This is a genomic window from Streptomyces liliifuscus, from assembly GCF_016598615.1.
GTDB classification, from domain to species: Bacteria; Actinomycetota; Actinomycetes; order Streptomycetales; family Streptomycetaceae; genus Streptomyces; species Streptomyces liliifuscus.
On record NZ_CP066831.1, the window covers coordinates 1 to 114,411 of the forward strand.

103 protein-coding genes and 4 pseudogenes (1 of these 107 only partly in view) are annotated in these 114,411 nt (G+C 68.9%); 37 read left to right on the forward strand and 70 right to left on the reverse strand.

Translation table 11 applies throughout. The features are described from left to right. Nucleotides 1-987 precede the first annotated feature (987 nt). Nucleotides 988-1,374, forward strand: coding sequence for a hypothetical protein (locus tag JEQ17_RS00005; RefSeq protein ID WP_200393211.1), 387 nt, complete (start codon nt 988-990; stop codon nt 1,372-1,374). A gap of 415 nt (nt 1,375-1,789) precedes the next feature. Beyond that, nucleotides 1,790-2,041 (forward strand): hypothetical protein, encoded by a 252-nt coding sequence (locus JEQ17_RS00010; RefSeq protein WP_200393212.1) that lies wholly within the window; start codon nt 1,790-1,792, stop codon nt 2,039-2,041. A 1,610-nt stretch (nt 2,042-3,651) separates the two neighbouring features. Here JEQ17_RS00010 and JEQ17_RS00015 read toward each other — a convergent pair. Further along, on the reverse strand, nt 3,652-3,837 hold the full coding sequence (locus JEQ17_RS00015) for a hypothetical protein (RefSeq protein WP_200393213.1): 186 nt from the start codon (nt 3,835-3,837) through the stop codon (nt 3,652-3,654). Nucleotides 3,838-4,422: 585 nt separating this feature from the next. On the opposite strand from JEQ17_RS00015, the gene JEQ17_RS00020 reads away from it, so the two are divergent. After that, the gene (locus JEQ17_RS00020) at nt 4,423-5,028 is read left to right on the forward strand and encodes a hypothetical protein (RefSeq protein ID WP_200393214.1); all 606 of its coding nucleotides are present in this window, start codon (nt 4,423-4,425) and stop codon (nt 5,026-5,028) included. Between the two features lie 269 nt (nt 5,029-5,297). On the opposite strand, the gene JEQ17_RS00025 is transcribed toward JEQ17_RS00020, so the two are convergent. Further along, nucleotides 5,298-5,861 (reverse strand): GntR family transcriptional regulator, encoded by a 564-nt coding sequence (locus JEQ17_RS00025; protein ID WP_200393215.1) that lies wholly within the window; start codon nt 5,859-5,861, stop codon nt 5,298-5,300. A 159-nt stretch (nt 5,862-6,020) separates the two neighbouring features. Between JEQ17_RS00025 and JEQ17_RS00030 the strand changes: the two genes are divergently transcribed. The 3 genes from JEQ17_RS00030 (at nt 6,021) to JEQ17_RS00040 (ending at nt 7,573) form a co-directional block, all read left to right on the forward strand. Further along, nucleotides 6,021-6,542 (forward strand): hypothetical protein, encoded by a 522-nt coding sequence (locus JEQ17_RS00030; protein ID WP_200393216.1) that lies wholly within the window; start codon nt 6,021-6,023, stop codon nt 6,540-6,542. A gap of 88 nt (nt 6,543-6,630) precedes the next feature. Beyond that, entirely contained in the window at nt 6,631-7,128 is a 498-nt protein-coding gene (locus JEQ17_RS00035) for a hypothetical protein (protein WP_234047951.1), read from the forward strand. A gap of 151 nt (nt 7,129-7,279) precedes the next feature. Beyond that, nucleotides 7,280-7,573, forward strand: a complete 294-nt coding sequence (locus JEQ17_RS00040; RefSeq protein WP_200393217.1) for a hypothetical protein — start codon at nt 7,280-7,282, stop codon at nt 7,571-7,573. A 151-nt stretch (nt 7,574-7,724) separates the two neighbouring features. Here JEQ17_RS00040 and JEQ17_RS00045 read toward each other — a convergent pair whose 3' ends face one another. Then, entirely contained in the window at nt 7,725-7,988 is a 264-nt protein-coding gene (locus JEQ17_RS00045; RefSeq protein WP_200393218.1) for a hypothetical protein, read from the reverse strand. After that, complete coding sequence (locus JEQ17_RS00050; RefSeq protein ID WP_200401210.1) at nt 7,985-8,290, reverse strand: DUF6247 family protein; 306 nt, start codon at nt 8,288-8,290, stop codon at nt 7,985-7,987. Before JEQ17_RS00050 ends, JEQ17_RS00045 begins: the two co-directional genes overlap by 4 nt. 222 nt (nt 8,291-8,512) lie before the next feature. Between JEQ17_RS00050 and JEQ17_RS00055 the strand changes: the two genes are divergently transcribed. Next, nucleotides 8,513-9,253 carry a hypothetical protein gene (locus JEQ17_RS00055; protein ID WP_200393219.1) on the forward strand — a complete coding sequence of 247 codons (741 nt, stop codon included), beginning with the start codon at nt 8,513-8,515 and terminating at the stop codon, nt 9,251-9,253. A 257-nt stretch (nt 9,254-9,510) separates the two neighbouring features. Here JEQ17_RS00055 and JEQ17_RS00060 read toward each other — a convergent pair whose 3' ends face one another. After that, on the reverse strand, nt 9,511-11,835 hold the full coding sequence (locus JEQ17_RS00060) for an NACHT domain-containing protein (RefSeq protein WP_200393220.1): 2,325 nt from the start codon (nt 11,833-11,835) through the stop codon (nt 9,511-9,513). Between the two features lie 278 nt (nt 11,836-12,113). Here JEQ17_RS00060 and JEQ17_RS00065 point away from each other — a divergent pair, with 278 nt between their 5' ends. Further along, the gene (locus JEQ17_RS00065) at nt 12,114-12,656 is read left to right on the forward strand and encodes a hypothetical protein (protein WP_200393221.1); all 543 of its coding nucleotides are present in this window, start codon (nt 12,114-12,116) and stop codon (nt 12,654-12,656) included. 123 nt (nt 12,657-12,779) lie between these two features. Here the strand turns inward: JEQ17_RS00065 and tpg are convergent, their stop codons facing one another. Continuing rightward, entirely contained in the window at nt 12,780-13,340 is a 561-nt protein-coding gene (gene tpg, locus JEQ17_RS00070; RefSeq protein ID WP_200393222.1) for a telomere-protecting terminal protein Tpg, read from the reverse strand. Nucleotides 13,341-13,343: 3 nt separating this feature from the next. Next, nucleotides 13,344-15,469: pseudogene (gene tap, locus JEQ17_RS00075) on the reverse strand (telomere-associated protein Tap). Between the two features lie 263 nt (nt 15,470-15,732). On the opposite strand from tap, the pseudogene JEQ17_RS00080 reads away from it, so the two are divergent. Further along, a pseudogene (locus tag JEQ17_RS00080) lies at nt 15,733-18,118 on the forward strand (Helicase associated domain protein). 77 nt (nt 18,119-18,195) lie between these two features. Continuing rightward, complete coding sequence (locus JEQ17_RS00085) at nt 18,196-20,178, forward strand: AAA family ATPase (protein ID WP_200393223.1); 1,983 nt, start codon at nt 18,196-18,198, stop codon at nt 20,176-20,178. 128 nt (nt 20,179-20,306) lie between these two features. On the opposite strand, the gene JEQ17_RS00090 is transcribed toward JEQ17_RS00085, so the two are convergent. Next, nucleotides 20,307-20,768 (reverse strand): hypothetical protein, encoded by a 462-nt coding sequence (locus JEQ17_RS00090; RefSeq protein ID WP_200393224.1) that lies wholly within the window; start codon nt 20,766-20,768, stop codon nt 20,307-20,309. Nucleotides 20,769-21,098: 330 nt separating this feature from the next. Here JEQ17_RS00090 and JEQ17_RS00095 point away from each other — a divergent pair, with 330 nt between their 5' ends. From JEQ17_RS00095 to JEQ17_RS00105, 3 genes are all read left to right on the forward strand, one after another. Continuing rightward, nucleotides 21,099-21,329 carry a hypothetical protein gene (locus JEQ17_RS00095; RefSeq protein ID WP_200393225.1) on the forward strand — a complete coding sequence of 77 codons (231 nt, stop codon included), beginning with the start codon at nt 21,099-21,101 and terminating at the stop codon, nt 21,327-21,329. Beyond that, nucleotides 21,326-22,303: a hypothetical protein gene (locus JEQ17_RS00100; RefSeq protein ID WP_200393226.1), complete on the forward strand. Its 978-nt coding sequence runs from the start codon at nt 21,326-21,328 to the stop codon at nt 22,301-22,303. Before JEQ17_RS00095 ends, JEQ17_RS00100 begins: the two co-directional genes overlap by 4 nt. Before the next feature lie 366 nt (nt 22,304-22,669). Further along, nucleotides 22,670-24,298 carry a helicase associated domain-containing protein gene (locus JEQ17_RS00105; protein ID WP_234047952.1) on the forward strand — a complete coding sequence of 543 codons (1,629 nt, stop codon included), beginning with the start codon at nt 22,670-22,672 and terminating at the stop codon, nt 24,296-24,298. 290 nt (nt 24,299-24,588) lie between these two features. Here the strand turns inward: JEQ17_RS00105 and JEQ17_RS00110 are convergent. The 3 genes and pseudogenes from JEQ17_RS00110 to JEQ17_RS00120 form a co-directional block, all read right to left on the reverse strand. Then, a pseudogene (locus tag JEQ17_RS00110) lies at nt 24,589-25,609 on the reverse strand (NAD-dependent epimerase/dehydratase family protein). Between the two features lie 10 nt (nt 25,610-25,619). Continuing rightward, entirely contained in the window at nt 25,620-26,339 is a 720-nt protein-coding gene (locus JEQ17_RS00115; protein ID WP_200393228.1) for a DUF998 domain-containing protein, read from the reverse strand. After that, nucleotides 26,336-27,385 carry an aldo/keto reductase gene (locus JEQ17_RS00120; protein ID WP_200393229.1) on the reverse strand — a complete coding sequence of 350 codons (1,050 nt, stop codon included), beginning with the start codon at nt 27,383-27,385 and terminating at the stop codon, nt 26,336-26,338. The genes JEQ17_RS00115 and JEQ17_RS00120 overlap by 4 nt, the downstream gene beginning before the upstream one ends. Before the next feature lie 75 nt (nt 27,386-27,460). Between JEQ17_RS00120 and JEQ17_RS00125 the strand changes: the two genes are divergently transcribed. Next, on the forward strand, nt 27,461-27,997 hold the full coding sequence (locus JEQ17_RS00125) for a TetR/AcrR family transcriptional regulator (RefSeq protein WP_200393230.1): 537 nt from the start codon (nt 27,461-27,463) through the stop codon (nt 27,995-27,997). Nucleotides 27,998-28,740: 743 nt separating this feature from the next. Further along, nucleotides 28,741-28,881 carry a hypothetical protein gene (locus JEQ17_RS00130; protein WP_200393231.1) on the forward strand — a complete coding sequence of 47 codons (141 nt, stop codon included), beginning with the start codon at nt 28,741-28,743 and terminating at the stop codon, nt 28,879-28,881. Nucleotides 28,882-28,989: 108 nt separating this feature from the next. Here JEQ17_RS00130 and JEQ17_RS00135 read toward each other — a convergent pair. From JEQ17_RS00135 to JEQ17_RS50775, 3 genes and pseudogenes are all read right to left on the reverse strand, one after another. After that, nucleotides 28,990-29,478 (reverse strand): annotated as a pseudogene (locus JEQ17_RS00135) (prolipoprotein diacylglyceryl transferase); the annotation flags it as partial. 53 nt (nt 29,479-29,531) lie between these two features. Next, nucleotides 29,532-30,452, reverse strand: coding sequence for an NADP-dependent oxidoreductase (locus JEQ17_RS00140; protein WP_200393232.1), 921 nt, complete (start codon nt 30,450-30,452; stop codon nt 29,532-29,534). Nucleotides 30,453-30,742: 290 nt separating this feature from the next. Then, complete coding sequence (locus JEQ17_RS50775) at nt 30,743-30,931, reverse strand: DUF6417 family protein (RefSeq protein ID WP_407700024.1); 189 nt, start codon at nt 30,929-30,931, stop codon at nt 30,743-30,745. A gap of 209 nt (nt 30,932-31,140) precedes the next feature. On the opposite strand from JEQ17_RS50775, the gene JEQ17_RS00145 reads away from it, so the two are divergent. Both JEQ17_RS00145 and JEQ17_RS00150 read left to right on the forward strand, forming a co-directional pair. Then, complete coding sequence (locus JEQ17_RS00145; RefSeq protein ID WP_200393233.1) at nt 31,141-31,515, forward strand: hypothetical protein; 375 nt, start codon at nt 31,141-31,143, stop codon at nt 31,513-31,515. 195 nt (nt 31,516-31,710) lie between these two features. Next, complete coding sequence (locus JEQ17_RS00150; RefSeq protein WP_200393234.1) at nt 31,711-32,082, forward strand: ArsR/SmtB family transcription factor; 372 nt, start codon at nt 31,711-31,713, stop codon at nt 32,080-32,082. A gap of 127 nt (nt 32,083-32,209) precedes the next feature. Here the strand turns inward: JEQ17_RS00150 and JEQ17_RS00155 are convergent, their stop codons facing one another. Next, the gene (locus JEQ17_RS00155; RefSeq protein ID WP_200393235.1) at nt 32,210-33,829 is read right to left on the reverse strand and encodes an ABC transporter substrate-binding protein; all 1,620 of its coding nucleotides are present in this window, start codon (nt 33,827-33,829) and stop codon (nt 32,210-32,212) included. Nucleotides 33,830-33,834: 5 nt separating this feature from the next. After that, nucleotides 33,835-35,994, reverse strand: a complete 2,160-nt coding sequence (locus JEQ17_RS00160) for a nucleotidyltransferase family protein (protein WP_200393236.1) — start codon at nt 35,992-35,994, stop codon at nt 33,835-33,837. A 732-nt stretch (nt 35,995-36,726) separates the two neighbouring features. On the opposite strand from JEQ17_RS00160, the gene JEQ17_RS00165 reads away from it, so the two are divergent. After that, nucleotides 36,727-37,215, forward strand: coding sequence for a hypothetical protein (locus tag JEQ17_RS00165; protein WP_200393237.1), 489 nt, complete (start codon nt 36,727-36,729; stop codon nt 37,213-37,215). On the opposite strand, the gene JEQ17_RS50780 is transcribed toward JEQ17_RS00165, so the two are convergent. The 9 genes from JEQ17_RS50780 to JEQ17_RS00210 form a co-directional block, all read right to left on the reverse strand. Continuing rightward, entirely contained in the window at nt 37,118-37,528 is a 411-nt protein-coding gene (locus JEQ17_RS50780; protein ID WP_200393238.1) for a DUF2997 domain-containing protein, read from the reverse strand. The genes JEQ17_RS00165 and JEQ17_RS50780 overlap by 98 nt on opposite strands. A gap of 42 nt (nt 37,529-37,570) precedes the next feature. Then, the gene (locus tag JEQ17_RS00175; protein ID WP_200393239.1) at nt 37,571-37,996 is read right to left on the reverse strand and encodes a hypothetical protein; all 426 of its coding nucleotides are present in this window, start codon (nt 37,994-37,996) and stop codon (nt 37,571-37,573) included. A gap of 401 nt (nt 37,997-38,397) precedes the next feature. Then, nucleotides 38,398-39,591: a cytochrome P450 gene (locus JEQ17_RS00180; protein WP_234047954.1), complete on the reverse strand. Its 1,194-nt coding sequence runs from the start codon at nt 39,589-39,591 to the stop codon at nt 38,398-38,400. Further along, nucleotides 39,584-41,023, reverse strand: a complete 1,440-nt coding sequence (locus JEQ17_RS00185) for an alkaline phosphatase family protein (RefSeq protein WP_200393240.1) — start codon at nt 41,021-41,023, stop codon at nt 39,584-39,586. The genes JEQ17_RS00180 and JEQ17_RS00185 overlap by 8 nt, the downstream gene beginning before the upstream one ends. Next, complete coding sequence (gene eboE, locus JEQ17_RS00190; RefSeq protein WP_200393241.1) at nt 41,020-42,207, reverse strand: metabolite traffic protein EboE; 1,188 nt, start codon at nt 42,205-42,207, stop codon at nt 41,020-41,022. The genes JEQ17_RS00185 and eboE overlap by 4 nt, the downstream gene beginning before the upstream one ends. A gap of 9 nt (nt 42,208-42,216) precedes the next feature. Further along, entirely contained in the window at nt 42,217-43,077 is an 861-nt protein-coding gene (locus JEQ17_RS00195; protein WP_200393242.1) for a TatD family hydrolase, read from the reverse strand. Beyond that, entirely contained in the window at nt 43,077-43,712 is a 636-nt protein-coding gene (locus tag JEQ17_RS00200) for an EboA domain-containing protein (RefSeq protein ID WP_200393243.1), read from the reverse strand. Before JEQ17_RS00200 ends, JEQ17_RS00195 begins: the two co-directional genes overlap by 1 nt. Nucleotides 43,713-43,830: 118 nt before the next feature. After that, nucleotides 43,831-44,736: a sugar phosphate isomerase/epimerase family protein gene (locus JEQ17_RS00205; RefSeq protein WP_200393244.1), complete on the reverse strand. Its 906-nt coding sequence runs from the start codon at nt 44,734-44,736 to the stop codon at nt 43,831-43,833. After that, nucleotides 44,733-45,617, reverse strand: a complete 885-nt coding sequence (locus JEQ17_RS00210) for an SCO3242 family prenyltransferase (protein WP_200393245.1) — start codon at nt 45,615-45,617, stop codon at nt 44,733-44,735. Before JEQ17_RS00210 ends, JEQ17_RS00205 begins: the two co-directional genes overlap by 4 nt. Before the next feature lie 236 nt (nt 45,618-45,853). Between JEQ17_RS00210 and JEQ17_RS00215 the strand changes: the two genes are divergently transcribed. Beyond that, the gene (locus JEQ17_RS00215; RefSeq protein ID WP_267924730.1) at nt 45,854-46,657 is read left to right on the forward strand and encodes a thiamine pyrophosphate-dependent enzyme; all 804 of its coding nucleotides are present in this window, start codon (nt 45,854-45,856) and stop codon (nt 46,655-46,657) included. Nucleotides 46,658-47,507: 850 nt separating this feature from the next. Here JEQ17_RS00215 and JEQ17_RS00220 read toward each other — a convergent pair. The 9 genes from JEQ17_RS00220 to JEQ17_RS50785 all read right to left on the reverse strand — a co-directional run bounded on the left by JEQ17_RS00220 (nt 47,508) and on the right by JEQ17_RS50785 (nt 57,567). Beyond that, nucleotides 47,508-48,572, reverse strand: a complete 1,065-nt coding sequence (locus JEQ17_RS00220; protein WP_200393247.1) for a quinone oxidoreductase family protein — start codon at nt 48,570-48,572, stop codon at nt 47,508-47,510. Between the two features lie 487 nt (nt 48,573-49,059). Beyond that, nucleotides 49,060-49,413, reverse strand: a complete 354-nt coding sequence (locus JEQ17_RS00225; protein WP_234047956.1) for an alcohol dehydrogenase catalytic domain-containing protein — start codon at nt 49,411-49,413, stop codon at nt 49,060-49,062. A 217-nt stretch (nt 49,414-49,630) separates the two neighbouring features. Continuing rightward, entirely contained in the window at nt 49,631-50,794 is a 1,164-nt protein-coding gene (locus tag JEQ17_RS00230) for a sensor histidine kinase (RefSeq protein WP_234047957.1), read from the reverse strand. 22 nt (nt 50,795-50,816) lie between these two features. Then, nucleotides 50,817-51,521 (reverse strand): response regulator transcription factor, encoded by a 705-nt coding sequence (locus JEQ17_RS00235; RefSeq protein WP_200393248.1) that lies wholly within the window; start codon nt 51,519-51,521, stop codon nt 50,817-50,819. Continuing rightward, the gene (locus JEQ17_RS00240) at nt 51,490-53,640 is read right to left on the reverse strand and encodes a glycosyltransferase (protein WP_200401215.1); all 2,151 of its coding nucleotides are present in this window, start codon (nt 53,638-53,640) and stop codon (nt 51,490-51,492) included. Before JEQ17_RS00240 ends, JEQ17_RS00235 begins: the two co-directional genes overlap by 32 nt. Nucleotides 53,641-53,645: 5 nt before the next feature. Then, complete coding sequence (locus JEQ17_RS00245) at nt 53,646-54,281, reverse strand: DUF998 domain-containing protein (RefSeq protein WP_200393249.1); 636 nt, start codon at nt 54,279-54,281, stop codon at nt 53,646-53,648. 596 nt (nt 54,282-54,877) lie between these two features. After that, nucleotides 54,878-55,966: an amidohydrolase family protein gene (locus tag JEQ17_RS00250; protein ID WP_200393250.1), complete on the reverse strand. Its 1,089-nt coding sequence runs from the start codon at nt 55,964-55,966 to the stop codon at nt 54,878-54,880. A gap of 1,070 nt (nt 55,967-57,036) precedes the next feature. Beyond that, a complete protein-coding gene (locus tag JEQ17_RS49745) occupies nt 57,037-57,381 on the reverse strand; it encodes a hypothetical protein (RefSeq protein ID WP_234047958.1) in 345 nt (114 codons plus the stop codon). Between the two features lie 78 nt (nt 57,382-57,459). After that, nucleotides 57,460-57,567, reverse strand: a complete 108-nt coding sequence (locus tag JEQ17_RS50785) for a TetR family transcriptional regulator (RefSeq protein ID WP_407700133.1) — start codon at nt 57,565-57,567, stop codon at nt 57,460-57,462. A gap of 213 nt (nt 57,568-57,780) precedes the next feature. Here JEQ17_RS50785 and JEQ17_RS00260 point away from each other — a divergent pair, with 213 nt between their 5' ends. Both JEQ17_RS00260 and JEQ17_RS00265 read left to right on the forward strand, forming a co-directional pair. Beyond that, nucleotides 57,781-58,575, forward strand: a complete 795-nt coding sequence (locus JEQ17_RS00260; RefSeq protein ID WP_200393251.1) for an alpha/beta fold hydrolase — start codon at nt 57,781-57,783, stop codon at nt 58,573-58,575. A 193-nt stretch (nt 58,576-58,768) separates the two neighbouring features. After that, entirely contained in the window at nt 58,769-59,140 is a 372-nt protein-coding gene (locus JEQ17_RS00265; protein WP_200393252.1) for an antibiotic biosynthesis monooxygenase family protein, read from the forward strand. 377 nt (nt 59,141-59,517) lie between these two features. Here the strand turns inward: JEQ17_RS00265 and JEQ17_RS00270 are convergent, their stop codons facing one another. From JEQ17_RS00270 to JEQ17_RS00295, 6 genes are read right to left on the reverse strand one after another with little or no spacing between them, the layout of a single operon-like run. Continuing rightward, nucleotides 59,518-61,176, reverse strand: a complete 1,659-nt coding sequence (locus tag JEQ17_RS00270) for a (2,3-dihydroxybenzoyl)adenylate synthase (protein WP_200393253.1) — start codon at nt 61,174-61,176, stop codon at nt 59,518-59,520. After that, nucleotides 61,169-63,220, reverse strand: coding sequence for an acetate--CoA ligase family protein (locus JEQ17_RS00275; RefSeq protein WP_234048668.1), 2,052 nt, complete (start codon nt 63,218-63,220; stop codon nt 61,169-61,171). Before JEQ17_RS00275 ends, JEQ17_RS00270 begins: the two co-directional genes overlap by 8 nt. A 5-nt stretch (nt 63,221-63,225) precedes the next feature. Next, entirely contained in the window at nt 63,226-64,779 is a 1,554-nt protein-coding gene (locus tag JEQ17_RS00280) for an FAD-dependent monooxygenase (protein WP_200393255.1), read from the reverse strand. Nucleotides 64,780-64,795: 16 nt separating this feature from the next. Further along, complete coding sequence (locus tag JEQ17_RS00285; protein WP_200393256.1) at nt 64,796-65,518, reverse strand: maleylpyruvate isomerase family mycothiol-dependent enzyme; 723 nt, start codon at nt 65,516-65,518, stop codon at nt 64,796-64,798. After that, entirely contained in the window at nt 65,515-66,345 is an 831-nt protein-coding gene (locus JEQ17_RS00290; RefSeq protein ID WP_200393257.1) for a fumarylacetoacetate hydrolase family protein, read from the reverse strand. The genes JEQ17_RS00285 and JEQ17_RS00290 overlap by 4 nt, the downstream gene beginning before the upstream one ends. Next, nucleotides 66,342-67,418 (reverse strand): cupin domain-containing protein, encoded by a 1,077-nt coding sequence (locus JEQ17_RS00295; RefSeq protein ID WP_200393258.1) that lies wholly within the window; start codon nt 67,416-67,418, stop codon nt 66,342-66,344. Before JEQ17_RS00295 ends, JEQ17_RS00290 begins: the two co-directional genes overlap by 4 nt. 119 nt (nt 67,419-67,537) lie before the next feature. On the opposite strand from JEQ17_RS00295, the gene JEQ17_RS00300 reads away from it, so the two are divergent. Then, nucleotides 67,538-68,311, forward strand: coding sequence for an IclR family transcriptional regulator (locus JEQ17_RS00300; RefSeq protein ID WP_234047960.1), 774 nt, complete (start codon nt 67,538-67,540; stop codon nt 68,309-68,311). A 98-nt stretch (nt 68,312-68,409) separates the two neighbouring features. On the opposite strand, the gene JEQ17_RS00305 is transcribed toward JEQ17_RS00300, so the two are convergent. From JEQ17_RS00305 to JEQ17_RS00330, 7 genes are all read right to left on the reverse strand, one after another. Further along, nucleotides 68,410-69,906 carry an aldehyde dehydrogenase family protein gene (locus tag JEQ17_RS00305; protein ID WP_267924832.1) on the reverse strand — a complete coding sequence of 499 codons (1,497 nt, stop codon included), beginning with the start codon at nt 69,904-69,906 and terminating at the stop codon, nt 68,410-68,412. A gap of 79 nt (nt 69,907-69,985) precedes the next feature. Continuing rightward, on the reverse strand, nt 69,986-70,906 hold the full coding sequence (locus JEQ17_RS00310) for an NADP-dependent oxidoreductase (RefSeq protein ID WP_200393259.1): 921 nt from the start codon (nt 70,904-70,906) through the stop codon (nt 69,986-69,988). A gap of 61 nt (nt 70,907-70,967) precedes the next feature. Continuing rightward, the gene (locus JEQ17_RS00315) at nt 70,968-72,158 is read right to left on the reverse strand and encodes an amidohydrolase family protein (protein WP_234047962.1); all 1,191 of its coding nucleotides are present in this window, start codon (nt 72,156-72,158) and stop codon (nt 70,968-70,970) included. Between the two features lie 115 nt (nt 72,159-72,273). Further along, the gene (locus tag JEQ17_RS00320; RefSeq protein ID WP_200393260.1) at nt 72,274-73,809 is read right to left on the reverse strand and encodes an aldehyde dehydrogenase family protein; all 1,536 of its coding nucleotides are present in this window, start codon (nt 73,807-73,809) and stop codon (nt 72,274-72,276) included. Nucleotides 73,810-74,030: 221 nt separating this feature from the next. Further along, a complete protein-coding gene (locus JEQ17_RS50790) occupies nt 74,031-74,192 on the reverse strand; it encodes a hypothetical protein (RefSeq protein ID WP_234047963.1) in 162 nt (53 codons plus the stop codon). Between the two features lie 17 nt (nt 74,193-74,209). Beyond that, complete coding sequence (locus JEQ17_RS00325) at nt 74,210-76,042, reverse strand: thiamine pyrophosphate-dependent enzyme (protein WP_234047964.1); 1,833 nt, start codon at nt 76,040-76,042, stop codon at nt 74,210-74,212. Between the two features lie 241 nt (nt 76,043-76,283). Next, nucleotides 76,284-77,075: an SDR family NAD(P)-dependent oxidoreductase gene (locus tag JEQ17_RS00330; RefSeq protein ID WP_200393261.1), complete on the reverse strand. Its 792-nt coding sequence runs from the start codon at nt 77,073-77,075 to the stop codon at nt 76,284-76,286. A 72-nt stretch (nt 77,076-77,147) separates the two neighbouring features. On the opposite strand from JEQ17_RS00330, the gene JEQ17_RS00335 reads away from it, so the two are divergent. From JEQ17_RS00335 to JEQ17_RS00345, 3 genes are all read left to right on the forward strand, one after another. Continuing rightward, entirely contained in the window at nt 77,148-77,603 is a 456-nt protein-coding gene (locus JEQ17_RS00335; RefSeq protein WP_200393262.1) for a MarR family winged helix-turn-helix transcriptional regulator, read from the forward strand. Nucleotides 77,604-77,691: 88 nt separating this feature from the next. Further along, a complete protein-coding gene (locus tag JEQ17_RS00340; RefSeq protein ID WP_200393263.1) occupies nt 77,692-78,147 on the forward strand; it encodes a MarR family winged helix-turn-helix transcriptional regulator in 456 nt (151 codons plus the stop codon). Nucleotides 78,148-78,264: 117 nt separating this feature from the next. Next, a complete protein-coding gene (locus tag JEQ17_RS00345) occupies nt 78,265-79,239 on the forward strand; it encodes an Lrp/AsnC family transcriptional regulator (protein ID WP_200393265.1) in 975 nt (324 codons plus the stop codon). 203 nt (nt 79,240-79,442) lie between these two features. Here the strand turns inward: JEQ17_RS00345 and JEQ17_RS00350 are convergent, their stop codons facing one another. Then, nucleotides 79,443-81,869 carry an MFS transporter gene (locus tag JEQ17_RS00350; protein WP_234048669.1) on the reverse strand — a complete coding sequence of 809 codons (2,427 nt, stop codon included), beginning with the start codon at nt 81,867-81,869 and terminating at the stop codon, nt 79,443-79,445. 420 nt (nt 81,870-82,289) lie between these two features. Here JEQ17_RS00350 and JEQ17_RS00355 point away from each other — a divergent pair, with 420 nt between their 5' ends. The 4 genes from JEQ17_RS00355 to JEQ17_RS00370 all read left to right on the forward strand — a co-directional run bounded on the left by JEQ17_RS00355 (nt 82,290) and on the right by JEQ17_RS00370 (nt 86,120). Beyond that, on the forward strand, nt 82,290-83,228 hold the full coding sequence (locus tag JEQ17_RS00355) for an ABC transporter ATP-binding protein (RefSeq protein WP_200393267.1): 939 nt from the start codon (nt 82,290-82,292) through the stop codon (nt 83,226-83,228). Beyond that, nucleotides 83,225-84,070 (forward strand): ABC transporter permease subunit, encoded by an 846-nt coding sequence (locus JEQ17_RS00360; protein WP_200393269.1) that lies wholly within the window; start codon nt 83,225-83,227, stop codon nt 84,068-84,070. Before JEQ17_RS00355 ends, JEQ17_RS00360 begins: the two co-directional genes overlap by 4 nt. 122 nt (nt 84,071-84,192) lie before the next feature. Next, a complete protein-coding gene (locus JEQ17_RS00365; protein WP_200393270.1) occupies nt 84,193-85,458 on the forward strand; it encodes a sensor histidine kinase in 1,266 nt (421 codons plus the stop codon). Continuing rightward, nucleotides 85,455-86,120, forward strand: a complete 666-nt coding sequence (locus JEQ17_RS00370; RefSeq protein ID WP_200393271.1) for a response regulator — start codon at nt 85,455-85,457, stop codon at nt 86,118-86,120. The genes JEQ17_RS00365 and JEQ17_RS00370 overlap by 4 nt, the downstream gene beginning before the upstream one ends. Before the next feature lie 201 nt (nt 86,121-86,321). Here the strand turns inward: JEQ17_RS00370 and JEQ17_RS00375 are convergent, their stop codons facing one another. The 3 genes from JEQ17_RS00375 to JEQ17_RS00385 are packed head-to-tail and all read right to left on the reverse strand — an operon-like array spanning nt 86,322 to nt 90,138. Further along, entirely contained in the window at nt 86,322-88,511 is a 2,190-nt protein-coding gene (locus JEQ17_RS00375) for a xanthine dehydrogenase family protein molybdopterin-binding subunit (RefSeq protein ID WP_200393272.1), read from the reverse strand. After that, complete coding sequence (locus tag JEQ17_RS00380) at nt 88,508-89,488, reverse strand: FAD binding domain-containing protein (RefSeq protein ID WP_200393274.1); 981 nt, start codon at nt 89,486-89,488, stop codon at nt 88,508-88,510. The genes JEQ17_RS00375 and JEQ17_RS00380 overlap by 4 nt, the downstream gene beginning before the upstream one ends. Nucleotides 89,489-89,493: 5 nt before the next feature. Next, entirely contained in the window at nt 89,494-90,138 is a 645-nt protein-coding gene (locus tag JEQ17_RS00385; protein ID WP_200393275.1) for a (2Fe-2S)-binding protein, read from the reverse strand. A gap of 660 nt (nt 90,139-90,798) precedes the next feature. On the opposite strand from JEQ17_RS00385, the gene JEQ17_RS00390 reads away from it, so the two are divergent. Continuing rightward, nucleotides 90,799-91,428, forward strand: a complete 630-nt coding sequence (locus tag JEQ17_RS00390; RefSeq protein WP_200393276.1) for a TetR/AcrR family transcriptional regulator — start codon at nt 90,799-90,801, stop codon at nt 91,426-91,428. A 77-nt stretch (nt 91,429-91,505) separates the two neighbouring features. On the opposite strand, the gene JEQ17_RS00395 is transcribed toward JEQ17_RS00390, so the two are convergent. The 7 genes from JEQ17_RS00395 to JEQ17_RS00425 form a co-directional block, all read right to left on the reverse strand. Beyond that, nucleotides 91,506-92,390, reverse strand: coding sequence for an SDR family oxidoreductase (locus tag JEQ17_RS00395; RefSeq protein WP_200393277.1), 885 nt, complete (start codon nt 92,388-92,390; stop codon nt 91,506-91,508). A gap of 67 nt (nt 92,391-92,457) precedes the next feature. Then, the gene (locus tag JEQ17_RS00400) at nt 92,458-93,549 is read right to left on the reverse strand and encodes an alcohol dehydrogenase catalytic domain-containing protein (protein ID WP_234048670.1); all 1,092 of its coding nucleotides are present in this window, start codon (nt 93,547-93,549) and stop codon (nt 92,458-92,460) included. A gap of 5 nt (nt 93,550-93,554) precedes the next feature. Further along, entirely contained in the window at nt 93,555-94,547 is a 993-nt protein-coding gene (locus JEQ17_RS00405) for a cupin domain-containing protein (RefSeq protein ID WP_234047965.1), read from the reverse strand. Nucleotides 94,548-94,667: 120 nt separating this feature from the next. Continuing rightward, entirely contained in the window at nt 94,668-95,411 is a 744-nt protein-coding gene (locus JEQ17_RS00410) for a methyltransferase domain-containing protein (RefSeq protein WP_200393279.1), read from the reverse strand. A gap of 111 nt (nt 95,412-95,522) precedes the next feature. Beyond that, nucleotides 95,523-96,362, reverse strand: a complete 840-nt coding sequence (locus JEQ17_RS00415; RefSeq protein WP_200393280.1) for a fumarylacetoacetate hydrolase family protein — start codon at nt 96,360-96,362, stop codon at nt 95,523-95,525. Next, nucleotides 96,359-97,006, reverse strand: coding sequence for a VOC family protein (locus JEQ17_RS00420; RefSeq protein ID WP_200393281.1), 648 nt, complete (start codon nt 97,004-97,006; stop codon nt 96,359-96,361). The genes JEQ17_RS00415 and JEQ17_RS00420 overlap by 4 nt, the downstream gene beginning before the upstream one ends. A 20-nt stretch (nt 97,007-97,026) precedes the next feature. Next, the gene (locus tag JEQ17_RS00425; RefSeq protein WP_200393282.1) at nt 97,027-97,461 is read right to left on the reverse strand and encodes a nuclear transport factor 2 family protein; all 435 of its coding nucleotides are present in this window, start codon (nt 97,459-97,461) and stop codon (nt 97,027-97,029) included. A gap of 176 nt (nt 97,462-97,637) precedes the next feature. On the opposite strand from JEQ17_RS00425, the gene JEQ17_RS00430 reads away from it, so the two are divergent. Continuing rightward, nucleotides 97,638-99,338 carry an FAD-dependent monooxygenase gene (locus JEQ17_RS00430; protein WP_200393284.1) on the forward strand — a complete coding sequence of 567 codons (1,701 nt, stop codon included), beginning with the start codon at nt 97,638-97,640 and terminating at the stop codon, nt 99,336-99,338. Between the two features lie 41 nt (nt 99,339-99,379). On the opposite strand, the gene JEQ17_RS00435 is transcribed toward JEQ17_RS00430, so the two are convergent. From JEQ17_RS00435 to JEQ17_RS00455, 5 genes are all read right to left on the reverse strand, one after another. Continuing rightward, nucleotides 99,380-99,958 carry a TetR/AcrR family transcriptional regulator gene (locus JEQ17_RS00435; RefSeq protein ID WP_200393286.1) on the reverse strand — a complete coding sequence of 193 codons (579 nt, stop codon included), beginning with the start codon at nt 99,956-99,958 and terminating at the stop codon, nt 99,380-99,382. A gap of 259 nt (nt 99,959-100,217) precedes the next feature. Next, on the reverse strand, nt 100,218-101,150 hold the full coding sequence (locus JEQ17_RS00440; RefSeq protein ID WP_200401220.1) for a quinone oxidoreductase family protein: 933 nt from the start codon (nt 101,148-101,150) through the stop codon (nt 100,218-100,220). Between the two features lie 117 nt (nt 101,151-101,267). Then, nucleotides 101,268-101,660 carry a pyridoxamine 5'-phosphate oxidase family protein gene (locus tag JEQ17_RS00445; protein WP_200393287.1) on the reverse strand — a complete coding sequence of 131 codons (393 nt, stop codon included), beginning with the start codon at nt 101,658-101,660 and terminating at the stop codon, nt 101,268-101,270. Nucleotides 101,661-101,723: 63 nt separating this feature from the next. Next, nucleotides 101,724-102,503, reverse strand: coding sequence for an SDR family NAD(P)-dependent oxidoreductase (locus JEQ17_RS00450; RefSeq protein WP_200393288.1), 780 nt, complete (start codon nt 102,501-102,503; stop codon nt 101,724-101,726). Between the two features lie 193 nt (nt 102,504-102,696). After that, nucleotides 102,697-103,491, reverse strand: a complete 795-nt coding sequence (locus tag JEQ17_RS00455) for an alpha/beta fold hydrolase (protein ID WP_200393289.1) — start codon at nt 103,489-103,491, stop codon at nt 102,697-102,699. A gap of 143 nt (nt 103,492-103,634) precedes the next feature. Here JEQ17_RS00455 and JEQ17_RS00460 point away from each other — a divergent pair, with 143 nt between their 5' ends. Next, nucleotides 103,635-104,228, forward strand: a complete 594-nt coding sequence (locus JEQ17_RS00460; RefSeq protein ID WP_200393290.1) for a TetR/AcrR family transcriptional regulator — start codon at nt 103,635-103,637, stop codon at nt 104,226-104,228. A gap of 94 nt (nt 104,229-104,322) precedes the next feature. On the opposite strand, the gene JEQ17_RS00465 is transcribed toward JEQ17_RS00460, so the two are convergent. Then, on the reverse strand, nt 104,323-104,493 hold the full coding sequence (locus tag JEQ17_RS00465) for a hypothetical protein (RefSeq protein WP_200393291.1): 171 nt from the start codon (nt 104,491-104,493) through the stop codon (nt 104,323-104,325). Nucleotides 104,494-104,666: 173 nt separating this feature from the next. Between JEQ17_RS00465 and JEQ17_RS00470 the strand changes: the two genes are divergently transcribed. Further along, the gene (locus tag JEQ17_RS00470; protein ID WP_200393292.1) at nt 104,667-104,864 is read left to right on the forward strand and encodes a hypothetical protein; all 198 of its coding nucleotides are present in this window, start codon (nt 104,667-104,669) and stop codon (nt 104,862-104,864) included. 51 nt (nt 104,865-104,915) lie between these two features. Here the strand turns inward: JEQ17_RS00470 and JEQ17_RS00475 are convergent, their stop codons facing one another. Together JEQ17_RS00475 and JEQ17_RS00485 are read right to left on the reverse strand one after the other, a co-directional pair. Continuing rightward, nucleotides 104,916-106,295, reverse strand: coding sequence for an ABC transporter permease (locus JEQ17_RS00475; protein ID WP_234047966.1), 1,380 nt, complete (start codon nt 106,293-106,295; stop codon nt 104,916-104,918). An 18-nt stretch (nt 106,296-106,313) separates the two neighbouring features. Further along, nucleotides 106,314-107,093 carry an IclR family transcriptional regulator gene (locus tag JEQ17_RS00485; protein WP_200393293.1) on the reverse strand — a complete coding sequence of 260 codons (780 nt, stop codon included), beginning with the start codon at nt 107,091-107,093 and terminating at the stop codon, nt 106,314-106,316. 182 nt (nt 107,094-107,275) lie between these two features. Here JEQ17_RS00485 and JEQ17_RS00490 point away from each other — a divergent pair, with 182 nt between their 5' ends. The 4 genes from JEQ17_RS00490 to JEQ17_RS50805 are packed head-to-tail and all read left to right on the forward strand — an operon-like array spanning nt 107,276 to nt 109,824. Further along, nucleotides 107,276-108,469 carry an FAD-dependent monooxygenase gene (locus JEQ17_RS00490; protein ID WP_200393294.1) on the forward strand — a complete coding sequence of 398 codons (1,194 nt, stop codon included), beginning with the start codon at nt 107,276-107,278 and terminating at the stop codon, nt 108,467-108,469. Next, the gene (locus tag JEQ17_RS50795; RefSeq protein WP_407700025.1) at nt 108,466-108,615 is read left to right on the forward strand and encodes a hypothetical protein; all 150 of its coding nucleotides are present in this window, start codon (nt 108,466-108,468) and stop codon (nt 108,613-108,615) included. Before JEQ17_RS00490 ends, JEQ17_RS50795 begins: the two co-directional genes overlap by 4 nt. Further along, nucleotides 108,615-108,881, forward strand: a complete 267-nt coding sequence (locus tag JEQ17_RS50800; protein WP_407700026.1) for a dioxygenase — start codon at nt 108,615-108,617, stop codon at nt 108,879-108,881. Before JEQ17_RS50795 ends, JEQ17_RS50800 begins: the two co-directional genes overlap by 1 nt. Nucleotide 108,882: 1 nt before the next feature. Further along, complete coding sequence (locus tag JEQ17_RS50805) at nt 108,883-109,824, forward strand: dioxygenase family protein (RefSeq protein ID WP_407700027.1); 942 nt, start codon at nt 108,883-108,885, stop codon at nt 109,822-109,824. Nucleotides 109,825-110,013: 189 nt separating this feature from the next. Here JEQ17_RS50805 and JEQ17_RS00500 read toward each other — a convergent pair whose 3' ends face one another. The 4 genes from JEQ17_RS00500 to JEQ17_RS50635 form a co-directional block, all read right to left on the reverse strand. Beyond that, nucleotides 110,014-111,000 carry an aldo/keto reductase gene (locus JEQ17_RS00500; RefSeq protein ID WP_200393295.1) on the reverse strand — a complete coding sequence of 329 codons (987 nt, stop codon included), beginning with the start codon at nt 110,998-111,000 and terminating at the stop codon, nt 110,014-110,016. A gap of 235 nt (nt 111,001-111,235) precedes the next feature. Further along, nucleotides 111,236-112,195, reverse strand: coding sequence for an amidohydrolase family protein (locus tag JEQ17_RS00505; protein WP_200393296.1), 960 nt, complete (start codon nt 112,193-112,195; stop codon nt 111,236-111,238). A gap of 55 nt (nt 112,196-112,250) precedes the next feature. Continuing rightward, nucleotides 112,251-113,837: a Na+/H+ antiporter gene (locus JEQ17_RS00510; protein WP_200393297.1), complete on the reverse strand. Its 1,587-nt coding sequence runs from the start codon at nt 113,835-113,837 to the stop codon at nt 112,251-112,253. 67 nt (nt 113,838-113,904) lie between these two features. Beyond that, nucleotides 113,905-114,411 carry the 3' portion of a DUF2255 family protein gene (locus JEQ17_RS50635; RefSeq protein ID WP_325176224.1) on the reverse strand. Its footprint extends 294 nt past the window's final position, so the window shows 507 of its 801 coding nt (coding positions 295-801); the start codon falls outside the window, past its right edge; its stop codon occupies nt 113,905-113,907.

Genomic DNA, 114,411 nt, shown 5'->3' on the forward strand with positions numbered 1-114,411 from the left:
CTGCATAGAGTGAACGCCGCGCAAGCGCGGCGTGAATTCCCGCGCAAGCGCGGGAATTGAATTCCGCAAGCGGAATTCTGAAAGCAGAGAAATTCGCGCAAGCGCGAATTGAAGGAATCCCGCAAGCGGGATTCCTGAAGCTGGCGGCAAGAGGAGGTGCATCACGCGCGGGCCTTGTGTAGGGCTTGGGAATCCCAGCCACCACACCAGCAACGGAAGTGACGGACCGTCGGCACGACAGGCGCCGGCCCCACCGTAGTGAACGGGCTCCGCTGCGCTCCACCCGAACCCCTCCCCGATGCCCCAACTCGCCCCGACTTGTTCGCCAGAGCCTCGCCAGCATACACCGCGACCCGCCGCTTCGCGGCGAGCATCGGCCATGTGTCACCCTGGAGAGCGGAGGTTGGTGCAAGGGTGATGCATCATTAAGCATGGCTGTGTAGAGTCTGGGATCTGACGCCACACCCCCGGGCCACTCCCGCCGCTCCGGGGAGCATTTTCTGATTACGCGCCACATTCCGCGAAAAGGAGAGCGCGGGGTATGTCCGTGAAATTGCGTGGCTACCAGATCGAGGCTGATTCCACCATCGTGGGAGCCGTCCAGGTCGCGTGCGGCAGGAGGAAGTCGGTGCGGGGCGGGTCCAGTTCGCTCAGGGCGTCGAACGGCCAACATCGGCGGGTACGACGACACGCCCGCCAACACTGGCTGGCATCGCGGTACGATCCCGCTTGGCAAGATGCGTACGCCTCCCGCCGACACCAGCGCCCACGCCGTCAGGTGATCGACCGGCCAAGGTCCTCCGGGGCCCGCTTCCCCCCGGCAGCACCTCGATCCGGCGGGAGCGTGGGAGACCGCCAGGAGCGAGCATCCAATGCCCAGGAAGCGAACGACCGCCGCGCAGAGGGCCCGTCAGCGACAAGCCGCCACCGGCGAGAAGTACACGGCCGCTCTCCGGACTGGAGACCAGGCCCACTGTCGTGCACACCATGTTCAGCGCCGATGGCGCGGGCTGGGCACCCATCATCCGGCGGGCGGAGCGCGAGCTGGACGAGGTCTGGCCCGGTCACCCCCAGCCGTACTGGGAAGAGAAGTTCGGCGATCTGTGCTGGAAGAGCTGTCCCCTCGACCAGGGCCGCGAGGTGTGGGCGGTGATCAACCGAGCCACCCGGGAAGCGTCGTCCACGTGCCAGACCTGCCCGTCCCCTGGCCGCAAGCGCGTCGTCTGGGTCGGTATGGACTGGGGTGGCATGCCGTGGGTCAAGACCTGCTGTGACACCTGCTACTACCTGCCGCCGGTACGCGCGCGCTCCGGCTGGGAGTACCAGCGGCGGGAGTACCTGCAGCTCGTCGAGCTGTACGAGGACCGCAGCTAACGGGCGCGGCCGGCATAGGGAGGCGGGGGCTGCGGAATCGTCCGTCGAACCCATCGCCTGGGCCAGGGGCTACTGCTGGAGTGCGCGCACGGCCTGGTGCTCGTCGGTACCGACCAAGGCGGCAGACGCGGACGTATGCACAGCGGGGAGCGAAGACTCCAATGATGGCACCACGTGATGTAGCTGTGGGTTAGCATCTGATGCAGCGAGTCACCTCTGCGCCGCAGTAGCGCGGGCCTTAAAAAAAAGGTCTCGGATGTGACTCCTTGTGTATCTTCCTGTACACAGAGCGTCGTGACTGGTGAAACGGCGAGACGCCGACACCGGTCAGCGAACACGATGCGACGGTCCTCCGAGGCCCCTCCCCGACAGTCGAGGCCCCCCAACCAGGGCTTCATCGAGGCAAGGGCCCGCAGTGACTTTCCATATTCAGCCGCTCAACGGTTTCGTCGTTGTGGTCAGCATCGTCGTCGGCTGCATCGCGTTCTACCGCAGCCAGAACGCGCATACGGGCATGGCCACCAAGGGTGACCTGGGAGTTGCCGTTACCTGTGCTGCTGCGAGTGTCGTGATCCTGAGTTTCCTTTTCGGCCTCGGAGACGGTAGTCCGGCAGAGTCACCCGCCCCATCGCCAGCAGCAACCGTCGGACACGCGCCGGGCGAGTAGGCCCGAAGCCCCGGTCACCACGTGAAACGTCCCCGGCATCTGCAAGGCCGGGGACGGGCGACGATGTACCGGGCGTCGGCCTGGCCCCGGGAAGCAGTTCGGCGAACGCGCCGCGCAGCTCGGAGCTGGCCGCGGTCGGTCGGAAGTCTCGGTTGTCGAGGTCCAGGCGGCACACCGTGTCAGCCAGCCGTACGGCGAGCTCGTTTCCAGCGGCGCGCATCCGAGTTCGGCGCCCGGGACACGCAAGATCGTGTGACTCCCACGGGTGCCGGATTGGCTTTCCCTCCACAGGGGGGTGCAGGATGCGCAGCGGAGCGTTAGGCGTCAACTGCTGGTGCAGTTCAGCGTCGTTGATCTCTTCGCGGGGGGGGGTCTCAGCCAGGGCACGTACCTTCCCGCCCGACCATCGTGGCCCCAGCGCGAAAAAAGGGGAGCCCCGAAGGCCATGCCCGAGCTTCGCTGGCAGAGGGCACGACCGAGGACTCCCCGGTGTCGCGTTGAGATCACATCCGCATGAGCGAAATCACGAGAGATGAATCCTGAAGCGACACCTCGGAACGGTACAGCAAGGGAAATGACATCCCGTCTCGCCCAGGTGGGCCGGGTAGCACCTGCCATCACTGCACTCTTGGCCATGGTCGCCATCTGCCTCCTGGCCGCACTCGGGCACACGGAGCAGATCACTGCTGTGGCGTTGTTCGGCGGAGCCGTCTTCGCCGGCGGCGCGATCGTCCATATCCGTCGCTGACCTCCATGGTCAGGCACGGCTAGCAGCGAAACGTCCCGTCCCCTACAGCTGCAACGCTGGGGACGGGACGTTTCGCTGTGCCGCGCAGAAGTTGATGGACGCGTGCCTGGAGGTCCAGGGCGAGGCGGCGGTGCAGGAGGCCATCAGGGGCTTGCGGACAGTGTTCTAAGAGCAGGGGCTTGCAGCCGCCGGCCCGTGATCCCCGCCGTCAGGGCTGGGGCTGCTGGTCGTCGTCGCTGTCAGAAGCCGCGCGGCCGGACTGAAGGTGACGAAGATTCCGGCGAGTTGGGATGCTCAACTTCGGTCGCCGTTCATCAGGAGATAGAGAACGGTCACGACCACACCTCCAGTCGCCACAGGCGGCCCCGCTGCAGGATGTTGGTAGGTGACGTAAGCCGCCATCATGCCGGCGAGAAGCAACACCGTCACGCGAAGATCATGAGGCCCACTCATACCGCGCCCTCCGAGCTGCTGGAGAGGGCGACAGCCGTGTTTGATGCGGTGCTCAAGAAGCAGCGCAGCAGCAACTTGTTCATATCCGACCCTTGAGGGGGCAGCCACCGTGCGGGCCCGATAGCTGCCCCCAGAGTTGAGTGGGGCTTCTGTCAGGTCAGATACGTCACGTGGCGGGTCGAAACGCAAGCACCGGGCCTACCCGCGGGCAACCAGTGCAGGGTGTCCGTCGGTGGGCGCTCAACCTCTGGAATTGGCGGACCCGTTCGGGAGCTGCCGAGCGACGACGACCCTATGTCGGACCACAGTCTGCCGCAGTTCCGTACGTTCCGCGGACAATTTCACCAAACACCACCGTCAAAACGCTGCAGCCCTCTCTAAGTGCGGGATCGGGCTGCGGTCTTCACCATTACGGCATCGCCGGGACGGGCCTGGCGCTGTTGTGCGGTGCGGACAGCAGTCCGTGGCGCCGGAGGACCTGGGCGCGGCCGCACCAGGCAGTGCAGAACTTGCGGAGCCGGCGGGTGGATTCGGGCAGGGGCTGGATGCACACCAGGCAGCCGCCGGGCCCGGCGGCGCAGCAGCTGCCGGACACGCTCGGTCTCCTCCTCCGTACCGAAGTACCGGGGCGTCGGCCTGGCCCCGGCATCCGGTGAGCAGTTCGGCGAACACCCGCGCAGCTCGGTGAGTTCGCAGCGGCAGGAGCCCAGCGGGCGAGGTAGTCGTCGACGGGCCAGGAGATGAGGATCCCGGAGCGGGTGAGGTAGAGGCCGACGGTGTCGATCCAGTACCGGTCGGCGGCATCGAGCAGCAGGTAGCCGGTCAGCTGCCAGTGGTGTCGGAATCCGTCAACAGAACCACGGCTTCCGGCTCGGGGTCTTCGACACGGTGGTGCTCGCCATGGACATCACTGCGGCGCTGTTCCGCGGCCGGGTGTCTTCGATCCTCGTCGGAATGGGGTACGGGACAGTCCGTAGTCGAGCGCGGCCGCGCCCCGGTCGGTGTTTCGCGTGCGATTGGCGGACTCGCCTATGGACGCACATACTGGTAGGAGCCGATAGGACCATTGGGGGGGCAAGCCGGCAGCCAGCATCCGGTTGTCCGATTGCCCGCTTTTCCCCTTGCGGGGTTGCGATTTGACGCACCGTCCAATGGGGATCACTCCGACTTGGAGCAGACCATGGCTATCAATCTCCCAGTAACTGCCGTAGGTTCCCCGCATGATGTAGTCGCCCCCTATATGGGGCCGAATAGGCTGTCGCCACTTGGAGCAGGACATGAGCCGGTATCACAGAATATCAAGGTCCTTACTTTCTATAGCGGGATGTTGATCTTCGATTTCCCCCGTCAATCCTCGGACACGCTTACCACGGAAGACGTGTTCTCGTTCATCCCCTATTCCGACGGCCTGGTACAAGCGTTCGGAACGCATCCCAACATGCGCGTCGCAGCAACAGTGACGGCATCTTTGGCGTCCTTCAGCACTCCGCGGAACTTCTTGGGGGCGCCGAACACGATAGCGGCTGTTGACGAGATGGGCGCCAAGATCGTACCGCTGCGTCCCAACGAGCCAGCCGGGCGTCACGTCTTGGTCCTCAAGGTGAGGATCGCAGCGCGAAACTCGTTCATCCACCGGGTCTCATATTCGGTCACGGTAAATGTTTCCATCTTTGATCCGAACGCCCAGGAGAACCCGGACGCACTGACGGACCTGGATGCCATCCAGCCTTTCACAAGGACTACGAACCGCTTCCCACCCGTTTCACTTCTGGCGCCGTCTTGGTAATAGGCGAAGAGCTTGGCACCCGCCAGTCCGCGCGCCGGTCGGTGCTCAGCTGCGCGAGCAGCTCGGCAGGACCAACATGCAGATCACCCCAGCGCCGTAAGTTGGCGGCCGCCAACCCCGTGATCCCCGGACCCTCGGGTCGGGTCACCCGTGCCGGGCAGTGCTCCGCGTCGTACCAGACACGCGAGTTGGTGCGGAAATGGAGCTCGTAGCCGAAGACGTCATCACAGCTTCGGCGATGCGCGTGGCAGTTTTCGGGCCGCCGACAGCTACGCGACCTTGAAGACGTCCTCGGCTTCCATCTGTTGCTCGACCTCCCGGGCGGCCCTCATCAGTTCGAGGGCCTCGCGGCGCAGGTCGCTGGCCCGCTCGCGCAGCTGCTTGACGCGCCGGCGCTGCTGTTCGGGGCCGTACTCGTTGACGTACTGCCCGCGCGGCCCCACCAGCAGCCCTTCGGCGACCAGCCGGCGCACCGCGGCCGCGGCCTCCTTGGTGCCAATGTCGAAGCTCTGCCCGATCTCGAAGCGGGTCATGAACCGCTCGCCGGGCAGGAAGCTGCGGTGGATCACGGTGCGGATGAGCCGGTACGCGCGCTCGGTCGGGGACATCGTGCCGACGCTGTAGTGGCGGTAGCCCTCGTGCAGGGTCACCAGCCCCTCGGTGGCAAGGCGTTCCAGGGCGGAGCGGACCACGGCCGTCGTCAGCTGGAGCTGCGTCGCGATCGTGGCCAGCGCGGGCAGATGTGTGCCCGGCTCGGTGCACGAGAGCCGCACCCACCGGCGTACCGACTCCACGTCTTCGTCGCTCGCCACCACGCTGTCCGCAACCGCCATGTCACCGCTCCTTGTCCCCGGCGCTCCGATGCGGGATCCAGCCTGATGGGCCGCGCGACGCGGGCGCCACGAAGTTGCAGCGAATTGCGTGACCGAATCCGAGCCAGCGGTTCCTGCGAGTACTGCCGCCGCGATCCGCCGACTCACTACGGTCAGCGCATGACCAGTGACGGAGTAGTCGTTGACGAGGCAGTCCGCGGGGCATGGGACTCGTACCGGATCTTAGAGAAGCGCACGTCAGAAGAGGAACGTCGGCAGGCGCAGCAGCGTGTCCAGGCCGCGACGGACACCTACGGCCGGGAGGAAGTGTCCTGGGGCACGGTCTTCCTGGTGGGTGTGCTGACCGCGCACATCATCGGCCAGCAGGACGGCGCGGAGGAGGACCGTCTCGATCCGCTCAGTGATCTGATCCCGGCCGTGATCCGCAAGCTGCCCGGCTTCGAACTGGCCGACCCTGCCCAGGTACCGATGGTCACCGGCGTTCTCATGGCCGCGGCCATGGGCATGGACACCGTGGCCTGGCGCAACCAGTTCGGGCCGATCCGGCCGAAGGAAGCCCTGGTGCACAACTTCGTGCTCTGGCTGCTGGCCGACCTTTTCGACAGCCTGGTCGAACAGCCCGGCGCCACCGACCAGCTCATGCGGGAGACCTTCAGCTCCATGGCCAGCGACGCCGGTTGACGGGACCCGGCAGAGCGTCTTGCCACGGTCGAGCTCGCCCGGGCGGCCGTGGGGCCCGACGTCCACGACAGCTTGTAGGAGAAGTGTGATGCCCAAGAAGACTGGCCCCGAGGACCCGTACGGCTACGACCCGCAGACCGACACGGTCCGGGTCGGGCAGCACGACCTGGCGCGGCTGCTGCTGATGTTCCGTTCGGTGGTCCGCAAGCAGGAGCCGGGCAGCTGGGACCACATGAGGGACTACGACCTGTCGTTCGAGCGGCTGGCGGACGCCGTCGACGCGGCCGCTCAGGCCCGGCAGGGCGTCAAGTGGGAGGGCCCTGACCTCCGGATGCGCTGCACCACCACCGATCCCGTGTACGACTGGCCGGACGGTGCCCCCTACGACGGCGGGACGCCGGTCACGTGGAACGTTCCGGGCTACGGCTCCCACGCCGCCGCCGATGACGACAGGCGCTGGCCCAAGGCGCTGTGCGGCTTCAGCTGGTCGGAGGAAGAGGGCCGGCCTGCGAGCGGCTTGCCGGACTGCCGCGAATGCCTCCGCGAAGTCGCGCTCGGCGCCGAACGCCCCCACGGCAACTGGTGATCACTTCAGGCGGATACGCGTTGCCGCCCGGGCGGGGACGCAGCCGCACAGGCAGCACCCGTACCGCTTCGACGACGTCGTCCTGGTCCTGCGTCCGGCAGGCTGTCAGGCGCCAGCGAGCCGGTGCGTCACGCTGCGGAAAGGGGGTCTGGTGACCGGGTTCGATCGTGAGCCGGTGGAGGTGCGGATACCGCGGGCGGCCCTCGATGCCATGGCTGCGGCGCTGAGCGTGCGCACGGTGGCGATGCGCAAGTGGCCCGACGGCATCGAGTGGATGTACCCGCTGGGGACGTGGGAGGAGCCGCACGTGGAAGTGGCGCTCATGCCCGGCGGCGAAGAGGTGTGGATGCGGATGTCCACCGACCGTTCCAGCGTCGTCGTGTGGACCATCGAGCAGTGGCTGGACTTCGCCGGACAGCTGCCCGGGGCGATGCCTCCGGAGTGAAGCGCCCGGAGCAGGTGCCTGGCCGATCGCTCGGACCGACCGTTGCCATGGCGGAACTCTCCGGGCATGAGCCGAGCAGTGCGGGCTTGCCTGTGCGAAACGCCCTGTCCCGGCGGCTGCAGTGCCAGGGGCGGGGCGTTGTCACGTGTGCCTATCCGAACCAGACGATGTCCAGGACGGACAGGTGGCGCAGCGGCCGGTTTGTGAAGTAGATGACGGAGAGCTGGCCGACGGACGCGATGCGGACGTCCTCGCCCTCGGGGTCGCCGGCGTCCCACTGAGGGAATCCCCACGGGTCGGCTGCGGCGGCGTCCAGGACGTCCCACAGCATCTCTTCGGCGTGTTCGGGCAGTTCGGCGAGCACCTTCGCGGCCTGCGGCGACAACCGGACCGCATACGGCGGCTGACCGCTCACCGGCGCCTGCCCCGGAGCTCTTCCAGGTCCACGAAGCCGGTCTCGTCACGGCCGGAGGCGAGGAACACGTCGACCGCCAGCGCGGAAGCGACGCGGGCCTGCCAGACCTGGACGACCTCGTACAGGCGGGCGAGGGAGAACGTGCGGCGGGACTCCTCCAGCGCGGCCGCCCACTCCTGCTCGAAGGCAGGCACCCACCGGTCCGCACGCCGGTCGGCGCGCAGCTGCGCGAGCAGCTCGGCAGGAGCGCCCGGGGCGGGCGCGTACGGCGTGACGGGTGCGTGGTCGGGCTGCACGCTCATCGGCTGGTCCTCCCCGCGGGTCGTACCGCCACCGTACGCGCGGTGCGGGGCGCCGGGAGCGGCCATGGCTGTTCTACTTTCCGAGCTGGCGCCGGGCGCTCCGCTGCTGTGGCAGCACCGCTGTGAGGCCGAGCTACTGCCGGAGACCGAGTGTGGCGATCTGCCATACGGGCATACCAAGGACGACGCTGCGGGGTGTTATCGGGCACGCCAGGGAGAAGCGTGGAGTCGTCGATCAGTGTTGCCGTTGTTTCTGGGATGACTGCATTATTAGTCGCATTCTTAGCCGTTCCTTTGAATTACTGGCTCAACTCTCGGACGCGGCGTGACCGTACCCAGGACGTGATGGCCGGCTACCGCGATCCATTGCTATGGTCCGTACATGACCTACGCAGCCGCTTAGTTTCCATCATGGAAGACGGGTTCCTCGGTCGATTTATGGAAGCGGACGGGGATCGAGCCGCATACGCCCTGCGACACACGATGTTTGTTGTGGCTGAGTATCTCGGGTGGGTAGAGATCCTTCGCAGGTCGGTGAGCTTCATAGATCTTGGCAATCGGCAACGCAACCAGCGCCTGGTAGAGCACCTGAGCCTCATCCGCCAGGTGTTGTTCGCGCGTGACCTTGATCCACCACTGCGGGTTCTCTACGGGTATCAGCGGGCCATCGGTGAACTAATGATCGTGCCGGACGCGGCTACTGAAGGCCGGGCATCTCGATGCCTCGGGTTTGCACAGTTCACTGCTCTCTTGGAGAGTGACCAACAATTCCAAGAGTGGTTCACTCTGCTGAGGCAATCGATCGTTGATTTAGCTGACCACCCCGAGAGAGGAACTAGCCGGCTCAAAGCACTGGAATTTCAACTCGCCGAGCTCATAGACTTTCTGGATCCGGATCGGGTCCGGTTCCCCCTTAGAAACCTTGAAAGGCCGTACTACCGACCCCAGGGGCACAACGGCTGACGAAAACGCATTAAGAGGCCACTCGTGCAGACCCCCTGCAGCCGACTGAAGGCCCCGCGCTGCCGTTGCCGTTCGGAATGGCGACCATCGACACCCAACCGAACGGCAAACGGGATCAGCACCATCCTCATACTGTGACTGGTCGCTCCAGTTGGCTGTGACCGCGCCTCCGTGATGGGTCGGCTCAATGCGGTACAGGCTGACCCTGCACTGGTCGCAGCCGCCACGGAACAAGGGGCCTGGCCGGACTGTCTCGCTCATGAAGGCGGATCGCTGGCGGTCGACGGTGCACGCACAGCCGGACTGGCTGGCGTCGCAACGTCCAAGGCTACGAGGTGCCGCTGGAGGTCGAGATGCCGGAACTGGTAGGCCGAACCGACCTGTCGTAGCACGCCGCGGTGCCGGTGGGCGTCGTCGAAAAACGCCATCACATTCCACGGCAGCTTCCAATGGAGGATCAGGTAGAGGCGGATCAGGAGGAAGCGGCCGTTGGCGGTGCGATTCAGCGCGAGGGCCAGGCCGAGGATGCATCCGGCCCAGAATCCGATCCCGCTGCCAGCAGACATGATGTGGTCGTTCAGGTCCAGAAGTGCGTCGGCCGCCGTGTAACCGAGCGCAATTCCGGGCCCGAGGAGAAATCCGCCCGCAAGGACAGGGACAAGTAAGAACTGTACGAAACTGCGCTGGTCTTCGCGCAGCAGAGTCATCGGCGATGCAGCGGTTTGGACCTCGGCAGGCAGGGCCGTCACCCCAGTGGTGATGGCACAGATGGCGAAGGTGATGGTGGCCCAAGAGAGCCCGGCCAGAGGACCGTAGCCCAATCCCGCAAGGCCCCCGGTAGCAAGTGAGCAGGACAGACTCAGAGCGAGAGCACGCGAGTTGAAGGACCAGTGGAGGCGTCGGGCAGGAACGACGCGGCTTCTCAGGTTGGCGACGCTGCCGATGAGACAGCCGAGTGTGACGTAGATGAAGGCGCTCGTGATGCCGGTTGGCCAGTCGAGGAACAGTTGCCACCAGTCCCACGGAGGATAGACGTGGTCCGTAGGAGGAATCGACAACACGTTGGCGACGAAGTTCGGAAAGGTTCCGAAGCCGCTTAGCCAACTGCCTTCCCAACTGTCGCAGAGCAACCCGCAGCCATTGAAGAAGTAATATCCCCCGCTGTGGAACCTGACGACGGCATGGCCCGCAGCCGAGAGTACGAGCGTGAGCAGGCCAACCATGGCTCCGATGACCGCTGTGAGGACGGGCGCAGGCAGCGCATACCGCAGTTCCCACCAAACAATATCCACCGTCCCGTGCCGTCTGCGCTCCAGGTGATTCGCGACCTTGCGCAGGACGTGTTCCGCTCGGGCTGGCGTCCAATGGCAGGGATGAAGGGAATGCGGGCGGTAGGCGGCGGGGATGAAGGCATTCAGCAAATGGGTGCGCAGGGCGCTTTCGGTGAGGATGCGTTCCGTGTTGCAGAGTTCGGCGGGGTTGGGCAGGTGGGGACCGGCTTCGTCAGGGCGTGGGTTGTAGATCGTTCGGGCCAGGAACAGGGCCAAGGGCGTGGTCAGGACCGTTGCAAGGGGTGAGCCCTGGGTCATTCGGTCAAGGACGGGATTCCAGCGGTCGGCGGCCAGGGTGCCTTCGCCACCGGCGTCCCGGCGTAGATAAGAAGCAACGGTGTCCAGCGAGAGTGGTTCAAGGACGATTCCCGCGGCGCCGTTGAGGCGCTGAGGGACACCTGTGCCGGGTCGTAGCGCCTGGCCGTACTCGGTGCTCCGGGACGAGAGGACCATGGGACGGCCCGGAGGGAGGGCGGCGTTGATGGCGACGAGAGCGGCACTACGACTGGAGGGTGCGAGTTCGTCCAGTCCGTCTAGGATCGGGAGGATCAGGCGGTTGTCCAGCAGAGCCCGGGCCGTGTTCTGCCCGCTGTACCCGGTGTGGTGTTGGCTCAGCGCGGGGTAGTCAGTCGTGAGCCGGTTCGCCATCCAGGCTTCCAGGCTCTGTTTGGGGTTCCATGAGGCGAGCGGGAAGATGACTGGAACAGCGTCCCCCGGGCTGCGTCGATCGAGCAGGCCGAGCAGGAGGACAACGAGCAGCATTGTCTTACCGGCGCCGGGTTCGCCCAGGACGAGCAGGCGGCGTCCGGGAGCGCGACGGGTGAGAATGTCGGTGATCTCGGTGTCGGTGCCCACAAGATCTTCAGGGCGTGCGGCCCACTGGTTCTGAGGGGCGTGACGGCTGGCCACCTGGAGGAGCAGGGGCCAGGGCTCCACCAGGTTCTCATCGGCGGGCTGCCAGGAGACGGGCAGCGGGTAGGGGTCGTTCAGGCGCCGCAACTGGGCCTCGGCCTCCCACTGACCACGTACTGGCAGGGCCAGCGCGTCGGCGAGGTCACCGATCGGCAGCCCGCCCACGTGCTCACGCCGGTCGGCCCGGTAACCGAGCCAGGAGACCGCGAGCGCGGCCGCGCCGACGATCACTCCCAGCGCACCGAAGCCGACGCCGAGCGCGTCGGTGAACTCATCGAGAGGGCCGACCAGTTTGTCTGCGGTCCACCACAAGCCGACCAGACCGCAGCACGTCGACACCAGGCCGACTACACATAGCACCCGCTGGAACCACGAAGCCCCCCGTCGCATGCACCGCATCGTGCCCGACGGACAGAGCGGACTCTGGGGGCTGGTTCGCAATCAACCCAAAAGGGTGACAGAGCGGTTGTGGCCTCCACACCGTTACGGGTCGGCTCGACGTGGTACGACTCGATCGAGCACTGGCCGTAGTTCTCACGGAAGCGCGGTCAGAATCCTCCAGTTGGCCACTCTGAGCGCGCCACTTGGCAGGACACCGTTACGGGCATGCTCTGAGGGTGACTGCCTTGCTGAACCAGCTGCCTGCACTCATGGGTGTCATCGTCGGCGTTCTCGGGACGCTGCTCACGGCACGTCTTAATGACAGAGCGCAGTGGGAACGTGCCCTCTCGGTGCGGTGGGATGAGCGTCGATTGGACGCCTACTCCGAGTTCGGTCGCGCGCTCAAGGAGGTCCACTTACTCGCGCATCGCATCACGGCGGCGTCACGACCCTCGTCGCGGGCGCATCCGATTGATCGGAACACGGGCCTTGAGCTGATCGCCCAAGCGGACGCCCAGCGGACCAAAGCGTGGGAGAGGGTGCTTCTGCTGGGTGACGCCGACACGGTGGCCGCCGCACGCGAGTGGCGCTGGGCGGTGCTGCAGCTGGAACGGGCGGCGCGCGGCATCGCCAGTGATGACTTCGACTGGGTGGCTGCCGTGCGGCGCGCTGACGAAGGCCGGGACCGCTTCTACACCGCTGCCAGAGCCAGCCTGACCGTGGGCGGCGGCGATGTAGCTCAAGCGCGATGGCTCATCGATCGCCTGACGAACTCATGATTCCGACGCAGGGGTACAGGCCGTGCTCGGGACTGAGCGCCAAAGTGGTCAACTGAAACGCTCACTGGCCAACTAGCGCGCTCAGTCACAATACAGGCACGGCCCGCCATGAACGGCTACGGATTAGAAATCAAGATCCAGGTAGTCGATGTCGTTGATTTCGACGTCGGAGAGTCCCGTGGCGCGGCTGCCGCCGTCCTGGAAATAGATTTCCTTGAATCCTTCGGCGATGATCCCACGCATCTGCTGGTCGCTGGCTCCTTGGTCGCGGGCGTCGAAGAGGCGCTGTGCGTAGGCCGGGGGGAGGTGCACGGTGAGGCGGCGGAAGCGGCCGTCGTCGGTGGTGCCGATGGGCGCGGTGTAGCCGAAGCGGGCTCTGGTCTCCACGGTGATCCCGCCGGTGGCGGCGGCTTGGCGCTGGCGGCGTTTGCGTACCTGTGGCTGCCAGCGGGCCCGTACCGCGTCGTCGATCTTCGCGGCGACGTCGGTGCGGGCGTGTTTGCGGGCGCCGCGCCGGTAGCGGTTGACGGAGTCGGCGGTGACGCCGATCGCCTGTGCGACGGCTTTCGCGCTGCCCAGTTGCTTGAGCAGGTAGCCGATCTTGCCCTTGAGTGTCTTGGGCGGCTCGCGGGTGAAGCTCTCGCGGTCGGCGCGCTCGATCGCGTCGTCGATCTCTCCGGCCATCGTCTACTCGCCTTCGTCCAGGACGGCGTCGCCGCCCTTGATGTGGCGGGCCGGGTTGAGGCCCTGCTCCATCAGGTCGACCGCCCACAGCATCGTCTGGACGCCCTCCAGCTTCGCCAGGCCCGGGGTGGGCCCGAGGCGGAAACCACCGGGCTGCGGCTTGCCGGACGCGGCGTAGGGCAGGAAGTCCAGCGGGCTCTCCCCGGGCGAGGGGTAGACGACGCAGTCGGAGAGCACGGCCAGCGGGAACAGGCCGGTCATCCTGGCCATGTTGGTGAGCTTGCGGTGCATGTTCACGCGCGCCTTGGAGATGACCGCGGCGCGGATGTCGGGGCGCCAGGTCGGGCGTTCCAGGGCCGGCCACCGCTCGCCCTGTTGGTAGGACTTGCCCTGCGGGCGCTCCCGCAGCTTGCCCACCCCGCCCTTCACGGTCGCCTTGACCGCGGCCAGCACGGCGGCCATCGCCGGGTCGGTGTTCTTGTGCTGTTCCATCGCCGCGAGGAACTGCCGGTCGTCCAGGTCCCGGGTGACGCCGAGGTCGGCGAGCGTGTCCACATAGGCGGTCTTGAGCCGGTCGTGCCACGGGTCCAGGTACGCGCCCGTCTCGCGGCGCAGGTACGCCTCGATCGGGTGGACGTTGTAGCCGAGCTCCTGGGCGTAGGCGACGGTGTGCGTCTGATACCAGGCCGGTCCTTCGGGGCGTACGCCGGCCGGTGTGAAGGGGCTGGGCAGGCGCGGGTCCACCTCGATGTGGGACAGGTCGACCAGCCAGGAGCCGGGGATCTTCGGGTTGAACGCCGGGGTGTGGAAGTGGTCGGGGGCGGACAGTCCCACGGTGAGGCGGGCGGCTGCGGCGAGGAACGCGGTGTTGAGGTCCAGGCCGACCGCGAAGGGCAGTGTGCACTCCTCATCGGTCAGCAGACCGACGTCGCGGACCCACTGGTAGGCCTCCTCATCGAGGAAGCCGCCCGTCCAGCCGGAGTTCACGACCACGGGTGCTCCAAGGCGATTCTCCGGCGGCGCCGGGTCCATCGGCTGCGTCCCCAGGCTGCCGGGGTTGTGGCCGGGCACCCAGTTCCCGGTCTCCTTCTCCTGCACCGCCCGGGTGGGCGGGCGCAGCGCCGTCATCAGCTCCAGCCCGGAGACGGCTGTGCTGCCGCGGGGGGTGATGACCCGGGTCGCGTAGATGCCCAGGACGCGGGCGATGTCGGCCGGCTCCATGTCCGTGACGCCGGGCCAGGAGCGCTCGTCGAGGGCGTCCCAGGACAGGACCGCGAGCTGTACGCACTGCCGTTCGCGTCCCTGGGCCTTGCGGTAGACCCTGCCCACGGGCCGAAGCCGCGCTGGGTGAGCTGCCACTTCGCGCGAAGGACCTGCTTGACGACCGGGTGGTCGGCGGGCAGGCGCAGCGAGCGGCGCTGCTCGTGGCCCTCCAGGCGCTCGGGGAGCCCGAGCTTCACCGCGGCCGCCGCGGTGAGCACGATGAGCGGATCGGAGTCCTTGCCGTACCGGTTCAGCTTCGCGGCGCCGATGCCGGACTCGCGCAGCGTCCACTCCACCAACTCCACAACCGTGGTCGCGGGGCAGTCGAGCATGACGCCGTCGACACCGTAGGCGGTGCCGTCGCCGTCCAAGACCGCGAGCGGACCGTGCGCAAAACGCGGATCAGTGCGAGTGTTCGGCGCCGCGGGCGTGCGGGCGGGGCGGCGTGACGACACTGCCGGGCGCGCGGCCGGCCGCTCCGGGACGGCCTGGACCGCGGGCTCTTCCACCGGCTCGGCAGTTGTGGCGTCCGGCGCGGCCGCCGGGCCGGACACCGTCTCCGCGGCCGGCTTCGGCGCTGGGAGCGCAGTGGGCGTGGTGACGGGCGGCGTGCCGTGCGCGGGGAAACGGGCAGCCCAGCCGTTCAGCAGCCTCTGGTAGGCCTCCAGACGCGGCGGCTTCGGCTCCGAGCGGCCGTTCTCCCAGTTCTTCACCGACTGTGTCGTCGACTTCAAAGCCTGCGCGAGACGGGCCTGCGTGATGCCGGCGGCCTCCCGCAGCCGGGCACGCTCGGCCGGAGACGGCAGCTGTGGCTCTTCTTCCAGCAGCGCATCGACCGACGCGAACAGCTCTTCCTCGGATGCCATACGTGATTACCTCCACCACCGAGGCTAGCAGGTCTTTAACCCAACATTTAGCCTTCCAGTTAACCTGGACTAAAATGAGGTAGAGTGCTGGCTTGGCATCGCCAGATAGATGATCCGGTTCATCCGGCCCCAGGATGGCGCTCTTGGCAAGGAGTGGGGATGACGGCACGCCAGGTCGCCCGCAACCTACGGGGCAGCAAGGGCACTTGCCAGGAGCGGCTCGACAGCCTCCGGCGGTCCAACGCGCAGGAGAGGGGCAGTTCTTGAACGGGACCAAGCTGCGCAGCCACCAGGTCGAGGCGGTGGCCGCGATCGTGCGCGGTCTGGACGTACCGCCGACCGGCATCCCCCCGAACGGTCTGCGCGGGCAGGTGCACGCCGCGTGCGGCACGGGGAAGACGATTATCGCGGCGGCTTCCGCCAAGCGGCTTGTGCGCGCGGGGCGCGTTCTCGTGCTGGTGCCGACGCTGGATCTCCTGGCACAGACGGTGAGGGCGTGGCACGAGGCCGGGCACAAAGGGCCGGCAGTTGCCGTGTGCTCGCTTCAGGACGACCCGGACCTGTGGAACCTGCGGGTGCGCTCCACGACGAACCCGGTGCAGTTGGCGCTGTGGCACGGGCAGGGGCCGGTGACCATCTACGCCACCTACGCGTCGTTGGGTGTCCTGGCGGAGGCGTTCGAGGGCGCCTACGGCCAGCAGCTGGCCCCGGTGGACCTCGCGGTGGTTGATGAGGCGCACCGGACGTCGGGGGCGATGGGTAAGGCGTGGGCGGACATCCACGACCAGACCGTCATCCCCGCCTACCGCCGGCTGTACCTGACGGCCACGCCGCGGATCTGGGAGGAGCGGCAGAACCGGGAGGTTGCCGAGGGGGGGCGTGACCCGCTGCCGCGGGAGATGGCGGCTTCCATGGATGACGAGAAGGTGTTCGGGCCCGTCCTGTACAAACTGTCACTCGCATCTGCCGTGTCGCGCGGTCTGCTGGCGCGGTACCAGATCATCGTGCTGGAGCTCCAGGACCCGGTCGTCACGCCCGAGCGGCTGATGGGTGAGGAGCGGCGCAGTGAGAAGGTGCGGGGGCAGCGGCTCGGAGCCTTGCAGGCCGCGCTGCTGCACACGATGGCTCAGCACAATCTGTCGACGTGCATCACCTTCCACCACCGGACGATAGAGGCACAGGCTCATGCGGAGGGGTTGGAGCGTGTGGCGGCGAAGCTGCACGCCGACCAGCCCGAGAAGTACCCCGCTCGGATCTGGGCGGACTGGCTGTGCGGGGAGCATGTCCCGGAGCGCCGGCGGGGAGTGCTGAGCAGCTTCGGGTCCACTGCACAGCGGGCCGTGCTGAGCAACTGCCGTGTCCTGGGTGAGGGCGTCGACATCAGGGCCGTGGACAGCGTCGCCCTCCTGGACCCCAAGGGCGCGCCGCACGACATCGTCCAGGCCATCGGCCGGGCACTGCGTCAAAAGCCGGGACAAGGGAAGCTCGCCTCTTTGATCGTGCCGGTATTTCTCCAGCCGGGAGAAAAACCGGAGGACATGTTCACCTCGGGTTCGTATCGGCCTTTGGTGAAGGTATTGGAAGGTCTGCGGGCTCACGATGAAGAGGCCGTGGAGTTGCTGGCGATTCCGCAGGAGCCGCAGAAGGACGTGGCGCAGCCGTCCGAGTACATCGGTCCGCCGCCCGAGGAGGGCGAGGAAGAATCCCGTCTGCTGCTCCGTTTTGCCGCTCCGCGTGACCCGGTGATGGTCGCGGACTGGGTGTCCTTCAACGTGATCGACACGGAGAAGCAGGACTGGGCGCGCGGCTGGTCGGCGCTCAAGACGTTCACCGAGCGTGAGCTTCACGCCAGGGTTCCGTACGGGCACAAGGAGGGCGCGTACCCCCTTGGGCAGTGGGTGGCAGAACAGCGACGGGCTTTCGGGGCGGGGCAGATGACCGGCCTGCGCGCGCGGCGGCTGGAGAAGCTGGGCATGGTCTGGAGCCTCACGGATGAGCGGTTCCAGGTGAACCTGGAGGCCGCGAAGGCGTACTACAACCAGCACTGGACACTCAGCGCGCCCCGCTCAGCCACGGCGCTGGACCGGAAGGTGGGGCAGTGGCTGTCCAATCTCCGCCGGCCGGGCGCGCTGGCCGAACACCCCGAGTGGGAAGCCGCGTTGCAGGAGATCGATCCGGACTGGAGCCCGGCGTGGCCGACTGACTGGCAGCGGCACTACGCCGACTCTGCGGGAGCTGGTCCGCGATGAAGGCGGCCAGGCCGACGTCCTGCCCGGCGTCACCGTGCACGGGATGGACGTCGGACGGTTTGCTGCCAAGCAGCGCCAGCGTGAGGTCTGGGAGGGGCTGATGGACGGGCAGCGCGAGCGCCTGGAGGCCATCGGCGTCGTGCCCCTGCCGCCGGAGAAGGAAACACCGGTGAAGGCCCCCAGGGCGGCTTCTGGCGCGTTCGAGCGGGGCGTGGCGGCCCTCGCGCAGTACAAGGCCCGCACCGGCTCTGTGACGGTCTCCAGGGGCCACGTAGAACAACTGGACGACGGGACCGAGGTCAAACTCGGAGTGTGGATCATGAACCAGAAAGGCCGCCGCGCCAAGCTCACCGCCGACAAGCGCCAGGCGCTCGCAGCCTTGGGGCTTGACTGGGCGTAGCCGCAAAAGCCCCGCAGTTTCCACCCCTTTTTGGAAGGATGCCCGGAGATGGAAATCCGAGGTGGCCCCCCTTGCGAGTGTTGAGTATCGGCTGTCGTGACTTCTTGTCGTGCGGCGACCTGCATCTGGACTTGGCTGGTCAGCCCATTATCGTCACTGGCCCGAACGGCGCGGGTAAGTCCAACCTGGGCAGGGTGGTGGACCTGATCAGTACGGTCGTCGGGCACTACAGCGGCCGACCGGCAGCCGATCGGCTGGGCCTGTACAACCGGGCAGGACGCTTCGGCGCCACATCATTCCAGGTCGCCGTGAAGATCGAGCTTGATCAGGCCTGGGAGCAGGAACTGGTTGCCGCCTTCGTCAGGGCTGCTTTCGTATGCGGGGCGGACAGCGCGTCCTCCCCCAGCCTTCCAACCCGAGCTCAACTGGACGCTGCGGTACGCGACCAGCTCGATCCCGCATCGTTGTTCCCGCTGTGGACCGGCACCCTTCACGTGCACTACGACGCGGCCTGGAGCCAGCCTTGGTTCGCAGCCTGGGAGTTCACCCACGCCGACGCCACGTGGCACATCCAGCTCGTGGGCGGGTCCAGCTTCCTGCGCCTGGGCCCAACCGATGCCCGAGGAAGGGTACCTGCCCAGACCCGGAACTTCAGCCACTGGTGGCAGCAACGCCCGGCAGGCCTGGGAGACTTCACCAAGGTGCTTCCGCCGTCCCAAGTCGAGGCTCTGTCCTTTAGCGTGACACCGCCGAATGACGGATCCAGCCCACTGCCCGTCACACTGCTGGACCTGGCAGCCAGGCTGGGTGAGCGTGAGATCGACAATCGGTCCTTCGACTTCATCCACGTGCTGGCCGCGATCCTGCGCCAGGGCATCGTGGTCACCGACAACCGCCGTCTCCCGCTGGAACGCCGCTTCTCCCACCAGGCCCTTCAGCGTTCTTTCGACCTGCGGGACGGCGGTGGGGTGGCCGGTGAGCTGTACCGGTGCAAGAACGGTCCTCTGGCGCTGCGTCAGCGTTATGCACAGGCCAAGGAGTTGTTCACTGATCTGACCGGGCGTGCGTTGGGTGTGCAGGCATCCCCGGATCCCGAGGAACCGGGCACGATGCTCATCGATGTCACCGTCGTCGACGGTGACTACGAAGTACCTATCGCCTTCGCCGGGGCCGGCATCCAGGAAGCGCTCCTGCTGAGCACCCTGCTCACCGGCAAGTCCGGCCGTGTCATCGTCCTCGATGAGCCGGCCGTCAACCTGGAGCCGACCCTCCAGCGCCGCCTCATCCCAGTCCTTGATGCCCGCCGCGCCCAGTGCATCGTGATCACCCACAGTGCCGATCTCGTGCCCGCCAGCACCCCTGCGGACCTCTCCCGCATCGTGCGATTGGCCCCTCACCCGTCAGGCACCCAGGTCTTCCGCACACCCCAGGATCTGCCTGCACAGGAGCAGACCAGATGGCTGCAGCGTCTGGGCACATCGGAGGCCCGGGCCCCGCTGTTCGCCGCCGGAGTCATCCTGTGCGAAGGCGCCACCGAAACCGGCGCTCTGAGCCGGTGGTGGGACAGCACCCACTGTCCCGAATGGGGCCCCCTCAGTGCCGCCAACATCTGCCTGATGAGGGTCGACGGGGACACGGCCTTCCACGGCTACATCGACTACCTCGAAGCCTTCGGCATCCCCTGGGCGATCGTCGCGGACGGCCCCGCACTCAGCCCCGGCAGCCGCCTGCACGAACACCTCACAGCCAAGAACCTCCTCCCAGACGGCCAACCGGACCCCAGCGACACCTTCACCCGCTGGAAGGGCTACTGGGAAGAAGCAGGCGTGTTCACCTTCGCCCGCGAATTCGGCACCGACGGCAACAAGGGCGGCGAATTCGAAGCCCTGCTCACCGAGCTCGATCCCGAGCTGTACGAACAGGCCAGAAAGGAGCACGGCCGGAGCAAGCCCCGCGTCGGTGCCCACTTCGCAGCCCACCACTCCAACCCACCAACCCCGGTCACCGACCTCTACCGACGGATCCGGGAACATCTGGATCCCGAAGTCGGCAGACAGTGACCGGTCGCCTGTCATGGCAGGAGTCGCAAGCCGGGCAGCGTGAATGTCTGGAGCAGCACCGCGTCACGCATCATGGGCGCGGGAGGCGCCACAGCTCAGTACGCGCACGAGCCTGGTCCGCGGGGATCTCACGGACCAGGTGGTAGAGGTTCTCGAAGTACTCCTGCCAGCGGTTCGGATCCGGCATGGCGTTCCCCGCCCTCTTGGCCCGCTCCGCCTCCACCAGCGGCCGCATCCCTTCCCACACCGAGACCACCGACCCCGCCCAGGTACCCGGAGACAGGCTCGATGTCCACCACACCATGCGCGACCAGAGCACCCAGGTTGTCGTAGAACCAGGCCAGCTCACGCACCAACTCCCGCTCGGCTTCCGGCACCCCGTCCAGCCCCGCCGACAGATCACACCCCGGCAACCGCTCATGCACGAACTGCCGCGCCCCGGCCAGACGGACGCTTCGATGCTCACGGAAGAGATCCACCAGCACCGGCAGCGTGTTGGCATGCTGCGCCAACCTCAACTGCCGCAACGACGCCCACCCGGACACCCCCAGCGCCACCACCGACACCATCAACGCCGCAACACCCACCACGCCCCCAACACCGGCCGTCACACGTTCTCGTCTTCGCCCAGCAGGTTCTCAGGCTCGGGCCAGTCGGTCTCCGGCGTTCACGACGGTTGAAGAAGTAGAAGATCGGCAGGACGAAGGCTTCAGAAGTGCAAAGGCAATGCCCGAGGCACGCTCCTTGGCTGCCTCTCGCCTCCATGCCTTCAGATCCTCGTCGAGGGCAGGGGAGTCTTTGATGAGGACCTTTCGGGCGGCCCGTGACTGCCGTTCGACGAGCTGGCGACTCAGCGCGGGCACGAGTTGGGTGGAACCGACAACACCACCGCTGTCAGACCCATACGGAACAATCCCGTCATGGGCGAATCCCTCGCGACACAGTTCCTCGACGCGGACCTCGAGACGGCCTGCCCCGCCTGCGGCTACCTGATGTGGGTCCGGTACTCAGAGGTCGTGGCCCAGACCGCCGTGACCTGCCCCTGCTGCTACGCCCACATCTGGCTGGTCGACGAGACCGGCAGCGCGCAGAATGCGGGCGACGTCGTCCAGCAGCAGATCGCACAAGCTCTGAAAGGCCTCTTCCGGTGAAGTACCAGCAGCGCCTCCAGGTCGCCGTACGCGAACACCTACGCAAACTCATGACCGCGCCCTACTCCAGCTCCGGCCACGAAGTCCACCTCGCCGTCACCTGGATCAACAGCCAACCAGCCCTCACAGGCCTCCTCGAAGAGGCGTCCCAGTCAGAACCAGGCGTCGACCGCGAGCGGTTCCGCACCGGACTGACCCGCAGCGGCCGGTTCGTCTGGCCCAGCCGAACCGAACAAGGGCGAGCCACACTCATCTGGGAACTGATGCAGAGCATCGCTACAAAAGAGGCGAGCAACCCCGATGTTGGCTTGCAGACCGCGATCGGTTACAGCATGGAAAGACGCCACCAGGACAGCTGGCGGGAATTCGCCGAAGACATCCTGCAGCCCCTGTTCGACTTCCTCAGCGAACGCGTCGGTTCAGAAAGCAGCATCCTGCACACCCTCGAGCGCTACCGGACCCGCATCGAGTGGTTCGACCGCGAAGAGCTCTACACCCGCTTCGACGCCGACCGCGCCAACGGCGAAGAAGTCTACAACCTCGACCTGCAGCGCTTCCTCTTCCTCGAAGGCGACCACATCACCCACGCCAAACCACGCTCAGCCTCCGGCGAAGCCGACCTCGTCGGAGAACTCGACGGCCGCGACCCCCTGGTGTGCGACGGCAAGATCTTTGACGGAAGCAGCCGCGGCAAGGGCTACCTCGTCAAAGGCGTGCACCAGATCGTCAAGTACGCCCACGACTACGGGAAGCACACCGCCTACCTCGTCATCTACAACATCACCGACAAGCTCCTCGAACTGCCCACCGACGGCACCCCCGGCGTATGGCCCCCGTACACCGAAATCTCCGGCGTCCGCGTCTACTTCATCCACGTCCGCGTCCTGCCACCCACCACCACCGCCAGCAAAGCCGGCAAAGCCACCCTCGTCATCCTCACCCACGACGACCTCACCAACCCCGACACCACCTGACCCATCCCATCTAGTAGCGGCCCACTGGAACTGCACCACGATCAACCAACCTGCACAGACGCCATGCACACAGGTCAGCCACCACGGCCCCACCCAGAACCACACCCCGAGCACCCCGGCCGCCACGAACAACACTCAGAAGAACTGAGAAACCCCAGCTCGAAGCCACAGCAACAACCCAGAAAGACTGGGCGACGACATCCAGGACCCGGTCGTCACGCCGCCCTCACGAGCCAGGACACCAGCTCCCCGGCGGTCCGCGGGGCCCGGTTGGCGGCGGTCCAGGCCGGGCTGATGCGCGCAGCGGTCGAGGAGCGGTTCCGTCGGGTCCTTGCGTTCCACAGCCGGATCGGAGAAGCCGAAGCTATGGCGGCCGGCGTGCCGGCGGTCGCGGCCCGGCTCGCCGAGGACGACCCCGGCACCTTCCCGGCCGCCGAGCTGGTGTGGGCCAACTGGCTGTACGGGGAGCACTCCCCCATCCACCGGCGGCGGGTGCTGGAGGAGTTCGCCTCTGACTTCCTTGGAGCGGCGACATCTGGCGACAGGGACATTCCCGCTGTGCTGCGGGTGCTGAGTTCCGTCCGGGTTCTCGGTGAAGGGGTTGATACTGCTGAGTGTGATGCGGTGCTGTTTGCGGACGCACGGGGGTCGATGGTCGACATCGTGCAGATGGTCGGGCGCGCGCTGCGGATGCAGCCCGGCGCCGGGAAACTGGCCACGCTGATCGTTCCTGTTTTTCTCGGGCCGGATGAAGATCCGGACGACATGCTGACCTCGGATGCCTACAGCACCCTCACCAAGGTCCTGGAAGCTCTCCGGGCACACGACACAGAGACGATCGAAGCCCTAGCCGATCCCCGCCTGCGCAACAGCAGCCCCACGGCCGAACCCGACGACGCGGAGGGCGAGTTCGCCCCTGACGCGGACGATCCGGAGCAGCAGGGCGAGGACGTCGTGCGGGTGAGCGGGGCGGCTGCCGGGGTGCTGCGCTTCAGCGAGGAGCGCGATCCGTTCGCGCTGACGCAGTTCATCCGGCTGCGGGTCATCGATCCCGAGGGCGCCTACTGGCGGCGCGGCATCGAAGCCGCCACACGGTGGCTGCGCGAGACCGGCAACACCGAGCTGCGGGTGCCGTACACGTTCGCGGCCCCGACCGAGTGGGGAGCTGTCGGCGGGTATCCACTGGGCCGGTGGATCGCCGACCTGCGCCGCTACTACACCGCCGGCACCCTCCAAGCCGCCCGCGTGGTCGAACTGGAGACGCTCGGGATGGTGTGGTCGGCGTGGGACACCGCCTTCACCGAAGGCCTCACCGTCGCCCACGCCTGGGCCGCCGCCCACGGGCATCTGCTCCCACCCGCCACGGCCGTCGCCGAGGACGGGTTCCCCATCGGGACGTGGACCAAGAATCAGCGCGCAGCGGCCCGCAGGACACTCCAGAACACCGAACGACGCGCCGCCGGGGAGACCGGAATCCCCAGCACCGGCGAGCTGCCGGAAAGCCGCATGGAAGCGCTCGAGGCGATCGATCCGGGGTGGTGCCCTGCGTGGGAAATCGGATGGCAGCGATGCTTCCGTCTCACCCTCACGCACCTGCGGGCCGGCGGCGGTCTGCCCAGGGTGTCGGGCAAGGTGATCGTCCAGGGCGAAGACCTCGGATCCTGGACGGCCGCGCAACGGACCGGCTGGGACCGGCTCCTACCCGCACAGCAATGGCTCCTGGCCAACACACTCGGCATCGAGCCCGCGGCGGAGGGTGAGGCGGTCGGGCCGGTGCGGCGGTCGCAGGATGAGCGGTGGGCAACCCACCTCGCCGCCGCCCGCCGATTCCACACCCGCGAAGGACATTTGAACGCGGGACGCAAGCATGTCGAACGAATGGAGGACGGCACGGAGGTGAAGCTGGGCGGATGGCTCGACAACACCCGCCGCAGAGCCACCAAAATCACCCCCGAACGCCGCGCAGAACTCGATGAGTTGGGGATGCGCTGGTAGACGTGCGGCGTACGGCAACGACTGCCCTGCACTCGCGAACCGGCGAGCGCAGGGCAGCCCGTGTTGTCCATCGAGCAGCCCTGTTCGCGCATGTCAGCCGCAGGCGGTTGGGACGACCTGCAAGCCCGGCGCGACGGTTGCTGCGACGCTGCCATCAGCACCGCAGAACGCTCAGTTCACCCGGCGGGCAATCGGCCGGCCCCGTAAGCCGGCGGCACATGGCGCGCCGCGCCACCGGTTCGACGCACCTTCGGCGCGCACGGCTGCCGCGTCGGTCGGTTGTGAGCCCGTCATTTTCCGATGCCGTGGGCGAGGAGGCTCTCGGCGGTCTGCGCGATGGTGTCCTCGATGGGACGTGCTCGCCAGCCCAGAAGCTTCTCCGCCTTGGCGCTTGTGGCGTTGAGATCCCGGCCGAGCTGGTGCCTGAGCAAGCGCAGTTCCGGGTTCGCGATGCCCAGTCGCGCGCGAGCCACACGGGCAGTTCACGGGTCGGGCCTTCGCGGCGCGCTCACCCAGGCGGGCATGCAGAACGCGTGCGATGTCGACGACGCGCAGACTGTGCCCGGCGACGGCCAGGAAGCGTTCGCCGGCGGCTGCCGGGTCGGTCATCGCGCGCAGGTGCAGATCCGCGACGTCGCGCACGTCGACGAAGCCCATCCCGAAGGGAGGGCACGCAGGAACCTGTCCCTCGAGCATTCTGCGCACCAGACGCAGCGATGGCGGGTCGTCCGGGCCGAGCAGGGGTCCAAGGACTCCCACGGGATGAACCGCTGCGAGTTCCAGACCGCCGCCTTCGTCCTGGACGAACTGCCAGGCGGCCCGTTCGGCGAGTGTCTTGGACCGCTGGTAGGGCGGGATGTCGCTGTCGACGTTGGTCCAGTCCTCCTCGGTGAACGGGGCCGAGCGCGGAGGGTGCCCGATCCCGATGGCACCGAAGGCGCTTGTCAGGACGACCCGGCGCACCCGGGCGTCGCGGGCGGCGCGCAGCACCCGCAGGACGCCCTCGCGTGCCGGGACCACCAACTCGTCGCCGTTCGCCGGCGTATGGCGCAGGGTCGGCGAGGCGACGTGGAGGACGAAATCACAGCCGGCGACGGCAGCGTCCCAGCCGTCGGGGTGTTCGAGGTCGGCGCGTACGACCGTGAGGCGGTCGTCGTCGAACGGTGCGGCAGTGTGGAGCCAGGAGCGCAGTGCCGGCTCGCGCTGCAGGTCGCGGACCGTGGTGCGGACGGTGTGCCCGGCCTCGAGCAGGGTCAGGACGCACCAGCTCCCGATGAATCCGGTTCCTCCGGTGACCAGTACCTGTGTCATCTGTCTCTCCTCAGCTCACGGCTCGTGCAGTAAGGGGTGCCGGCGGGTGCGTCGCGCGGTGGCGCTGGGCGGCGGCCACGCTGCTTCCCAGGAGGGCGTGGCCGATCATGATCGGGTAGATCACGGCGCGCTCGAACAGACCGATGTTCCACATCCAGCCGGTGAAGACGTCGGCCATGAAGAGGGGGAACGCGATCAGGCCGGCGGTGCCGAGGGCGATGCTCGCGGTCGACCGGCCCCTGGTGAGACCGATGCGGGTTCCGCCGGCTCCGACGGCGATCGCCATGATGTTGCCGGCGAGCATGACGCTCTGCGCGCCGACGGTGTGGAAGGCGATCAGGCCGTTGCCGACGTTGGTGTTGGAGCCCTGGAAGATGCCGACGAGCGAGACCCCGACGCCGGCGAGGACGGCAAGGATCAGGATGACGACCGGGCGGATGCCCTTGCGCGGGTCGAACACCAGGAACGCGCCGACGATCAGGAGGCTGCCGTAGATCACCCAGCCGGTGTCCATGACGGCGCCGAGGGGGGAGTTGGCGACCTGTCCGAACGCGGTCTGCGCCGGACCGGTCAGGCCGAGGTGGCTGACCCAGTTGTACAGGGGCGAGTACGGCGGGTCCTGCCATGCGGCGGCGGTGACGAACTCGGCGGTCCAGGACACGAGCGGGCCAAGAAGGATGAGGAGGGCTCCGGCGCGGGCAGCCGCGCCGGAGCGGACAATGGGGTTCATGCCAGAGCCATGCCGGGGACGCGCCGGCGGATGGCCTCCATCTCGGCCTCGTCCGAAACGCCCTGCCAGTCGTAGCGGGGGGTGTACGGGGCCTGCAGGGCGCGCACCTCGTCGTCGGTGAGCTCGATGCCGAGGGAGGCCACCGCCTCGTCGATCTGCCGGATCGAGCCGGCGCCGACCAGAGGTGCGGTGACGACCGGCTGGCGGCGCAGCCAGGCGAGTGCGACCTGTGCGCGGCCGGCGCCGTGGGCGTCAGCGACCTGCCCGACCGCGTCGATGATCGCGTGGTTGGCCGCCTCCTGCGCGGGCGAGTAGAGCAGGTCCGCGTAGGCGCCGTCCGTCTCGGAACGCGCCGTCGAGCGGGCGTCGTCCCACGCACGGGCGAGGCGGCCGCGGGCCAGCGGCGACCAGACGATCGTGCCGACGCCCTCGTCCAGGCACAGCGGGATCATCTCCCGCTCCTCCTCACGGGCGAGCAGGTTGTAGTGGTCCTGCATCGACACGAACCGCGCCCAGCCGTTCTGCTGCTGCAGGCGCAGCGCCTTCGCGAACTCCCAGGCGTGCATGGACGAGGCGCCGAGGTAGCGGACCTTGCCGGCCCTCACGAGGTCGCTGAGCGCTTCGAGGGTCTCCTCCCACGGGGTGGAGTGGTCGTTGCGGTGGATCTGGTAGAGGTCGATGTAGTCGGTGCCCAGGCGGCGCAGCGAATGCTCGACCTCGGTCATGACCGCCTTGCGTGACAGGCCGCGGCCGTTGGGTCCCAGCCGCATCGGATGGCGCAGCTTCGTGGCGATCACCACGTCGTCGCGGTCGGCGAAGTCCTTCAGGGCCCGGCCGAGGATCTCCTCGCTGGAACCGTTGGAGTACATGTTCGCGGTGTCGAAGAAGTTGATCCCCGCCTCCAGCGCGTGCTTGATGAGCGGGCGTGCGTCCTGTTCGCCCTTCGACCAGACGGGGTGCCCGCGGTCGGGTTCGCCGTAGGTCATCGCGCCGATCGCGATCGGGGACACGTCGAGTCCGCTCGTGCCGAGCTTGATGTAATGCATGACGCTCCTTAAAGTAAGTGGAGAGCTCCCCACATAACGTAGTGGAGAGCTCCCCACTTAGCAAGGGGAGGTCCCATGGTCCGGTCAGACGCCCGTGAGAACAGGGCGCGCATCCTCGCCGCCGCACGCGAAGCGCTCGCGGCGGACGGCAGCACGTCGATCAACCAGATCGCCCAGCGCGCCGGAGTCGGCTCGGGCACCCTCTACCGCAACTTCCCCACACGCGAGTCGCTGGTCCTGGCCGTCTACCAGGACGAGGTGGCACGCATCACCGGCACCGTGCCCGGCCTGCTGGCCCAAATGCCGCCACTGGAAGCACTCCGCCACTGGACCACCGACCTCGTCGAGGCCATGCGCAGAAAGCACGGCCTCGGCGACGCCCTCGGCCCGGGCGCACACCAGGCAATCAGCGAACAGAGCTACGGACCGGTCATCGCCGCAATCACCCAGCTCCTCGACGCCGGCAAGAAGGACCAAAGCATCCGCCCAGACGCCGACCCAGCAGACTTCCTCCAACTCACCGGCGCCCTGTGGCGCGCCACATCCACCCCCCAGGACCGGGCACCCCACATGCTCACCCTCATCCTCGACGGACTCCGCACCCACCCCTAGACACCGGCACAAGACCAGCACCCACCCCATGAACGGCCCTGTCCCCTTCGCGCCGGTGACCGACACACCACCCAGCCACAAACACAGCCACCCCACCCAACCGACCGTCAAACAGATCCGGCAACCGACCTGCCGCACTGCATCAGCGCCACACGACCCGCACCCCGAAGACAACGAAGGGGACGAAAGAGACGAAGAGATGCGACACCCGTCCGCCGCCGCCACCGAACACGCCGCACACAACCCCCTCGACAACCAGCCACACCACCCGAACCGCCGCCGGGGCAGCCCTCGCCGAACCCGCCCGACGGCACAGGCCCCGCCCCACTCAACGACCGCACTCCGAGCCGTACCCGCTCCCTCATCGAACCCCGATCGCGCCGCGGTGTTCCGGTCCGCGGTGCGATCGAGGAGAAGGGTTCGGGTCCGCTGGACAATGCCGACCGCCCGGTTCGCGTCCTCAGTCGTCATGAAGGGCCACCAAGTCCGGCAAGTCCGGTGAGCGGCCCATGCCTTGACACCCTCGGCCTGCTGAAGTCCCCGTCGACCCGATCCCCTCGCTCGGACGAACAGGGCGGCGAAGCCGGCCAGCAGTCCGGCGACCAGGCCGGTGAACGCGTGGTGGAGAGCGTTGCGCCCCTCCCCCGACGGCATCCCGACGCGGGACCTGTTCACCACGATCGCCGGAATCGTGCACACCGCCGCGCAGGCCAGAGCGTAGGCGGCGGCCACCTGAGCACGGCATGCACTACGGCGGCTGCTTCCTCAAGAACGGCGACGTCATCGACAGATCCACTATCTGCCTCGGCCGCCGGCGCAACACCTGCGTCACCGAGGACATCGGTGACCGCACCCCGGCCATCGGGCACTGGCCCGCGCCGTAAGAGGGCTGGTCCGTGTCTCCGGCAGAGTGGCGCGGGGCTGCGGCTTTCGGCCTGGGTGTCGTTGCCCGAACGTGGAGGCGCCTGGCCTGTGGCCCCTCAGCACAGCGCTCAGCTGCCGGTTCGTCCGCTGTCGACTGCTTCTCGCGTCGGCAAGGCGCCGGAGTCGGCGGCGGCACCGTCTGCGGCCGGACGCCGCCTCGTGACCGCGAGAAAGGTGACGGCGGCCGCGAAGACCAGCAGCGACGTCCAGTCGTTCAGGCGCAGACCGAGGACTTCGTGGCTCTCGTCCACCCGCAGGTATTCGATCCAGAAGCGGCCGACGGTGTAGGCGGCCGCGTACAGCGCGAACGTGCGGCCCCGGTCGAGGCGGAATCGACGGTCGGCCCAGATGACCAGAGCAACCACGCCGAGGTTCCACAACGACTCGTACAGGAAGGTCGGATGGTAAGTGGCCACGTCCTGCATGCCCCCGGGACGGTGCTCCGCGTCGATCTCCAGGCCCCAGGGCAGAGTCGTCGCCCTGCCGTACAGCTCCTGGTTGAACCAGTTGCCCCACCGGCCGATGGCCTGGCCCAGCGCGCTGCCGGGGGCGACGGCAGTTTCGGGGTTCTGGGCTCGCTGGGTCGCGCCGGACGCCAGGGCTTTCCCGTTCAGTCTTGGGTGACGCGGATGATCGTCTTGCCGGGGGTGCGCTTGTCCGGCGTGAACGCGGAGGCTGCCTCGGCGAGCGGCCGGACGGCGCCGACGATCGGCTTGAGGCGGCCGTCCCGCAGCCGCTGGGCGAGGTCGGCCAGGCGGGACCGGTCGGGTTCGACGACGAAGAAGACGGCTCGCCCGTCGCGGGGGTGGACGGCGACCGGCTCGGCGATGGTGACCAGGGTGCCGCCGGGGCGGACCAGTGCGGTGGAGCGTTCGAGGATCTCGCCACCGATCACGTCAAACACCACGTCAACCTCGCCGATGTCCTCCAGTTTCCCGGCCTGGAGGTCGACGAAGTCGTCCGCGCCCAGGCCGAGCGCGGTGTCGCGGTCGCCGGCCCGGCCGGTGCCGATCACCCGGGCACCGGCCTCGCGGGCCAGCTGCACCGCGATGGAGCCGACGCCGCCCGCCGCGCCGTGGATGAGCACGCTCTGTCCGGTGACCAAGCGGGCGTGGTCGAACAGAGCCTGCCAGGCGGTGAGCCCGGAGATCGGCAGCGCGGCGGCCATGACGTGGTCGACATCGGCCGGGAGCGGGGCAAGGTTGCGGGCCTCGACCGCCGTGTACTGGGCCAGCGAGCCATTGCGGGACCAGTCCGTCAGACCGAACACCCGCTGCCCGACTGTCAAGCCGGTGGTGCCGTAGCCGAGCTCGGTGACCACGCCGGACAGCTCGTGGCCGGGCACGCTCGGGGTCCGGTCACGGCCGGCCCGGTCGGTCCAGGTGCCGGGCCAGTCCAGCTCGCCCGGGGTGAACCCGGCGGCGTAGACCTCCACAATCACATCGTTCTCCGCGGCCCGCGGATAGGGCACCTCGGACAAGGCCAGACCGCCGACACCGGCGTCACGGTCCTGAACAGTGATGGCTTGCATGAGGGGTTCCTCCGAGCAGGGGGACGTTTGGGGAGCGGACACCACGCCTGGCAGGCGCAGGCGCAGGCACCGGCCCCGCAGGAGGCCGACCGCCCGCCGTGACCGATCCCAGCGCCGTACGCCCGTGTCCGCCACCGCACACAGCAGCAGACGAAAGGACGGCTGACAGGTGCCGTTGTGATCACGTTTCCGATCCTAGGAGGGAAGCCGCCCAAACACCTGGGCCACTTACACCCACTTGCGGTGGGCCATTTGCCCACGTACTGACCGTGCCGCTGGCGCGGCCGCGCTCAGCTCCCCGGCGGAATGCGGGCGGCGAGCTCCTGCGCCCACCGGTCCGCCTCCGGCGACAGGGGCCCGTCCTCCCCGGCGGTCGCCTGCAGCAGACGGAGCAGATCGTGCGCCTCATCCAGGGGCCATGGTGCGCATCGCCGATGAAGTATTCCTCCCGTTTGGCGGTGGCGGCCAGCAGCCACCACGGCTCACGGCGCCTGCCTCGGCCTCCGCGGCAGCAGTTGTCATTCGCCGAGCATGAGCGGTCGCAGACATCGCATCATCCGACTCTTCAGGGCTCCCTCAGTCAGTACAGGAACAGCAGAGCTGCCGGCCCGCGGCACTACGTAGGGTCCGGGGCATCGGCGAGGAGGGCAGTGCCCGAGCCTCGCAATGACAAGGAGGAGACGTCGGTATGAGCAATGTGGAGATCTGCCTGAAGGAGATCATGGCTTCGATCGAGGGCGCGTTAGGAACTGCTCTGGTCGACTACACCAGCGGTATGGCGCTGGGCACTCTGGGGGGCAGCAAGGACCTCGACCTGACTGTTGCGGCAGCGGGCAACACGGACGTGATCCGAGCCAAGACCCGCACCATGGAACACCTCGGACTCAAGGGTGAGATCGAGGACATCCTGATCACACTCGGCAGCCAGTACCACATCCTCCGGCCGCTCAAGGGCCGTGGCGGCAACGGCTTGTTCCTCTACCTCGTGCTCGACAAGAAGAAATCGAACCTCGCAATGGCCCGCCACCAGCTCAAGAGCGTCGAGACCCAACTGGACGTGTAGAAAACCGCGTGCTCCATGGCCCCGCACGCCCACGACTTGAAGATTTCTTCAACTGGGCACATTGAGATCAGACCAATCCCGTGGGCGTGCGGGGCCGGATGCACCAGGATCGGTCATCGAGACCGCCTGCGGTGGCACGTACAGGGCCACCGCGCCCGGATGCAGCCCGTCGAATGCGGCAGGGAGCGATTGACCATGCAGGTCCCCCTCTACCAGGCCAAGGCCGAGTTCTTCCGGATGCTCGGACACCCGGTGCGCATCCGGGTCCTGGAACTGCTGCAAAACGGACCCGTCCCCGTACGCGACCTGCTGAGCGAGATCGAGATCGAACCGTCCAGTCTCTCCCAGCAGCTGGCCGTACTGCGCCGCTCCGGGATCGTGGTGTCCATCCGGGAGGGCTCTACCGTCAGCTATGCCCTGGCCGGCGGCGATGTGGCCGAGCTCCTGCGTGCGGCCCGCCGGATCCTGACCGAATTGATCACTGGCCAGAGCGGGTTGCTCGCCGAACTCCAGCAGTTGGACCCTCAATCGGCCCTCACCCCCGGCGGAGCCGACCAACGCTCCTGACTCCTTCCACGCCTGTTCGTATCCCATGAACAGACCACTCCGCCGCAGGTCAGAACGTTACCGACCGATCAGTGGTCGGGACCTTCGCTGTTCCGTTCACTCATGACCAGCAGTTGCGAAACACCTGTCAGGAAGTGTTGCTGGGGATCACACAGTTCTTCGGCTGTTCCCGGCCGGTGGGCCAGCCCAAGCCGACGAACTTCAGCTTGCCGTGGCCCGCCTGGCCGGGTTCCAGCTCGACGACCGCGGCCGGCTTGTCGTACGCGTTCCCGCCGCTGGTCAGGCATATCAGACCGCTCGTGCCCTGCACCCGGTGGCGGGACTGGAGCAGCGACCACTGCCTGCCGACGTCCTCACGGCCGGGCACCGCCTCGGCGCCGCCGCTCTCCACCTGGTGCAGAGCCTTGCCAATGGTGGTGAGGCCGTCATACACGAGCATCGTCCGGGAGTCCTCCAGGTTCGGGGCGGAGCCGAGGTTCGTCCCCTCACTGTGCGTGGACTCGATGCGCTTCTTCAGGGTGTCCAGGGCAGTCTTGGGCTCGGCGAGGTACTGGGGGAGCTCCTCGCTGGTGGGCTTGCGATTGTGGTCCATGTCCCACTTCTTGTTCCAGCGGGCCAGCTCGGCATTCCAAGCGTCCGGGTGCGCGGGGGCGGCGTACTGCACCGTTACCTTCGCGTGGCCGTCCTCGCCGCGCAGCTGTCCCCAGTCTTTCTCTGTCATGGCCTGCCGCAGCGAGGCGGCGTCGGAGCCGCTGACGATGGTGTAGTGCCGTTCCTTGCAGCCCACCTGGGCCAGCTTGAGCGCGAAGATCCGCAGGTGCAGCGTGCGCCCCGCAAAGTAGACGGTGTCGGCCTCGGAGTCGCAGATGTTGTTGGCCGTCTGCGTGAACTGGTTGCCGGTCGAGCCCGGCTCGTCGATCGCCGGGGACTCGAAGGACATCGCGGCGGGACCGGGCGGGCCGTTCTCCTTGATCCCGCTGAACGCCTTCGCCAGAGACTCGTTGTAGCTGTCGGGGCGCCTGTCGTAGACCAGTACCGTCTTGAGGTTCTCCCGGCCCCGTTCGCCGTTGAAGTTGGCCAGCGCCTGGGCCGCGTCGTGGTTGGTGGGGATGATCCGGGCCAGGCCGGGGAACCGCAGCTGGGCCATCCCGTCCAGCCCCTCCTCGTTGGCGATCTGGTCCCCGCTGATCCGGGACGCGAGCACTGGGACCTTGTGTTCCGTCAGACGCTTGACTGCTTCCTCCGTGGCGTTGAGGCTGAGGTTGAAGCCTGTGACGGCGCGCAGCCGGTCCTCCGGTGAGTCGGCCATCCGCAGCAGGGTGTCCACGACCTTCTCCTGCTGCCGGTAGTTCCGCCCGGGGTTGGCCAGCACCAGCCGGATCTTGGGCGGTTCCCCCTCGCCCTCGTTGGCTTGCCGTTGCCCCAGATACGCACCCTGGAGGTCGCTGCGCATCTGCCGGCGCAGCGCCGCCTGATTCGACTGGAGCGGCAGCATCATCGCAACCGTGACGCGGGGCTGGTCGTCGATCCTTTTGTTCTCCTGGGCGATGGCCCGGGCCACGTCCTTGATCTCGGGGGTACCGAAGTCGTAGCCCTCGCCGTTGACGCCTATGCACTCGCCGCTGTTCCGTACGACGCCGTCGGCGCAGGTGTCCTCCCGCTGGGAGAGTTCGCAGGCGGTGAAGCCGAGCGCCACGATCAGCCCCAGGACCAGCACCGCGATGAGGATCTTCTTCCATCTGGGCATCCCCGTTACCTCCCTTGCCCGAGCCGTGGGGTACAGGTGCAGCGCAGCAGTGGCTGCTCGTTCGCCGCCAGGGCTTTCCATTCCGTGGCGGTCGGGTCGAGTTGTCCGGCGCCGTCGAAGTCCATGCCCACGAGTCGGGTCAGCAGTGTGGACAGGGTTTCGGCCGTCTCGCCGGTCGATCTGGTCCGCTCCTCGCACAGCCACACCGCGTGCAGTAGCTGGTCGACGGTGCGGCGCAGCGCGGGTCCGTCCACCGGCACCAGGCCCTGGGCACGCTCCCGCCGGGCGTCCGCGCCGCCCGGATACGGTGCCTGGGCGGTCTCCAGCAGATCCGCGCACCACTCGCGGGGGCGACCGGGCAGCGTTGTGGCCAGATGGCGGACCACGTCGTCCACGCCGCCGGAGACCAGGTGGTGGTTCATCCGGTGCGTCGTGACCGAACGGAACGCCCCGCCGCTCGGCGCCCCCTCGTCGGCCGCGCGTCCCGCGTAGTGGTCCCGCAGCAGGTGATGGTCGGCGTACCAGGCGCCGCCGCCGGGGCTGAGGCCGTACAGCCGGTGCACCAGCAGCTGGCGCAGTCCGAAGTCCCCGATGAAGTGCCGTTCGCAGCTTGGCCATCCGGTGTCGGCGAGATGCCGGGAGACCTGATGCGCCGTCAAGTGATGGACGTGGCCCGCCTGATGGTGGCGAAGCAGGACGTCCGCGCACTCCTCGTCGTGCGCCACCGACAGGTGGGTGAGCAGATCGAGCCACTGGTCGTGGTGTACGTCCGGCAGCCGCACCGGCGGCTGGTCCAGGACCAGCTCCTTCAGCAGTACGTCCGCCACCGGCCGCTCGGGGGCGCCTCCGGGGACCTGGAACGGGGCGTCCAGGAGGTCCCGGTCGTTGGCGTCGGCCGGCATACGGAAGGCGGCGGCAGCGGTGGCCAGCCGGATCACCGTGTGCGGCCGTCCGCCGCTCAGCCGGGCCACGGCGGCATCGATACGACGGCGGTTGGCGCCGCCCTCCGGTTCCCCGCGCTGCTGTCTTCGCTGGGTCTCCTTGGTGAGCTGGTCGTCGGTGAGCAAGGGCATGCGCAGCAGGAGCACCCCCTCGGCCAGCGGTGCCCCGTCCCTTCCCGACAGCGTGGACCGAGACCATGCGGGAGGGCCGCCGTCGGCGGGCCGGAACTCCGCCGGGGGAACCCGGGCAGGCAGGCCGCCGTGCAGGAAGGTACCGCCGTCCTCCCGTCGCGCCGTGCCCACGATCACCACGCGGTCGCACTGCCCGCGCCGGCGGTCGATGAGTACGGCGCTCAGCAGCCGCTCCCCCAGGGGCGTCTCGGCGTGGTCCAGCAGCAGCCCCGGACGGCCGACCCGGCTCAGCCAGCCGAATGCCCCGGTGTACGACGCCTCAAGGTCCTCGCGCAGGGCCCGGAAGAGGAAGTTCTCCGCGAGCTTGCGGTCCTCGCCGCCCTTCTTGAAGTCGATGGCGAGATCGAGCAGCCCGTGCTCGCGCTGACCGCCGGCGCTGGGATACGCGCCGTAGATCCGTTCCAGTTCCGCTCTCCCCCGGGGCGCCAGGCTCTCGAAGAGGGCGTCCAGCAGCGCGGTGCCCGCGGCCGCCGGGTAGGGGCCGAGCATCTGCCCGGCCAGGATCCCCAGCAGGTTGCGGATGGTGCCGCGGAGCACGCCCCGCCAGACGTCGCCCGTGCCCAGGCTGTGGAGGCGCCCCCGCTGGGGCAGTTCCTGGTACCGCTGGACCTCCGTCGCGATCGCCGCGGGGGTGCCCGCCCTGACGTTGGTGGCGATCATCGCGAGGCCCGCGAAGAGCCGTGGGAAGGCGAACGAGCCGCCTGTCCCGCGCCAGGTGCACAGCCGCCGGGCGATCTCGAAGAGAGCCTCGGTGATGTCCGAGCGGGCGCCTCGCTCCGGCCGGGCCCGGCCCGCGTACATCGGGGAGGCGCAGTCCAGATGGATCACCGGCACCTTAGGGGCGAAACGGTCCCGCACCACGCGCAGCAGCCGCCCCTTGCCCATGCCGGGGCCGCCGGTGAGCAGCACCACGGGAAGGTCGGGGCCGTACAAGGGATCGCGGCCGGCTCCCTTCGGTGACCGCGCGAACAGGTGCGCGAAGAATCCTTCCTCGTCGTCCAGGAGTTTCTCGAACCCCAGGTCTTCACCCACGGACCCTCCATGGAAGAGCTCTCCCGCCCGGAAGCGGATGACTGGTGACCGATGTGGCCAGAAAACAATCAGCGGAACTCGAGTCCTTCTGCCGAACAACGCTGCATACGTGGAAAAGGAGTTGAGGAGTAGCGAATGCGGAGCCCCAGCGGTGACGCAGCGATGGGCTCGGTCAGGTTGGCGTCGCCGTGGGTATGCCGCGGTGACAGGTGAGGAGTTCGCCTCTCGGATCCTCTCCGCCGCCGCGATCGCCCGTAATGGACGGCTCGAGCGCACCGCGAAGCTGAGGCAGTGAACCAGAAGGGGACCCGCGCTCCGCACGCGCTCCGCTGCGGTCCGGCACCATAACCGTCCACGAGACAGGCGAGACGACCGATCCGATCCCCGGGGACCTTCTGCTCGTCCCTGCCTGGTCGCCCCGAGGTGGGCCGGCAGCGACATGTTCATCAGGTTGAGCAGGACCCGGTCCTGATTCGCTGTGTCGGTGAAGTCGCACGACCCGACCAGGACTGACGTGCGGCCGCCGAACTGCCCACTTCACTGTGGTCTCCCTCTCGATAGTTGCGCGCCCGAACGTGTACGGCCGAACACGCGCGGCAATCCGGCGTGAGGCCGCGGCCACGTTTGCAGCAGGGCGGGCAGTGGTCCGAGTCATCCGCGTCGTGTTCACGCCAATAGCATCCGGTGCCCGATCCGGGACCCCTCCCGAAGGGGGCGCGCCATTGCATAGACATGCCAAAGGTGATGAGTGTGGTCGCCGCCGTCATGGGACTCGTGGTGTCGGCCGTCGCCGACTGCTCCTCCTCTCCCGGCTCGCCGAAGCAGCAACTGATCCAGAACGCCGACGACACATGCCGCACGATCAACAAGCGGTTCGCGGGTGACTTGGCGTACGGAGAGGGCCTCGGTGCCGGCGACACGTCAAAACTGCGTGAACGGGTGGCCCTCCTGAAAACTCTGCGCGACCAGGTTCGCAAGATGCCCGAGCCGGAAGCGGGTCGGGCAGAACTGGACAGCTGGCTGGACAAGGTCGGCGACTACATCACCGGCCTGGACGATCTGAGGGGCCAGTTGCAGAACTACCGGCTCGGTATGGACCTGGTGCTGGCCCTGCAGATGGGCGTCAACGAGGACGCAGCCAAGGCCATCGGCCCGGCAGCGAGGCGCTTCGGGTTCGGAGAGTGTGCGAAGACCCAGAAGTGGGAGTACCTCGCCTCCTGATACCCCCGGCCCCCGCGAGCCCTCCCAGGAATGGAGCCACACCATGCGGGCACCGGACCCGTTCCATGGCCGAGACCGGGGGATCAGGATGAGCGACCCGACGCACGCCGCACCCGCCATGCCGCCTCGGCCACCTCTCCTGCCACAGGCGGTCCTGCTCCTCGGCCGCGTCCTGCTGATACGCCTCCTCGGTGAGCTCCTGGTGCTCCACACTCCCGCCGAGCAGCCGGACCAACTCGTCGGTGTCCGCCACGCACCGTGTCCCGGCGACACCCTGGACGTGCACTTCCACACTGCCGTCCGCCGAAATCACGACCTCGACGCTCTCCTCCCCCAGTCGTCGCCCACGCAGGCGTCACCGAACTGACTGGTGCCTGTGTGCGCCGAAGTAGGCGCGGCTACGCGGTACGTAGAGGAGGCTTACGCCGGTGCCGGAGGCGATGACGGCGAGGATGGCCCGTACCGCGTACTCCGGCTGATACAAGCCACCTGGGTCCAGCAACCCCCACACCACGTGCGGGCCCAGATAGAGAAACAACAGCGCGGCCGCCACCGTCGCCGTGATGCGGGCTGTGCGTCCGCCCCTGCAGAAGCGGATGGCCGCACCGATGGTGACGAAGAAGAGCAGGTACACGAACTGCGTCATCTCCGGGTCGTCCAAAGCGATGGAGCCGGCGATCAGTGCGGAAAGGATCAGCAGCGTGGCGGCCGCGTTGACGTGTACGGGGCGCTCGTCCGGAGGCGGGTCCAGCCGGTGGACGTCGTCCGATGAACCGGTCATCATGCCTCTCCCTGTGCTGCGGTCCGGCGGTCCGAAGCGATCCGCGCCGGGTCATGCACGGGATCGTCAGCCGTCCCCTCCGGGACCCCTCCCGGTGGGGACACCATCGTTGCGGCATGCCGAAGGACATTCGCGTGGCGGCCGCCGTCGTGACCTCGTGCCAACGGCTCCGCCCCTCCCCGGAGCCGTTGACGGATCTCCGGCGCAGGACACAAGAGCCTGCGAGTCAACGAGAAGCGCATCGCCCGCGTGACACTCGACGCCCCCAGGCGAACCAACCCCACGAATCGCTCGCTCAACCCGAGCAAGAAGCTAGGACCGTCTTGCTGACCGAACCCAATCACGTGGAGACGGTCGAGAGAGGCCAGCGAGCCCGGCCTCCCTCGACCGCTACTCCGCTCTCACCAGGTGACGAGCAGTTCACTTACGCCGTGGATGGCCCTGCCGTGCAGGGCGAACTCCTCCGCGGGCACGGCCAGACGCAGTTCCGGCAGCCGCTGGAACAGCGCGGGCAGGGCGATCTGGAGTTCGGCGCGGGCCAGCGACTGGCCCAGGCAGTGGTGCGGGCCGTGGCCGAACGACAGGTGGTGCTGGGCATCGCGGGTGATGTCGAAGGTGTCCGGGTCCGGGAAGGCTCGCGGGTCGCGGTTTGCGGCCTGGAGTGAGACGACCACCCCTTCGCCGGCCCGTATGGTGACGCCGCCCACCTCGACGTCCTCCAGGGCGATCCGGCGCATGCCGATGTGGACCACGGTCAGGTAGCGCAGCAGTTCCTCCACCGCGCCCGGCACCAGCGCCGGGTCGGCGCGCAGTGCGGTCAGTTGGCCGGGGTGGGTCAGGAGTGTCACCGCTCCGAGCGACAGCATGCTCGCGGTCGTCTCGTGGCCCGCGATGAGGAGTTGCACCAGCATGCCTGCCGCCTCAGCCGCGGTTGCCTCGCCGGTGGCCACACGGTCCGTCGCGAGCCGGCTCATCAGATCGTCGCCGGGGTCGGCGGTCTTGGCGGCCAGCAGCTCGGAGAGGTAGCCGAACAGCGCGGCCCAGCCCGCGCGCATTGCCTCGGGCCCGTCTGTGACGGTGGCGAACGCGGCCGCCTGCCGGTGGATGAACTCCCGGTCGACGTAGGGCACGCCGAGCAGTTCGCAGATGACCTGCAGGGGCAGCGGCAGCGTGAAGTGCTCCACCAGGTCGGCGCGGGACGGCTCCTTCGCCATCAGGTCGTCGATCAGTGAGTCGGTCAGTGTCCGGATCACCGGACGCAGTTCCTCGACGCGGCGGAAGGTGAAGTCGGGGATGAGCATTCGGCGCAGCCGTGTGTGGTCGGGCGGGTCCATGGCGAAGAGCTGGCCGGGGGTGCGTGGCGGCGGGGTCGGCTGCAGGCCGGGGAAGTTTTCGCGGATGTTCTCGGAGCTGAAGCGCGGGTCGGCGAGGACGGCGCGAGCGTCCTCGTGCCGGGTGACCAGCCAGGGTGTGTTGCCGCCCCACACAGCGATGCGGCTCACGGGGCTCTCCTCGCGCAGCCGGGCGTATGCGGTGGGCGGGTCGAGCAGGGTGGTGCGGTCCATGGGGAGTGTGGGCAGGGCGGTCTCAGACACGGTCAACGTCTCCCTTGTCGGCGGTGTCCCGGGCGGTGGCGCCGGTGGAAGCGGGAAGGTCGGCGAGGCGCAGCAGCAGGTCTTTGACTTCTGTGGCCGCGAACTCGCCTTGGCGAAGGGCGGGTTCGGAGCACAGGAGGACCGGACCGTACTCGGGGTTGTCGGGGAGCCTGCCGTGGGTCCCGCGCACCCCGGACGGGTCCAGCGGGACGGTGCGGATGCGGTAGCGGAACCCGAGTTTCTTGCGGGCGATCTGGGCCGCGGCGCGCAGTTTCAGGGCCGGGACATCGGGGTCGTAGAGCAGCTCTGCCGGGTCGTAGCCGGGTTTGCGGTGGATCTCGACCTGCCGGGCGAAGTCCGGGGCGCGGTCGTCGTCCAGCCAGTAGTAGTAGGTGAACCAGGCGCCGGGCTCGGCTACCGCGACGAATTCGCCGGAGCGCTCGTGGTCCAGCCCGTGGGCCGATTTGCCGTCCTCGTCGAGGAGTTCGGCGACGCCGTCGAGGCCCGCGACGATCTCGGTGGCCTTCGCGAGGTCGGCCGGGTCCCGGACGTAGACATGGGCGATCTGGTGGTCGGCGACGGCGAAGGCGCGCGAGGTCCACGGGTCCAGGTACTCCATGCCGTCCTGTGTGTAGACCTCCAGAAGACCTGCCTCGCGCAGTGCGCGGTTGATGTCCACCGGGTGGTCCGCTGGTGCGATGCCGTACTCGCTGAGGGCTACGACGGTGGCGCCCGCGGCGAGCAGGTGGTCGATCAACGGGCGGATGGCGTCGTCGAGTTGGCGTGCCGCGCGAGCGGTCTCGGGCGAGTCGGGACCGGTGCGCTGCGGCTCGTAGTCGAGGTGCGGGAGGTAGACGAGGCTGAGGTCGGGCCGGTGCTCGTCGAAGAGTTGGCGGGCGGCACCGAGGATCCACTGGCTGGAGGGGAGACCGGCGTTCGGGCCCCAGTAGGTGAACAGGGGGAACGGGCCCAGACGGTCGGTGAGTTCGTCGTGCAGGGAGGGCGGATATGTGTAGCAGTCCGGCTCCTTGCGGCCGTCCGAGTAGTAGATCGGCCGTGGGGTGACGGTGAAGTCGACGTCCGCGCCCATGGCGTACCACCAGCAGATGTTGGCGACCTTGAAGTCGGGGCGTGAGCGCCGGGCGGTGTGCCACAGCTTCTCCCCGCCGACGAGGTGGTTGTGCTGCCGCCACAGGAGTACGTCGCCGACGTCGCGGAAGTACCAGCCGTTGCCGACGATTCCGTGCTCTCGGGGCAGGGCGCCGGTGAGGAAGGTCGACTGGACCGAGCAGGTCACTGCGGGCAAGACGGTGCCCAGGCGGGCTTGGAAACCGCGGTCGGCGAGCGCGGCAACCGCGGGCATGTGCTTGAGCAGCCGGGGCGTGAGGCCCACGATGTCCAGGACCACGAGAGGCTTGGCGGGGGCAGTCATGCGGAGGTCTCCTTGCTCAGAGGGCCGGGCGTCAGACCGAGTGCTGTCAACTCCTGGTGGGTCCAGGCCAGTTCGGCGGCAAGGCCGGTGGCGAGCCCGGCCGGATCCGTGGGTCGCAACCCGGGCGGCAGCACGTTCCAGGTGTATGTCTCGACCTCGATGTGGTCGCACAGCGCCTCGGGCCCGCCGAGCAGTCTTTGCAGGACGTCCGAGAGCACGGGCACGGTCGTACGCAGTGGGGGCTCGGCGGCTGCGTGCAAGGGGGCGTGGAAGTGGACCCGCCAGGGCGCGTCGTCGGGCAGTTCACCGGCCAGGGCCTGGGGGAGGTCGTCGACACTGCGTACGCCGTTGGCCGTGTGTGCCCGGGTCTGGTGCAGGAAGCGTTGCTCGGCGAAGCCCGCGAGCGCCGCCCGGGCCGCGGGGTCGGCCGGGACGTCGGCCTGGAGAGCGGCCGAGGCCTGCACCTTGACCACCGGCAGCCCGGCGTCCGCCAACCGGGCGAGAGCCGCCGCCGGTTCCTCGAACTGGACGGCGAGGTGGCAGGTGTCCAGGCAGACACCGAGCCAGTCGGGATCGAGTCCGCCCAACTCCCTTACGGCCTGAGTGGTGTTCTCCACCACGCACCCCGGCTCCGGCTCGAACGCCACCTGGACCCGGCGCCCGGTCTCCCGGTGCAGGGCGGCGAGGCCTGTCGTGAGCCGGTCCAGGGACCGGTGGGCCCGCTCCCACCGTGCGCGCGGCCAGGGAGCGCGCCAGGCGAGCGGCAGGGTCGACACGGACCCGCGTACAGCGTCGTCCGGGAGGAGAGCGGCCAGGACTCGTGCGCAGGCCAGGGTGTAGTCGAGGCGTCTGTCGTCCGCCCAGTCCGGCAGGTAGACGTCCTTCTTGACGACCTCGCGGTGGAAGCCCTCGTAGGGGAAGGCGTTGAGGGTGACGGTCTCCAGGCCGCGCAGGGCCAGTTCGTCGCGGAGGCGGGTGAGGGCTGCGGGATGGTCGTCGAGTTCGGTGACGACGTCGTGGGCGAGCCACAGGCCGATGCCGAGGAGGTCGGCGCCGAGTTCCTTGCGCACCGGCTCGGCGTACTCGGCGAGTTGGGCGACTACGCCGTCGAGGGTCTCGGCGGTGTGCACGTTGCTGCAGTAGGCGAGGTGGACGGTCGTACCGTCCCGGTGGTGCAATCGCATGACGGTTCGTCACTCTCCGCCGCGTCGCACGGAGTTGCCCTCGAAGAGCCCCGAGTCGTCGGGTTTCGGCACGTCGTCCAGGTCGAGACGGCCGCTCTGCCCGTAGAAGGCGACCGGGTTACGCCACATCACCTCGTCCACGGCATCCTGGTCGAAGGAGCCGTCGGCGAGCATCGCGTCGGCGGTCTTGCGGGTCTTGAGGGGGTCGCTGCGACCCCAGTCGGCAGCCGAGTTGACGAGAACCCGTTCGGTTCCGTACTCCCGCAGGATCCGGACCATCCGGTCCTCGCTCATCTTGGTCTTCGGGTAGATCGAGAAGCCCATCCAGCTGCCGCGCTCCTTGACCATGGCGACGGTCAGCTCGTTGAGATGGTCGACGAGGACGTGCTCGGGCGCGATGCCGGACTCGCGGACGACATCAAGGGTTCGGCGGGTGCCGGCGGCCTTGTCGCGGTGCGGAGTGTGCACGAGCACCGGCAGTTCGTGCTCGATCGCCAGCTCCAGCTGGTGTGCCAGTGCCTCGTCCTCCTCCTTCGTCATCGAGTCGTAGCCGATCTCGCCGACCGCGACGACCCGGTCCTTGGCGAGATAGCGCGGCAGCTCGTCCAGGACGGGCAGACAGCGTGGGTCGTTGGCCTCTTTGGGGTTGAGGGCGATCGTGCAGAAGTGCTGGATGCCGAACTGGGCCGCGCGGAACGGCTCCCAGCCCAGCAGCGAGTCGAAGTAGTCGGTGAACGCGCCGACGGTCGTGCGCGGCTGGCCGAGCCAGAACGCCGGCTCCACCAGGGCGCGGACCCCGGCCGCGTACATAGCCTCGTAGTCGTCGGTGGTGCGGGACGTCATGTGGATGTGCGGGTCGAAGATGCGCATCACGCGGCTCCTTCGGATACGCGCTCGTCTCTCGGGGGCGCTTGGGGTGTCGGGCCGGTCAGGGAGGTGATGTCGGTCGGGTCGGGGCGGCCCGCGGCGATCCGCTCCCGGGCGAAGTCGGTGAGCATGCGGATGAGTTCGGGGTCCATGCGTTCGGCGAGTCCGCTGATCCGGTCGAGCGGGATCTCGCAGAACACGCACTTCAGTACGGCCTGGCGGAAGGCGTCGGCGTCCAAGTGCCGGGCCGCGTAGGGGCCCAGGGCAGTTTCGACGAGGATGGTGTCGTTGCTGCGCAGGGCCTCGCGGGTGACGGGCAGGGCGCGGTCGCCGAGGTCGGGGTCGGCGGCGTCGAGCAGGGGCAGGGCGTACAGCACGGCCCGCTGCTCGGTGGCGTCCCCGTGCCGGTAGAGGCCGGTGACCTCGGCCGCGAGGTCGGAGCCCCGCAGGGGAAGGGCGAGCAGGAGCGCGGCCCGCACCTGGTCGGCCAGCGCCTTGCCGCAGCGCCTGGCGGCGGCCGGGAAGGCCGCTCGAACGGCGTGCGGGTCGGAGGCGATGCGCGCGGTGGCGGTGTCGAGCCAGGCCCGCGCATCGGGGGCGAGGTCCGGGAGGGTGAGTGGAGTCGGCCGGTCGGGCAAGGTGCACCTCCTGGTGCGTCTCCCGAACGGTGGACGGTGTGCCTTCGCGCACCGGGCCGAGGGGAGTTGGGGGGTGGGGTGACTGGGTGTAGCCGAACTCCGCGGCAGGGAGCGCGGATCAGGAACGCGTGCTGCCGGCACCGGTACCGGCAGCCAGAGCGGTGCGCAGGAAGTCCAGGGAGCGGCGGGCCACTTCGGGCGCGTCGAGCGAGCTGCCCTGGATCTCGACCGAGACGAGTCCGCGGTGTCCGTGCGCGGCGAGTTCGGCGAGCAGGGGCGGGAAGTCGATCTCGCCCCGGCCGAGTTCGAGGTGTTCGTGGACACCGCGCAGCATGTCCTCGACCTGCACGTTCACAAGGTGCGGCGCGGCGTGCCGCAGGCAGTCGAGCACCGGGGCGTCCTCCACACAGTGGGCGTGGCCGACGTCGAAGGTGATGCCGAACCGCTCGTGCCCGCCGAGGAGTTCCCTCAACTTCAGGCACCGCTCGACGGTGTCGACGAACATGTACGGCTCCGGCTCGAAGCCCAGCATGACCCCGAACTCCGTCGCAGTCTCCAGCACCGCCTCGCAGCCCATCGCCAGACGCTTCCAGGCGAGCTCCTCCGCGAGACCGGCCGGAGGCGGACCGCTGCACACCTGGACCGTGGGCGACCCGAGGTCGGCGGCGATCCGGATCGCGCGCCGCAGCAGGTCCACCCGCCGCTCGGTGCCGGACTCCGACATGAGAGTGGGGATGTGCTTGTGCCAGGGATCGAGGAGATACGGCGCGCCTGTCTCGACGGTCACGGACAGCCCGAGGTCGTCCAAGGAACGGGCCAGCCGGTCCACTCGCCGCGGCAGATCGTCGGCGTACGGGTCGAGATGGCCGTGGTCGAGCGTGAGCGCGACACCGTCATAGCCGAGGTCGGCCAGCACCCGGAGCACATCGTCCAGACGGTGGTTGGTGAAACCGTTCGTGCCGTAGCCGAAACGCAGGTCCGTGACGTCCGGGCGCGGCACCCCGCCTGCGCCGTGGGTGCTCATGTCGGCGACACTTTCCGCGCCAGTTGGCGCGCGATCGGGTGGGCGGCCGCCAGCAGGGCGGCGGCCCGGGGAGCGCCGGCGCCCGCGGTCAGCGCGGCCTGCAGTGGCATCAGCCCGAGGATGCCTGCGCCGACGGCCCGTTGGATGTTCGGTGCGGAGGGTTCGCCCAGGGCGCGGACCTGTGCGGACCCGAAGGTGACGAGATAACCGACCGCTCCCGCGGCGGCACCGAGGCGTGAGGTCCGCCCGGCCGTAGGGGCCGTGACCGCCGCGCAGAGACTCGCCACCGTGCTGGCGGCGAGCGATACGGCCGGCACGGCGGCGGGGGCGCCAGTCGTCTCGTGGCGGCTCAGCGTCGTGACCGTGTAGGTGTGCAGACCCACCACGAAGGCCGCGGGCAGCGCGGGTGTCGGGGTGCGCGCCCCGGCCAGGACGTCCAGGACACGAGTCCCGGCCATCGCGGCGGGTCCGGCGGGAGTGTTCTTGAGGGCGAGGTCGTACGCCCACACCAGACCCGCGAGGGGCACCGCTGTGCGCAGGGCCCGCCGTCCGCCCGAGAGGGCGGCGAGCCCGAGTCCCGCGGCGGTCAGGGCCGATGCGGTGGTGAAGGCGGTGCGGCGGGGTATTCGGCCGGAAGGAATCGGCCGCCCCGGTCGTTCGACGGCGTCCAGAGTGGCGTCGGCGTAGTCGTTGAGGGCCATGCCCGCCCAGTAGAGACAGACGGACGAGCCCATGGTGCCCAGCGTGCGCGGGCCGAGCGGCCGCCCGCTCGCGACGGCCCCGACGAGCACGTCGCCGGGGACACTGAGAGCCGCGGGGGCGCGCACCAGTTCGGCAAGGTCGAGCAGCCGGTGTCTCCACCGCTGGATCTTGTGAGCCATGCGGCCGACAATACCCAGCATCCTTAAAGATTCAAGAACAAATTTGCGTTGGGATTGCAAACATGGAGGTGGTGTTCATTACGTTTACGGTCCCAATTGACCGGAAGGTGCACGAATTTACTTTGTAGCGCCACGGAACGCCGATTTGGATTCATGGCGCACGGAATTCGCGTACGCATTCACAACGCCGTGCAGCGGGCGTCGATGAGTGCCATCTCGCGGGGGTCGTCCGCGATGTGCGGCGCCACGCGGTTCATGAGTCCGAGCAGGCGTTGCGCGACACGGACCTCGTGGTGGCTCTGGGATGCCGGTTCTCCGAGTTCACCACGAAGCGGTGGACACTTGTGCCGCCCGAGGCGGACTTGGTGCACGTCGATATCGCCCCGGTCGAGCTCGGCCGGATATACCCGCCCCGCGTCGGTCTCGCGTCCGACGCGGCCGCTCTGCCCCCGCTGCCGGCTCCCTCTGAGACCGTGTCCTCCGCCGCACCGGCGGAGGTTGTGCAGCGGCTCGCCGACCGCGACGGCCTGGTCCTCATCCAGGACGTCCACACCTTCGGGCACTGGATCCTGCGTCACGTGGGCTTCGACCGGGCACGCAGCCACTACGGCTCTCCGGGCGGGGCGATGGCATGGGGCCTGCCCGCGGCGATGGGGATGGCACTGGCCCGGCCGGAAGAACGCGTCGTCGCGCTGAGCGGGGACGGCAGTTTCTGGATGGTCGCCCAGGATTTCGAGACCTGCGTGCGTGAGCGCATTCCCGTGGTCAATCTGGTCGTCAACAACTTCGCCTACGGCAACACCCGCGACCGGCAGCGCTTGGCCCACGACGAGCGCTATTCCGGCGTCTTCCTCGACAACCCGGACTTCGCCGCATTCGCACGGATGCTCGGTGGATACGGAGCGCGTGTCACCCGCGACACCGACCTTCCGGCCACACTCGACGACGTCCTGGCCCAGCCCGGGCCCAGCATCATCGACATAGTGCAGGACCCGATGGAGGGACTCGCGAGCGGACTCACCCCGCCCAAGGCCCACTGACAGAACCTCTCTTACCCGCACTCGCGCTCCCTTCAACCCAGGAGCGACCCCGAAGCCGTTCGCGTGGACCAGGACCGCCGGCAAAATACGCAACCATCGAGTCGGGCCGCCCCCCTCCGCAGCCCCGTTCAACCTCAGCGGGATGCCACCGGCGGCGGTACGTGCGGCAGGGTCCCGCCCCCCGATGCGATCACCGTGAACCCATCGCCACCGGCGACCCTCGCCTGCCGCCCCTCCCCCACCTGCCCGATGCACCGGTCGACCGTTCCGATCACACGACACGTTCAGCTCGCGTCAGCCCAGGCCGAACAGGGAGCACGCGTTGCCATGTGCGATCTTGCGGCGGTCGAGTTCGCTGATGGGCGCCCTCTCGATCCAGTCGGCCCCCGTGACGTTGTCCGAATAGGGATGGACGACGGAGAACAGGATGTGGCCCGCGCCCCGGTGAGGACGGCGTTCGTCAGTGCGTGGTCGGAGAAATTGCCGCTGGTGGTGATCCAGAAGTATCGGCGAAGTACTCCGACAGGATCTTCTTGATCTTCTGTCGAAGAGGTTCAGGTCGAACATGTTCTGCATGCGCGACAGCAGCTCATCGGGGCTAGGGGCCCGACACCGAACGCCCCGAGTCAACCCCGCGACCAGGCATGGCCAAGGACGGCGGGCGGCTCGGGGCGTCTTGGACAGTCACCTGTCGGCGTCAATCGGGCGGGCTTGTCCTCCTGATTGACGCCGACAGGAATTCAACCTGCGCCCCCTTGACCCCCATCTCTCCAGTCACTGGAGTTCCGGCCAGGGACGAGGACGGCGTGCTCAACGCGCCTTCCGCAGGCGTCAGCAATCGACCCGGGTGTCATGGCAGGAGAAGCACTTTGCCGGTCTGTCGTTGGCTTTCCAGGTATGCGTGGGCTTGGGCTGCCTCTGCCAGAGGAAAGGCCCGGTCGATGATCGGGTCGATCTTTCCGTCCGCCAGCAGTTCCAGGCACAGCTGCTGGTCCCGCAGGGTCGCGCCGCGTACGCTGGCGATCCTCACCTGCCCGCCAATGAGGGCGAGTGCGTCCAGCTCGAGCCGGGATCCCTGGTCGGTCGGTGTGCCCAGGACGATGACCGTGCCGCCGAGGCGTATGCACGAAAGGGAGAGCTGGAAGAAGTCGTTGCCGCCGACACAGTCCCAGACGGCGTCGGCGCCCAGACCGCGCGTCAGCTCCCTGACCCGTGCCGGCAGTCGGGGATCGGTGGAGTGCACGATGTGGTCGTAGCCGAGCTTCCTGAGCGCTTCGTCGCGGTCCGGCTTGGTGGTCGTGCCGATGACGGTGGCTCCGCTCAGCTTCGCCAGTTGTGCGCAGGCGATCGCCATCCCGCCGCTGGCACCAGTGATGACCACCGTGTCGCCGGGACCGACAGGTGCCTGCCGCGCACAGTTGAGCGGGGTGGTGTAGGTCCACATGGTGGCTGCGGCTGTCTCGAAGTCGACGCCGTCGGGGATGGGCAGGATCGCGTCCTGGCGACGCACAACGTACTGGGCGTATCCGCCGAAGACTTGGTGTCCGGGGTAGGCGGTGTCGATGCACAGGTTTTCGAGCCCGCGGACGCACAGGGCGCAGTTACGGCACGGCGGGTGCGGAAGCTGCACCACCCGGTCGCCGGGGCGCCACGTGGTGACGTTCTCGCCGGTGGCGACGATTTCACCAGCCGCGTCCCGGCCGAGCTGGAACGGCACAGGCCACGGCGGCCGCCCTGGGAGGGGCTGCGGCAGGTTGCCCGAGCGGTAGCGCAGGTCCCAGCTGTTGACAGCCGTGGCATGCACGCGCATCAGGATGTCATCGGGGCCGACCTCGGGAATCGGCGCCTCAATGTACTTGAGCACCTCGGGCCCGCCATGCTCGAACAGGCGGACCGCCATCATGGTCTGTTCCACTCTCACGTTCCTTCAGATCGTTACGCGGTTCATCTCGGACTCCATGGAGCCGCCTGCGCCTCGCCCACCTGGTGAGACCATGGGCGAGCGCACCTCGGCCAGACGGCTTACCAGGGATGGATCGGGAACTGAACAGTCCGACGATCGGCCACTTGGCCTCGGGGCCGGTGAGCGTCAGTTCGAAGTTCCGCCCCGCCGTGTCCGGGTCGGGCGACGGCGTCGGGCTCACGAGCAGATCTACGGCTGAGCGCGAGTCCGGCGCGCCCGACGCCCAAGGCAGCCGGTGCTGCTGGCAGTCGGCTGTGGAGCGGACCCGCGAGCAACGCCGCCGCTGCCCCCGCACCAGCCGTGAAAAGGCCAGCGGTTCCTTCATACGGCGCGTGCTCACTTCGCGTGTGTCCCACCGGATCCACGTGTCCGCTCGACTCCAGATGAAGGAGCGCGCCGAGCCCGACGGACCCGGACCGTGCGATGTCAACCGCCGTCGTCAGGTGCCGCACAGCATGGTGATCAACGGCGGTCGATGGCGGGACGAGGAAGACCTGCATGCCCTCCAGGCAACAGCCGCCTCATAAAGCACGTACCACTGGGCGTATGAAGCTTCCATGAAGCCGGCTCTCCACGCTGGCGTCCACTCCCCGTCCCCGACCGAGATGCGGGTGACGCCCTCACCGACCCGGTCGACGATGCCGACCGCTTCCGATCCCAGAGTGACGGGGAAGGTCACGGGGAAAAAGCGCTGCAGCCGGCCGCAACGGACTCCGTGGTCCAAACTGTTGACGCCGACGGCCATGGCCTTCAGCCGGGTCGGCGCTCGGCTCCTCTGCTGGTCGTCGTACAAACTCAGGACACCTCCCTGCCCGAGGAGCGTCCGACGCCCGCTCACGCGCAGTGGGGTCTGCTGACCGCGCACGGGGAAGGTCTGCGGACCGAGCGATTCCCGGGACACTGGCCGTGTCACACGCCACGGCAGCCACACACGTGCCCTCGCCGTCGCGGAGGTCGGCGACGTGCATTGAGCGCACTGCTCGGCGTCCTTCACGACCGCGACCTGCTCATCACCGCCGCTCCGGGGCCGGTGGGTCGATGGAGTCAGCGGGATCCTGAGACATGCCGCCCTCTGGGGCGGGTTCCTGCGGTAGGCGCAAGGTGAACGTTGCTCCCTTGCCCAGCCCAGCGGATTCCGCGGTGATGTCTCCGCCGTGGGCTCGGGCGATGCCCCGGGCGATGGTCAGGCCGATGCCGCTGCCGCCGGCGGCAGCGGGTCGGCCGGGATGTTCGAGGCGTTCGAAGCGGTGGAAGATGCGCTCGAGGTCGTGTTCGGCGATGCCGGTGCCGTCGTCCATGACGCGGACGATCACATGGTGGCCGGGAGACGGTTCGGTGTGCACGGACAGCGCCACGTGCCCATGCGAATCACATGCGGCCAGTGCGTTGCCGAGCAGGTTCACCAGGACCTGGGTGACCCGGTCCGGGTCGCAGAAGGCGACGACTGGTGTGCCTGCGTCCACGGCAAGGGCTACCGTCTGGTCGTCGTACTGGGGGCGCAGTCGCTCGGCTGTGGCCCGTGCCAGCGTGGCCACGTCGGTGGGCTTGCGGTGAAGATCGAAGGCGGCCTCCTCCGACCGGGACAGGCTGGAGAGGTCGCCCGCCAGGCGTTGCAGCCGGTGAAGGTCGTCGGCGAGGGAGGCGAACATCGCCTCGTCGGGGATGAAGATGCCGTCGGCCACGCCCTCGATCTGGCCGCGTAGGAGGGTGATGGGGGTCCGCATCTCGTGGGCGACCTCGGAAATGAGCCGGGCGCGGCGGCGTTGGGTGTCGGCGAGGGCTGCCGCCAGCGTGTTGACGTCTTCGACCAGCGCGGCCAGGCCCGGCTCGCTGGGGAGTTCGAGGATGTCGTCGTAGTGTCCCTCGGCGAGCCGGCGCGTGGCGGCGCGCACCCTGTCGAGGGGACGCAGCAGAAACCGGGACAGAGCGACGGACGCCGGGAAAGCCGCGGCCAGTCCGAACAAAAGGCCGATCTGCAGGACCACGTCGCCTTCGATGTCGTCCAGCCCGAGCCACACCTCGATCAGCGCACTGATCGCCGCCATGGCCGCCAGTGCCAGGAGGAGCACCATGACGTGCGAGAGCACCAGCCGGTTGCGCAGCGACATCCGCTGCTGGACTCGGCGCAGCCGCGCACGATATGTGCGGTAGGCCGGGAAGCCGGGGGGTGGCATGGCTGGGTGTCCTTCCTGGCCGTCAGGCGGGGCGCCCGACGAACCGGTAGCCGATGGTGCGGACGGTGCCGACGAAACGGGGTGCGCTCGCCTCGTCGCCCAGTGCGCGCCGCAGAGTGCGGATGTGTACGTCCACGACGCGCTCGTCGCCGAAGAAGTCCTCGCCCCACACGTGGGTCAGCAGTCCGCGCCGGGTGAAGACCCTCCCAGGGGCTCGGGCCATCGCGAACAGCAGATCGAAGTCGAGAGCGGACAGCTCCACCGTCCGGTCGGCATCGACGAGGACGGTCCGTGTCTCGGGATCGACGGTCAGCCCGTCGAAGCGCAGCGCGGCGTCCTCGTGTGCCGCCTCGGGGCGGCTGTCGGTGCGCCGCAGGATGGCGCGTACCCGTAGTGCCAGTTCGCGGGGACTGAACGGCTTGGTGACGTAGTCGTCGCTGCCGGTGGTGAAGCCGATCAGCCGGTCGACCTCCTCGTCCCGGGCGGTGAGCATGATGACCGGGATCTGGCTCGCCTCCCGGATGCGGCGCAGGACCTGAAATCCGTCCAGCCCGGGGAGCATCACATCGAGGACCACGAGGTCCGGCCTGTCACGGGTGACCGCCTGCAGGGCGGATGGTCCGTCCGCGGCTTCGACGACGTGGAACCCGTCCGCCTCCAGGTAGCCGCGCACGGTCATGCGGATCTTGGGTTCGTCATCGACGACCAGAACGCGCTGCGTACTCATCGTGCTCGCTTTCCATCGCCGAGGTGGGGAGGGGAAGGGGGAGGGTCGTCTTGGCCGCGGGGTGACCGGCGGCGTGGAGGTAGAGGGCCTCGAATGTGGCCAGCGTACGGTGGATGTCGTGCTCGGTGACGATCTCCCGGCCTGCCTCGCCCATCCGGCGCCGGGCCGCAGGGTCGTCGAGCAGTTCCATGAGGCGGTCGGCGAGGGCGCGCACGTCACCGGGCGGGAAGAGGTAGCCGTTGCGGCCGGGGTGGACCAGGTGAGGCAGGGCCATCGCGTCGGCCGCGACGACGGGCTTGCCCGCGGCCATGGCTTCCAGTGTGGCCAGACTCTGCAGCTCCGCGGTGCCGGGCATGCAGAAGATGTCACAGCGGGCGTAGGCGTCCAGAACTTCCTGGTCACTGACGAGGCCGTGGAAGGTTACCCGGTCCCGGATGCCGAGCTCGTCCGCCAGATCCTCCAGTGCGCGTCGGCAGGAGCCCTTACCGACGATTTCGCCTCGCACATCGAGATGCCGGGGCAGGAGCGCCAGTGCGTGCAGCAGTTCGTGGACGTTCTTCTCCTCGTCGAGCCGGCCGACGAACAGCACGCGGGTGCCCGCCTCGTCATGGTTCTTCGTCGGCTGTGCGAAGCGTTCCAGGTCGAGTCCGCAGGAGACGGCCTGGGCCGGGGAGGCCAGACCGTTGTCGTGCAGCAGTTGTACGGCCCTGGGGGTGGGCGCGGTGACCACGCGGGCCCGATGGAACACGCGCACCAGGTCGCGCCAGGCGAACCGGCAGGCCGCGCCCGCGAGTCGGGCCGGAAGCCGGGTGTAGCCCAGGAGGTTCTCCGGCATGAAGTGGTTCGTGGCCACCACCGGTATCCCCCGTCGGCGCGCGGCGGTCGCCAGGCTCCGGCAGACGCCGAAGTGGGACTGGATGTGCACGACGTCGGGACGGATTACCTCCAGCAGCCGGGCGGTGGACCGGGCGACCTGCCAGGGCAGGCAGACGCGGAAGGTGGGGTGGAACGGAGTGCGGTGGGAGGCCAGCCGGTGCACGGTGATCCCCTTCTCCATGATGGTCCCGGCACCGGCCTCCGTCGCCGGGCAGATCACATGGACGTCGTGGCCGCGGCCGGAGAGCCCCTCGGCGAGCCGCTGGGCGAAGTTGGCCGCTCCGTTGACATCGGGCGGGAAGGTGTCGGCGCCGATCACGATGGTCTGCGGACGGGGATGGGCATTGTGCATGACGTACTCCTGACGTGTTGAGGAACGGCCTGGCGACTGCCGGCCTGGGGTGAGATGAGGGAAGGGGGTGGCACGGGAGAGCTGCAGCACACCCACGACCGCGAGCGTCCAGCAGGCCAGTCCGGCGACGACGGTTGCGAGTGACAGCCCGGGGGCTTCGCCGAGCACGCCGACGCCGAGCACCACGGCGACGAACGGGTCGACCACGGTGAGACAGGCGAGAGTGACCTCCGGCGGTCCGGCGGCCAGGGCACGCTGGGACAACCAGCAGCCCGCGAGGCCGGCCAGTGTCAGGCCGCCGAGCGTGCCGCCCAGCGCCGCGCTCACGCCGTTCGACGTGAACTCCTCACTTGCGGCCCGGATCAGCACGGGCATACAGCCGTACGCGATCCCGGCACCGACTGCCTGCACCAGGAACCGTCCACGACCGCGCAGGAGTACCGCGAGTCCACTGCAGCCGAGGACTGCCAGCGAGACCAGCAGCCCCGCCCACAGTTGGGCCGCCGCCGTTACCTGCGTGGGCTCGGTGACGCGCGCGGCGAGCAGAGCGAACATCCCAGCCCCGGCGACCACGGCGACGAGCGCGAGTCCCATGGTCGTGGTCAGGTGAGCCCTGCGTGCTCGCAGCCCCCACACCGCACTCACCAGGACAGCGGTCACTCCCAGCGGCTGCACCACGGTGACCGGAGCAAGCCACAGGGCACCGACATGCAGCGCGGTGGCCACCCCCAGCACTGCCAGTCCGGCCCACCAGCGCGGACACCGCACGAGGACCCGAAGTGACGGGGACGCGCTCGCGTCTCCACGCCGCGGCCGCACGGCCTCGTGCTGGAGCTTGGCACCTACCGCGTAACAGCACGCGCCCAAGACGGCCAGGACGGCGGCGAGCATGATCGTCACCGACCTCGCCCGCCCCGCAGCGTGTTCACCATGGCCAACAGCAGCGCCATTTCCAGTCCCAGTGCCGTGCGCTCGGTCAGCCCGAGCAGCCGGGAGACCCGCCCGGTCATCGGCGTGACCGGGCGGGCCGCGCTCACGTGGGTGGCGAAGAAGAGCAGCACTCCTGCCGAACTCGCGCAGGACAGATGCCGTACTCGTCGGGCTCTTTCGCGCAGCGGAGGATGCCGCTGCAGACCACGGGCCAGCAGCAGACCGGCCGCGGGAAGCGCGGCCAGCGAAGCTCCCGCCGCGTAGCGGTGCACCAATCCGCCCAGCGACGAGACACCGTGCTTCGGATCGGTGGGAAAGACGGCACTGAGCACAAGTCCGGCGCAGCCGACGCTCAAGGCAACCGGTGCTGCAGTGCCGGTCGGCAATGGGCTCCGGAGCAGACCCGCGAGCAACGCCGCCGACCCCGCCGCCGCTGCCCCCACACAAGCCGTGAACAGGCCGGCGGTTCCTTCATGCAGCGCGTACTCGCTGAGCGTGTGCCCCACCGGATCCACGTGCCCGCTCGACTCCAGATGAAGGAGCGCGCCGAGCACGACGGAACCGGACAGCGCGGTATGCGCGACCGTTGTCAGGTGCCGCACAGCATGGTGATCAACGGCGGTCGATGGCGGAACGAGGAAGGCCTGCATGCCCTCCAGGCAACAGCCGCCTCATAAGGCACGTACGACTCGGCGCATGAAGCTTCCATGAAGCCGGCCCTCCCGCCGGCGCCCATTCCTGCAGCGGCGCCCGGAGTCACGCCGAAGGCCCCACGTGTCCCCTCGTGCGCTGCGAACCGCGATGGGCCGAACGCCGGGAGCTGTGGAACACACCACAAGAGTGAGACCGTGGCAGACACACGGTTGAAGCCACCAAGGCGTTCACGGCTTCCACGCCGATGCCGTCAGCCCGGTGCACGGCCTGGCATGCACGAGAAGGTTGGCTTGCCCCGGCACCGCCCACAGGAGCCGGGCTTGGATTGCCGCGGTGGTCTCGCTGCGGCAGGAGCGACGACCCGCCACGGACGAAGCGGACCTGCGCAAACCGGCTTCCCCGTCCTGCGGGCCGCGTTCGCCCCGCAAGCGACGTCGATTCCCGTCGATGGCCCCTCCGTCGGCCGCGCTGACCTTTACGCAGATCGCCGCCCGCTGCCCCGTCGACGGGGCAGCGGGCGGCGGACTTGGCTCGCGGTCGCGGCTCAGCGCGAGCCGGCGCGGCGTATACGCGCCTTCAGCTTCGGGAACTGCTCCAGGGCGTTGTTCCGCTCGAGAGCGATCCGCTGGCGCCGGCTGTAGATCTCGTCGACGGTCGGTTCGGGGTCGCCTGCCTTGAGATTCGGCAGGCTGCCCTTGAGGAAGGGCATCGTCTCGACGTTGTCGGCCGCGTAGAGATGCCGGGTCGCCGGCCAGTCGCTGCCGAACATGATGTGGCTGTCGGGCACCAGCGATGACAGCGGCTGCAGCTGCGCGGCGGTGAACGCCTGTGCGTTGTCGAAGTACATCCGCTTCATGTACTTGAGGGGGCCTTCGGGCAGCACCTCGTTGAACGGCGGGAAGGCCGAGTGCCGGGTCGCGAGCCGGAAGGCCAGGAACGGCAGTGCCCCGCCGCTGTGGGTGAAGTGCCAGCGGATGTTCGGGTAGTCCCGCAGGACACCGTTGTAGATCAGGCTTGTCATCGCGCGGGTCGCATCGAAGTTGTACTCGAAGACGTTGTTCCCGGCCGGGATGTCGGGGCCGAAGCAGAGCTTGGGAGCCGGGTTGTTCTCCGGACCCGTCGGGTGGACGTAGACGTAGGCACCGCGGTCGTTGAGGATCTCGTACAGAGGCGCGAACGAAGGGTCCCCCAGGTAGGTGCCCTTGTAGTTGGTGAGCAGGCAGATGCCGTCGAGATCCAGTTCACCGAGTGCGCGGTCCACCTCGGCCACCGAACCCTCGATGTCGGGCATCGGGGTGACCGCGAAGATCCCGAACCGGTCACCACGGGTCTGCACGAGGTCGCGGGCCCAGTCGTTGACCGCGCGGGCGGTGGCACGCCGGTCGTCGACCGGGCCGACGGTGACCTGGAGGTCGCCGAACGACAGGACGCTGGCCTGGATCCGATACTGATCCATGAAGGCCAGGTGCCGGTCGACCGACCAGGGACCGTACGCCCCGGTGATGGCGCCGAGGAGACCGTAGCGCTGCAGGTAGTCGTTGTAGACGTCCGGGCTGTAGTGCGCGTGGGTATCGATACGCCAGTTGCCCTTCGGCAGCCCCGGCCCGGACACTGCCGACTCTGGACTGGCCATGGCAGCAGGCACCGTGGCCGCCGCAGCCGTGACAAGCGCCGCAGCCGATGCTCCTTCGATCATCCTTCGACGCGAGATGTTCCGTCCCAGGTTCATTTCCAGTTCCCCTTTTCATTCTGTGTGCGAGTCAGGTCGTATGTGCGTGCGTCACGGCGCCGTCGCTAGGCCGGGTCGGGCCCGCGCAGGACCCCGCTGCAATGGAGACCGCTCTCTCCTCGGGCGGGCGCGGGCGCGGTCCAGGCCGATCGGGGAGCGCAAGCGGCCAAGTCGCTGCTCGGCCGGGCCAATCGCCGCCAACAGGTCGATCCGGCGCTCATGCGCGGGAACCCCCTGGCGCCGACGTGGCCGCGCCGGCCGACCGTCGGCTGTGGGGCGGACCAACGAGCAACGCCGCCGCTGCCCCCACCCTGGTGAACAGACCGGAGGTTCCTTCATGCAGCGCGTCATCGCCGCACTCCTGCCCAGCGGAGTCCGCGTGCTTGGCCGACCCCGGGCGAAGGAACGCGCCGATCGCAACTGAGCCGGACAGCGCAGTGTCAACCGCCGTCGTCAGGTGCCGCACAGCAGGGTGATCAACGCTGTCCACCGGTGGGACGAGGAGTACGTGCATGACCGCCAGACAACAGCCGCCCCATAAAGCACGTACCGCTCAGCGCATGAAGCTTCCATGAAGCGAGTCGCCGGGCTGACGCCCGCTTCCCGAGGCGGTCTCCGGCTTCTTCCAGATTCAGTGCCGCCCCGGCCGCCGTACTGAGGAAGCTGACGCGGAAGGCCAGGCGCGGCCACCTGACCCGTACCACGAACGCGAGACTGACTCGGACGGGTCCGTCAGGAGTGGGTGGTCAGGTCTTGGGTGCGTACGCCGTGACCGGGTGCAGCTGAAGCAGCGATACAACGGTGCGGATGTCGTCCCGCCTGTTCTCGAGGTTCCACGCCCCTCAACGCCCGCGCCTTCGAGAACCTCGTACCAGGGCCTCAACTCGACGAGGGCGATGCCGGGTTGACACGAGTCCGTTTTCGTGGCCTGTACGCGGTTGTTCCGGTTGGCCTCTGTCAGGACCTCTCGGTGACTACTGCGGGGAATCCTGTGGTGTGTTGGCGTGCTGCAGGGTGGTGAGCCATTGGGTGGCGACGGTGTCGATGAAGGTGTCGGTGACCTGGCCGCGGTCGAGGAAGAGGCGGGCGAGGACGGGCCCGTATAGGAGGGTGAACTCGTCGTCGCTGATCTGGATGCCCGAAGGCTCCAGTAGCTTGTTGAAGCCGACGTAGCGGTCTTCGCCGATGCGGACGAGCGCCCGCGCACTGTCGGGGTCGTGGTCGGCCTGGGCGGTGACGGCCAGAGCCGCGGCTCGCACGGCCGGCACGCTGACGCCGGTGCGCAGGCTCTTCAGCCAGGCGGTGGCCACCTCACGCACGTCGCTGCCCGGTTCAGGGCAGGTGCCGAGGTCGGGGCCTTCGAGGACGAGGGCGAAGAGCAGCGTGGCCCTGGTCGGTCAGTGCCGGTAGAGGGTCTGGCGGGTGACGTCGGCCTGCTCGGCCAGCAGGGCGTAGGTCAGCCCGGCCGGTCCGACCTGAGGCAGCAGTTCCCGCGCGACCGCCAGGACGCGGTTGCGGGTGCGCTGTACGCGCGGGTGCCCGGAGTCGGCTGACGGCGGTGGAGGGGCTGCTTCATGCCACCACCTACCCGCACATCATACGGCATGTGTGATTGACGTCACAGGCGGCAATCATACGTACCGTGTGATAGACCTGAGGAAGTAATCACACGCACTGGATGATTCTTGCGTGTCGACGCATTCGAAAGGCAGAGGCCCATGTCACCCCGCAACCTCACCGCACCCACATTCGCCCGTACTCGCCTGGGCTCCGGCCCCGGCCTGCTCCTCGCCCACGGCGCCGGCAGCAGCCTGGCCGGCACCTACGGCCCCGTCCTGGAAGCACTCGCCGCCCGCCACACCGTCGTCGGCATCGACTACCCCGGCAGCGGCGACACCCCCCGCTCCACCACCCCGCTGTCCCTCGACGACCTCGCCGACCAGCTCATCGCCGCCGCCGACGCCGAAGGCCTCGACCGCTTCGCCGTCTCCGGCTACTCCCTCGGCGGCCCCGTCGCCATCCGCACCGCCACCCGCCACCCCCAGCGCGTCACCGCACTCGTCCTGACCGCCGCCTTCCCGCACCGCGACAACCGCCTCGCACTCGCCTCCTCGGTCTGGAGCAAGATCGCCGCATCCGGCGACCGCGAACTGCTCGCCGAATTCCAGCTCATGATGGCCCTCGGCACCCAGGCACTGGAATCCATGCCCGCCGAACAACTACGCCAGACCCTCGACCACGTCGCCGCCGCCACCGCCGACGGCACCTCCGAACAGACCGACCTCGTCGGCCAACTCGACGTCCGCGACGACCTCACCGCCATCACCGCCCCCACCCTGGTCATCTCGACCACCGACGACCGCCTCGTCTCCACCGCCCTGCACCGCCACCTCGCCGAAACCATCCCCCACGCCCAACTCGCCGACATCGCCACCGGCCACCTCCCCATGCTCGAACGAACCGACGAATGGCTGCACCTCACCACCAACTTCCTCCACAAACACAACACCTGACAGCACACGCCCGAGGGCCACACCACGAACGGGCCGCACAAGCAACAACGGCGCAGCCCCTCCCCCGGACCGACCATTGATCGCAAGTCACTTACAAGCCCTAGTGATGGAATTGGCCGCCTTGCGGTCCCGAATCACTTGAATCTCTGTGGGTTCGTAGACCCACTTCCCCTCTCGAGTTCATGGAGGAATCATGCTCAACTTCGGCAATCTCGACGGGTCCACCCACTTCCGCGACCAGCAGAAGGTGAAGGCTGGCCCGGTCACCATCATCAACACGTTTGTCGCCCCGGAAGGCAAGGAGGACGAGGTGGTGGCCGCCTGGACGGACGACGCGGAGTACATGAAGAAGTCGGGGAGCCTTCTTTCGGTGCAGCTGTACCGGGGCATCGGCGGCAGCCGGCTGTTCACCAACGTCGCGGTCTGGAAATCGACCGAGCACCTCCGTGCAGCGCTCGGCACGCCGGAGTTCGCCTCTCACCTGGAGGGCTACCCTGTCGGCACCGTCGCCTACCCGCACCTGTACCAGAAGGTCGCCGTCGAGGGCGTCTGCGAAGGGGAATGACGACCGCCACGCCATTCCGGGCTGCCGGTCGCCACGCCCACGGCGTGGGGCAACGTGTAGTCCCTGGGCAGCCGACGGCTCGCGCCTGACGCCGGTCTGTTTCCTCTGGCCGACCGGCCGATTGCTCAAAGTGCTCGGCCTGGTCCTCGCAGAGAAGACCAAGCGCCATGACGCGAGGGACACATGTTGCCGGTCACCAGGAGGGAGCGCTTCCCGTTGCTGGTCCGACGGTCGGGACGGGTCGACGGTGATGGCGGTACCTGGAACTGTTTCCCCAGGTACCGCCAGAGGGCCGGCAAAGCAGCTTTGACTTCCTCAGGGGACGCGGAACCATCACGAAAACGTCCTCCGTTCGCCCGCTGTGGCGGCGAACGCCGTCACACCGCCTCGACGGAGTCTTCCTTGCCACGGACGACGTCCCGTAGACGCTTCTTGTCGATCTTGCCCACCTTCGTCAGCGGAAGTTCGTCCAGGACCAGCAGGTCCTCGGGGAGTTTGTAGCGGGCCACCTGCATCGTGGTGAGAGCGGCGCGGGCCGATTCGAGGGTCAGGTCAGTGCCCGGTTCGAGGACCACCACCACGCACACCCGCTCGCCCAGGTCCGGGTCGGGCTTCGCGACGGCGGCGACACGGGCGACACCAGGCAGGCGGTAGATGAGGTTCTCGACCTCTTCGGCGGATATCTTCTCGCCGCCCCGGTTGATGAGGTCCTTGTCGCGTCCTTCGACGACGAGGTCGCCCGAAGGGTGCAGCCGGACGATGTCACCGGTGCGGTACCAGCCGTCAGGGGTGAACGCGCGGGCGTTGTGCTCGTCAGCCCGGTAGTAGCCACGCGGGGTGTACGGGCCGCGGGTGAGGAGGCCGCCCATGCTCCCGGGGGGCACAGGGTTGTCGGAGGCGTCGACGATGAGGATTTCGTCATCCGGGCACATGGGGCGCCCCTGGGTTTCGATCTTGATGTCGTCGGGGTCGTCGGGGCGCGTGTAGTTCAGCAGCCCCTCCGCCATGCCGAACACCTGCTGGAGCGTGCCGCCGAGCACCGGTTCGGCGCGCCGGGCGACCTCCGGGGCGAGGCGGGCGCCACCGACCTGCAGCAGTCGTAGCGCGGGCGGGGCGGCGTGGCGGCCGGAGGACACGGCTTCGATCCAGCGCTGGACGACGGCCGGCACGGCGGCGGTGGCCGTCACGCCCTCGGCGGCCATCAGCGGCAGGACCTTGTCGGGGGCCGGGGTCCGGGCCAGCACCACACGGCCACCGTTCATGAGGGTGCCCAGGATCCCGGGGCAGGCCAGGGGAAAGTTGTGCCCGGCGGGCAAGGCCACCAAGTAGACCGTGTCGGAGTCGAGGCCACACACCTCGGCGCTGCGCCGCGCGTTGAACTCGTAGTCGTCGTGAGTGCGGGTGATGAGCTTCGGCAGTCCGGTCGTACCGCCGGAGAGCAGGAAGACGGCGATGTCGCCGCTGTCCGGGGCGATGTCGTCGAGCCGGGCCCGTGCGGCGGCCGGGTCGTCGGCCGGGGCGGCCAGCGCGCTCAGATCCGTGGCATCGGTGCCGACCGTGCCACTCGCGACGAGCAGCAGCCGTACGCTCGGCGTGGCTTCGGCGACCTCCCGCCCCAGTGCCTGGTGGTCGAAGTCGCCCAGCCGGTCCGGTACAGCGATCGAGGTGACCTCGGCATGGGCTGCCAGGTAGCGCAGTTCGTGACCGCGGTGCGCGGGCATCGCCATCACGGGGGCGATGCCGGCCCGCAGACAGGCCAGGGTGAGCGTGACGAACTCCCAGCCGTTGGGCAGCTGGACGAGCATCGCGTCACCAGGATTGAGGCCAGAGTCCAGCAGACGGCACGCCAATCCGTCGGCACGGTGGACGAGTTGACGGTAGGTCAGGCGTGTGTCGCCGTCCACGACGGCCACCGCGTCGCCATACGTCTTGGCCCATTCCTGGAGGTACGAGCCGAGCGGCCTGCCACGCCAGTATCCGGCCTCGCGGTAGCGGTCGGCCGGTTCCTTGGGCCAGGGGACGAATCCCTCACGCATCGTCGGATCCTCCTTGATCCCGGGGGTCACGCAGCAGCAGTACGGCATCGAGCGCAACGACATCGCCGTCGGGCAGAACGCGCAGGGGGTTGATCTCGCACTCGGCCACGGCGTTGTCGGCGGCGAGGGAGGAGAGGGCGAGCAGCACGTGAGTGAGTCGCGCGCGGTCGACCGGGGTGGCGCCACGCGCGCCGAGGAACATGTCGCGGGTGGCGAGTTCGTCGAGCATTGCGTGGGCCTCGTGCGCCGGCAGGGGCGCGAGGCGCAGGGAGACGTCGCCGAGGATTTCGGCGGCCGTTCCGCCGGCGCCCAGCGCCAGGACGGGGCCGAAGACCGGGTCGCGGCGTACACCGACGATGAGTTCGGGGCCCGCGGGGGCCATCTGCTCGACCAGGAGTGCGGGGCTTGCGGGCATGCGGGCGAGCGCGTCGTCGAGCTCCTCGTGCGTGCGGATGCCGATCTGGACCCCGCCGACCTCCGTCTTGTGCAGGATCTCCGCGTCGAGGATCTTCACGACGACCGGTCCGCCGAGCTCATCGAGTGCCGCGTGCGCCGCGGCGGGGTCGGCGCACACCCGTCGTACAGGCGTACGGATGCCCAGGTCCGCGAGGACTCCCTTGGCGGTGTGCTCGTCGACAGGGCCGGACAGGGGCAGCGCGGGTGCACCCGACGCGGTGACGACGGTGGCCCCCAGGCGGGCGCGGGCCGCCGCGTCCTCGACGAGCGCGCGGACCATGGCCGCTCCGGAGGCCGGTGTGGCCGCGCAGGGGATGCCGGCTTCCCCGAGTTGTCGGCGAGTCTGCCGCGCCTGTTCCTCGGGTCCGCCGACAACGGCGACGAGCGGGGTGGCCGTGCGGGCGGCGGCCAGCGCGGCCGAAAGGTCGACGGCCGTGGGTTCCAGCAGCCCATAGACGGCGGTGATGTCGATGCCGGGATCCTCCGAGACCCGCTCCACGACCTGCGTGAGCGCGGGCGAGGGACGGCCGGTGTCGACGGGATTGTTGAGGTAGGTGAGGGCGGGGAGCAGCTCGCGCAGTTCCTTCACCGTCCGTTCGACCAGTGGCGGAACCTGGATGCCGTGGGAGCGCAGGTCGTCGGTGAGCAGCAGTCCGGGTCCGGCCTGTGCGGTGACCAGGCCGATGCCTGGGCGTGGGTTGGCCGGGAGCCGTACACGGCTGAGGGCTGTGACGGCGTCGACGAGGTCGCGTTCGTCGTCCACGAGGACGGCTCCAGCCTGGCGCAGGGCCGTGCGTGTCACGCGCCAGGAGGTGGCCAGGGCGCCGGTGTGGGAGCGGGCGAAGTCGCCGATGTCGCTGCGGCCCACGACCAGGGCCACGACGGGGACATGACCGGTCAGGCGGCGTACGGCCTCGGTGAGGCGGCGGCCTTCCGCGGCGGTCTCCACGTGCAGGGCGACGGCCCGAACGGCGTCGTCCTCGGCAAGGTGGCCCAGGACGTCGGCCTGGGTGACGTCCAGGCTGTTGCCCAGCCCGACCCCGAGGCGCAGGCCGACGCCTGCCTCGGCCAGAGCGAAGGCCAGGGCGTGGTTCACGCCGCCGCTGGCGGCCACGACCGCCACCGGGCCCGGTTCCAGGTCGGCCACGCCCGGGACGAAGCTGGCCGTCAGCCGTCGGTGGGGGGCGAGGAAGCCTGAGGTGTTGGGCCCGAGGACACGGATGCCGGTGTCCCGCACCACCTCGGCCAACGCCTGTTGCTGCAGCGCACCGTCGCCGCCGGCTTCCGCGAAACCGCCGGCGCACACCAGGGCGGCGCGAGCGCCGGCGGCCGCCGCGGCTCGGACGGCCCCGGCGGTGGCGGCGGCCGGGATGCAGGACACCACCAGGTCCGGTGCGGTGCCATGGGCCTCGGCGGCCTCGGCGACGGTCGGAAAGAAGCCCTGGCCGGGATCCGGTCGGCCGGCGTTGACCTTCATCACCGGTCCGGGGAACGAAGCGAGGGAGTCGGTCATCGCCGAGCCGAGTTTGCCGGGCGTGGCCGACGCACCGAGCACGGCGATGGCACGGGGCGCGAACAGTGCATCCATGGCGGTCACTTGGTGCCTCCGACGAGGTCGGCCCGGCCGGACAGCAGGAGCGAGGTCGCGCTGTCGTCGTCGTACGCCCCGATGACCGCGGCGGGCAGGCCGTGCGCGAGCCGGGCCTCCTCCGCGATGAGCACACGGGTCAGCGTCGTACCGCCGCGTATGGCGACGAGCGGGGCGCCGGCCTCTGCCGTCTCGCGCACCTGGTCGAGGGCGAGTGGCAACCCCTCTTCGGTGTCCGGGGCGTCGATCCACACGCCCGCGCACGACGACTGACCGCTGAAGGGGACCATCGGGATGTCAGTGCCGTCGGTCCCGGTCAGAAGGTCGTCCCCGACTGTCACCCAACGCGACGGAAGCCGGAACGGCCCCCCTCGGAAGGGTGACTCCAGGGGCACTGCCTCGTGGTGATGTCGCCACCATCCATCGACGCGGTCCACGTACACCGCGTCGCGCACGGCTAGTTTGCCTCGCGGGATGCTGCGGGTGAGGAAATGGAAGGCGAACTGCGTCGGATCGTCGAACGAGCGGACGTAGCGGCCGAAATGCTCCCACCACGAGAGGCTGGGCCGCGCCGAGTTCTGGATCCTCTCGACCTTGGGGCGGCGGCGCGTCTCGTAGATCTCGAGTGCCTCCGGCACGCTGTGCGGCGCCTCCCCAAGGGCCTCGGCCAGCGCGACCGCGTCCTCCATGGCCATCTTGGTGCCGGACCCGACGGAGAAGTGCGCGGTGTGCGCCGCATCGCCGAGGAGCACCCACTTTCCCCGTCGCCATGAACGGGCCCTGCGTGTGGCGAAGTTGGCCCAGCGGGAGTTGTTGCCGACCAGTGGGTGCCCGTCGATCTGCTCGCGGAACAGGACTTCCAGGTAGCTCTTGGTCTTCTCGTCGCTCGTGCCCGGCGGGGTCGAGGGATCGAAGGCGTCGAGTCCCGCCCTGGCCCAGGAGTCGGCGTCGGTCTCGACGATGAAGGTGCTCAGCGAGTCGCTGATCGGATAGGCGTGGGCGGCGAAGACACCATGGGGGCCGTCCTGGTGGACGAAGGTGAGCCCGTCGAACATGTACGGGGTGCCGAACCAGATGAACTTCGCGGTGGCCACCTCGGCGGTCGGCCCGAAGTCGTCGGCGAACAGGGTGCGGAAGCGGCTGTTGGCGCCGTCGCACACGACGACCAGATCGAAGTCTTCCAGTTCGGCGGGGTCACGGACCTCGTGCTGGAAGCGCGTCGACACGCCCCCGGCACGAGCCCTCTCCTGCAACAGACCAAGCAGCGTCCTGCGGGCCACCGCCGCCATGCCCATGCCTCCGACCCGCTCCCGCGCGCCGTGCACTCGGATCTCGATGTCGTCCCAGTGCCTGCCGTGCTTGTCCAACGCCTCGCTGAGGACGGGGTCGGCGTTGTCGATGGCATCGAGTGTGGCGTCGGAGAAGACCACTCCGAAGCCGAACGTGTCGTCGGGACGGTTGCGTTCGAAGACCACGACCTCGGCGCCGGGCAGGCTCCGCCTGAGCAGTGTGGCGAAGAACAGTCCTCCAGGACCTGCGCCGATGCAGGCAACTTTCATCGTCTTTCCTTCGCTGTCACAACCACGCGGGCAGCTTCGGCAGGGATCCCCCGCCGGCGGGATGGAGGGGACCGGGCACGGGGCGCCCGGTCGTGTAGGCGGCCAGGCTGGGAAGGTCACCGCTCACCACGACCGGCTCCCCGTCGCCGGGCACGCCCAGGAGCCAGCTGCGGGCGCCGTCCTCGGTCCGCAGCTCGACGGGGGGACAGTCCGGGTGGGTCAGGAAGCCAGTGGCCACATCGTCGACAAGCGCCGCACATACTTCGTGCGGGATGTCGTCGAAGGTGGTGATGTCCAGGTCGACGGTGTGGACCCAGACTTCCCGCACCCGCATCCACGGCACCATCGTGGCCGGCACTTCGCGTCCCCGTGCCGTCCGCACGGTCGCACCCCAGCACTGGTCCGGCAGGCCGACGAGTTCCTCGGTCAGTCGTCCGTCGGCCGCGAGGAGGTCGGCGCGCAGGGCGCCGGCCGGTTGGCGGGCGCCGTCCTCGATCTCGTTCGTACGCTGGTCGGGACTTGCGTACATGGGCGTCTCGACACCCGTACGCGCCCAGGTCAGCAGGTTGACGAGCGCGTCGGCGTTGCGGGCGACGTGGGCGACGACGTGGGCCCGGCTCCAGCCAGGCAGGTACGACGGCGTTGTGATGCCCGAGTCGGTCAGCCAGTGCACGGCGGCTTCGAAGGCCGCCGTGCCTTTGGCGACCCACTCCAGCATCGGGTCCGGGCGTACACTCACCGCGTCTCCCGGCGGCAGATGTTGCGGCACTCGCCGATCCCCTCGATCCGGGTGACGAGGCGCGTACCGTCCTGCAGATAGCGGGCGGGCTTGCGGGCATGGCCGACGCCGCCCGGAGTGCCGGTGGCGATCACGTCGCCGGGCACCAGCGTGATGATCCCGGACAGGTACGCGACCAGCGTCGCGGGGTCGAAGACGAGGTCGCCGGTGTCGGCCTTCTGGACCGTGTCGCCGTCGACCTCACAGGTGAGGCTCAGGCCCTGGGCGGCGTGCGCGGGGTCGTCGGCGGTCACCAGCCATGGCCCGATGGGGGTGGTGGCCTCGAAGGTCTTGCCCTGGTCCCACTGGGTGGTGCGGTACTGCCAGTCGCGGGCGGTGACGTCGTTGAGCACGGTGTACCCGGCGATCGCGGCCCGTGCTTGCTCCGTGTCGGCGTGCCGGACCTCGGCCCCGATGACGACGGCGAGTTCGGCTTCCCAGTCCATCTGCGTGGACGCGGCGGGCAGGGTGACGTCGTCGTACGCGCCGACCAGCGCCCGCGCGTACTTGGAGAACAGCGTGGGGTGCGAGGGGAGTTCGCGGCCCATCTCCAGAATGTGGGTGCGGTAGTTGAGGCCGACGCACACGACCTTCTCCGGCGCGACGACCACCGGCGCGTAGTCCAGGGCACCTTCGTACGTTTCGCCGTCGGCGTCCGCGGCACGCGCGGTCCAGTCGCCGTGGCGCAGGAAGGCCACCAGATCGCTCTCGCCCAGGTCCACTGCCTTGTTCTCGTCGACGCGGACAGCGCGAGTCGTGCCGTTGACCCGGATGGTGGCGAGCTTCACTTCTGTTCTCCTCGGCCGGTACGGGCGAGACCCAGGGCCTCGTAGACGGGCTCGTCACTGAAACGGAACAGGTCGACCTGGGTGCGGGCGGACAGAGAGACCTCACACCAGGACGGGACGACGAACAGATCGCCCTTGGCGATCTCGAAGACGTTGTCACCGACATGGGCGACCGCCTCGCCCTCGAACACCTGCCAGACCGCGGAGCCGACCGTGCGCACCGGGACGGTCTGCGTACCGGCCCGCAGTCGGCGCATCTCGGTGCGCATCGTGACCAGGGCGTCCTTGCCGGTGGTGGGGTTGGAGAAGCGCACTCCGGCATGGCCGGGCTCCAGCACACCAGGTACGCCTTCGTCCTCCAGCTCCAACTGGGCGGTCAGGGCGGCGTCGGTGTGTTCCCAGCGGTAGGCGCCCAGCGGGGAGTTGGGCTGGTCGGGCTGCCCGATCGGGCGCAGTCCGGGGTGGCCCCACAGTCGCTCGCCGCGCGAGCGCTCGGGGGTCTCGCGGGTGGAGAGTTCGTCAGGGCCGAACTCGAAGAAGCCGGCGTCCAGTTGGGAGACGAGCGGGATGTCGAGGCCGTCGAGCCAGGCCATCGGCTTGTCGGTGACGTTCTGGTGCTCGTGGAAGGCCCAGCTCGGTGTGAGCAGCAGGTCACCCCGCCGCATCGCCACCGCGTCCCCGTCGACGTTGGTCCACACACCCTCGCCTTCGACGACGAACCGGAAGGCTCCCTGGCTGTGCCGGTGCGAGGGGGCGACCTCGCGCGGGCCCAGGTACTGGATCGCGGTCCACAGGGTCGCAGTGGCGTAAGGACGGCCCGGCAGGCCGGGGTTGGACAGGGCCATGGCGCGGCGCTCGCCGCCACGTCCCACCGGTACGAGCTCTCCGGAGCGCTGTGCGATGGGCAGCAGCTCCGCCCACCGCCACAGGTGCGGGACCGCGGCGGGCTTCGGCGACATCGGCATGAGGTCGTCCACCTGGGTCCACAGCGGGATCAGGCCCGCGTCCTTGAAGTCCGCGTACAGCTCGTCGAGCAGCTTGTGCTCGGTCTGTTCGCTGGTGGTGTCGGTCACGGAAACCTCCACGTCGTGTGTACGGCGCCTCGGGAAGAAGCGCCCAACTCTTGGCGCTGATTCAAGAGGCTACGCCGGCTTTTCCCCTCACCGGAATCCTGTTCGTATAGGATTCTGCTGTGGAGAATTCAGCGGACCGCTCGACCAGCCCCTCGTATCCGGTGAGTGCCGCCGGCAACGCCCTGCGCGTCGTCCGGCTGCTGCACGAGCTCGACGAGCTTCGGGTGATGGACGTCGCGGACCGGCTGGGCGTCGCGCGTTCGACCGCTCACCGGATCCTCGCGATGCTCGTCTTCGAGGGATTCGCGGCGCAGGACCGCCACAAGGTGTACCGGCCCGGGCCGGCCCTGCAGGCGATCAGGGGAAGCCATGCAGCCCCTCCCCCGGACCTGATCACCATCGCGCAACCCCACCTGCGACGGCTGGCGGACACCGTGGGTGAGACAACCCACCTGATGGTGCTCGAAGGCAACGGAGCCCGCTTCCTGGACGGCGTGGAGGGACCCCAGGCGCTGCGCGTCAGCTACCGCACCGGCACGCTGCTGCCCGCGCACGTGGCCTCAGGCGGCAAGGCCATGCTCGCGGCCCTGCCGGCCGACCGGCTCCGGGCCCTTTACCCCAACGGGCTCCCCGGGGACCGGGCCAAAGCCCCCAAGGACTTCGAGAGCCTGATGCACGAGCTGGTGTCCGTGCGCCGCCACGGCTACGCCCTCAATCTGCAGGAGAGCGAGCGCGGAGTCCTCGCCGTCGGCGCCTGCGTGCGTGACCGCACGGGCAGCGCCGTGGCCGCCGTGGCCGTGGCGGCTCCGTCCGTCCGCTGCACCCGCGCACGGCTCACGGAACTGTCCCAGCCACTGCTCGCGACCGTGCAGGACATCGGCCAGGGACTGTGAACGGCGGCAGCGTGCGACACCGTCGGCCCATGAATGCCGTATTGGGTGCTGTACGCCGTGCCTGCGAGGCGGTTACTCCGCCTCGCAGACCGGGTTGTTCACTTGTCCTGGCCAGTCACCTCAAGGGACGGCGCCCAGCGCGGGATCTCGCCCCTGCCGGAGACCAGGCGGATGTTCTTGCTGTAGCCGTACTCGCGCAGGGTTTCCGCCGCGGTTTCTCGGCCGAAGCCACTCGCACCGACACCGCCGAACGGCGCGCCCGTGAAATTCCGGTTGTAGTTGTTCACGAAGACGAACCCGGTGTGCAGAGCGCGGCTGACCCGCAGCGCGCGCTCGGAATCCGGTGTGAACACCGCGGCGACCAGGCCGAAGTCGGTGCCGTTGGCGATCCTGACGGCCTCGTCCTCATCGCGGAAGGGGATCATCGAGATGACCGGGCCGAAGATCTCCTCCTTCGCGATGCGCATGTCCGGTCGAACACCGGTGAACAGCGTCGGCGCGACGTAGAAGCCGCCTGCCAGCTCCGGGTCGTCGGGGAGCGGCGCCTGCGCCGCGATCGTGGCACCCTCCTTGACGCCGATGTCGATGTAGTCCAGCACCCGCTTGCGCTGGGCGTCGGACACCATCGGTCCGATGTGCGTGCCGGGGTCGACGCCGTTGCCGACGCGCAGCCGCTTCACCGCGTTGCCATAGCGGCGCGCGACGTCGTCGTAGATGTCGGCGTGTACCAGGACGCGGGATGCCGAGGTGCAGGCCTCGCCCTGGTTGAAGAGGCCGCCCTCGATGGCCCACGGCAGCGCGAGGTCGAGGTCCGCGTCCTCGAAGATGATGAACGGGTCCTTGCCGCCGAGCTCCATCAGGGTCGGCGTCAGGTTGTCGGCCGCGGTCTTGATGACCGAGACGCCAGTGGTGGGCGACCCGGTGAACGAGATCTTGCCGACGAGCGGGTGGCCGGCGAGCTGCGATCCGATCGACCCGGTGCCAGGAATGATGTGCACCACGTCGTCGGGCAGGACGGACTGGATGATCTCCACCATGCGCATGGCCGACAGCGGGGCCTGCTCCGGCGGCTTGATCACCACCGCGTTGCCCACCGCCAGCGCCGGGGCCAGCTTGCTGGCGGTGTGAATCGGCGGCCAGTTGAACGGCACGATCGCGCCGATAACGCCATAGGGCTCGAGCACCGTGATGTCCAGCAGGCTTCCGCCGTCGTTGACCTGGCCGGGCATGGAGTCGCACAGGCTCGCGAAGAACTCGAAGATCCCGATGGCCGCGTTCACGTCCATATTGCGCGCCTGGGTCAGGGGCTTGCCGTTGTCGCTGCACTCCAGCGCCGCGATCTCGTCGGCGTGCTCGCGCACCGCCAGGGCGATCTTCCGCAGCCAGCTGCCGCGCTCGCGGGCGGTGCGGGCCTTCCAGGAGAAGTGCGCGTCGTAGGCCGCCTGAACGGCCTGGCCGACTTCCTTGTCGCCGGCGCCCTGCACGACGGCCAGGGTCGCACCGGTCGCGGGGTTGTCTACGGTGAACTGATCGGCGACGTCCTCGGACGACCACCGGGTGCGGATGGCACCTTCGGGTTGTGACGATACTTCCACGGTCTTGCTCCGTTCAGGGGCGTCCTTGGGTTGACGACTCGCTCGCAAGGTGCGGCGGCCGCCGGTCGATAACGGCCCCTCAGGGCCTGGGAACGATCTTTCCGTTCGTGTGCCGGCGTTCCAGTTCCCGGAAGGCGTCGCGGACTTCGTCGAGCGGGTAGACGCGGGCGACGGGGATTTCCAGCTCACCGTCGGCGATCAGCGTGGCAAGTTCCCGCAGTACGTCAGCGCTTGCCGCCGCCGCGCTGCCCTCGGCCTTGGTGCCGTGCTTCGCCGCGTCCGGGAAGTCGATGATCGTGTTGATCCGCTCACCGGGTACGCCGAGTTCCAGCGCCAGTTCGATGTAGGGAGCGCCGAAGGTGTCGATGAAGGCGTCGATCGTGCCGTCGGCCGCGGCGCGGACGCGCTCGCCGACGCCCTCTTCGTAGGTCAGCGGGATCGCTCCGTGCCGGGTGAGCCATGCGTGGTGGGGCTCGCTCGCCAGTCCGATGACGGTGGCCCCGGCGTGCCGCGCGAGTTGGACGACGAGAGAGCCCACCCCGCCGGCGGCTCCGGAGACGACGACGGTTTCGCCACGCTCGACCTTGACGGCGTGTACCGCCGCGTACGCCGTGGAACCGGCGACGAAGAGCGCGCCGGCCTGCTCCCAGGGGACCCCCGCCGGTCGATGGATAAGCTGGTCCTCCTCCACGACCACGTACTCAGCGTGGCTGGCCCGGTTGTGGGTGAAGCCGATCACCTCGTCACCGACGGCGAATCCGGTGACTCCCGCGCCTAGTTCCTCAACGATCCCGGCGAGGTCGCTGCCCTGGCCCGACGGGAACGACGCCGGAAACCTGTCGTGGAAGAACCCCTGCCGGATCACGGCCTCGCCCGGATTGATCCCGGCGGCCACCACCTTGACGAGCACCTGGTGTTTACCGGGCTCGGGCCGTTCGACGTCGACCACGTTCAGTACGTCGATGTCCCCGTACTCCGCGAATCGCACCGCTTTCGGCATCGTGGCTCCTCTGATTCACCGCGGGTGAAGAGAACGCGGGACTACGCGGGCTGTCGGTCGTTCACAGCCCCAGCAGGCGGTCGGCATTGCCGTGCGCGATGCGCGCGAGGTCGGTCGGCGCGTACGGCGCGGAACGCAGGAACCCCACCGCCTCGGAGCTGGACTCGAACGGGTAGTCGATGGAGAACAGCACCCGGTCGACACCGACGGCATGGACGGCTCCCAGTAGCGCGGCATGCGACATGACTCCGCTGGTGGTGACGTACACGTTCTTCCGCAGGTAGTACGAGGGCACGTGCTGCACCCTCTGCTCAACGGGCACCTGGGGGTAGCGGCTGTCGAGCCGGGCCATCTGGAACGGCAGCAGCTCGCCCATGTGCCCCAACGTCACCGAGGCGCCCGGGAAGTCGTCGAACACGCCGCCGTAGATCAGCCGGAGCGCATGGGCACCCACCGTCGCGGTCCAGCCCCAGGACGGCCCGACCAGCACGGGATAGCCGTCGAAGACACGCCAGTTGTCGGCCGGGATGACAGCCGGATGCAGATACAGCGTCACGCCGAGGCGCTCCAGCTCGGCCCATACCGGCCTGAACCGCGGCTCGTCCAGGTAGTGCCCCCGCACATGGTCGTTGTACAGCACGCCCTTGAGCCCGAGTTCCTTCACCGCCCGGCGCAGCTCCACGACCGCGGCCTTGGGGTCCTGCAGCGGAAGGACCGCGAAGCCCGCGAACCGTTTCGGATGTGCGGCGACCACCTTGGCCAGATGGTTGTTGACCCGCCGCGCGACGGCCACCGCCTCCGCCGGATCCTCGATCACTTCCAGGCCCGGCGTGGAGTACGAGAGGACCTGGACATCGACGCCGTTGGCGTCCATGTCCGCCAGCCGCAGCTCGGTCAGATCGTCCAGGCGCCGGAACCACTCCTGCTTGATCGCCTCCGGCACGTCCATGCGCTGACGGATCGCTGCCTCCTGCCGGATGGCTCCAGGAATGGAGAACGCCTCTTCCACGGCCACGATGCGCATCTTCTTCTCCTTCTTGGCGTTCCGATCGTCCTTCGAGCCGCCGACCGCCGTGGCGGCACGGCTGCCGGGCGCCGCCTCGGCGGCGAGCGCGGGTTGTCCCGCGGCCAGACCGCCGACCACGGCGGCTCCTCCGGCAGCGGCGGTCGCGGCGATGAATCTTCGCCGGGTGGCCGCGGTCGGGGGCTCGGCGGGCGGAGTCACGGCTTGGACGGGACGTTCGTTGGACATGTCCGCTCTCCCTCATTGGTGGCGCGGTGATTGTCGGGACGTGCCGATCGCTGTCGCGCTCCGCGAAGGTGCGCGTCGTTTCCCCGGAGTGGTCCGATGGCCCGGGGGCAGTCCGTCAGTCGGTCTTCTCACCGCTCTCGGCCAGGATCCTGTTGCGCACGCCGGCGAGGGCTCCCGCCATCGCACCCGCGGGCCTGCCGAAGGTGGTGGCCGAGAACTGGGCGGGGCCGGTCTTGGCGGTGAAAGAGTGCGGGTAGGCGAACTCCCGGAGTCCTTCCTCGCCCTGCTTGCGCCCGTAACCGCTGTCGCCGCGACCGCCGAAGGGCACAGCGGGGTTGATGGAGAAGACCAGGGCGTCGTTGATGCTGGTCATTCCGACGCGGAGCTGACGGGCGATGTCCTCGCCGCGGTCGCGGCTGAAGACGGCGCTGCCCAGTCCGTAGCGGCCGCCGTTGACATGAGCGATGGCCTCCTCGGTGTCGGTGACCTTGACGACGGCGAGCGTGGGTCCGAACGTCTCCTCGGTCACCGCCAGGGCGTCGGGGCTCACGCCGACGAGGACGGTGGGAGTGACATAGCGCTCCCCCACCGCGTCGAGGCCGCCGACAGTGGCTGTCGCGCCGCGGTCGAGAGCGTCCCGGATGTGCTCCCGGATGATCGGGATCTGGGTGGGCAGGGGAACAGGGCCGATCTCCGCGGCGTCGTCGCTGCCGGCGCGTACCTGCTTGGCAAGGTCGCTGATCTTCTCGACGAACGCGTCGTGCACCGACTCGACGACGTAGGCCACTTCGAGGCTGATGCAGCCGTGTCCGGTGTTCTGCATGGCGCCCCAGACGATGTGCCTGGCGGCTTCGTCCAGGTCGGCGTCCTCGGCCACGATGACACCGTCCTTTCCGCCGAGTTCCAGCAGAACGGGGGTCAGGGTCTGCGCGCACTGGGCGGCCACGGTCTTGCCGGTGGCGACGCTGCCGGTGAACGCGAGCTTGTTCAGGCCGGACTCGATGAGTGCCTGGCCCGTGGCCCCGAACCCGTTGAGGCACTGGAGGACGTCCGGGAGGTCGGGGACCGCGCGCTGCCAGGCCCGTACGAGCCACTCGCCGATGCCGGGCGTGATCTGGCTGGGCTTGAGGATGGCGGCGTTTCCGGCCGCGATCGCCTCGACCAGGATGGCCCCCGGCGTGAGCAGGGGAAAGTTCCAGGGGCCGATGACACCGACGACGCCGTAGGGCTGGTATTCGACCCACGCGCGCTGGTTGGGCACGGTGGGACTGTCCGGGACGTCCCGACGCCCCAGCACGCGCTCGGCGTTCTCGACGGCGTACTGCACGTGCTCCAGAATCCCGAGCACCTCCACACGGGCTTCGTCCAGAGGCTTGCCGTTCTCGGCGTGGATGAGAGCGACTCCCTCCTCGCCGCTGATGGCCATCTCCCGTCGCCACGCGCGCAGTTGCTCGGCACGGCCCTCGAATCCCAGGTCCCACCAGGGCCCGGAGACCGAGCGGGCGGCAGCGACGGCCGCGGCCGCCTCCTCCTTGCCGGCCACGGAGTACCGGGCGAACTCCGCCCCGGTGGCCTGATCGACGGTGACCACCTCGCTCCCGTCCTGTCCGATGACTCCGTCACGCGTGATCGTTGGAGCGTTGTTGGTCATGGGTCTCTCCCACTTTCTTACGACCGCCTGCGCCCGAGCAGCACCCCGAGGGTGATGGGCAGATGACGGACGCCGTGTCCGGCGCGATGAAGTGCCGCCGTGTGACAGCGGGCGCGCCGACGTAAATGACTTGAGCGATGGCCCGAGGGCCTTGGCAAGTACTAGACTATCAATCCACTGACTAGTGTCAAGCGTTTGATAGCCAGTAAGACACTTGGCATTCAGTCGGTCAGGTCGAGAGCGGCATGGAGGATGCTGTGGCGCTCGGCCGGGAAAACCTGGTCCAGCACCCAGGACTCGGCGCCGTCGGTGCGCAGCAGGGGATACGCCCCCGCGAGGACCTGACGCCGACGACGCTCCCGTGCGGCAGGGTCATCGGGCACCGCGGCCGGCGTCTGGTCTATGGGCCGCGTCGACAGCCGTATGTACGCGGAGCTGCCGTCCGGTCTGCCGAGCCGTGCCAGGCCGGCGAGCAGTGTCCATTCGGCGTCGAGGGCGACCGCCGGTTCGTAGGTGACGCAACCGGGCTGCTCCAAGCCGATGGACGGGGTCTTGATCGACTGGTGCGCACCGCCTTCCGGGGCCAGCGAGACCCCGGAGGGTGTACCGACCAGAAGGGACTGTCCGCCGGCGTAGATGCCGAACGACCAGGGTTCCAGGGCGCGTTCGACGAAGGGGTCGTACAGCACGCCGATCGGCAGGAGCGGCTGCCCCACTTGCTCCAGCAGGCACCCAGTTCGCCGATCAGGCCGACGAGGTTCGTCTCGGCGATGCCCAGTTCGATGTGCTGCCCGGACGGCTTCTCACGCCAGTGCAGGATGGTCTCGGCGTCATCGGCGAACCAGTCGCGCCGTTCGATGGACGACCACACGCCGACCTTGTTCACCCACCCGCCGAGGTTCGTGCTGGAGCTGACATCGGGGCTGACCGTGACGACCCGTGCGGCCAACTCCGGGGCCGCTCTGGTCAGGTCCAGCAGAAGTCGGCCGAGCGCGGCCTGCGTGGTCGCGGTCCCGGACGGTGTCCGTCCGATGTCGACGGGCACGGCCGACGGCGCGTGGTGCGCCGGCTCGCTCCGGCGCAGCCGCCCGGCGGTCCGCCGGTACAGCTCATGGGCCGCGCCGTCCTCGTCGAAGGCACGCCAGGGGTCCGCCGGGTCGGCGCCGAGCCGCTCGGCGAACTCTCGCAACTGCTCCTCGGTCAGCAGAGCCGAGTGGTTCTGCGGATGTTCCTGGCCGGCCGGCCCGTGGCCCTTGATGGTGTAGGCGAGGATCACCGTCGGGCGGGTGTCGTCGATCGCCGAAAAGGCCGCGTCCAGCGCGGCCAGGTCGTGGCCGCCCAGGTTGGCCATCGCGGCCACCAGCGCCGAGTCCTCGACCTGGTCGACCAGTGCGCGGATCCGGTCGGTGCCGGGGCCTTCGGGCAGCCGCCGGCGCAGTTGCCCGGCGTCGCACCGCAGGAGTCGTTGGTATGCCGGGTTGGTCATCGCATCGATCCGCCGCCGCAGCTCCTCGCCGCCCGGCCGGGCGAACAACTCCTCGAGCCGCCGCCCGTACTTGAGTGTGATCACCTGCCAGCGGGCCGCGGTGAACATGCCCTGCAGCTTCTCGGCGGCGATGTCGGGCACGACCCGGTCCAGCGACTGCCGATTCAGGTCGACGACCCAGACCACCTCCCCCAGCTCGCCGACAGCGGAATCGAGCACCGCCTCCCACACCGCACCCTCGTCCAGCTCGGCGTCCCCCACCAACGAGAACTGCCGCCCAGTACCCACGTCGCCGACCGTGGCGTTGGCACAGCGCCGCGAGAGCGCCCCCCAGACCGGTGCAGTCGCGCCTATGCCGACGGACCCGGGCGAGCAGTCGACCGGGTCCGAATCCTTGGACCTGCTCGGATAGCTCTGCAGGCCGCCGAACTCGCGCAGCCTCGGCAGACAGGACGGGTCCAGCTCGCCCAGCAGGTAGTTGATCGCCTGCAGCACGGGCGATGCGCGCGGTTTCACCGACACCCGGTCCTGCGGCCGCAGAGGCCGGAACCAGAGCGCCGTCATGATCGACACTATGGACGCCGACGACGCCTGGTGTCCGCCCACCTTGAATCCCGAGGTGTTCGCGCGGACGCGGTTCGCGTGGTGGGTGATCGCCGATGACAGCCAGAGCACCCTGCTTTCCACCTCGCGCAGAACGCCGAAGTCGTCCTGAGTGTCGGGCGGCGTGGTGACTGGGCTGCTCATGACTGGCCAACTCCCGCGGTCGGCGGCGACTTCGGAGAGGCCACCTGACCATCAGCGCGTGAGCGGTTCACTCAGCCGCTCTTGAACTGGAGCCAAGTTAGTTATAGGGCATTGATCCAGTCAATACTAAAGACAAGGGCGTGGAATCTACCGTTCCCCCTCTCATGACTCAACGCCAAGAGTTAAGGTCGTCTCGCCGGGCAGGCAGGAAGCGCTCACCTGCCCACCGACCATGGCTGCCCTAACCGCGCGGAGCCGCGTAGCGAGCCGCGAGTGCCGGCTGGTTGCCGCCCGAGACAAAAGCACTCTCCGCGGCGAGCAAGGCGTCCAGGGCGGCGTCCTGACCCTCCAGACCGGGGGCGCAGACGGTCTCCCCCAGGCGCAGCCCTGCCAGGCTGGCCGACGCCACGTCCTCGGGCGTCATCGCCCAGGGGATGTTGTGGCCGGCACCGCTGTTCCACTCCGTTGCCACCACGCCGGGGCACAGCACCTGGACGCGGAGCGGGGTGTCGGCGAGTTCATTGGCGAGGGTACGGGTGAACCCCAGGGTGGCAGCCTTCGCGGCGACGTACAGGGTGCGCCGGGGCGCTCGCGGATCCGCGAAACCCGCACTGAAGGCGAGAAGCGAGGCGACGGTGACGATGGCGCCTTCGCCTGCCGCAAGCATTCCGGGAAGTGCGGCGTGCACCAGCCGGACGGGAGCGACGGCGTTGAGGGTGAGCAGGCGGTCGACGTCGGCCGACTCGACATCGGTGAGCGGGGCGTAGCCGCCGGCGCCGGCGTTGCTGATCAGCGTGCGCACGTCCCCGGTGGCCAGGCGGTCGGTGACAGCGGTGATCCCGTCGTGGGTCATGAGGTCGGCGGGCAGCACCTCGACGGCGGCCCCATGGGCGCGGAGTTCCTCGGCGAGGTCGGCGAGCCGGTCGGCACGTCGCGCCACCAGGACGAGGTCGTGGTCGTCGGCCAGGAGCCGGGCGTAGGCGGCGCCGATGCCGGAGGAGGCGCCAGTGATCAAAGCGATGGTACGAATCATGGAGTCAGTGTCATTCAAACGCTGGAGGAATGTCAAACGCTTGATAGTCGTGAAGTGTCATATCCTTCTCCCGTGACACGAAACAATGAGGAGCTCGTCGAGCCCAACGCTCTTGACCGAGTGACCTGGGCGTTGCGCCGCGCGGAACTGGCCGTACTGGCACTCAAAGAGCAGCGGCTGCGCCCGCTGGGCCTGGCGGCCTCGCACTACACTCTCCTGATGTCGGTGCACTCCGACCCTGGGCTGACCGGCGCCGAGCTGGCCCGCCGCCTCAACGTGACCCCGCAGGCCGTCGCCTCACTGGTGGCGCGGCTGGAGAGCCGCGACCAGCTGGAGAGACGCGAGCACCCGCGCCACAGGCATGTGCAGGAGCTGCACCTCACCGACACCGGGCGCGAGATCCTGCGCGCGGCCGACAAAGTGATCGCCGGCATCGAGCTGCAGATCACCGGCGGTCTCGGCCCGCGGGAGAGCGCCCAACTGCGGGGGCTGCTCGACCGGGTGGCCGAGACGGTTCGCGAGGACTGAGCTGCGGCAGGCCCTGAAAGGACCAGCGCTCAGGCAGTTGGCCGCGATCAGGCGTTTGACATATGCCCAGGTGTCGTATTCTCACGGCGTGAGACACGATGATGACGGGCTGATCGCTGCCGACGCACTGGACCGGGTGACCTGGGCAATGCGGCGGGCGGAGTGGGCTGCCCAGGCCTGGAAGGATCAGCGGCTGCGACCGCTGGGTCTCGCGGCCGCGCAGTACACCCTGTTGATCAACGTCCATTCCGATCCAGGTCTGACCGGCGCGGAACTGGCCCGCCGCCTGAACGTCACCCCACAGGCAGTGGCCTCCCAGGTGACCCGCCTGGAGGAGCGCGGCCACCTGGAACGCCGACCGCACCCGCGCCACCGCCACGTGCAGGAACTGCATCTCACCGACGCCGGCCGCGAGATCCTGCGTGACGCCGATGCCGTGATCGTGGAAATCGAACGGCAGATCGCCGAGAAGCTCGGCCCCGAAAAGACCTCGCAGCTGAGGGCACTCCTCGATGAGGTCGCTGACGCGGTCCGGGCGCCTTGACCGGTCCCGTTTCCAAAGGGGAAGCGGGCCCGTGCCCGGCTGCGCCGCGCGCCGATCACCGCCCGTGCTGTTCCGCGCTTCCAGCGGCGCGTTCCGCCCCTGACCGAAGGAGAACCGGTGGGCGCCCCCACACTCGATTCCCTCGACCTCCAGATCATGCAAGCGCTGCAGCTCGACGGGCGCGCCCCGTTCAGCCGTATCGCCACCGTCCTCGGTGTCTCCGACCAGACCGTCGCCCGGCGGTACCGACGGCTGCGCAGCACCGTCAACGTGCGGGTGCTCGGCATGACGGACGAGAACCGCCTCGGCCGCCAGAGCTGGCTCGTACGCATGCACTGCACCCCGGATGTGGCGGAACAGCTCGCGGACGCACTCGCCAAGCGCCCTGACACGCTCTACGTGAATCTCATCTCCGGTGGCACCGAGGTCGTCTGCGGCATGAAACCACGCAGCCGCAAGGAGCGGGACGAACTGCTCTTCGACCGGCTCCAGCGCACCCCGCAGATCGTCACGGTGACCGCCCACTGCCTGCTGCACTCCTTCTACGGCGGCCCACTCGGCCGGCTGAACAAGGCCAACGCGCTCACCCCCGACCAGGAGGCCGCTCTGCGACTGCCGCCTCCGGGGTCGCCGGATGCGCCCGTCACTCTGGACGCGGCCGACAAGGCGCTGCTCGCGACGGTCCGCCGCGACGGCCGGGCCACCCTCACCGACCTGCAGAAAGCCACCGACCAGTCGGAGTCCGCGGTCAAGCGGCGGCTCGAAACCCTGCTCTCCACCGGCGTGCTGTACTTCGACGTGCAGTACGACCACGGGCCGCTCGGGCAGGACGTCGGCGCCATGCTCTGGCTCACCGTGGCACCCCACGCGCTCGCCGAGGTCGGCCGCAGCCTCGCCGCACACCCTGAGGTGCACTTCGCGTCCGCCACCACGGGCCAGGCCAACATCGTCGCCTCGGTCCACTTCCGGAGCCCCGACGAGCTGTACACCTACCTGAGCGAGAAGATCGGTGCCCTCAGCGGCATCCAAGCGGTGGAGTCGGCGCTCATCCTGCGCCAGATCAAGCAACTCAACTACGAACCGAACCGCTGACCCCGGCACGCGATCGCGCAGAGGTCGGCGTGTCGTGGTCCGGGACCCGCGGAAGTACGGGTCCCGGACCACGCGCGGGCGCCTTCCCGTCCCCACGGACGCGCCCCATACCGGTACCGGCCGCTCCATGCCCTCGCTGCGACCCGGTCCGGTACGTTCTGCGGCCCTGCTTCTCGGAAGGGCCCGCTGATCAGGTGGCCGGATCAGCTCTCCGGATGAGCCAGTTCCAGGTCGAGCTCACGGCCCGGCCCGTCCACGGCTATCGGCGCGGCAACCGGCGGATAGCCGCCGGCGATCACCGAGTAGTCGCCCGCGTCCAGGTCGGCGAAGGCATAGCCGCCGTCAGGCCCGGTGGTCGCCGTGCCGATCACGTTGCCCGCCTTGTCCACGAGCGTGACCCGCGCGTCGGTCAGCGGCCGGCGATCGGCGCCGGCCCGCACGGTGCCCCGAAGTACCGCCCCCGGCCACAACGCCACGTCCAGACGGGCGAGTCGAGGTCCGAACACCCGCACCGGGAGAGCGGCGGGCCGGAATCCCGCAGCGTTCACGATCACGGTGACCTCACCCTGCGGCAGCTCTCCGAACGCGAACGCACCTGCCGCGTCGGTCGTTTCGGCGGCCAGTGCCTCTCCCCGCGCATCCGTCACCGCCACCGTCGCACCCTGCACGGGCACCCCGTCTCCGGCGGTGACCACCGTTCCGGCCAACCCGCTGTTCGCGGGCAGCAGGACGTCGTGCGACAACGGCTCCTCCCCCACCACCACGCTGGACGCCTGCGGTTGGTGGCCCTGGGCCGACGCGATCAGCACGTACGATCCCGCGCTCGGTGCGTCCAGACGGTAGCGCCCTCCGGGATGCGCCACGGCCCGGCCCAGCTGTCGCCCGCCCAATGAAATCAGCGTCAGCGTGGCTCCCTCGACGGCGTCCCCTCCCGTCTCGAATACCCGGCCGTACAGGGCAGGACCCCGTGCATCGTCAGAGACGAACGTGTCGCCACCGTTTGCGGAGCCGACCGCGCCCGGCCGCTTCCCGGGCTCGCCCGACCGCCCCCGAGCATGGGCACCGACCAGCACCGGCTCCGGCTCGAACTCGGACTCGACGGAAGGCCCGGCGTCCTCGGATGCCGCCTGATCCGCAGAGCCGGCGACAGGTGCCATGGTGTGCTGTGGAGTCCGCAGCAGTACCGCGCCGACGAGTGCGGCGACCAGGGCCAGACATGCGGCCACGATCAGGCACAGGTAGAGGCCGTCGAGGAAAGCCTCACCCAACGCGCCCATGGCCCGGCCGGTGTCCTGGCCGAGGTTCACGCGGGCCGCCGCTCCCAGACCGCCCGCGTCCACGGCGTCGGTGATCCGGTGGGCCGCCGGCCCGGTGAGGCCGACGTCGCGCAGGTGGCCGGGCAGGGTGTCGGCGCTCTTCGTCGTCAGCAGGGTGCCCAGCACGGCCGGGCCGAGCACGCCGCCGACCTGCCGGAAGGCGTTGTTGCCCGCCGCCGCCATACCGGCCAGGTGGTGCGGCACCGCCGCGACCGCCGTGGCGGTCATCGGGGTGATCACCAGGCCCAGGCCGAGACCGAGCAGGGCGAGCCGCCAGGCCAGCGGGCCGAAGCCGGTCCCGGCGTCGATCGCGGTCAGGGAGAACAGCGATCCCGCGGTGATCAGCAGGCCGGTCGTGATCATGAATCGGGGCGGGATCCGGTGCATGAGGCGGCCCGCCAGTGCTCCCACGACCAGGGACATCACGCTGACGACCAGCAGCCGGTAGCCCGCATGCAGGGTGTCGAGGCGCTGCACCATGCCGAGGTAGAGACTGAGGACGAAGAAGAAACCGATCAGCCCCAGGAACGTGATCATGGCGATCAGGGCCGTAGCGCTGAAGGCCGCGCTACGGAAGAGCGACAGGTCGAGCATCGGGCCGGCGCTGCGCAGCTCGACCAGGACGAAGGCGATGGCGCCGACCACGGCCAGTGACAGGGCCGCGATCACCCGACCCTCGGTGAACGACGCGGCACCGCCCTCGATGACGCCGTAAACCAGCGCGCTGATCGTCACCGCCGCGGTGATCTGGCCGGGCCAGTCCAGCCGACGCTCACCGGGCGCGCGGGAGTCCGTCACCAGGGGCGCCGCGACCGCCAGGGTGATGACCGCTACCGGTATGGCCGGCAGGAAGATCCAGCGCCAGGTGGTGTGGTCGAGGATCACACCGGCGATCAAGGGGCCGACAGCCAGCGCGGCCATGAGAGACGCCGCCCAGAGCCCGACGAACGTGCCACGTTTGCGCGGGTCGGGAACGGCATGACTGATCAGCGCCAGCGTCGACGGCAGCAACGCGGCCGCGCCCAGCCCGGCGCACGCCTGACCGACCCACAGAACCTCGATCGACCGCGCCGACAGCGCGATCACGGCTCCCGCGCCTGCCAGCGCGAGGCCTGTCAGGTACACCTTCTTGCGGCCGTGTACGTCACCGAAGACCCCGGCGGACAGGATGAAAGCGGCCATGGGGAGCTGGAACGCCGACGAGACCCAGGTCAGTTGGGACGTCGACGCGTGCAACGCGCTCTGAATGGCAGGCAGGCTCACCGAGACGGTGGTCACCGGCAGATACGCGACGAACATCCCGAGACAGGCCATGACCAGTGTGGCCACCTGCCGTTCTCGTGGCTCGTTTCCCGATGGCGCGACGTTCACGAAACTCTCCCTTGTGGCGCGGCGGGGCCGCACTCGACTGACACGTCGACACTTTCCGGCCACTTCTGCCTCCCGAGCCAGCCACGGTCTCCAGAACCAGGAAAACCGACACCCGGAGCGGTCTCGCTGGGGATTTCCGACGGGCCGACGCCTCTGGAACGCAGCACGGACAAGCCCTCACCCTGACTCCGGGCCCGCCCAGGAATTTCGATCACAGCGGGCGACGACGAACGTCACCCCAAGGTCGCTGCCGCAGGCGGCGGCGTACCGCGGTCGTGGTACAGGAAGTGACCGCCGCAGGGCGACGCAAAGACCGACCCCCTTCAACGAGCCTTGAGGCCTGAAGCAACCCGGAGGTGGATTGTGATCGAGGTGAACAACCTCAGTAAGAGGTACGGCGACAAGCTCGCGGTCGACGCGCTGAGCTTCACCGTGCGCCCTGGTGTGGTGACCGGATTTCTCGGGCCCAACGGGGCAGGCAAGTCGACGACGATGCGGATGGTCATGGGACTGGACCGGCCGTCGTCCGGAACCATTCGCGTCAACGGCCGCCCCTACGAGCAGCACAAGGCCCCGCTGCAGGAGATCGGGGCACTGCTGGAGGCGAAGGCGATCCACCCTGGTCGTTCGGCGTACAGCCACCTGCTCGCGCTGGCGGCGAGCAACGGCATCGGCAAGCAGCGGGTGCTCGAGGTGATCGACATGGTCGGTCTGACGGAGGTGGCCCGCAAGCGTGCGGGCGGCTTCTCGCTGGGCATGGGGCAGCGACTGGGCATCGCCTCGGCCCTGCTCGGCGACCCGCACATCGTCATGCTGGACGAGCCGGTCAACGGCCTCGACCCCGAAGGCGTGCTGTGGATCCGCAACCTCCTGAAGGACCTCGCGGACCAGGGGCGGACCGTCTTCGTCTCCTCCCACCTGATGACCGAGATGGCGTTGATCGCCGAGGACCTCATCGTGATCGGGCGCGGTCGGCTGCTGTCCGCGGGCCCTCTCGCCGACTTCATCGCCCAGTCCGCCGGCCGGAGCGTGCGGGTGCAGTCACCGCAGGCCGCGTCCCTGCGTGACCTTCTGCTGGGCGACGGTGTCTCGGTCAGCAGCAGCCGGCCCGGCGTGCTGGACGTCCAGGGGCTGGAGGCCGCCGAGATCGGCGAACGCGCTGCGGCCGCCGGGCTGGTGCTGCACGAGTTGTCCGTTCAGGAGGCGTCGTTGGAGGAGGCGTTCATGGAACTGACCCGCGACTCCGTCGAGTACCACGCCACCACCGCCGAGTTCGCCACCGCCGGAAGGACGAACCGATGAGCACCGCCGCCCTCGACACACAGGACGCACAGAAGACGACCGGGGCCGCCGGTCGGCATGCGGGCGGTCAGCAGGTCACCTTTCCACGAGTCGTCCACATGGAATGGATCAAGCTGCGGTCGCTGCGCTCGACGCTCTACACGCTGGCGATCACCGTGGCCCTGGTCATCGGCTTCGGGCTGTTGTTCAGCAGTGTGGTCGGTTCGGGAGACGGCCCGGGAGAGGATGACTTCGGCGACCCGACCTCGATCAGCCTGGGCGGGGTGATGCTCGCCGCGTTGGCCGTCGCGGTGCTCGGGGTGCTGATGAGCGCCGGCGAATACGCCACCGGATCCATCCGCGCCACGCTGGCCGCGGTCCCCTCACGCCTGCCGGTGCTGTGGGGCAAGGTGACCGTCTTCGCCGTGGTGAGCTTCGCGCTCATGCTCGTCGCGGTCCTGGGGGCCTTCCTGGCCGGTCAGTCGGTCATGTCCTCCCGCGGTCTGGAAACCACCTCGCTCTCCGATCCAGGAGTGTTCCGGGCGCTGGCTGGCGCGGCGGTCTACCTCACCGGTGCCGGGCTGATCGGACTGGCGGTCGGCGTCCTGCTGCGCAACACCGCCGGAGCGATCACCCTCGTGGTGGGCGCGCTGTTCGTGGTGCCCGGCCTGATCCAGCTACTGCCGAGCAGCTGGAACGACGCCATCGGGCCGTATCTGCCGTCGAACGCGGCGAACGCGGTCATGACGGTGCGGACGGCCAGTGACTCGCTGTCGCCCGGGTCCGGGCTCGCGGTGTTCGCCGTCTACATCGTCGTGCTCCTGGCCGGCGCGGCCGTACTGTTCAAGCGACGCGACGCGTGATCCCGGTCGCCGCGGTCACGCCGTCAACCCGCTCGTACGCCTTCAGACGCGAGGACAGGCGGCCATATCTGTCCGAAACCAATGATCTGTACTGAGGATCTGTACTAAGGAACGGTGAAGCCGTGATCGGACCGGCGTCGCTGCAACGGGTCACCGGCGCTCACCCGCGCCTGCTGGACGCCGCCCTCGCCACGCTTGTGGGCGGTATCGGCCTGCTGCCCCTGCTGTTCGGAAGGTGGCCCGACGGCGTACGGCCGTCGGGCGCCGACGCCGTCGCCGCGGCGGCCGCGTTCCTGCTTCTGCTGGCCCGCCGCCGGGCCCCGCTGCCCGTCCTGGCACTGACAGTGCTCGGGGAGGTGGCTTTCACCGTCCTCGCGTCGTATCCGTCGCGGGTGCTGAAGGTCGCCGCGTTGATCGCGGTCTACACCGTGGCCCGAACGGTCCGTCGGCGGATCGCCTTGATCGCCGTCTCGGCCACGGCCCTCACCCTGTACGCGGTCATCACCTATGCGACGGATTCGGCCGCCGGCCCGGAGGCCGGTGCCGTGTTGGCCTGGACCGGGATGTTCGCCGCCGTCGGGGCCACCGTACGCACCTGGCACGACTACGCCGCCGCGATGGAGGAGCGAGCGCTGCGAGCGGAGGCGAGCAAGGAAGAAGAGGCCCGCCGCCGGGTCGCCGAGGAGCGGCTCCGCATCGCGCGGGAACTCCACGACGTGATCGCCCACCACATCGCCCTGATCACCATTCAGGCAGGAGTCGCCGGTCACTTCCTGCGAGGCCGGCCGGATCAGGCCGAGGTGGCGCTCGGTCACATCCGTGACGCCGGCCGCACGGTCCTGGACGAACTGGGCCCGCTGCTGCACGTACTGCGCCAGTCCGGCGACGAGACGGCGGAGACGCAACCGACCGAACCCGTGCCCGGCCTGTCCCGCCTCGGAGGGCTCCTCGAATCGCTGACCGCAGCCGGGCTGAACGTCCGCCAGCGGCAGGCCGGCCACCCGCGCCCCCTGCCGACCGCCATCGACCTGACCGCCTACCGCGTCGTCCAGGAGGGGCTGACCAACGCACACAAGCACGGGTCGACCGCCGAGGCGGGACTTCTCGTCGATTACGGGCCCGCCGAACTGCGCATCCGGATCACCAACCCCCTGGACTCCGGCCCCTACCCGGCGGCCGCGATGGGCACCGGACACGGGCTGACGGGCATGCGCGAGCGCGCCCACGCGGTCGGCGGCAGCTTCCATGCCGGTGCAGACGCCGACGGTCGTTTCTGTCTCGTGGTGCGTCTACCGCTGCCCCCGGCCGGACCACCGTCCGACACTCGCACGTCAGAGTGGCCGGGCACGGCCCTGCCCGCGACCGCCGCCAACGGGAGGCAGGGATGACCGTCCGTGTTCTGCTCGCCGACGACCAGGCCCTCGTACGCTCCAGCTTCCGCATGCTCATCGAGTCGGAGCCGGACCTGGAGGTCGTCGGAGAGGCGACGACGGGCGAGGAGGCGGTCGCGCTGGCCCGCAGCACCCGTGCCGACGTCGTGCTGATGGACATCCGGATGCCCGACATGGACGGCCTCGCCGCCACGCGCGCCATCTCGGCGGACGAAGATCTCGCGGGCGTCCGGGTGCTGATCCTGACGACCTTCGAAGCCGACGAGCACGTCTTCCACGCGCTGCGCGCCGGGGCCAGCGGGTTCCTCGGAAAAGGCGTGGAGCTCTCCTACCTCCTCGACGCCATCCGGCTGGTCGCCCGCGGAGAGGCGCTGCTGTCACCCAGGGCGACCAGGACACTCATCGCCCACTACCTCGCCTCACCCGACAGGACGAGCACTCCGACCCCGGCGCTGACGGCTCTGACCGACCGCGAGCGCCAGGTGCTCCATTTCGTGGCCGCCGGACTCTCCAACGACGCCATCGCCGAACAGCTCCATATCTCGCCATCGACCGCCAAGACCCACGTGAACCGCATCATGCCCAAGCTCGGTGCCCGCGACCGCGCCCAACTCGTCGTGATCGCCTACCAGAACGGCTACACCCACCCCGGCGCATGACCGACCGCACACCGCTCGGTAGGCCGGATGCCCGTCGGCTGCGCCGCCTGACAGCGTGCGGGGTGACTTGTGAGGGGTCCGCCGCCGCGTCCTGGGGGAGAGCACGTGGCGGCGGACCCGGTGCCCGGCGGCACGGCATCGCAAGCCGCCGGACGCTTGGGAGCCCGAGTGGCCGGGTGAGTGCACCGGCCACCCGGGGGCTCAGAGCAGTGCTTCGGCGGTGATGGGCAGTTCGCGGATGCGGCGGCCTGTGGCGTTGAAGACCGCGTTGGCGATGGCGGGTGCCACTCCGACGATGACGATCTCACCGAGTCCCTTGACGCCGATCGGGTCGGCTTCGTAGTCCTCACCCTCGATGTAGATGGCTTTCATGTCGGGCATGTCTGCGTGTGTCGGCACGAGGTAGTCGGCGAGGTTGGCGTTGACGATCCTGCCGTCGCGGTGGTCGGTGACCGTGTGCTCCAGGAGGGCATGACCGATACCGCCGACCATGGCCCCGATGGCCTGGCTGTCGGCGAGCCTCGGGTTGATGATCCGGGCAGCGTCGTACACGCCGACCATCCGCCGGACCCGTACCAGGCCGAGACGGGCGTCGACGGCCACTTCGGCGAAGGTCGCGGCGTAGGCGTAGAAGGAGAACTTCTCCGATTCCGGCGCCCCGGCGTACGAGCCCATCGCTTCGAGGCGGGTGCGGTTGTTGCGGGCCAAGAGGCGCTGGTACGTCTCCCCGCGGGTGGGCTCGTCCTTCACAAACAGCCGGCCGCCTCGTACGACGATGTCTGCGGCGTCGGCTCCGTGCAGGGGTGATCCGGCGTCGTTGACCGCAAGTGTGATGGCCTGCCCCCGCAGCTTGTCGCAGCCGTCCTGGACGGCGGAGCCGACGCTGGCCATGGTCTGCGAGCCGGCATGTACGGGGGCCGGCGGCATGAGGGAGTCGCCGAGCCGGAACGCCACCTGACGCATGGTCAGGCCGAGGGCGTCGGCGGCGACCTGGGTCATGGACGTGGCGGTGCCGGGGCCCATGTCGCTGGTCGCGGACTGCACCAGGGCGGTGCCGTCGGCGTCGAGCCTGACCGAGGCCTGTGCCGCACTGCGCTGGGTGTCGTAGACACCGGCGGCCATCCCCATACCGATGAGCCAGTCGCCGTCACGCACCGAGCGGGGCTTGGGGTCGCGCCGGTGCCAGCCGAACGCGCGGGCGCCCGCGCGGTAGCAGTCACGCAGGCGACGGGTGGAGAAGGGCAGATTGGTGGACTCGTCGTCGGCGGGTTCGTTGCGCAGCCGCAGCTCGATCGGGTCCAGGCCCAGTTCGTGGGCGAGTTCGTCCATCGCCGACTCGACGGGGAAGGCGCCGCTGGCGTAGCCGGGGCCGCGCATGAACCACGGGGTGCTCACGTCCAGCGGGACGTGGCGGTAGGCCTGACGGACGTTGGGCGTGCTGTAGAGCATCCGGCCGGGTTCCAGGACGTGTTCGCTGTGCCGTTCGTAGCGGGAGCTCTCGGTGCGGATGTCGTGGGCCGACGCGGTCAGGCGGCCCTGCCGGTTGCCGCCGAGGCTCAGTTCGTACTCGTATGCGGGCCGGAATCCCACGCCGAAGTACAACTGCCTGCGTGTGAGGACGAGTTTCACGGGGCGTTTCACTTCGCGGGCGGCCAGGGCCGCGGTGACGGCGTGCACGTAGGTACGGGCGGCGCTGCCGAAGGCCCCGCCGACGAACGGCGAGATGACGCGGACGTTGCCGGGCGGGATGCCAAACTCACCAGCCAGGGTGCGCACGGCGCCCACCACGTTCTGGGTCTTCTCCCACACGGTCAGCCGGTCACCGTCCCAGCGGGCGACGGTGGCGTGCGGCTCCATCGGGTTGTGGTGGTTGCGGGCCATCCGGTACGTCAGGTCCAGCCGGACCGGGGCGGATTCCAGGGCTGCGTCGGCGTCGCCGCGTGCATAGGTCTCGGGGTCGTCGGCGGGTTCGGCGACGCCGATGTCGGTCGAGACGGACTCGGCATCGTAGGAGACCCGCACCAGGCTCGCGGCGTGCTGTGCGCTCTCCAGCGTGGTCGCCACCACGACCGCGACCGGCTGACCGAAGAACCGGACCCGGTCGTCCTGGAAGGCGCGCAGCCGCTGCCCCGGCGGGAATCCCCCTTGGACGGGCGGCAGCTTGGGCGCGTTGAGGTGACTGATCACCTTCAGGACGCCGGTTTCGGCTTCGGCGGCGCGGGCATCGATGCCGGTGACACGGCCCCGGCCGACACTGCTCTCGACGAGAACCGCGTGCACGACCCCGTCGGGGTTGTTGTCGGCGGCGTACTTTGCTTTGCCGGTCACCCTCAGCCGTGCGTCGACCCGGGGCTCCGCCGCACCGACGGCTGCCTGCGGCTGCGGGCTCATTTGGTACCTCCTACGGTGCTCAGCTGGCGCTCGACGGTGCGTTTGAGCAGCTCGGCCTTGAAGCCGTTGTGCGCAAGGGGGTGGGCCCCGACGGCCGCTTGCTGCGCGGCGGCCGCCCACAACGACTCCGAGGGACGCTCACCCACGAGATGCAACTCGACGGCGGGCAGCTTCCACGGCACGGTGCCCACTCCCCCGGCGGCCACCCTCGCCTCCTGGATCACGCCACCGCGCACGTGCAGGGCGACCGCGGCCGACGTGAGCGCGAACTCGTACGACTGCCGGTCGCGCACCTTCAAGTAGCCGGACTTCAGAGGGCGCGGAAGGGCCGGGATCTCGACCGTCGTGATCAACTCGCCCTGCCGGAGGGCCTGTTCGCGCTGCGGGGTGCTGCCCGGCCGCAGCAGGAAGTCGGCGAAGGCGACACGGCGTTCCCCGTCCGGGCCCAGCAGGTGCACGCTCGCTTCCAGTGCTGCGAAGGCCACGGCGACGTCGGAGGGGTGGGTGGCCACGCAGTCGTCGGAGGTGCCGAGGATCGCGTGGGTGCGGTTGAAGCCCTCCCGTGCCGCACAGCCCGAGCCGGCGTCGCGCTTGTTGCAGTCGGCGCTCACGTCACGGAAGTACGTACAGCGGGTGCGCTGCATGATGTTGCCGCCGATGGTGGCCATGTTCCGCAACTGGGCGGACGCGCTCAGCTCCAGCGCCTGCGAGATGACGGGGTACAACGAGCGCACCTTGGGGTGGGCGGCCGCCTCGGACATGGTCACCAGCGCGCCGATGCGCAAGCCGCCGCGCTCGGTGACGGTGACCTCGCGCAGCGGCAGCGCGCTGATGTCGACGAGCGTGTCGGGGTGTTCGACGGTCTCCCGCATGAGGTCGACGAGCGTGGTACCGCCGGCGATGTAGCGACCGCCGCGCCGACCGGCGTCGAGGGCCTCACGCGTGTCCGCGGCCTTGGTGTAGGTGAAGGGATACATGGGGTTCAGCCCTTCCGGCCGGCGGCCTGCTCGACCGCGCGCTCGATCTTCACGTAGCAGCCGCAGCGGCAGAGGTTGCCGCTCATCCACTCCCGGATCTCCTCCGGCGAACGGGTGTGACCCTCCTGGATGCACCCGACACCGGACACGATCTGCCCCGGCGTGCAGAAGCCGCACTGGAAGGCGTCCTGGTCGATGAACGCCTGCTGCAGCGGGTGGAGCCAATCGCCCTTTGCCAGGCCCTCGATCGTGGTGACCTCGGCGCCTTCCAGACGCACCGCCAGCGTCAGACAGGAGTTGACCCGGCGTCCGTCGACCAGGACCGTGCAGGCGCCGCAGGCCCCGGCGTTGCAGCCCTTCTTCGAACCGGTCAGGTCGAGATGCTCACGCAGCAGGTCGAGGAGCGAGGTGCGGTTGTCGACCGTGAGGGTGCGCCGGACACCGTTGACCGTCAAGGAGACACGGCTGCCAGGTGGCGCCTCGACGGCGCCCGCCTCCTCGGCGGCGAGCGCGGGCGACCCTGCGACCAGGTCGCCGACCACCGCGGCTCCGCCTACAGCCGTGGTCGTGGCGATGAAGGTACGCCGGGTGGGCGCGGATGGGGACTCGACGGGAGGAGTCTGGGCTTGGACGGGATGTTCGGCGGGCATGTCCACTCTCCCTCAATGGGGTGCGGGTCGATGGGGCGGCGGGTGATCGTCGGGGGCTCACACATGGCCGTGCCGTTCCGCGAAGGCGCGCCCGTTACTCAGGCCGACTGCTGTTCCCTCGTACCGACGGGAAGACTGGTTGCCACCGGGCGGTAAGACCGACAGCCGGATGGGGCAGGCCGTCAGGCGCGGCGGTCAAGGGCTGGGCGCAGGCGGCACCGCCGGGCGAAGAGCCGTCGGTGGTCAGGGACAGGGTCCGGAGCACAGGTCTAGCATTAACCTCCTGATGACTAACAAGCAAGCGTTTATGCATCAAGCATCTTTACACTCACGCGACCCTTTGCTCCTATGCAGTTCCGCTACAGGGACACGCGACGGCCGCTCGTGCGGCGTCGATCGCCCGTCGGATCGAATCGGAGACGACCTCGCCGCTCTCCCCGGACGACAAGGACTCCATTCACCGGCTGCTCCACCGATTGGTCGAGGAACTGAACCCGGACGCCCTTGCCGTCGACAGTCGATCGTTCAACTAGCCCCGGACAGCAGAGAAACCCGGGACACAGGTCACCAGGCACAGGTGAGCGCCGCTCTGCAGACGCAGTCCCGACGCGGCCCGAGCGACGTACATCGGCGCACCGCGAGCGAAAGGACCGGGATGCCATGAGCAGTGCCGAGGGCCGTCCGCCGTCGTACGGATCCACCCGCGGTCGTCCCCGCAGCGAAGCCGTGGAACAGGCCATTCTGGAGGGAGTGATGCAGCTCCTGGAGGACGGCGTTCCGCTGGCTGATGTCTCCATCGAACGCATCGCTCGCTCCGCCGGTGTCGGCAAGGCCGCCATCTACCGGCGCTGGAGCGACAAGGAGGATCTGTTCGTCGACGTCATGTGGGCCGCCGAGCCCGCGGAGCCCGAGCTCCCCGGCACCTCGATGCGCGACGACCTGGTCGTACTGCTGGAGTCGATGCGCCAACGCAGCCTGGTCAGCGTCTTGTCGGCGATCCTGCACAATGCGCACGCCCAGATGAGGAGCAGCCCGAAACTATGGGCCGCCTACCATTCCGGCGTGATCACTCCCCGGCGCGACCTCGGCTTGAAGGTCCTCCGCCGAGGCCGGACGAACGGGGAACTCCGTACGGACGTCGACCTGGAGCTGGCTGTCGAAATGTTCGTCGGCCCCCTGCTCACCCGCGCGTTCATACGCCACGACCCCGACCTCCCGGACGGACTGGCCGAACAGATCGTCGACACCGTCCTCCACGGCCTACGGCCCGTCAGCTCCGCGAGCGCTTGACTGCCGTCATGACGGCCCGCCGGTTCTTCTGGCGGGCCGTGACGGCATGCGGGTGATCCTGGGCACGATGCGGGGTCTCAGGGGACGTCGAACGCAGCGGCCGCTTCCGCGAAGGACGCGGGTTCGCGGCCGAGCAGCATCCGCAGAACGTTGCTGTTGCCGTGCAGGCCGTGCCGGTCGTAGTCCTGCCACATGGCACGCATGTCGGGGCCCCGGGACGGATCGTCCGCCACTCCTGGCGGGAGCGGCGCCTTTGCCCAGTCGACCGTCCGCGCCTCGAGCTGCACGCCTCGTGCACGTCCCGCAATGCGCAGGGCCTCGGCCGGCGTGGTGGTGGGTCCCGCCAGTTCGTAGGTCGCCGAGGCGTGGCCCTGCTCGGACAGCACCTTGACGCCGACCTCGGCGAGCTCACGCAGGTCGATGAAGGAGAACCGGTGACTGACGTCGAACGGCACGTCGACCTGCCCGGCGGGAGCCCTCCCCCACGTCGACAGGACGATCTGGGCGAACATCGAGGGCTGGAGGATCGTCCATTCCAGGTCCGTACCCCGCACGGCGGCCTCGGCGTTGGCCTTGCGCAGGTGGTGACGGAGCCCGGGGGTGTGCGGGTGGAGGACGGACAGGTACACGAACCGGCGCGCGCCCGCACGCTCGGCCGCCTCCAGCGCCCTGATCGCGAAGACGTCCTCCTCCGGGTGGAACGCCGGCGGAATCATGAACACGGAGTCGGCGTCCTTCACCGCCCGGCGGACGGAGTCGGGCTCCGCGAGATCGGCCTCGACGATCTCGTCGGCACCCAGAGCCGCCACCCGTGCACGGCCCGCCGGCCCGTGCACCACCGCACGGACCCGGAACGGAGACCGCCGCGCCGCATCCAACAGGTACCTGCCACAGAGGCCGCCCGCCCCGATCACCGCGAGCAGGGGCGGCTCTTCGCTGCGTACGGCTTCCGTTTCGGACACTTTCCGGTTTCCTCTCGCTGGATCCTCTATGGCTCGGCGGAACACGATGACGGACTCGTGCCCAGGGTCAGGGATTGATCACGGGCATCCACATGGGTTCGTCGCGGCGTTGGACAGCGTCGACGGCCCTCATCGCATCGCTGAGCGGGAACCGATGGGTGATGAGCTCGTCAGCGGTGAGGGCGCCGGTCTCCAGCAGGCGCAGGACTTCCAGCGCATCGTTGCGGGTACAGGCGCGGGTCCCGACGAACCGCCACATGTTCATCATGAGTGCCATCGGTGACTGCTGCAGCGGCGTCATGTTGCCTCCCATGTGCACCAGTGCGCCGCCGGTCGCGACCCCGGCCATGGCCTGGCCGGTGACCGGCCCGTCGGGGACGTAGTCAAGGACCGCGTGTGCTCCGCCGGGTGCCAGTTCGCGCAGCCGGCCGGCTAGCGCGCCCGTGGTCGCCCAGTCGTCAGGGAGTTCGTCCAGGGCGACGACGCTGGTCGGGATGCCACCGGACAGCCCGGCGACGGCCTTGAGCCGGTCTCTGTGGCGGCCGACGAGGATGAGGTCGGCGACACCGAAGTGCTTCGCGAGCTTGACCGTCGCGGTGCCCATGGCCCCGGTCGCGGCGGTGACCACGATCGTGGATCCCATCGGCAGCTCGGCCCACTTGAGCGCGCGCACCGCGTTGCCCATGGTGAGAACCTTGGCGGCGACGTCGAAGCCGACGGATTCCGGAAGCGGGTCGACCAGCCAGTACGGGATGCGTACGTATTCGGCGAGCACGCCGTTGTGGTACTCGTCATAGAGGGGCATCGAGGAGTCGTTGAAGGCGGCGTAGCCCATCATGGACTGCTGCGGGCACATCATGTCGCGGTCGGTACGGCAGTAGATGCAGGTACGGCAGTTCAGGAAGGTGTGCGCCCTGACCCGGTCACCGATGCGGACGCCGCTGGCGTCGCTGCCGACGGCGGCGATGGTGCCGGCGGCCTCGAAGCCGAGGGTGGTCGGCAGATGCTTGAACGCGCCCATTTTGAGCAGGCGCATGATCCCCGGGGCCAGGCCGGCGGATGCGACCCGCACGACGACGTCCATCGGACCGGGCTCGGGAACGGGGATGTCCTCCAGGACCAGGGTGCTGGCGTCACGATGGGCGCGCAGGGCAAGCATCGTGGTCACGAGTGGACCTCCGTGGTGAGGGCCGCGAGCCGTTCGGGCGAGTACTGGTCGGCGGTACGGGAGGTCTTGGCGACCTGCGGAACCTCGCTGCGTGAGAGCAGGCTGACATAGTCACCCGCCTCGGTCGCGACACTGGCGTACGAGATCCCGAGCGGGATGCGCACGAAGTCGCCGGGCTTGAGGTCGAGGACGCCGTGCTGGGTGATCAGGGTGCGGTGGCCGTTGGCCTGGTACTGGATCTCGTCGGCGTCGAGGGTGCGGCGGTAGCGGCGTTCACCGCCGGGCACGGTGTTGACGAGGCCGATGCGGACGCGGTCGGTGCCGTACAGCCAGGTGGTGTCCTGGGAACGGTCGGGGCGCAGTACCTGCAGCCGACGGTCGTCGTTGTGAACATGTTCGAGCAGCTGCTGTTCGTCGATCCCGAAGAGGGTGATGTCGCGACCGGGTATGCCCAGGTTCCAGCTGACGGCTTCGTTGGCCGGGGCGGGCTGCCAGCCGGGAAACGGCGGGAACACCGCCTGGGACTCGCGCTGGGCCGGTACCAGCTCGGCGACCGGGGCGGGGATGTAGAACAGCAGGTGGCTTGCGGCGCGGCCGTAGTTGTCGTGGGCCACGCCCCGCGGGATGCGGGAGAACTCGCCGGGCCGGTGCTCGACCACGCCGAGTTCGGTCATCAGGGTGCGCTCGCCGGCGATCTGGTAGGAGAGCTCGTCCACGTCGCAGTTGCGGTGATAGAAGGGCTGCCGACCGTCCATCTTCTGCCACTCGACGCGGAGCTCGTCGTTCTCGTACACACCGCGCGGCGGGGCGAACGCCTCTGCCTGGTACTCCTGCGGGTAGTGCACCACGGTCAGTGGCGGCTGCTCGTCCCACAGTTTCATGGGCACCTTGGACGGATGCGGCGGCGACAGCAGCAGGTGCTCGTCGCGGACGACGCTCTGCAGCGGCTGGTCCGATGCCATGACCATGATGTCCTCGTTGACACTCACGGCAACCTCCTCATTCGGGGTGGCGTCGCTTAATGCGGCTCAGGTTGTCAGCCGATCCCGCTGCCCGGAACTCGGCAGGATCGGGGTCTTTTCGAAACGGTTTCGGTGCTGTCGGCGGTGTTACTTCTTTCGTCCCCAGAACATCTCGATGCCGCGCCATTCCATCAGCTGTGGGCTGTCGACGGTGTCCCCGAATGCGTCGCGGACCTCTTCGCCGGACCAGTAGGGAATGTCTTCCACCGGGACCTGCTGAAACAGTTTGTCGAACCATTGCCGGAGATGGACGTCGGAGTTGATGCGCGCGGTGAACGTCGGCCCCTTCAGGACCGACTCGGCCAGCACGATGCGCCGCCCCGGCTTCATCACGCGCAGCAGGTTCCTGGCCGTCTCCTCCCAGTCGTCGCAGTGCTGGGTCGCCTGGAGCACCGCGACGCAGTCGTACTGCTCGTCGGCCTTCGAGTCGGCGTAGTCCCAGCGCCAGCAGCCGGTCTGACCGTTCCGCCCGGGGAGCTTGCCCAGGACCGCCTTGCGCCCCTCGTGGATGATCTCCACCTCATCCACGACGCCGTCCGGTCCCACGATCTCCCGCATGTCTTCCACCCACCCCGCGGGGGCGATGCCCTCGCCGATGAGCAGGACCTTGTCTCCGGCGCGGAGTTCGAGGAGGCCATAGACGATTTCGGAGATCGGCCGGGCCAGTTCCCTCCAGATGTAGGGCAGCCCGCCGGCGATCGACACGGCGGTCCCCCACTTGTTCTGCAGGCTGCCGTCGTGGACCTCCTTCCCGAAAATTTCCTCGTCCCACGGTTGAACGTGGTCCCACGGGTTTCCGCCGCCGAAACTGCTGTTGGGATCGCTGCTCACCTGAATTGCCTCCTACCACTGGGCCCTCGCACATGCGACGGCCGCCAGAATTGACTTTTCCCGACCTCCAGGACGCCACAACTCCGGCATCCTCAAGATGGCCTCCGCGCGTCAGGCGCAGGTGTTCACAAGCGTGCCGATGCCCTCGATCTCGATCCGGACCTCGTCCCCGGACCGCAGGAACAGGCCTCGTTTGTGCCCCACCCCGGCCGGAGTGCCGGTGGCGATCACGTCGCCGGGTTCGAGGGTCGTCTGCCGCGACAGGTACGAGACCAGCGCGGGAACCGGGTGAATGAGCTGGGAGGTACGCGCGTCCTGGCGGAGCTCGCCTGCGACCCAGGTGCGCAGGTGCAGGTCATCAGGATCGGCGAACTCGTCGAGCGTGGCCAGGGCGGGGCCCATGGGGGTGAAGGTGTCGAAGCTCTTGGCCGCGGTGACGTTGGCGGCCCGGCCGGGTACCCGTCCCTTCTGGACATCGCGCGCGCTGACGTCGTTGCAGATCGTGAAGCCGGCGACGAACGAGTACGCGTCCGCCTCCGGCACGCCGGTAGCGCGCCTGCCGATGACGACCGCGAGTTCGCCTTCGTAGTCGACCTCGTCCGGGGCGGCCTTCGGGAAGCGGATCCGCTCTCCCGGACCGATCACCGAGGACGGGGCCTTCAGGAAGATGACCGGGTCCTCCGCCGTGCCGGCGTACCCCACCTCGGTGCGGTGTCCGGCGTAGGCGTAACCCACCGCCCAGATCTTCGAGGGCCGGAGGACGGGCGCCACGAGCTGGGCCTGGGTCATGGGGACCCGGTCGCGGACCGTGGCCGTGGCGATGGACGCGATGTCGAGGCCGGACTGCAGGGCCGCACCGATGTCGGTCGCGTCGAGGTCGAGGAGGGCGACGGTCTCACCGTCGTCCTCCAGCCTGCCGATCCCCTTGGCCGTGCTGACGAGCCTGGTCACAGGGCCACCGCCTGGTTGTCCAGGCGCAACAGCTCGTCCTTGGGGTCACCCGCTCGGTAGCGGGCGACGAAGCGCTCGGCGTTGAGCTCCAGGCCGGAGGGGTTCGCCGCGAAGACGGGGCCGGACATGAAGGCCACCTCCTCCTCCGTGGTGGCGAAGTTGGCGCAGGAGAACTCGACGATGTTCCTGTCCGGGTCGCGGTAATAGAAGCTGGTGGCCTGGCCGTGGTTGGCGGCACGGTGTGGGCGCGCGCCGATGGACGCCATGTGCTCGAACTGGGTGACCAGTTCACCGAGCGAGCCGACACCGAACTGGAAATGATGCAGACCCGGCCCGGAGGCATCGGTCCCGATCAGGCTGTCGATGCCGAACAGCGCGAGAACCTGACTGCTGTGCGGGGCGTCATGCACACGGAAGAAGCCCAGTCGGACATCGACCGCTCGCTCGGGCATCCCCGCGGGACGCGGTGGGGCGTCGGGATCGGGGGTCCGCTCGTAGAACGGGCCGTGTCCCAGTACGTGAGTGTAGAAGGCGGCCATGTCGTCGTAGCGGCCGGTCTTGAGCACGAGCTCGGCTATCTGCAGCGCGACGGCTTGGGTCTCGGTGGCCGCGGGGGCGGCCGTGCTCTGGGGGGTGGTCGTCATCGTGAGGGACTCCTTGCCCGTCAGACGGTGGGGTGCAGCGGCCTCGAGGTGCGGTGCGTGATCCGCCACTCCCCGCCGGCGTGGCGGAACCGGTGAACGGTGTTGAGGACGCGGTCCAAGACATAGACGCCGTCGGGTTTCCGGACGTGCAGCAGAACCATGGCCTGCAGCTCGACCCGCTTTTGGCCACTTCCGTCGTCATCGTCGCCCTGCCCGCTGACGACCTCGTTGGCGAGCACATGGACGGTCTGCCGTCCGGTGTCGGCCTCTCGCGCCTTGAGGAAGCCGAGTATCTCGTCCCGTCCGCGGAAGACCCGGCCATGTGCCTCGAACTGGGCGTCGTCGGCGAACGCGCCGATCCCGGCGGTGGCCCGGCCACTGTCGATGTCGCGGTGGTACCTGACGACCAGGGCCCGACAGTGGCCCGCAGCATCGCTTCGATCCGCCGGAGACACCACAACGTTCCCCTATCTCTTGAACCAGGGTCAAGCGTAGCACCGCACCCACCTTGCCGAAAGATGCCTGATCCATCTCGCTCTTCCAAAAGGACGCCTGGGCATGCGAACCTGACTCCGGTTCAAGAGTTTGGGTCGCGATTGATCCAACCCGTGTTCAGGAAGGCAGGTCCCCTGTGTCTGACCGCAACGAAAGAGCCGAATCCCGGCGTGTCCTGGTCGTCGGGGCGGGCCCCGTGGGCCTCTCGCTCGCGATCGAGCTGGGGTGGCGCGGTGTGCCGGTGACGGTGATCGACCAAGGCGACGGCCGCGTGCCCTTCCCGGCGGGCGAGGCGATCTTCTCCCGCACCATGGAACACCTTCGGCGCTGGGGCTGCGCGGAGGAGGCGCGCGCGGAGTCGGCACCGCCCACGGACTATCCGCACCGCACGGTGTTCGCCACGTCAGTGACGGGACACGTACTCGCCGAATTCGATTACGGTGTCACGAACCGGTCTCCCGGCGTGTACGGCCCCCTGACGCCGGAGGGTCCCGCGTTCCTGTCCAAGTTCTCGTTCCTGCCGTTGCTCGAACGGACGGCGCGAGGCCTTCCCTCGGTGGAGATCAGGTTCGCCACACGCCTGGAGACGTTCGAGCAGGACTCCGACGGCGTCCTCGCCGTGGTGCGTGACCTGGAGAGCGGCGCGTCCGAGACACTGGCCGGCGCGTACCTCGTGGCCTGTGACGGCGGCCGCAGCGGCGTCCGGCGCGCACTGGACATCGACTTCGAGGGCATGTTCGCGCAGGGCCAGAACTTCGCGGTGCACTTCCGTGCGCCTCAACTGCCGGCCCTGCTCCGGGAGCGGTTGGGCGGCACGGCGGTGCAGATCCACACACTGTCGTCGGCGCGCAGGCCGTACATCACGGTGGTCAACGGCGTGGACGAGTGGCGACTCTCGGTCTACCTGGAGCAAGAGCCGGAGCCCGGGGACGCGGTCGCCTGGGTGCAGGAAGCCGTAGGTGCGCCCATCGACGTGGAGATACTCGCCGCCCAGCCCTGGAGCGGGCACTGCGTCGTGGCCCGAAGCTACCGCGCGGGGCGGGTGTTCCTCGCGGGTGACTCGGCGCATCTGCTGTGGCCCAAGGGAGGCTTCGGTGCCAACACCGGGATCGGCGACGCCGTCGACCTCGGCTGGAAGCTCGCCGCGGTCCTTCAGGGCTGGGCGGGCCCCGCACTGCTCGACAGCTACGAGTCGGAGCGGCGGCCGATCGCCGTCCGCAACGTCACGGAGGCGTCGAGCAACTGGCGGTCCGACTCCGAGCTCGCACCCGACGCCGCACTCGGCCGCGCGGACGCGGAAGGCGACCAGGTCCGCGGTGAGATGGGCGAGATGATCCGCCGGTCGAGGGGAAAGGAGTTCCGCTGCACGGGTATCCAGCTCGGATACCGCTACGGCGGCTCCCCGATCTGCGTGCCGGACGGTACTCCGGAGCCGCCCGACGAGCCGGACGACTACGTCCCGTCGACCTGGCCCGGTTGCCGGGCACCGCACGCATGGCTGCCCGACGGCAGCTCGATGCTCGACCACTTCGGCCGCGGGTTCGTGGTCGTGGTCTCGGGGTCGGCGGACCCGTCCGCGCTGGTGGAGGCCGCGCACCATCGTGGCGTGCCGCTGACGGTGCTGCGCCTCGCCGATCCGGCCGCGGCGAGACTCTACGAGAGGCCGCTGGTGCTGGTCCGCCCCGACGGGCATGTCGGGTGGCGGGGCGAGCAGGCCCCGGCCGACCCCGGTGCTGTGCTCGACCGGCTGCGCGGGGCGGAGGCCGGGAATCCGGCCGCGGGTTCGGTCATGGAGACGCGGGCGGTGTCGGCGGGAGTCGCCACTCGCCAACTCTGACCACTCGCCAACTCCGGCCCGCCGCGATCAACGGTCAGCGGTCACGCCCTCTTGACCGGTGAACGCCCAGCCAGGACGGACTCCATCAGGAAGCGGAGCATCTCGTGTGCCGGTCTGTTCCGGTCGTTGGGCACGTGCGCGCCTTCGAACACGGTGACCACGGTATCGCGGAGGAGCGTGGCATCGATGTCGGGGTCGCCGTCGAGGCCGTGCTCGGCCATGACCTCGTCGACCAGTCCGACGATCCAGCCCAGGAAGGTGTTGTGGGCGGCCCGAACCGCCTCGGAATGCGGAAGCCGGTCGTGCATGGCCTGGTGCAGCGGCCGGGAATAGCGCATGTCGGACAGCCCTCGCACCAGCCGGCTCAGTGGGTCGGCGCCCGCCTGCTCCGCACTGAGGGTACGGATCTCGCGGCTGAGCATCCGGTCCATCACCGCGGCGAAGATGTCGTCCTTCGAGTCGAAGTACCAGTACACGTTACCCCTGGCCACCCCGGCGGCGGCACTGATGTCCGCCATCGTGGTCTTGTCGTACCCCTTGGCGAGAAAAAGCTCGGTGGCCGCGGCCAGCAGATCACCTGTCCGCTCTTCACGGGGGATCTGTTGGCGGTTACGCGGCATCCCGGGCTCCTCTGATGTGTTCAGCTCGTCTCAACTGAGTGTAGACAGCCAGCTGAACCGGCCTGACGTCAATGAAGAGTTCTTGCCGAAAGAGCGGCGGCACGACGGTGCCGGGCATCCCGGAAGCCTGCGAGATGGCTGTATGGCGTAGACATGACTGTGTCCCCCCGCCTGTGGCGGGGGGACACAGTCATCTCGGTCTGCCGACCGTAGCTTCGGCGTCCGTGAGGTCGTCGGCCGAAGGCACGGTCCGGTCGAGTCAGGGCACCAGGACGATTTTCCCGCTGGTGCGACCGGTCATGACCTGGCGATGGGCGGCAGCGGCTTCGTGAAGCGGGTAGCTGCCGGCGATCAGGACGTTCAGCCGCCCTGCCTCCGCGGCCTCGGTGAGCCGCAGTCGGGCGGCGTCCCGGACCTCCGTGCCCGGATCCGCGCCGGGCCCGCCGCCGAGCAGCTTGATGCCGGCCTGGGCCCCGCGCGCGAACCCCGCGATGGTGGCGATGCGGGAACGGTCCGCCACGAGTTCCACGGAGACGTCAACCGCCTCGTCGGTGCCCACCAGGTCGGCCGCCGCGTGGACGCCCTCCGGCGCTGCCGCGCGTACCCGGTCGGCCAGACCGGGCCCGTACGCGATCGGAATCGCCCCCAGCTCGCGCAGCATGTCGTGCTTGCCGGGGCTTGCCGTTCCCACGACGGTGGCGCCGCTCGCCACCGCCAGCTGCACGGCCATCAGGCCGACTCCTCCGGCGGCACCATGGATCAGCACCGACTCGTCCTTGCCCAGACCGATCGCATCGAGAACGTGTGCGGCGGTGACGCCGACGACCATCAGGCCGCCGGCCTGCTCCCAGGACAGCGCCGCGGGCTTCGGCACCACCGCCGAGGCCGGGACGACGATTTCGGCGGCGTACGCGCCGGGCGCACGATAGGCGATCACCTCGTCGCCGACCTCGACCGGACCTGCGGGGCCGGTCGCGTGAGCGCCCACCGCGGTCACCACACCCGCCGCCTCGGCGCCGAGCCGCATCGGCAGTTTCGCCGGATCGGTCCCGAAGGTGCCGTCGTACATCTTGTGGTCGAAGGGGTTCACCCCGGCGGCGAGGACCGCGATGCGCACCTGGCCCGGCCCGGGGTCCGGGACGGCGACATCCATCACCGACAGCACCTCGGGATTTCCGTACTCACTCGCCACTACTACTTCACTCATGTCACCAACTCGGTTCCGAGGGACTCATTCCGGCACAGTCGCAGCCGCTCGCGTCGTCCGGCACGGTGCTGAGCAGCCGTGCCCGCCGCAAACAGTGGACTGTCACGCAGGGCTGTCGATGCTCCAGGACGTGACGAAGTCGGGTACCACCTCGACCCAGTTGGGACCGAAGCCCGGCCCGAGCACTTCGCCGCCCTCCGTGTGCAGGACCGCCGCTCCCTTGATCAGGATCCCGCGCGGCTGCCAGGTCTGCCCGTCCGCCACGTCGTCGACCACCAACGCCGCCTGCGGGTTGATCGTGAGGTGACGGATGTAGAGCCGCTCCTGTCCGCGCCCTTCCAGGACGCGTCCCCCGATCTTGATGACCTCGCGCTCCGGATCGAAGTGGTACCGGATGGGCACCACGTGCGGTTTGCCGGACGTACCCGTCGTGGCGAGCCGCCCAAGGATGTGTTCGCTCAGGTACGCGACTTCCTGCACGTTGAACCTGCCCATGTCGATCTCCGTTTCGTTGGTTGGCTCCGACGTCCACGGAACGTCGGCTCACCGCAGCAGCGGCTACTGGTAGCGGGAGGCGAGGTCCGAACGGCGGCCGCCGGACAGTACGGCGCTTTCGGCGGCGAGCAGCGCGTCGAGTGCCGCGGGCTGGTCCTCCAGGCCCGGAACGCAGATCGTCTCGCCCAGACGGAGCCCTACGAAGCTGGCTCGCGCGACGTCCTCGGCGGTCATGACGACAGGGACGGTCTGTCCAATGCCCTGGTGGAACTCTGTGGCCACCGGTCCGGGGCAGACCACCTGGGTGCGGATCCCGGTGTCCGCAAGTTCATGGCCCAGGGTGCGAGTGAAGGCCACGAGGGCCGCCTTCGCCGCGGCGTACAGGGTGCGGCGGGGCGGGCGTCGGCCGGCCTGTCCGGCGCTGAAGGCGAGCAGCGAGGCGACGGTGACGATCGTGCCGTCGTCGGCTGCGCGCATGCCGGGGAGTGCGGCACGGACGAGTTGGACATGCGCCTCAACGTTGAGGGTGAGCAGGTCGTCGATCTCGGCCGGGTCGACATCGATGAGCGGGGCATAGCCGCCGACACCTGCGTTGCTGATCAGATGGCGAACGTCCCCGGCACTCAAGCGTTCCGTCACCGCGGCAATGCCCTCGCGGGTGGCCAGGTCGGCGGGAAGGACCTCAACGGCGGCACCGGCCTTACGGAGTTCGTTGGCCAGATCCTCCAGCCGGTCCGCGCGGCGGGCCACCAGGACGAGGTCCAAGTCGTCTGCAAGAAGGCGGGCGTACGCGGCGCCGATGCCGGAGGAAGCACCTGTTAGCAGAGCAAGGGGCCTAGTCACAACGACATGATAATTCAGGAGCTTGCTAACTGACAAATGCTTGATACCCATGAAGGCGCCTTAGCCTTTCCCGTGCCTGAAGCGGCGAGCCGGAGGCGCGGATGAGCCGCAGCGGGCCATCGGGGGCGGACCGAGGGGCTGCGCCGTTGTTGCTTGTGCGGCCCGTTCGTGGTGTGCCCTCGGGCGTGTGCTGTCAGGTGTTGTGTTTGTGGAGGAAGTTGGTGGTGAGGTGCAGCCATTCGTCGGTTCGTTCGAGCATGGGGAGGTGGCCGGTGGCGATGTCGGCGAGTTGGGCGTGGGGGATGGTTTCGGCGAGGTGGCGGTGCAGGGCGGTGGAGACGAGGCGGTCGTCGGTGGTCGAGATGACCAGGGTGGGGGCGGTGATGGCGGTGAGGTCGTCGCGGACGTCGAGTTGGCCGACGAGGTCGGTCTGTTCGGAGCTGCCGTCGGCGGTGCCGGCGGCGACGTGGTCGAGGGTCTGGCGCAGTTGTTCGGCGGGCATGGATTCCAGTGCCTGGGTGCCGAGGGCCATCATGAGCTGGAATTCGGCGAGCAGTTCGCGGTCGCCGGATGCGGCGATCTTGCTCCAGACCGAGGAGGCGAGTGCGAGGCGGTTGTCGCGGTGCGGGAAGGCGGCGGTCAGGACGAGTGCGGTGACGCGCTGGGGGTGGCGGGTGGCGGTGCGGATGGCGACGGGGCCGCCGAGGGAGTAGCCGGAGACGGCGAAGCGGTCGAGGCCTTCGGCGTCGGCGGCGGCGATGAGCTGGTCGGCGAGGTCGTCGAGGGACAGCGGGGTGGTGGAGCGGGGGGTGTCGCCGCTGCCGGGGTAGTCGATGCCGACGACGGTGTGGCGGGCGGCGAGTGCTTCCAGGACGGGGCCGTAGGTGCCGGCCAGGCTGCTGCCGGCGCCGTGGGCGAGGAGCAGGCCGGGGCCGGAGCCCAGGCGAGTACGGGCGTACTTCGCTTCGACCGGATTCCGAGATGACATGACCATTCACCTTTCGCAGGTATACCGACCCGCACGAATCATCCAGTGCGTGTGATTACTCTTCATGTGTATCACACGTTGCGTATGATTCATACTGTGATGCTAATCACGCGCAATGTATGATGTGAAGGTAGGGTGGCGGTATGAAGCAGCCCCTCCACCGCCGTCAGCCGACCCAGAGCAACCCGCGCGTGCAGCGCACCCGCAACCGCGTGCTGGCCGTCGCGCGAGACCTGCTGCCCCAGGTCGGACCGGCCGGGCTGACCTACGCGCTGCTGGCCGAGCAGGCCGACGTCACCCGCCAGACCCTCTACCGGCACTGGCCCACCCGGGCCGCACTCCTCTTCGACCTCATCCTCGAAGGCCCCGACCTCGGCACCTACCCCGAACCGGGCAACGACGTAGGTGACGTGGCCACCGCCTGGCTCAAAAGCCTGCGCGCCGGAGTCAGCGTGCCGGTCGTCCGCACCGCGGCTCTGGCAGTCGCCGCCCAGGCCGACCACGACCCCGACAGCGCCCGCGCACTCGTCCACATCAGCGAAGACCGCCACTCCGGCTTCAACAGACTCCTGGAGCCGTCCGGCATCCAGATCAGCGAAGACGAATTCACCCTGCTCTACGGACCCGTCCTCGCCCGCCTCTTCCTCGACCGTGGCCAGGTCACCGACACCTTCATCGACACCGTCGTCACCCAATGGCTCACCACCCTGCAGCACGCCAACACACCACAGGAGTGATCACCTCAAGTCGGCCGAGTCCGGGTTCGGCCACCGGTTCACGTCCAAGGCCGCAGGAACCGATGCCACACGGGGATAGGGCGCGGGTGGAGTGTCAGGCGGACGCGTCGCAGTCCGTGCTCACGCCGTGGCCGGGCTCGTCCGCCTCGGTGTGCGGCAGCAACTGACCCTCCTCGTTCACGGGGGCACCGGCCCACATTCTCAGGGCGTCCATGGCCGGGCCAAGCCCCTGGGCGTGTTCGGTGAGGCGGTAGGTGACGGCCACGGGAGGGCCTGCTGCGCTTCCCGCTCCACCACGCCGGCGTCCGCCAGTTCCGTCTTTCCACACCACCCTGGCGACCGTCGAGGCCGACGACGCGGTGAAGCAGACCGCCGCCGCGGGCGAAGTCGGCGACTTCCTGACCGCGCGGGACTCGGGCCGCTATTCCAAGGGCGTCGATGTACCGCGACCATGACACCTTCTTCATCGACCCCGCCGACCGCGACAGGACCGTCGCCGCGGAGCCGGCCGCCTACCCGGCCGACCCTCGGATCGACGTGAAGGTGATTCCCGACGCCGGTCACGACCTCGCACTGCAGCGCAACGGTAAGCGCACCACGAAGTACATCGACGGCCGGCTCGCCCGGGAGTTGTGAGCGACGCGGGGCGCCGGCCGGTCGCAAGACGCACCACCGGGGAGAGGCCCCTCACCCGCCGAAGCCGACGGTGAGTCTGCTGATGAGCTGGCGGCGGCCGAGAATGTAGAGGGCGAGGATCGGGAGCGTGGAGAGGACCACCGCGGCCAGGATCGCCTGGATGTTGATGGTCAACTCGCCCTGGAAGCGCCACACGAACAACGGCAGGACCCGCTTGTCGGGGCTCTGGGTGAGGATCAGCGGGAAGAGGAAGCCGTTCCACAGGTTCAGGGCGTCGTAGATCGTGACCGTGATCAGGGCAGGGCGCGCCAGGGGCACGGCCGGACTCCAGAGCATCCGCCAGTGGCCAGCGCCGTCCGCGCGCATGGACTCGTACAACTCGTCCGGGATGTCACGCAGGAAGTTGACCAGGATGATCACCGTGAGCGGGATCGCGAACGCCGCCGAGGGGAGCACGATCGCGGGCAGGGTGTCGTACATCTGCGCCTTGGCGATCAGGTAGTACACCGGGATGATCGTGGCCTGGAGTGGGATGGCGAGTCCCAGCAGGAAGACGCTGAACGCCCAGCGCAGCGCCCGGCTGGCGCCGCAGACGATGGCGTAGGCGTAGGCGTAGGCGTAGGCGGCCAGGAACGACACCACGAGGGTCAGCAGCATCGCGCCGACGGTGACCAGGGTGCTGTTGAGGAGGTAGTGGGTGAAGGCGCTGTCCAGGACCAGGCGGTAGTTCTCCAGGGTGGGACTGGTCGACAGGGCGAGCGGGTTGGAGTAGAACAAGCCCTCGCGGGTGCGCAGGCTGGTGACGACAACCCAGTAGCCAGGGACGAGGACGACCACCAGCCAGAGAACGCCGCCAAGGCACCGAGAGGGTTGGTGCCGCACAGACGAGCCAGGCGGCCGGGTGCCCCCGCGGTCGTCGGTGTCGGGCGGGCCGAGGAGTCGGTGGACGGGGCGTGGGAGACCGCGGACATCATATTCCTGCCTGCTGGCTGCGCATCCGGTTGAAGCCGGAGAACCGGAGAATGGCGAGAGAGAGCAGAAGTCCTGCCAGGACGAGCACCACAGAGATGGCGCTGCGAGGCCCATCTCGTTGCTCTGGAAGCCGGTTATGTACATGTCGAGCGGCAGGATGCGGGTGGCATAGCCGGGGCCGCCGCCGGGGAGCACGAAGACGAGGTCGAAGTAGGTGAGCGAGCCGACGACCATCAGCGTCGACGACGTGACGATGGTGTAGCGCAGCTGGGGCAGGGTGATGTGCCAGAACTGCTTGAGCCGACCCGCGCCGTCGATCGACGCCGCCTCGTACAGGGATGCCGGGATCTGCCGGGCTCCGGCCTGGTAGAGCAGCGTGTGGGCTGCCGGCCCGCCGCACGCACTGCCAGGCGAGTATCCGAAGACCGTCCGGCCCGCACAACGCCGCTGTCCATCCAATGAACAACGAGCAAGTGATCAGCTGTTGCGGACCTTGACGCCAGGGCGCCAGCCGAGGAGGCGGGATATGCCGAGACCGCTCGCGATCACCGACGGAAGCACCGCCTGGTGCTTCACCGAGTCAGTGCGCACGACCACGGACAGCGCCGCTACGACGCGGCCTTCGCCATTCACGATGCGCATGGCCACCGAATCCGTACCGGGAGTCAGCTCTTCTCGCACCGTGGCCGTCCCGGTGCGACGGCAGTCGGCGATCTCCTTGCGCAGGACCTCCGGCGCCACGATGCTTCGCGGCGCGTATTCCCGGAGTTCGCCCGACAGCACGGTCTCGATCAGCTCCGTGCCTCCGTGGCTGAGCAGCACCTTGCCCACACCCGTGCAGTGCAGGGGAAGCCGCCCACCGACCTGGGAGACGAGCTCGGGTGCCTCCGGTGCGGACAGTCTCTCGATGATCACCGCTTGCTGGCCCTCCAGGACCGCCACTTGCACGTGCTGGTGGAGCGCGGTGTAGAGATCCTCGAGGAACGGCTGGGCCAGCGTGCGCAGTGATTCGGTGAGCGGGGCCAGGGTCCCGAGTTGCCACAGACGCAGTCCCACCGTGAATCTGCCGTCCGGCCGACGATCCAGCGCGCCGAAGTCGGTGAGTTCCATGGCCAGTCTCCGCACAGTGGCATGCGGCATGCCCGTCTTACGCACCAGGTCGGCGAGGCTGAGCGCAGTGTGCCCGGGCTGGAACACGAACAGTACTTCCAGCAAGCGGGAGCCCACCGTCCTGCCGGGCTCGCTGGTCCGGGGCATACCGTACTGCCTCCTCGCTGTGCGGTACCGCTCGTCTTGCCCGACTTCTTGCCCGACTCAGCGTAGCGACGCCATGGAAAACGGTGTCCATCCAATGAACACAGCCGTTCCCGGCGCCGCCGAACGCCAGACAGGATCTGGGGCCAGTTGATTTGCCCTGGACGAGCCAGAGGAGTCCATCAGTGCCTGCCACCGTGCCGGGTCCGCGCATTGCCATCGTCGGGGGTGGCATCGGTGGTCTGGCCGCCGGTGCGTTCCTGCGCCGCTCAGGGTTGACGGCCACCGTCTACGAACAGGCGCCCGCACTCACCGAGGTCGGCGCCGGGCTCGTGATGGCTCCCAATGCCGTACGGCTGCTGCGGCGCCTCGGCACCATGGACCAGTTTCTCGGCCGGGCCGTTCCGCTGGACTGGGGTTGGGAGTTCCGCCGCTGGGCCGACGGTGGGGTGCTCTCGGTCGAGCAGCTGAACGGTGTCTGTGAGCGGCTCTACGGCGAGCGCACCTACGTCGTGCACCGGGCCGACCTGCTGGACTCCCTCAGGGCGGCTGTGCCCAGCGAGTGGATCCGCCTGGGCGCACGCTGCACGGCGGTCGACGCACGCAAGGACGTCGTGCTGCTGCGCTTCGCCGATGGCAGCCATGCCGAGGCGGACATCGTCATCGGCGCCGACGGCGTGCACTCCGTCGTCCGCAACTCGGTGACCGAGCCCTCACCGCCGACGTATTCCGGTATCTGCGCCTTCCGCATGCTCGTGCCCGCCCGAGCCGCGCCCGACTTCGCGCTGCGCCGCGCCCAGACCCTCTGGCTCGGGCCCGGACGGCACTTCGTGCACTATCCGGTCGCCGGTGGGCAGGCCGTCAATCTCGTCGCGTTCGCTCCGGCCGGGGATCACACCGACGAGTCCTGGAGTACGACGGCCACGATCGAGGAGTTCCATGCCGAGTTCGCCGACTGGGACCCGCGGGTGACGGATCTGATCACCGCCGGCGGTGTACCCGGGCGCTGGGCGCTGCTGGACCGGGCGCCACTCCGGCGTTGGAGCCGGGGCAGGATCACCTTGCTCGGGGACGCCGCGCATCCCATGTTCCCCTTCTTCGCCCAGGGCGCGGCCCAGTCCATCGAGGACGCCGCGGTTCTGGCTCGCTGCCTGGCCGCGTATGCGAACGACCCCGAGCGGGCTCTGAAGCGGTACGAGGCGGCGCGGATCGAACGCACCACACGCCTGCAGGAGATCAGTCATGGTCGCAGGGATATCAACCATCTGCCCGACGGGCCCGAGCAGCAGGCTCGCGACGCCGCACTGGCCGGATCCGATCCGCTGGTGCGCAACGGCTGGATCTACGGCTACGACGCCGAGGAGGCACCCACCGCGTGAACGACAACGCCGACGGCAGGGGCAACGCCACCATGGCCATCGCCACTCCCGCGGCACCGGACCGGCAACGTCAGGTCGAGGAGGAGCTGGTCCAGCCGTCCTCGCGTCATTCCAGGACACCCAGGATCCGCGGCTCAAAGAGCTGATGCAGGCCCTGGTGCGCCACCTGCCCGCGTTCATCCGGGAGGCCCGCCTGACCGAAGCGGAATGGCAACACGCCATCGACTTCCTCACCGCGGTCGGCCACATCACCACTGACCGCCGCCAGGAGTTCGTGCTGCTGTCGGACGTCCTGGGCGCGTCCGTGCAAACCATCAACGTCAACCATGGGACCACCGCGGGCGCCACCGAAGCCACCGTCGTCGGCCCGTTCTTCGCCAAGGGCTCCCCCGAGATCCCTATGGGGGGGTGACATGGCCGCCGGTGCCCCGGGACAACCATGTTGGGTCGCGGGCACCGTCACTGATACCGACGGTAATCCGGTCCCCCGAGCGCAACTCGATGTGTGGGAAGCCGACGAGGACGGCCTCTACGACGTGCAGTACGGCGAGGACCAGTTGGCCGGCCGGGCACACCGGTTCACGGACGACCAAGGTGACTGCGCCTTCTGGGGACTGACTCCGACGCCATACCCCATCCCCTACGACGGCCAGGGCGTCCTTCAGCTGCACGGGGTTGTTCAGGCCAGGGTTCCCCGGGCCACCAGGGTTGGACAGCAGGACCCAGTGCCGCTTGCCGAGCGTGCTGGTGCGCAGCCGCGAGTTCTGCAGGCGCAGGGTCCGGCCGTCGGGGTGCTCGTAGTCGACGGGGACGGTGATGGTGGCGCACTGGTAAGGGGCGGGGGCGTCGGTGTCGCACCGGCGCCATACCGGGTGCTGGCCGTAGTACCGGTCGAGGCGGGAGAGGTGGTCCGCCGCCGCGGGCTTGGCGGTGGGCGCGGTCGCTCCCTGGGCGATGGGCAGGGCGAGGGCGGCGAGCACTCCGGCGGCCAAAGCGACTGTGCGAGTGGTACGGGACATGGGGAATGTCCTTCTCGGCCACGGGCCGCTGGGGAGAGGCGACGCAACGGCGCCCTGCCTGACTCTCCGATCACCCGGGCCGACGACGCCTCAGCCGAACGGCCAGAGACCCAGCACGGCCGTCGGCCGAACGGCCGATCTCATACCTGCCGACGCCTGGACGCACGCCCGGTGCGCCACGCCCACGTGGGCCGCCTGTCGGGAACCAGACCGGCATCGTGGCCGCACAGCGCACCCTGCGTCCCTGCGAGACCCCTCACAGAGCGGTACCGGATCACCGTGATCTCTCCCGGTGCTGTGGGCACGGTGCAGCCGCGCGTGACGCTGTACGGCTGACCTCGCGCCCTCGCGACGGTTCGTCAAGCCGGTTGGGCGCTGCGCGTCTCCACTGGGGCGCGCAGCGCAGCCGGGCGCGGCGTGGGCAGGTTTCGTTGCCCAGCCGATGCCTGTAGGTCGCCTGGGCGGTTGATTGTGAGCGAGCGTCATCGCTCTGATTCCCTGCCCGCAAATCGTTTTGTTCGTCTGCTACTTGTCGAGCAGTGACATGTGGTGCTCGTTGTAGCGGTTTCCCTGTACTCCGACGCGGCCGGCGAGTTCGTTGAGGTCGGCCAGTTCGTCGGCGGAGAGCGGCAGTTTAGTGGCGCCGATGTTCTCCTCGATGCGAGCGGTGCGCCGGGTTCCGGGAATCGGAACGATCGACGGGTGCTGCGCCAGCAGCCAGGCGAGCGCGACCTGCCCCGGTGTCGCGTCCTTGGCCTGCGCGAGCCTTGCGACGTTCTCGACGAGTGCCTGGTTCGCCGCCCGGTTCTCGGCCGTGAACCGCGGAATGTTCGTGCGGACGTCGTCTGCGGCGAAGGACGTCGACGCGTCCACCGTGCCGGTCAGGAACCCCTTGCCGAGCGGGCTGAAGGGCACGAACCCGACGCCGAGTTCTGCGCACGTCGGCAGGACCTCCGGCTCCGGATCTCGGGTCCAGAGCGAGTACTCGCTCTGAACTGCCGTCACCGGGTGGACCGAGTGAGCACGACGGATGGTCTGCGCACTGGCCTCCGAGAGCCCGAAGCAGCGCACCTTGCCTTCCTGTACGAGCTCGCCCACCGTGCCGGCGACGTCTTCGATAGGCACGTCCGGATCGACGCGGTGCTGGTAGAACAAGTCGAGCGTTTCGACCCTGAGCCGTTTGAGGGAGGCCGTGGCCACGGCACGGATCTGCTCGGGCCGGCTGTTCAGGCCGGCGGCGGCGCCGCTGTCGATGCGGAATCCGAACTTGGTGGCGATCACCGCCTGGTCCCGCACCGGAGCGAGGGCTTCTCCGAGGAGTTCTTCGTTGACGTAGGGCCCGTACACCTCTGCGGTGTCGAAGAACGTGACTCCGCGTTCGACGGCGCCACGGAGTACGGCGATCATGTCGGTGCGATCGCCGGGATTGGGGCCGTAACTCTGGGACATGCCCATGACGCCGAGACCGATGGCGGAGACACGCAGGTCACGCCCGAGCGTTCGAGTGTGCATCTTTCCTCCTTGTTGCTGTCGGCACCGGTAGGTGGGCTTTGAGCCGCGAGACGGCCGCCGCAGCATCCGGTGTCGTTCTTTGCGCTCGATATCGGATCGGGGGTCTGCGGGCCGGTGCCACCAGGCTGCTCCTGCATCCCGTGGTACGCGACCTGACATTTGACCGGTCTCCGGAAGGACTGGCCGGCGCGGCCTGGCACCGTGCGCCTCGTGTTGGGATCCGGGCGGCTGTCGTTCACCGCGCAGGCCCCGAGAACAGGCGCTCGGCGTTGGCTGTCGTCAGGGAACGCCACGTGGTTCCTTCCGCTGGTGACTCGGCCGCGTCGATCGCCGCGATGTGGGCGTCGGCCAGTGGTGCGGGCGTCCAGCAGTAGTCGCTGCCGAAGAGCACGCGGTCAGCGTCGACGAGTTTCAGCAGTGCGGGGACCTGGCGTGGGAAGGCCGTGCCCGCCATGTCGTAGTACAGGCCCCGGAGGTGCTGCACCGCATCCTGGGTGGGCGACTGCTCCGCAGGCACGAACAGTCTCATGAACTCGTTGATGCGGTCGGCCAGGACGGGAATCGCGCCGCCGCAGTGCGGGACGATCACCTGCATGTTCGGATGTCGCGTCAGGACGCCCGCCATCACCATGTCTGTGACAGTGCGGGCCGTGTCGAAGATGTACTCGACCATCGGGCGCGGTCTGCCGAGCGCGGACTGTTCCCAGCACACCGGCGAGGTGGGGTGCAGGAAGACCACGGCCCGCCGGCGGTCGAGTTCCGCGAAGACCGGGTCGAGGCGCTGGTCACCGAGGTACACGCCGTGCGTGTGTGTCAGCAACGCCACGCCGTCGGCGCCGAGTTCGTCGAAGGCGAAGGCGATCTCCTCCAGCGCGCCGTCCACGTCCGGGAGGGGAAGCGACGCGAAGTTGCCGAAGTGGCCCGGGCGGTCGCGGATCAGTTCGGCGGTGTATTCGTTGACGCGCCGGGCCAGGAGGCGGGCCGCCTTGTCGTCGCCGAAGTGCACGCCGGGCGAGGACATGGACAGCATCGCGGTCTCGATGCCGTTGCGGCCCATCAGGTCCAGGTGTGCCTGCACGGACCACGAGGGCCAACTGCCCATGCCGTCGGGGTGGGTGTGGCCTGCCGCTGTCGCCTGCTGGACGTAGAAGTCGGGAAGGAGGTGGGCGTGGACGTCGATGAGGCCGGAGGACATGACAGGGGGATCCCTTCTCGTCGGTCTTGGGGCGAGGGTGGGTGACGGGCTCGGCTCACTCCGCCTGTTCGCGTCCGGCCAGGCGCACCTCTTCGTTGTCCAGAGCGGCCTGGAGTCGGCGCAGCACGGTGTCGTCGATGTGTCGTTCGTCGCGCAGGCGGACGACGGTTGCGCGTTTGTGGGCGATGAGGGCGAGGCGCAGGTCGGTGTAGTGGCGGTTGTGGAGCAGGGCCAGATCGCCGTCGGAGCCCGCGCCTCTGGCCCGTACGGTTGCCAGGTGGGCCTCGTACTCCTGGCGCAGCCACTCCGTGACCTTCGGGGTAGTGCCCAGTTCGTCGGCGAGGCGCGGCAGTGCCTGGATGGCTTCCTCGGTGGCCGTGGTGTCGGCGAGGACCTCTTCCTCGTCGACGGACGTGTCGTGAGGCAGCCGGGCCCAGCGCACCACGCCGGGCAGCAGCAGTCCCTGCACCACGAGCGTCACCACGATGACGCCGGAGGTGACGAAGACGATGAAGTCACGGTCGGGGAAGGGACCGCCGGAGTCGAGGGTCTCGGGCACGGAGAGTGCCACTGCGAGTGACACAGCGCCCCTGAAGCCCGCGAACCCGCTGACCACGCGTGCCCGGTGGCTCATTCGCCGCAGCCGTTGCTGGGGACGCCGGTCGATGGCGCGGATCAGGTAAGCGGAGGCGAACAGGAACGCGAAGCGGACGGCGACCAGGACGACGCTGACCACTCCGATCGCGGTCAGGGCGTCTTGGAGGTCGGATCGGTTCAAGTGGCGGAGCGCGTACTGGAGTTCCACTCCGACCAGGACGAACAGGGTGCCGTTGATGATGAAGGTGAGCAGTGGCCAGAAGGCCAGTGCCTGGCGGCGGTGCTCGGCGCGGATCAGGCTCGGGGCGACCTGGGCCATGATCAGCCCGCTCACGACGACCGCGAGGACGCCGGAGGCGTGGATCATCTCGGCGAGCAGATACGCGGTGAACGGCGCCAGGATCATGACGAGGTTGCCCAGCAGGGGATCGTCCAGGCGCCGGCGCAGGTTCATGTTGACCCAGGCGACCGCCACGCCGACCGCCGCCCCTCCGCCGTAGGCCAGGAGGAACAGTGCGCCGACATGCGGAAGGGTGAGGTGTTCCTCGCCGACGGTGATACCGACCGCCAGGCCGAAGATGACCAGGGCGGTGCCGTCGTTGACGAGGCTTTCGGCACGCAGCACGGTGACCTGACGGCGCGGCAGTGCGCGGGCCAAAACGCCCACCGCTGTCGCGTCGGTGGGAGCCACGGCCGCGCCCAGCGCCCAGGCAGGCCCCCACGGCAGCCCGAGCGCGTGCCCGGCGACCGCGACGGCCCCCGCGGTGAGGATCACCAGGACCGTGCTGAGCAGGGCGATGCCGCGCAGGTTCGTCCGGATCTCCCGCATGGACGTGGTGAGACTCTCCCAGTACAGCAACACCGGCAGGAAGAGCAGCAGCACCACTTCCGGAGGAAGCTGCGTCTGGCGCACGGCGGGGACCAGCCCGACAAGGGCACCCACGACCAGCAGCACGACAGGTGGCGCGACGCCCAGGCGCTGCGCGACGAACTGGCCGACCAGCACGGCCACGCCCAGGAGTACGACGAGTTCGAGACCGATCACGGGGCTTGCTCCTGAGTCGGGCGGACGACCGGCGGGAGTCCAGTGGCCGCCACCGGGCACGTCGTGCTCATCTGGGCACCAGCTTCAGCGTCGTGGCGCGTGCCGCCACCATGGGATCGACGTACGCGCCGCCGAAGCGGCCGTATTTGGTGCGGTACGCGGTGTCGATGCGGTCGTTGACGCCGGAGTCCGGCACTTCGACGAAGGTGACGTCCTTGTCGACGCCACCGGACCGGACGTGCCCCTCGTGGCTCGCGCGGGCCGTGAGCCACCAGCCGCCGTCCGTACCCCGGAAGGAGCGGACATACAGGTCGTCACCGTCGCGGACGACCCAGATCGGCACCGGCCTGCGGAGGGTGCCGTCACGCCGGAGCGGCGCCATCTCCAACTCGTCCGCTCCGCTGATGCGGTTGAGCTCGTCGCTCGTCCATGTCGGTGTCGGTGCGGCGGAAGTGGTGGTGAGCGGTTGACCGAGGTGGGTACGGGTGATGCCGAGCGAGTCCTCGAAGACGCGGTAGTCGGTGATCAGGCCGTCGGCGACGGTGAAACGCAGGATCATCTCGCTTTCGAGCAA

What these genes read in the sequence shown, in the direction of transcription:
- JEQ17_RS00005 (WP_200393211.1), top strand. Translation starts at nt 988, where the DNA reads ATGTTCAGCGCCGATGGCGCGGGCTGGGCACCCATCATCCGGCGGGCG.
- JEQ17_RS00020 (WP_200393214.1), top strand. Translation starts at nt 4,423, where the DNA reads ATGGCTATCAATCTCCCAGTAACTGCCGTAGGTTCCCCGCATGATGTA.
- JEQ17_RS00025 (WP_200393215.1), bottom strand. Translation starts at nt 5,861, where the DNA reads ATGGCGGTTGCGGACAGCGTGGTGGCGAGCGACGAAGACGTGGAGTCG.
- JEQ17_RS00030 (WP_200393216.1), top strand. Translation starts at nt 6,021, where the DNA reads ATGACCAGTGACGGAGTAGTCGTTGACGAGGCAGTCCGCGGGGCATGG.
- JEQ17_RS00035 (WP_234047951.1), top strand. Translation starts at nt 6,631, where the DNA reads ATGCCCAAGAAGACTGGCCCCGAGGACCCGTACGGCTACGACCCGCAG.
- JEQ17_RS00050 (WP_200401210.1), bottom strand. Translation starts at nt 8,290, where the DNA reads ATGAGCGTGCAGCCCGACCACGCACCCGTCACGCCGTACGCGCCCGCC.
- tpg (WP_200393222.1), bottom strand. Translation starts at nt 13,340, where the DNA reads ATGGCCGGAGAGATCGACGACGCGATCGAGCGCGCCGACCGCGAGAGC.
- JEQ17_RS00095 (WP_200393225.1), top strand. Translation starts at nt 21,099, where the DNA reads ATGGGCGAATCCCTCGCGACACAGTTCCTCGACGCGGACCTCGAGACG.
- JEQ17_RS00105 (WP_234047952.1), top strand. Translation starts at nt 22,670, where the DNA reads ATGGCGGCCGGCGTGCCGGCGGTCGCGGCCCGGCTCGCCGAGGACGAC.
- JEQ17_RS00115 (WP_200393228.1), bottom strand. Translation starts at nt 26,339, where the DNA reads ATGAACCCCATTGTCCGCTCCGGCGCGGCTGCCCGCGCCGGAGCCCTC.
- JEQ17_RS00120 (WP_200393229.1), bottom strand. Translation starts at nt 27,385, where the DNA reads ATGCATTACATCAAGCTCGGCACGAGCGGACTCGACGTGTCCCCGATC.
- JEQ17_RS00125 (WP_200393230.1), top strand. Translation starts at nt 27,461, where the DNA reads ATGGTCCGGTCAGACGCCCGTGAGAACAGGGCGCGCATCCTCGCCGCC.
- JEQ17_RS00130 (WP_200393231.1), top strand. Translation starts at nt 28,741, where the DNA reads ATGCACTACGGCGGCTGCTTCCTCAAGAACGGCGACGTCATCGACAGA.
- JEQ17_RS00140 (WP_200393232.1), bottom strand. Translation starts at nt 30,452, where the DNA reads ATGCAAGCCATCACTGTTCAGGACCGTGACGCCGGTGTCGGCGGTCTG.
- JEQ17_RS00145 (WP_200393233.1), top strand. Translation starts at nt 31,141, where the DNA reads ATGAGCAATGTGGAGATCTGCCTGAAGGAGATCATGGCTTCGATCGAG.
- JEQ17_RS00150 (WP_200393234.1), top strand. Translation starts at nt 31,711, where the DNA reads ATGCAGGTCCCCCTCTACCAGGCCAAGGCCGAGTTCTTCCGGATGCTC.
- JEQ17_RS00155 (WP_200393235.1), bottom strand. Translation starts at nt 33,829, where the DNA reads ATGCCCAGATGGAAGAAGATCCTCATCGCGGTGCTGGTCCTGGGGCTG.
- JEQ17_RS00165 (WP_200393237.1), top strand. Translation starts at nt 36,727, where the DNA reads ATGCCAAAGGTGATGAGTGTGGTCGCCGCCGTCATGGGACTCGTGGTG.
- JEQ17_RS00175 (WP_200393239.1), bottom strand. Translation starts at nt 37,996, where the DNA reads ATGACCGGTTCATCGGACGACGTCCACCGGCTGGACCCGCCTCCGGAC.
- JEQ17_RS00185 (WP_200393240.1), bottom strand. Translation starts at nt 41,023, where the DNA reads ATGACTGCCCCCGCCAAGCCTCTCGTGGTCCTGGACATCGTGGGCCTC.
- eboE (WP_200393241.1), bottom strand. Translation starts at nt 42,207, where the DNA reads ATGCGATTGCACCACCGGGACGGTACGACCGTCCACCTCGCCTACTGC.
- JEQ17_RS00195 (WP_200393242.1), bottom strand. Translation starts at nt 43,077, where the DNA reads ATGCGCATCTTCGACCCGCACATCCACATGACGTCCCGCACCACCGAC.
- JEQ17_RS00205 (WP_200393244.1), bottom strand. Translation starts at nt 44,736, where the DNA reads ATGAGCACCCACGGCGCAGGCGGGGTGCCGCGCCCGGACGTCACGGAC.
- JEQ17_RS00210 (WP_200393245.1), bottom strand. Translation starts at nt 45,617, where the DNA reads ATGGCTCACAAGATCCAGCGGTGGAGACACCGGCTGCTCGACCTTGCC.
- JEQ17_RS00230 (WP_234047957.1), bottom strand. Translation starts at nt 50,794, where the DNA reads ATGCCACCCCCCGGCTTCCCGGCCTACCGCACATATCGTGCGCGGCTG.
- JEQ17_RS00235 (WP_200393248.1), bottom strand. Translation starts at nt 51,521, where the DNA reads ATGAGTACGCAGCGCGTTCTGGTCGTCGATGACGAACCCAAGATCCGC.
- JEQ17_RS00240 (WP_200401215.1), bottom strand. Translation starts at nt 53,640, where the DNA reads ATGCTCGCCGCCGTCCTGGCCGTCTTGGGCGCGTGCTGTTACGCGGTA.
- JEQ17_RS00250 (WP_200393250.1), bottom strand. Translation starts at nt 55,966, where the DNA reads ATGGCCAGTCCAGAGTCGGCAGTGTCCGGGCCGGGGCTGCCGAAGGGC.
- JEQ17_RS00260 (WP_200393251.1), top strand. Translation starts at nt 57,781, where the DNA reads ATGTCACCCCGCAACCTCACCGCACCCACATTCGCCCGTACTCGCCTG.
- JEQ17_RS00265 (WP_200393252.1), top strand. Translation starts at nt 58,769, where the DNA reads ATGCTCAACTTCGGCAATCTCGACGGGTCCACCCACTTCCGCGACCAG.
- JEQ17_RS00270 (WP_200393253.1), bottom strand. Translation starts at nt 61,176, where the DNA reads ATGCGTGAGGGATTCGTCCCCTGGCCCAAGGAACCGGCCGACCGCTAC.
- JEQ17_RS00275 (WP_234048668.1), bottom strand. Translation starts at nt 63,220, where the DNA reads ATGGATGCACTGTTCGCGCCCCGTGCCATCGCCGTGCTCGGTGCGTCG.
- JEQ17_RS00280 (WP_200393255.1), bottom strand. Translation starts at nt 64,779, where the DNA reads ATGAAAGTTGCCTGCATCGGCGCAGGTCCTGGAGGACTGTTCTTCGCC.
- JEQ17_RS00310 (WP_200393259.1), bottom strand. Translation starts at nt 70,906, where the DNA reads ATGCCGAAAGCGGTGCGATTCGCGGAGTACGGGGACATCGACGTACTG.
- JEQ17_RS00315 (WP_234047962.1), bottom strand. Translation starts at nt 72,158, where the DNA reads ATGTCCAACGAACGTCCCGTCCAAGCCGTGACTCCGCCCGCCGAGCCC.
- JEQ17_RS00320 (WP_200393260.1), bottom strand. Translation starts at nt 73,809, where the DNA reads ATGACCAACAACGCTCCAACGATCACGCGTGACGGAGTCATCGGACAG.
- JEQ17_RS00325 (WP_234047964.1), bottom strand. Translation starts at nt 76,042, where the DNA reads ATGAGCAGCCCAGTCACCACGCCGCCCGACACTCAGGACGACTTCGGC.
- JEQ17_RS00330 (WP_200393261.1), bottom strand. Translation starts at nt 77,075, where the DNA reads ATGATTCGTACCATCGCTTTGATCACTGGCGCCTCCTCCGGCATCGGC.
- JEQ17_RS00350 (WP_234048669.1), bottom strand. Translation starts at nt 81,869, where the DNA reads ATGGCCTGTCTCGGGATGTTCGTCGCGTATCTGCCGGTGACCACCGTC.
- JEQ17_RS00360 (WP_200393269.1), top strand. Translation starts at nt 83,225, where the DNA reads ATGAGCACCGCCGCCCTCGACACACAGGACGCACAGAAGACGACCGGG.
- JEQ17_RS00370 (WP_200393271.1), top strand. Translation starts at nt 85,455, where the DNA reads ATGACCGTCCGTGTTCTGCTCGCCGACGACCAGGCCCTCGTACGCTCC.
- JEQ17_RS00375 (WP_200393272.1), bottom strand. Translation starts at nt 88,511, where the DNA reads ATGAGCCCGCAGCCGCAGGCAGCCGTCGGTGCGGCGGAGCCCCGGGTC.
- JEQ17_RS00380 (WP_200393274.1), bottom strand. Translation starts at nt 89,488, where the DNA reads ATGTATCCCTTCACCTACACCAAGGCCGCGGACACGCGTGAGGCCCTC.
- JEQ17_RS00385 (WP_200393275.1), bottom strand. Translation starts at nt 90,138, where the DNA reads ATGCCCGCCGAACATCCCGTCCAAGCCCAGACTCCTCCCGTCGAGTCC.
- JEQ17_RS00390 (WP_200393276.1), top strand. Translation starts at nt 90,799, where the DNA reads ATGAGCAGTGCCGAGGGCCGTCCGCCGTCGTACGGATCCACCCGCGGT.
- JEQ17_RS00400 (WP_234048670.1), bottom strand. Translation starts at nt 93,549, where the DNA reads ATGCTTGCCCTGCGCGCCCATCGTGACGCCAGCACCCTGGTCCTGGAG.
- JEQ17_RS00420 (WP_200393281.1), bottom strand. Translation starts at nt 97,006, where the DNA reads ATGACGACCACCCCCCAGAGCACGGCCGCCCCCGCGGCCACCGAGACC.
- JEQ17_RS00435 (WP_200393286.1), bottom strand. Translation starts at nt 99,958, where the DNA reads ATGCCGCGTAACCGCCAACAGATCCCCCGTGAAGAGCGGACAGGTGAT.
- JEQ17_RS00445 (WP_200393287.1), bottom strand. Translation starts at nt 101,660, where the DNA reads ATGGGCAGGTTCAACGTGCAGGAAGTCGCGTACCTGAGCGAACACATC.
- JEQ17_RS00455 (WP_200393289.1), bottom strand. Translation starts at nt 103,491, where the DNA reads ATGTCATCTCGGAATCCGGTCGAAGCGAAGTACGCCCGTACTCGCCTG.
- JEQ17_RS00460 (WP_200393290.1), top strand. Translation starts at nt 103,635, where the DNA reads ATGAAGCAGCCCCTCCACCGCCGTCAGCCGACCCAGAGCAACCCGCGC.
- JEQ17_RS00470 (WP_200393292.1), top strand. Translation starts at nt 104,667, where the DNA reads ATGTACCGCGACCATGACACCTTCTTCATCGACCCCGCCGACCGCGAC.
- JEQ17_RS00485 (WP_200393293.1), bottom strand. Translation starts at nt 107,093, where the DNA reads ATGCCCCGGACCAGCGAGCCCGGCAGGACGGTGGGCTCCCGCTTGCTG.
- JEQ17_RS50800 (WP_407700026.1), top strand. Translation starts at nt 108,615, where the DNA reads ATGCAGGCCCTGGTGCGCCACCTGCCCGCGTTCATCCGGGAGGCCCGC.
- JEQ17_RS50805 (WP_407700027.1), top strand. Translation starts at nt 108,883, where the DNA reads ATGGCCGCCGGTGCCCCGGGACAACCATGTTGGGTCGCGGGCACCGTC.
- JEQ17_RS00500 (WP_200393295.1), bottom strand. Translation starts at nt 111,000, where the DNA reads ATGCACACTCGAACGCTCGGGCGTGACCTGCGTGTCTCCGCCATCGGT.
- JEQ17_RS00505 (WP_200393296.1), bottom strand. Translation starts at nt 112,195, where the DNA reads ATGTCCTCCGGCCTCATCGACGTCCACGCCCACCTCCTTCCCGACTTC.